Source organism: Thiobacillus denitrificans, from assembly GCF_001530125.1.
Taxonomy (GTDB): domain Bacteria; phylum Pseudomonadota; class Gammaproteobacteria; order Burkholderiales; family Thiobacillaceae; genus Thiobacillus; species Thiobacillus denitrificans_C.
Genome location: NZ_LDUG01000019.1, coordinates 32,415 through 146,117, shown reverse-complemented (window position 1 = coordinate 146,117; position 113,703 = coordinate 32,415). Strand labels below are relative to the sequence as shown.

At 63.3% G+C, this 113,703-nt stretch carries 109 protein-coding genes and 1 riboswitch; of the genes, 70 read left to right on the top strand and 39 right to left on the bottom strand.

Features of this window, described 5'->3' with window-relative positions:
• Positions 1-10: 10 nt before the first annotated feature.
• The 5 genes from tusB to dsrA all read right to left on the bottom strand — a co-directional run bounded on the left by tusB (position 11) and on the right by dsrA (position 3,606).
• A complete protein-coding gene (gene tusB / locus ABW22_RS07450; RefSeq protein WP_059754157.1) occupies positions 11-310 on the bottom strand; it encodes a sulfurtransferase complex subunit TusB in 300 nt (99 codons plus the stop codon).
• A gap of 10 nt (positions 311-320) precedes the next feature.
• Positions 321-716 (bottom strand): sulfurtransferase complex subunit TusC, encoded by a 396-nt coding sequence (tusC, locus tag ABW22_RS07445; protein ID WP_059754153.1) that lies wholly within the window; start codon positions 714-716, stop codon positions 321-323.
• Between the two features lie 9 nt (positions 717-725).
• Positions 726-1,085 (bottom strand): sulfurtransferase complex subunit TusD, encoded by a 360-nt coding sequence (gene tusD / locus ABW22_RS07440; RefSeq protein WP_059754150.1) that lies wholly within the window; start codon positions 1,083-1,085, stop codon positions 726-728.
• A gap of 83 nt (positions 1,086-1,168) precedes the next feature.
• Complete coding sequence (gene dsrB, locus ABW22_RS07435; RefSeq protein ID WP_059754147.1) at positions 1,169-2,239, bottom strand: dissimilatory-type sulfite reductase subunit beta; 1,071 nt, start codon at positions 2,237-2,239, stop codon at positions 1,169-1,171.
• A 62-nt stretch (positions 2,240-2,301) separates the two neighbouring features.
• The gene (dsrA, locus tag ABW22_RS07430; RefSeq protein WP_059754142.1) at positions 2,302-3,606 is read right to left on the bottom strand and encodes a dissimilatory-type sulfite reductase subunit alpha; all 1,305 of its coding nucleotides are present in this window, start codon (positions 3,604-3,606) and stop codon (positions 2,302-2,304) included.
• Positions 3,607-3,989: 383 nt separating this feature from the next.
• Here dsrA and ABW22_RS07425 point away from each other — a divergent pair, with 383 nt between their 5' ends.
• The 14 genes from ABW22_RS07425 to grxD all read left to right on the top strand — a co-directional run bounded on the left by ABW22_RS07425 (position 3,990) and on the right by grxD (position 14,749).
• Entirely contained in the window at positions 3,990-4,211 is a 222-nt protein-coding gene (locus tag ABW22_RS07425) for a DUF6967 family protein (RefSeq protein WP_059754139.1), read from the top strand.
• Positions 4,208-4,864: a type I-MYXAN CRISPR-associated protein Cas6/Cmx6 gene (gene cas6 / locus ABW22_RS07420; RefSeq protein ID WP_059754135.1), complete on the top strand. Its 657-nt coding sequence runs from the start codon at positions 4,208-4,210 to the stop codon at positions 4,862-4,864. The genes ABW22_RS07425 and cas6 overlap by 4 nt, the downstream gene beginning before the upstream one ends.
• A gap of 27 nt (positions 4,865-4,891) precedes the next feature.
• Entirely contained in the window at positions 4,892-5,224 is a 333-nt protein-coding gene (locus tag ABW22_RS07415; RefSeq protein ID WP_059754132.1) for a TusE/DsrC/DsvC family sulfur relay protein, read from the top strand.
• Positions 5,225-5,298: 74 nt separating this feature from the next.
• Complete coding sequence (locus ABW22_RS07410) at positions 5,299-6,153, top strand: sulfurtransferase (RefSeq protein ID WP_059754127.1); 855 nt, start codon at positions 5,299-5,301, stop codon at positions 6,151-6,153.
• Between the two features lie 20 nt (positions 6,154-6,173).
• Positions 6,174-6,794: a hypothetical protein gene (locus ABW22_RS07405; RefSeq protein WP_059754123.1), complete on the top strand. Its 621-nt coding sequence runs from the start codon at positions 6,174-6,176 to the stop codon at positions 6,792-6,794.
• Positions 6,795-6,802: 8 nt separating this feature from the next.
• Complete coding sequence (locus tag ABW22_RS07400; RefSeq protein WP_059754118.1) at positions 6,803-7,756, top strand: TauD/TfdA family dioxygenase; 954 nt, start codon at positions 6,803-6,805, stop codon at positions 7,754-7,756.
• A gap of 50 nt (positions 7,757-7,806) precedes the next feature.
• Entirely contained in the window at positions 7,807-9,057 is a 1,251-nt protein-coding gene (gene hemA, locus ABW22_RS07395; protein ID WP_059754114.1) for a glutamyl-tRNA reductase, read from the top strand.
• Positions 9,058-9,223: 166 nt separating this feature from the next.
• Complete coding sequence (gene prfA, locus ABW22_RS07390) at positions 9,224-10,303, top strand: peptide chain release factor 1 (RefSeq protein ID WP_059754110.1); 1,080 nt, start codon at positions 9,224-9,226, stop codon at positions 10,301-10,303.
• A gap of 46 nt (positions 10,304-10,349) precedes the next feature.
• A complete protein-coding gene (gene prmC / locus ABW22_RS07385) occupies positions 10,350-11,192 on the top strand; it encodes a peptide chain release factor N(5)-glutamine methyltransferase (RefSeq protein WP_088178762.1) in 843 nt (280 codons plus the stop codon).
• 142 nt (positions 11,193-11,334) lie between these two features.
• A complete protein-coding gene (locus ABW22_RS07380; RefSeq protein ID WP_059754106.1) occupies positions 11,335-12,069 on the top strand; it encodes a hypothetical protein in 735 nt (244 codons plus the stop codon).
• A gap of 4 nt (positions 12,070-12,073) precedes the next feature.
• Complete coding sequence (locus tag ABW22_RS07375; protein WP_059754102.1) at positions 12,074-12,346, top strand: HPr-rel-A system PqqD family peptide chaperone; 273 nt, start codon at positions 12,074-12,076, stop codon at positions 12,344-12,346.
• Positions 12,343-13,263: an HprK-related kinase A gene (locus tag ABW22_RS07370; protein WP_059754098.1), complete on the top strand. Its 921-nt coding sequence runs from the start codon at positions 12,343-12,345 to the stop codon at positions 13,261-13,263. The genes ABW22_RS07375 and ABW22_RS07370 overlap by 4 nt, the downstream gene beginning before the upstream one ends.
• A 4-nt stretch (positions 13,264-13,267) precedes the next feature.
• Complete coding sequence (locus ABW22_RS07365) at positions 13,268-14,365, top strand: nucleotidyltransferase family protein (protein WP_059754094.1); 1,098 nt, start codon at positions 13,268-13,270, stop codon at positions 14,363-14,365.
• Positions 14,366-14,428: 63 nt separating this feature from the next.
• Positions 14,429-14,749, top strand: a complete 321-nt coding sequence (gene grxD / locus ABW22_RS07360) for a Grx4 family monothiol glutaredoxin (RefSeq protein WP_059754090.1) — start codon at positions 14,429-14,431, stop codon at positions 14,747-14,749.
• A 75-nt stretch (positions 14,750-14,824) separates the two neighbouring features.
• Here the strand turns inward: grxD and ntrC are convergent, their stop codons facing one another.
• The 4 genes from ntrC to glnA form a co-directional block, all read right to left on the bottom strand.
• Positions 14,825-16,243 (bottom strand): nitrogen regulation protein NR(I), encoded by a 1,419-nt coding sequence (gene ntrC / locus ABW22_RS07355; protein ID WP_059754087.1) that lies wholly within the window; start codon positions 16,241-16,243, stop codon positions 14,825-14,827.
• A gap of 5 nt (positions 16,244-16,248) precedes the next feature.
• Positions 16,249-17,316, bottom strand: a complete 1,068-nt coding sequence (gene glnL, locus ABW22_RS07350; protein ID WP_193393287.1) for a nitrogen regulation protein NR(II) — start codon at positions 17,314-17,316, stop codon at positions 16,249-16,251.
• A gap of 48 nt (positions 17,317-17,364) precedes the next feature.
• Positions 17,365-17,835: a DUF4124 domain-containing protein gene (locus ABW22_RS07345; protein ID WP_059754084.1), complete on the bottom strand. Its 471-nt coding sequence runs from the start codon at positions 17,833-17,835 to the stop codon at positions 17,365-17,367.
• A 114-nt stretch (positions 17,836-17,949) separates the two neighbouring features.
• Positions 17,950-19,359, bottom strand: a complete 1,410-nt coding sequence (gene glnA, locus ABW22_RS07340) for a type I glutamate--ammonia ligase (RefSeq protein WP_059754081.1) — start codon at positions 19,357-19,359, stop codon at positions 17,950-17,952.
• 267 nt (positions 19,360-19,626) lie between these two features.
• On the opposite strand from glnA, the gene ABW22_RS07335 reads away from it, so the two are divergent.
• The 12 genes from ABW22_RS07335 (at position 19,627) to ABW22_RS07280 (ending at position 31,536) form a co-directional block, all read left to right on the top strand.
• Entirely contained in the window at positions 19,627-20,082 is a 456-nt protein-coding gene (locus ABW22_RS07335) for a rhodanese-like domain-containing protein (RefSeq protein ID WP_059754079.1), read from the top strand.
• A 45-nt stretch (positions 20,083-20,127) separates the two neighbouring features.
• Entirely contained in the window at positions 20,128-20,979 is an 852-nt protein-coding gene (aroE, locus tag ABW22_RS07330) for a shikimate dehydrogenase (RefSeq protein WP_059754077.1), read from the top strand.
• Positions 20,979-21,677 (top strand): monofunctional biosynthetic peptidoglycan transglycosylase, encoded by a 699-nt coding sequence (gene mtgA, locus ABW22_RS07325; protein ID WP_088178761.1) that lies wholly within the window; start codon positions 20,979-20,981, stop codon positions 21,675-21,677. The genes aroE and mtgA overlap by 1 nt, the downstream gene beginning before the upstream one ends.
• A gap of 210 nt (positions 21,678-21,887) precedes the next feature.
• The gene (locus ABW22_RS07320; RefSeq protein WP_059754075.1) at positions 21,888-24,374 is read left to right on the top strand and encodes a hypothetical protein; all 2,487 of its coding nucleotides are present in this window, start codon (positions 21,888-21,890) and stop codon (positions 24,372-24,374) included.
• Between the two features lie 161 nt (positions 24,375-24,535).
• Positions 24,536-25,978, top strand: coding sequence for a magnesium transporter (gene mgtE, locus ABW22_RS07315; RefSeq protein WP_059754074.1), 1,443 nt, complete (start codon positions 24,536-24,538; stop codon positions 25,976-25,978).
• A 163-nt stretch (positions 25,979-26,141) separates the two neighbouring features.
• Positions 26,142-27,884, top strand: coding sequence for a lipid A export permease/ATP-binding protein MsbA (gene msbA / locus ABW22_RS07310; protein ID WP_059754072.1), 1,743 nt, complete (start codon positions 26,142-26,144; stop codon positions 27,882-27,884).
• A complete protein-coding gene (locus ABW22_RS07305; RefSeq protein WP_059754069.1) occupies positions 27,881-28,636 on the top strand; it encodes an ATP-binding protein in 756 nt (251 codons plus the stop codon). The genes msbA and ABW22_RS07305 overlap by 4 nt, the downstream gene beginning before the upstream one ends.
• 73 nt (positions 28,637-28,709) lie before the next feature.
• Complete coding sequence (locus ABW22_RS07300; protein WP_059754067.1) at positions 28,710-29,825, top strand: pyridoxal-phosphate-dependent aminotransferase family protein; 1,116 nt, start codon at positions 28,710-28,712, stop codon at positions 29,823-29,825.
• 26 nt (positions 29,826-29,851) lie between these two features.
• A complete protein-coding gene (locus ABW22_RS07295; protein WP_059754063.1) occupies positions 29,852-30,160 on the top strand; it encodes a hypothetical protein in 309 nt (102 codons plus the stop codon).
• A 209-nt stretch (positions 30,161-30,369) separates the two neighbouring features.
• Entirely contained in the window at positions 30,370-30,603 is a 234-nt protein-coding gene (locus tag ABW22_RS18320) for a type II toxin-antitoxin system RelE/ParE family toxin (protein ID WP_330218755.1), read from the top strand.
• Positions 30,600-30,893 carry a helix-turn-helix domain-containing protein gene (locus ABW22_RS07285; RefSeq protein ID WP_059754060.1) on the top strand — a complete coding sequence of 98 codons (294 nt, stop codon included), beginning with the start codon at positions 30,600-30,602 and terminating at the stop codon, positions 30,891-30,893. The genes ABW22_RS18320 and ABW22_RS07285 overlap by 4 nt, the downstream gene beginning before the upstream one ends.
• 313 nt (positions 30,894-31,206) lie before the next feature.
• A complete protein-coding gene (locus ABW22_RS07280) occupies positions 31,207-31,536 on the top strand; it encodes a PEP-CTERM sorting domain-containing protein (protein ID WP_059754057.1) in 330 nt (109 codons plus the stop codon).
• Between the two features lie 171 nt (positions 31,537-31,707).
• Here the strand turns inward: ABW22_RS07280 and ABW22_RS07275 are convergent, their stop codons facing one another.
• The 6 genes from ABW22_RS07275 to metK form a co-directional block, all read right to left on the bottom strand.
• A complete protein-coding gene (locus ABW22_RS07275) occupies positions 31,708-33,981 on the bottom strand; it encodes a putative bifunctional diguanylate cyclase/phosphodiesterase (protein ID WP_059754047.1) in 2,274 nt (757 codons plus the stop codon).
• A 22-nt stretch (positions 33,982-34,003) separates the two neighbouring features.
• Positions 34,004-34,825: a PstS family phosphate ABC transporter substrate-binding protein gene (locus ABW22_RS07270; RefSeq protein WP_059754045.1), complete on the bottom strand. Its 822-nt coding sequence runs from the start codon at positions 34,823-34,825 to the stop codon at positions 34,004-34,006.
• Between the two features lie 144 nt (positions 34,826-34,969).
• Entirely contained in the window at positions 34,970-35,800 is an 831-nt protein-coding gene (gene metF, locus ABW22_RS07265) for a methylenetetrahydrofolate reductase [NAD(P)H] (RefSeq protein WP_059754044.1), read from the bottom strand.
• A 3-nt stretch (positions 35,801-35,803) separates the two neighbouring features.
• Positions 35,804-36,151 carry a phage holin family protein gene (locus tag ABW22_RS07260; RefSeq protein ID WP_059754042.1) on the bottom strand — a complete coding sequence of 116 codons (348 nt, stop codon included), beginning with the start codon at positions 36,149-36,151 and terminating at the stop codon, positions 35,804-35,806.
• 25 nt (positions 36,152-36,176) lie between these two features.
• On the bottom strand, positions 36,177-37,601 hold the full coding sequence (gene ahcY, locus ABW22_RS07255) for an adenosylhomocysteinase (RefSeq protein ID WP_059754040.1): 1,425 nt from the start codon (positions 37,599-37,601) through the stop codon (positions 36,177-36,179).
• A 61-nt stretch (positions 37,602-37,662) separates the two neighbouring features.
• Positions 37,663-37,739: riboswitch (S-adenosyl-L-homocysteine riboswitch) on the bottom strand.
• A 76-nt stretch (positions 37,740-37,815) separates the two neighbouring features.
• Positions 37,816-38,982, bottom strand: a complete 1,167-nt coding sequence (gene metK / locus ABW22_RS07250; protein ID WP_059754037.1) for a methionine adenosyltransferase — start codon at positions 38,980-38,982, stop codon at positions 37,816-37,818.
• 189 nt (positions 38,983-39,171) lie between these two features.
• Here metK and ABW22_RS07245 point away from each other — a divergent pair, with 189 nt between their 5' ends.
• From ABW22_RS07245 to ABW22_RS07210, 8 genes are all read left to right on the top strand, one after another.
• Positions 39,172-40,041, top strand: coding sequence for a lysophospholipid acyltransferase family protein (locus ABW22_RS07245; protein ID WP_059754035.1), 870 nt, complete (start codon positions 39,172-39,174; stop codon positions 40,039-40,041).
• Positions 40,038-40,952, top strand: a complete 915-nt coding sequence (locus ABW22_RS07240; RefSeq protein WP_059754032.1) for a lipid A biosynthesis acyltransferase — start codon at positions 40,038-40,040, stop codon at positions 40,950-40,952. Before ABW22_RS07245 ends, ABW22_RS07240 begins: the two co-directional genes overlap by 4 nt.
• Positions 40,945-41,448: a GNAT family N-acetyltransferase gene (locus ABW22_RS07235; protein ID WP_059754030.1), complete on the top strand. Its 504-nt coding sequence runs from the start codon at positions 40,945-40,947 to the stop codon at positions 41,446-41,448. Before ABW22_RS07240 ends, ABW22_RS07235 begins: the two co-directional genes overlap by 8 nt.
• A 99-nt stretch (positions 41,449-41,547) precedes the next feature.
• Positions 41,548-41,883, top strand: coding sequence for a CoA-binding protein (locus ABW22_RS07230; protein ID WP_419184921.1), 336 nt, complete (start codon positions 41,548-41,550; stop codon positions 41,881-41,883).
• Positions 41,880-42,728: a diaminopimelate epimerase gene (gene dapF, locus ABW22_RS07225; RefSeq protein ID WP_059754026.1), complete on the top strand. Its 849-nt coding sequence runs from the start codon at positions 41,880-41,882 to the stop codon at positions 42,726-42,728. Before ABW22_RS07230 ends, dapF begins: the two co-directional genes overlap by 4 nt.
• A complete protein-coding gene (locus ABW22_RS07220) occupies positions 42,728-43,390 on the top strand; it encodes a DUF484 family protein (protein ID WP_059754023.1) in 663 nt (220 codons plus the stop codon). Before dapF ends, ABW22_RS07220 begins: the two co-directional genes overlap by 1 nt.
• Before the next feature lie 161 nt (positions 43,391-43,551).
• Positions 43,552-44,466, top strand: a complete 915-nt coding sequence (gene xerC, locus ABW22_RS07215; protein ID WP_059754020.1) for a tyrosine recombinase XerC — start codon at positions 43,552-43,554, stop codon at positions 44,464-44,466.
• Positions 44,467-44,640: 174 nt separating this feature from the next.
• Positions 44,641-47,376: an EAL domain-containing protein gene (locus ABW22_RS07210; protein ID WP_059754016.1), complete on the top strand. Its 2,736-nt coding sequence runs from the start codon at positions 44,641-44,643 to the stop codon at positions 47,374-47,376.
• A gap of 3 nt (positions 47,377-47,379) precedes the next feature.
• On the opposite strand, the gene ABW22_RS07205 is transcribed toward ABW22_RS07210, so the two are convergent.
• The gene (locus tag ABW22_RS07205; protein ID WP_059754013.1) at positions 47,380-48,189 is read right to left on the bottom strand and encodes a polyphosphate kinase 2 family protein; all 810 of its coding nucleotides are present in this window, start codon (positions 48,187-48,189) and stop codon (positions 47,380-47,382) included.
• Positions 48,186-48,737, bottom strand: coding sequence for a hypothetical protein (locus ABW22_RS07200; RefSeq protein WP_059754010.1), 552 nt, complete (start codon positions 48,735-48,737; stop codon positions 48,186-48,188). The genes ABW22_RS07205 and ABW22_RS07200 overlap by 4 nt, the downstream gene beginning before the upstream one ends.
• 236 nt (positions 48,738-48,973) lie before the next feature.
• Here ABW22_RS07200 and dksA point away from each other — a divergent pair, with 236 nt between their 5' ends.
• The 15 genes from dksA (at position 48,974) to ABW22_RS07125 (ending at position 63,561) form a co-directional block, all read left to right on the top strand.
• Entirely contained in the window at positions 48,974-49,393 is a 420-nt protein-coding gene (gene dksA / locus ABW22_RS07195) for an RNA polymerase-binding protein DksA (protein WP_059754007.1), read from the top strand.
• A 21-nt stretch (positions 49,394-49,414) separates the two neighbouring features.
• Positions 49,415-50,458: a CobW family GTP-binding protein gene (locus tag ABW22_RS07190; protein ID WP_059754003.1), complete on the top strand. Its 1,044-nt coding sequence runs from the start codon at positions 49,415-49,417 to the stop codon at positions 50,456-50,458.
• Positions 50,455-50,691: a membrane protein insertion efficiency factor YidD gene (yidD, locus tag ABW22_RS07185; protein ID WP_059753999.1), complete on the top strand. Its 237-nt coding sequence runs from the start codon at positions 50,455-50,457 to the stop codon at positions 50,689-50,691. Before ABW22_RS07190 ends, yidD begins: the two co-directional genes overlap by 4 nt.
• Before the next feature lies 1 nt (position 50,692).
• The gene (locus ABW22_RS07180; RefSeq protein WP_162264475.1) at positions 50,693-50,992 is read left to right on the top strand and encodes a hypothetical protein; all 300 of its coding nucleotides are present in this window, start codon (positions 50,693-50,695) and stop codon (positions 50,990-50,992) included.
• 69 nt (positions 50,993-51,061) lie between these two features.
• Positions 51,062-52,396, top strand: coding sequence for a carbohydrate porin (locus ABW22_RS07175; protein WP_059753991.1), 1,335 nt, complete (start codon positions 51,062-51,064; stop codon positions 52,394-52,396).
• Between the two features lie 10 nt (positions 52,397-52,406).
• On the top strand, positions 52,407-53,300 hold the full coding sequence (locus ABW22_RS07170) for a metal ABC transporter substrate-binding protein (protein WP_059753987.1): 894 nt from the start codon (positions 52,407-52,409) through the stop codon (positions 53,298-53,300).
• Entirely contained in the window at positions 53,297-54,070 is a 774-nt protein-coding gene (locus ABW22_RS07165; protein WP_059753986.1) for a metal ABC transporter permease, read from the top strand. The genes ABW22_RS07170 and ABW22_RS07165 overlap by 4 nt, the downstream gene beginning before the upstream one ends.
• 40 nt (positions 54,071-54,110) lie before the next feature.
• Positions 54,111-55,226, top strand: a complete 1,116-nt coding sequence (locus ABW22_RS07160; protein ID WP_059753983.1) for an STAS domain-containing protein — start codon at positions 54,111-54,113, stop codon at positions 55,224-55,226.
• A 153-nt stretch (positions 55,227-55,379) separates the two neighbouring features.
• Positions 55,380-55,946 (top strand): ATP-dependent protease subunit HslV, encoded by a 567-nt coding sequence (gene hslV / locus ABW22_RS07155; RefSeq protein WP_059753981.1) that lies wholly within the window; start codon positions 55,380-55,382, stop codon positions 55,944-55,946.
• Positions 55,947-56,078: 132 nt separating this feature from the next.
• Entirely contained in the window at positions 56,079-57,401 is a 1,323-nt protein-coding gene (gene hslU / locus ABW22_RS07150; RefSeq protein ID WP_059753978.1) for an ATP-dependent protease ATPase subunit HslU, read from the top strand.
• 49 nt (positions 57,402-57,450) lie between these two features.
• Positions 57,451-57,984, top strand: a complete 534-nt coding sequence (locus ABW22_RS07145) for a TIGR00645 family protein (protein WP_059753975.1) — start codon at positions 57,451-57,453, stop codon at positions 57,982-57,984.
• 179 nt (positions 57,985-58,163) lie between these two features.
• Positions 58,164-58,904: a sulfate reduction electron transfer complex DsrMKJOP subunit DsrO gene (gene dsrO / locus ABW22_RS07140; protein ID WP_059753972.1), complete on the top strand. Its 741-nt coding sequence runs from the start codon at positions 58,164-58,166 to the stop codon at positions 58,902-58,904.
• A gap of 2 nt (positions 58,905-58,906) precedes the next feature.
• Positions 58,907-59,992, top strand: a complete 1,086-nt coding sequence (gene nrfD / locus ABW22_RS07135; protein WP_059753969.1) for an NrfD/PsrC family molybdoenzyme membrane anchor subunit — start codon at positions 58,907-58,909, stop codon at positions 59,990-59,992.
• Positions 59,993-60,002: 10 nt separating this feature from the next.
• A complete protein-coding gene (locus ABW22_RS07130) occupies positions 60,003-63,095 on the top strand; it encodes a tetrathionate reductase subunit A (protein ID WP_059753967.1) in 3,093 nt (1,030 codons plus the stop codon).
• Positions 63,096-63,126: 31 nt separating this feature from the next.
• The gene (locus ABW22_RS07125) at positions 63,127-63,561 is read left to right on the top strand and encodes a F0F1 ATP synthase subunit epsilon (RefSeq protein WP_059753964.1); all 435 of its coding nucleotides are present in this window, start codon (positions 63,127-63,129) and stop codon (positions 63,559-63,561) included.
• Positions 63,562-63,849: 288 nt separating this feature from the next.
• Here the strand turns inward: ABW22_RS07125 and ABW22_RS07120 are convergent, their stop codons facing one another.
• From ABW22_RS07120 to ABW22_RS07105, 4 genes are all read right to left on the bottom strand, one after another.
• Positions 63,850-64,455, bottom strand: a complete 606-nt coding sequence (locus ABW22_RS07120) for a response regulator transcription factor (protein WP_237763264.1) — start codon at positions 64,453-64,455, stop codon at positions 63,850-63,852.
• Between the two features lie 7 nt (positions 64,456-64,462).
• Positions 64,463-66,271: a sensor histidine kinase gene (locus ABW22_RS07115; protein WP_082708619.1), complete on the bottom strand. Its 1,809-nt coding sequence runs from the start codon at positions 66,269-66,271 to the stop codon at positions 64,463-64,465.
• Between the two features lie 141 nt (positions 66,272-66,412).
• Positions 66,413-66,871 carry a DUF302 domain-containing protein gene (locus tag ABW22_RS07110; protein WP_059753957.1) on the bottom strand — a complete coding sequence of 153 codons (459 nt, stop codon included), beginning with the start codon at positions 66,869-66,871 and terminating at the stop codon, positions 66,413-66,415.
• Positions 66,868-67,917 (bottom strand): c-type cytochrome, encoded by a 1,050-nt coding sequence (locus ABW22_RS07105; RefSeq protein ID WP_059753954.1) that lies wholly within the window; start codon positions 67,915-67,917, stop codon positions 66,868-66,870. The genes ABW22_RS07110 and ABW22_RS07105 overlap by 4 nt, the downstream gene beginning before the upstream one ends.
• Positions 67,918-68,244: 327 nt before the next feature.
• On the opposite strand from ABW22_RS07105, the gene ABW22_RS07100 reads away from it, so the two are divergent.
• Both ABW22_RS07100 and ABW22_RS07095 read left to right on the top strand, forming a co-directional pair.
• Positions 68,245-70,077: a tetratricopeptide repeat protein gene (locus ABW22_RS07100; protein ID WP_059753952.1), complete on the top strand. Its 1,833-nt coding sequence runs from the start codon at positions 68,245-68,247 to the stop codon at positions 70,075-70,077.
• Between the two features lie 175 nt (positions 70,078-70,252).
• Positions 70,253-71,308: an Sfum_1244 family protein gene (locus tag ABW22_RS07095; RefSeq protein ID WP_059753950.1), complete on the top strand. Its 1,056-nt coding sequence runs from the start codon at positions 70,253-70,255 to the stop codon at positions 71,306-71,308.
• Between the two features lie 186 nt (positions 71,309-71,494).
• Here ABW22_RS07095 and ABW22_RS07090 read toward each other — a convergent pair whose 3' ends face one another.
• The 7 genes from ABW22_RS07090 to ABW22_RS07060 form a co-directional block, all read right to left on the bottom strand.
• Entirely contained in the window at positions 71,495-77,437 is a 5,943-nt protein-coding gene (locus tag ABW22_RS07090) for an Hpt domain-containing protein (RefSeq protein ID WP_059753947.1), read from the bottom strand.
• A 70-nt stretch (positions 77,438-77,507) separates the two neighbouring features.
• The gene (locus tag ABW22_RS07085) at positions 77,508-79,610 is read right to left on the bottom strand and encodes a methyl-accepting chemotaxis protein (protein WP_237763263.1); all 2,103 of its coding nucleotides are present in this window, start codon (positions 79,608-79,610) and stop codon (positions 77,508-77,510) included.
• An 84-nt stretch (positions 79,611-79,694) separates the two neighbouring features.
• Positions 79,695-80,207: a chemotaxis protein CheW gene (locus tag ABW22_RS07080; RefSeq protein WP_059753942.1), complete on the bottom strand. Its 513-nt coding sequence runs from the start codon at positions 80,205-80,207 to the stop codon at positions 79,695-79,697.
• A gap of 10 nt (positions 80,208-80,217) precedes the next feature.
• Positions 80,218-80,583: a response regulator transcription factor gene (locus ABW22_RS07075; protein ID WP_059753938.1), complete on the bottom strand. Its 366-nt coding sequence runs from the start codon at positions 80,581-80,583 to the stop codon at positions 80,218-80,220.
• Between the two features lie 22 nt (positions 80,584-80,605).
• Entirely contained in the window at positions 80,606-80,965 is a 360-nt protein-coding gene (gene pilG / locus ABW22_RS07070) for a twitching motility response regulator PilG (RefSeq protein ID WP_059753936.1), read from the bottom strand.
• Positions 80,966-81,183: 218 nt separating this feature from the next.
• Positions 81,184-81,999: a hypothetical protein gene (locus ABW22_RS07065; protein WP_237763262.1), complete on the bottom strand. Its 816-nt coding sequence runs from the start codon at positions 81,997-81,999 to the stop codon at positions 81,184-81,186.
• Between the two features lie 233 nt (positions 82,000-82,232).
• Entirely contained in the window at positions 82,233-82,415 is a 183-nt protein-coding gene (locus ABW22_RS07060) for a rubredoxin (RefSeq protein ID WP_059753928.1), read from the bottom strand.
• A 54-nt stretch (positions 82,416-82,469) separates the two neighbouring features.
• On the opposite strand from ABW22_RS07060, the gene thiD reads away from it, so the two are divergent.
• The 4 genes from thiD (at position 82,470) to ABW22_RS07040 (ending at position 86,422) form a co-directional block, all read left to right on the top strand.
• Positions 82,470-83,312: a bifunctional hydroxymethylpyrimidine kinase/phosphomethylpyrimidine kinase gene (gene thiD / locus ABW22_RS07055; protein WP_059753926.1), complete on the top strand. Its 843-nt coding sequence runs from the start codon at positions 82,470-82,472 to the stop codon at positions 83,310-83,312.
• 23 nt (positions 83,313-83,335) lie between these two features.
• Positions 83,336-83,971, top strand: coding sequence for a thiamine phosphate synthase (gene thiE, locus ABW22_RS07050; protein WP_088178765.1), 636 nt, complete (start codon positions 83,336-83,338; stop codon positions 83,969-83,971).
• Positions 83,968-85,245 (top strand): glutamate-1-semialdehyde 2,1-aminomutase, encoded by a 1,278-nt coding sequence (gene hemL / locus ABW22_RS07045; protein WP_059753920.1) that lies wholly within the window; start codon positions 83,968-83,970, stop codon positions 85,243-85,245. The genes thiE and hemL overlap by 4 nt, the downstream gene beginning before the upstream one ends.
• Before the next feature lie 109 nt (positions 85,246-85,354).
• Positions 85,355-86,422 (top strand): hypothetical protein, encoded by a 1,068-nt coding sequence (locus tag ABW22_RS07040; RefSeq protein WP_059753918.1) that lies wholly within the window; start codon positions 85,355-85,357, stop codon positions 86,420-86,422.
• A 55-nt stretch (positions 86,423-86,477) separates the two neighbouring features.
• Here ABW22_RS07040 and dsbD read toward each other — a convergent pair whose 3' ends face one another.
• Together dsbD and cutA are read right to left on the bottom strand one after the other, a co-directional pair.
• Positions 86,478-88,778: a protein-disulfide reductase DsbD gene (gene dsbD / locus ABW22_RS07035; protein WP_059753915.1), complete on the bottom strand. Its 2,301-nt coding sequence runs from the start codon at positions 88,776-88,778 to the stop codon at positions 86,478-86,480.
• Entirely contained in the window at positions 88,765-89,094 is a 330-nt protein-coding gene (cutA, locus tag ABW22_RS07030; RefSeq protein WP_059753912.1) for a divalent-cation tolerance protein CutA, read from the bottom strand. Before cutA ends, dsbD begins: the two co-directional genes overlap by 14 nt.
• Before the next feature lie 21 nt (positions 89,095-89,115).
• Between cutA and ABW22_RS07025 the strand changes: the two genes are divergently transcribed.
• Positions 89,116-89,550, top strand: a complete 435-nt coding sequence (locus ABW22_RS07025; RefSeq protein WP_237763268.1) for an FxsA family protein — start codon at positions 89,116-89,118, stop codon at positions 89,548-89,550.
• Between the two features lie 471 nt (positions 89,551-90,021).
• Here the strand turns inward: ABW22_RS07025 and ABW22_RS07020 are convergent, their stop codons facing one another.
• Positions 90,022-90,909 carry an SDR family oxidoreductase gene (locus ABW22_RS07020; RefSeq protein ID WP_059753906.1) on the bottom strand — a complete coding sequence of 296 codons (888 nt, stop codon included), beginning with the start codon at positions 90,907-90,909 and terminating at the stop codon, positions 90,022-90,024.
• Between the two features lie 95 nt (positions 90,910-91,004).
• Between ABW22_RS07020 and ABW22_RS07015 the strand changes: the two genes are divergently transcribed.
• Complete coding sequence (locus ABW22_RS07015; RefSeq protein WP_059753903.1) at positions 91,005-92,042, top strand: CDP-6-deoxy-delta-3,4-glucoseen reductase; 1,038 nt, start codon at positions 91,005-91,007, stop codon at positions 92,040-92,042.
• A gap of 16 nt (positions 92,043-92,058) precedes the next feature.
• Here ABW22_RS07015 and ABW22_RS07010 read toward each other — a convergent pair whose 3' ends face one another.
• From ABW22_RS07010 to hemC, 5 genes are all read right to left on the bottom strand, one after another.
• Entirely contained in the window at positions 92,059-92,577 is a 519-nt protein-coding gene (locus tag ABW22_RS07010) for a DUF302 domain-containing protein (RefSeq protein WP_059753900.1), read from the bottom strand.
• 98 nt (positions 92,578-92,675) lie between these two features.
• On the bottom strand, positions 92,676-93,848 hold the full coding sequence (locus ABW22_RS07005) for a heme biosynthesis HemY N-terminal domain-containing protein (RefSeq protein WP_059753897.1): 1,173 nt from the start codon (positions 93,846-93,848) through the stop codon (positions 92,676-92,678).
• Positions 93,848-94,894 (bottom strand): uroporphyrinogen-III C-methyltransferase, encoded by a 1,047-nt coding sequence (locus ABW22_RS07000; protein WP_059753895.1) that lies wholly within the window; start codon positions 94,892-94,894, stop codon positions 93,848-93,850. The genes ABW22_RS07005 and ABW22_RS07000 overlap by 1 nt, the downstream gene beginning before the upstream one ends.
• Positions 94,891-95,658, bottom strand: a complete 768-nt coding sequence (locus ABW22_RS06995) for a uroporphyrinogen-III synthase (RefSeq protein WP_059753892.1) — start codon at positions 95,656-95,658, stop codon at positions 94,891-94,893. Before ABW22_RS06995 ends, ABW22_RS07000 begins: the two co-directional genes overlap by 4 nt.
• Positions 95,655-96,578 (bottom strand): hydroxymethylbilane synthase, encoded by a 924-nt coding sequence (hemC, locus tag ABW22_RS06990; protein WP_059753889.1) that lies wholly within the window; start codon positions 96,576-96,578, stop codon positions 95,655-95,657. The genes ABW22_RS06995 and hemC overlap by 4 nt, the downstream gene beginning before the upstream one ends.
• 90 nt (positions 96,579-96,668) lie before the next feature.
• Here hemC and ABW22_RS06985 point away from each other — a divergent pair, with 90 nt between their 5' ends.
• The 9 genes from ABW22_RS06985 (at position 96,669) to ABW22_RS06945 (ending at position 108,938) form a co-directional block, all read left to right on the top strand.
• A complete protein-coding gene (locus ABW22_RS06985; RefSeq protein ID WP_059753887.1) occupies positions 96,669-97,175 on the top strand; it encodes a SoxW family protein in 507 nt (168 codons plus the stop codon).
• Between the two features lie 60 nt (positions 97,176-97,235).
• A complete protein-coding gene (locus ABW22_RS06980; RefSeq protein ID WP_059753884.1) occupies positions 97,236-97,874 on the top strand; it encodes a response regulator in 639 nt (212 codons plus the stop codon).
• Between the two features lie 7 nt (positions 97,875-97,881).
• Positions 97,882-99,798, top strand: coding sequence for an ATP-binding protein (locus tag ABW22_RS06975; RefSeq protein WP_237763261.1), 1,917 nt, complete (start codon positions 97,882-97,884; stop codon positions 99,796-99,798).
• A 35-nt stretch (positions 99,799-99,833) separates the two neighbouring features.
• Positions 99,834-101,261: a UDP-N-acetylmuramate:L-alanyl-gamma-D-glutamyl-meso-diaminopimelate ligase gene (gene mpl / locus ABW22_RS06970; RefSeq protein ID WP_059753882.1), complete on the top strand. Its 1,428-nt coding sequence runs from the start codon at positions 99,834-99,836 to the stop codon at positions 101,259-101,261.
• Positions 101,262-101,674: 413 nt separating this feature from the next.
• Positions 101,675-104,368, top strand: a complete 2,694-nt coding sequence (locus tag ABW22_RS06965; protein WP_237763260.1) for a putative bifunctional diguanylate cyclase/phosphodiesterase — start codon at positions 101,675-101,677, stop codon at positions 104,366-104,368.
• 123 nt (positions 104,369-104,491) lie between these two features.
• A complete protein-coding gene (locus tag ABW22_RS06960; RefSeq protein ID WP_059753879.1) occupies positions 104,492-105,049 on the top strand; it encodes a YqiA/YcfP family alpha/beta fold hydrolase in 558 nt (185 codons plus the stop codon).
• A 6-nt stretch (positions 105,050-105,055) separates the two neighbouring features.
• Positions 105,056-106,939, top strand: coding sequence for a ribonuclease catalytic domain-containing protein (locus tag ABW22_RS06955; protein ID WP_059753877.1), 1,884 nt, complete (start codon positions 105,056-105,058; stop codon positions 106,937-106,939).
• A gap of 32 nt (positions 106,940-106,971) precedes the next feature.
• The gene (locus ABW22_RS06950; protein ID WP_237763259.1) at positions 106,972-107,862 is read left to right on the top strand and encodes an energy transducer TonB; all 891 of its coding nucleotides are present in this window, start codon (positions 106,972-106,974) and stop codon (positions 107,860-107,862) included.
• 62 nt (positions 107,863-107,924) lie between these two features.
• Complete coding sequence (locus tag ABW22_RS06945; protein WP_059753874.1) at positions 107,925-108,938, top strand: class 1 fructose-bisphosphatase; 1,014 nt, start codon at positions 107,925-107,927, stop codon at positions 108,936-108,938.
• Here ABW22_RS06945 and ABW22_RS06940 read toward each other — a convergent pair.
• The 3 genes from ABW22_RS06940 to ABW22_RS06930 all read right to left on the bottom strand — a co-directional run bounded on the left by ABW22_RS06940 (position 108,841) and on the right by ABW22_RS06930 (position 111,339).
• On the bottom strand, positions 108,841-109,422 hold the full coding sequence (locus tag ABW22_RS06940) for a DUF4332 domain-containing protein (protein ID WP_059753871.1): 582 nt from the start codon (positions 109,420-109,422) through the stop codon (positions 108,841-108,843). The genes ABW22_RS06945 and ABW22_RS06940 overlap by 98 nt on opposite strands.
• 97 nt (positions 109,423-109,519) lie before the next feature.
• Complete coding sequence (locus ABW22_RS06935) at positions 109,520-109,852, bottom strand: hypothetical protein (RefSeq protein WP_202813924.1); 333 nt, start codon at positions 109,850-109,852, stop codon at positions 109,520-109,522.
• Positions 109,853-109,902: 50 nt separating this feature from the next.
• Complete coding sequence (locus ABW22_RS06930) at positions 109,903-111,339, bottom strand: cryptochrome/photolyase family protein (protein WP_059753866.1); 1,437 nt, start codon at positions 111,337-111,339, stop codon at positions 109,903-109,905.
• 85 nt (positions 111,340-111,424) lie between these two features.
• Here ABW22_RS06930 and ABW22_RS06925 point away from each other — a divergent pair, with 85 nt between their 5' ends.
• The 4 genes from ABW22_RS06925 to ABW22_RS06910 all read left to right on the top strand — a co-directional run.
• Entirely contained in the window at positions 111,425-111,982 is a 558-nt protein-coding gene (locus tag ABW22_RS06925; protein ID WP_059753864.1) for a YqgE/AlgH family protein, read from the top strand.
• Positions 111,979-112,416 (top strand): Holliday junction resolvase RuvX, encoded by a 438-nt coding sequence (gene ruvX / locus ABW22_RS06920; RefSeq protein WP_059753861.1) that lies wholly within the window; start codon positions 111,979-111,981, stop codon positions 112,414-112,416. Before ABW22_RS06925 ends, ruvX begins: the two co-directional genes overlap by 4 nt.
• Positions 112,397-112,891 (top strand): bifunctional pyr operon transcriptional regulator/uracil phosphoribosyltransferase PyrR, encoded by a 495-nt coding sequence (gene pyrR / locus ABW22_RS06915; RefSeq protein ID WP_059753858.1) that lies wholly within the window; start codon positions 112,397-112,399, stop codon positions 112,889-112,891. The genes ruvX and pyrR overlap by 20 nt, the downstream gene beginning before the upstream one ends.
• Positions 112,888-113,703, top strand: an 816-nt coding sequence (locus ABW22_RS06910; protein WP_059753854.1) for an aspartate carbamoyltransferase catalytic subunit, incomplete at its 3' end; no start/stop codon positions are given. The genes pyrR and ABW22_RS06910, both read left to right, overlap by 4 nt.

Genomic DNA, 113,703 nt, shown 5'->3' with positions numbered 1-113,703 from the left:
TAATTAAAAGTTACAGCCAAGACTGACAGTTGCTGTGCTCTGCGACCAGATCCACAAAACCGCCGTAATCCACGACATTGACTCCGTCCAGCACGCGCCCGGCCATGCCGCGCGCCGCCAGATCAGGACCGAGTGCGTAAATCTTGAGGTCAGCCGCCGCTGCCTGGATTTTCGCCGCTGCCGCGTTGCCGTTCGTCGCCGCATACACCGCGTCTTCGATCAGCAATACAGCAGAACCTTTGGTGGCCATGCGCAGGCAGCTTTCCAGCGTGCTGCGCTCAGTGGCCGATTTGTTCACAATATGCAGCATGTCTATCCCCTTAGAAGCTGATTACGACGTCTTGCTCGACCATGAGATTTGCCATCTCATCGACGGAGAGCACCGTCACATCCACAATCAGGTCATCTTCGGTCAGACCGCGTGCATCCAACGACGCCTGATCGACATAGAGCTTCTCGATGTCGTAGCCTTCCAATGCACGGTAGGTCCTGGAGAAATCCTTGACTTCGATGCCCTTGGTGTCGATGCCCTTCATCAGCTGATAGATACCGTCATCGGTAAACACCATGCTCACATCCTGATCGAAAGCAGCCGTAATCAGCACCACTTCCAGCCCTTCCAGCGCGTACACGGTACCGTGCGGCGCCTTGCGGTTCAGGAACATGAATTTCTTGACGATGCCGGAGCCGTCTTCCATTTCGTCCATATCGCTCATCTCGTTTCCTTAATCACCGAACGTCACGAGACGATCGTGCTGAATACCCATCTCCACCAGCTGACCCAGTCCGGAAATACGGAAACCGGGCGCCAGCACATCATCGTTAATGCCGCGACGCTGTGCAGCAGCCACACAGACGACCAGATCAACAGCATGCTCTTCGGCCAGCTTGGACCAGCGGCTGTTGACGTTACGATCATCCTGCGGGGGCGTTGCCAATCGCGTGGAATTGTTCACACCGTCATGGTAGAAAAAAACACGCGGCACTTTGTGACCCTTCTCGATCGCCGTACGGGCGAAAAGATAGGCAGTATCACTGGCCTGATGGGTGTAAGGCCCTTCGTTTACAAGAATACCGAATTCCATTTATCTATCTCAAACTCCGAAAAATCCAGCCATTGTTCTCACACCCCCCGTCGCGGGAAAACCGCGACGGGGCACCCCCATTATTAGAAGCGGATGTGAGCAGAAGCGTTCAGGTTGGCACGACCACCACGCCAGTTATCGATGTGATACTTGGTGAAGGGAAGACCAGTTTTTTCGAAGAACGCAGGCCAGCCAATGCGGTCAATCCAGTCAATCATGCGCTCCCAAGGCTTGCCGTCTTCCTTGTATGTATACAGGATCTTCTTGACCACTTCGGCGACTTCCGGCCAACGCGGTGCGTTGTTCGGCAGGCCAGCAGCGACCAGTTTGTGGAAGGTCGGCTTGGAACGCGCATTCGAGTTCTTGCCACCCACCCAGATAGCCATCTTTGAATGCTCGGGGTCATTAATCTGCATCGGCGGGCAGGGCGGGAAGCACGCGCCACAGCAAATACACTTCTTCTCATCCACTTCCAGCGAAGGCTTGCCGTTGACCAGAGCCGGACGAATCGCTGCAACCGGGCAACGCGCAACGACCGAGGGACGCTCACATACGTTGGCAACCAGATCGTGGTTGATTTTTGGCGGCTTGGTGTGCTGAACGATGATGGCGATGTCAGCCTGGCCGCCGCAGTTAATTTCGCAGCAGGAGGTGGACAACTTGACGCGGTTGGGCATCTCGCACTTGATGAAGTCGTCGTACAGCTCGTCCATCAGCGCCTTCACCACGCCGGAGGCGTCGGTGGCCGGGATGTCGCAATGCAAAAAACCCTGGGTGTGCGCAATCATGGACACCGAGTTGGCGGTGCCGCCGATGGGGTAGCCCTTGTCGTTCAGCGCCTTGATCAGCGGCTCGACCTTGGCGCCATCAGCCACCATGTATTCGATGTTGGAACGCGCGGTGAAACGCACGAAACCGTCGCCATATTGATCGGCAATGTCGGCCAGTTCGTGGATGGTGTAGTGATCCATCTGGCGTGCCGTACCGGCCTTGACCGTCCAGATTTCGTCGCCAGATTCGGCGCGGTGATACAGGACACCCGGCTTTGGATGGCTATGGAAAGACCACTTGCCATAGTTTTTCACCATCACGGGGTGCATGAAGGGCATCGGATCCGGAGCGCCGGATTCGATAGGCGGACGCATTTCTGCCATGATTTATCTCCAACTAAATTAATGCACGGGCCCGGTTCGCACTGGAACCCGCGGTAAGCGAATTAAGCTGCGGTCGACTGCTTGTGCTCGTTCCACTTCTCGACTTGCTCGTCCCAATCGTCGGCACGGAAGTAGGGGTTGGAACGCGGCTCTTTGATCATGTTCGGATCAACCGGAATGTCCATGCCTTCGAGGAAGTTGGTCAGGCCGATACGCTCGATCATTTCACCGGTACGCTCGTGCTCCAGCGCGTTTTCAGCGAAGAAGTCGAGGATGTTGCGAGCCAGTTCGTTCAGCTTTTCGAAATCCTCGTCGGACTCGAGCTTCATGAACGGGATCACCACGGTGCCCATGGTCGCGCCGATCTTCAGCACGCCCTTGCCGCCCACCAGAATGGTGACACCCTTGTCGAGGCCAGGACGCAGACCGCCGGGGATGACGTTCAGGCAGTGCATGCAGCGCACGCAGTTCTTGTTGTCGATGCACAGGGCATTGCCGTCGCCCAAGTGAGCCACCGAGATGTGCTCGTTAGCCACAACCTTGTCGGCCGCAACCAGGGTGATAGCCTTGGTCGGGCACTTGCTGATCACGTCGTTGACGAGATCATTCATGCCGTGGGCCTTGTAATAGGCCTGAACCTGCTCTTCGTTGACGCGGATGTTGTCGCGCCAGGTGCCGATGGTGGCCATGTCGGAACGCTGAATGGCGTTGACGCAGTCGTTCGGGCAGCCGGAGAACTTGAACTTGAATTTGTACGGCAGGGACGGACGGTGCATGTCGTCCAGGTTGTTGTTGATGACGGTGCGCAACGCCTTGGCTTCATCGAAGTTGGACATTTCGCAGCGCGCAGCGCCGACGCAGGACATGGAGGTACGCAGCGCAGGACCGGCGCCACCGAGGTCGAAGCCCATTTCGTTGAATCTGTCGAAGGCTTTCTGGACATCCTCTGTTTTGCAGCCCTGGAGCATGATGTCGCCGGACTGGCCGTGGAACGCGATCAGGCCCGAACCGCCGGTCTCCGACCAAGCGTCACTCATCTTGCGCAGCAGATCGGAGGTGTAATGCATGCCAGCTGGCGGCTGGATACGCAAGGTGTGAAATTCGGCCGCCTCGGGGAACAGCGGCTGGTGGTTTTCATCTTTCAGCTCGGTGAAACGGGGGATTACGCCGCCGCCGTAACCGAACACCCCGACCGTACCGCCCTTCCAGTAACCCTTCATGTTCTGGTAGGACGTTTCCAGTTGACCCATCAGGTCAACCATCATGTCGTTATCCTTAGCCAGACGCTTGAGACCGGTCACGAAGCTGGGCCACGGGCCTTTCTCGAGCTCGTCCAGATTGGGCGTATCAATCATTTGCTTTGCCATTATCTTCTCTCCTAGAAAATTTCGAAATGCCCGCTCAGCAGACAGCTCAACGGTATATCAGCATCTTATTGGCTGGGTCGCCGCGCCACCATCATTCTCATGGGTAAAACGTGTACGCCATATGGGTGGGCTTGCACCTACCCATATGGCGTAGGCGGCTATCCCCAACGCGGTAATGTCCCATTCCTGCAAAGAGTGAGACACTACATCATGTCCGCCACAGGAACCCATAAGAGTATTAAAATATTGTTGTGAACGCAAGCCCTTGCCCAGATCAGGGTTGAAATACCGCGTCACACCCTCATTGAAATGCAAGACTTGAGGTGCATTGCCCCGGCAACACATCCCGATCAACATATGGCCACACCACGGATTAAAGTTTCATGCCAGAGATTACGCCCCTAGACAAAATGCGGCTGCCGTTCGGCGGCCAGGAAATCGAATTCCAGCACCTGACCCACGAGTCGGGCGGCGTGCCGTTTCTGCGCATCCGTATCCGTGAAGGCAAGCGCTTCACCATTTTCGACGTCGACCCGGTCAGCGCGCAGAAATGGGGCGACCTGATGCAGACATGGGCTAGGGACCATGCCGGGGACGCGCCATGAGTTGGGACTGGCCTGAAAACAAGCCAGAGACGTACTTCCCCCTCATGATCGATCTGCAGTTCGATCTGGTCGGCACGACCATCCCGGCCGACAACGCGCAGATGCTGGCAGATGCGCTGCAAAGCCTGTTGCCCTGGTTAAATGAAGACGCGGGCACCGGCATCCAGCATCTGAAAGGCGCGGAAACCAACAGCGGCGATGCCTCGCTCTGCATCAATCGGCGTACCAAGCTATTCATTCGCGTGCCCAAGACGCGAGTAGACGACATGCAGCAACTGGTCGGGCAGACGCTCGATCTGGCGGGCCACACCCTGCAGATCGGCAGCTTCAAGACGCGCGAATTCAGTCCGTTCGGAAATATCTACGCTCACTTCGTTGACACCGGCAGTGCCACTGAAGAACAATTCGTGCAGGACGTGATGCGTGAACTGGACGGCCATTTCCTGCTGCGCTGCGGGTTTATCTGCGGCAAGCCGCAAATCCTGCAAAGCGCATCCGAGCCGTTGCATGGCTTCAGCCTGATGCTGCACGACGTGCCGCCGCACAAGTCCCTGCAATTACAGGACGAAGGGCTGGGCCGCAACCGTTTGTTAGGCTGCGGGATTTTCATCCCGCATAAATCCATCGCGCCGGTCGCACCGGCGATTCTTTAAAATTGACCACCCCGAAAGGAGTAAAGCATGTCTTATGTTGTAAATGGTGAAGCGCTCGAAACCGGCGAAGAGGACTTCCTGCTGGAAGCTAATTTCAGCGACGACGTCCCCCCGCTCATCGCCGAGGCTGAAAAAATCACGCTGACCGACGCGCACTGGCAGGTCATCAACTACCTGCGTGAAAAATACAAGGAAGACGGCCAGACCCCCAACTTCCGCAACATGGTCGCCGAACTCGACGAAATGCACGAAGGCGTGGACTGGAAGAAGAAGCTGTATGAGCTGTTCCCCAACATGCCTGCTCGCCAAGGCTGCCGCGTCGCCGGCCTGCCCAAGCCTTTCGGCAAAGGCGGCTACTGATTTAGCATAGCCGAGAGCGGTGAGCCGAGAGCACCATGCTCTCGGCTCACCGCTCTCCACTCTCGATTCTATTCATGTTTTTCAACACCCTCGTCACCACTGAAGACCTGGCCGCCCATCTGGACGATCCGAACTGGGTCATTCTGGACTGCCGCTTCACCCTCACCGACACCGAGGCAGGTCGTCAGGCCTACGCGAAAGCGCACATCCCGGGTGCGCGTTATGCGCATCTGGACGAAGATCTCGCCGCGCCCGTGGGCGAAACCACGGGACGGCACCCCCTGCCCGATCCCCGCGTGCTGGCCGAAAAGCTCAGCGCGTGGGGCGTCGGCGTCAACAAGCAGGTGGTGGTGTATGACGACAGTTATGGCGCCATGGCCGTCCGGCTGTGGTGGGTGATGCGCTGGCTCGGCCACCCCGGCGTCGCCCTGCTGGACGGCGGCTACCCAAAATGGCTGCGCGAAAAACGCCCGGTCAACGCCGACATCCCGGCGCCGCACAAGGCGGCTTGCGCCTGCCTGCCCGAACCCAGCCAGATCGTGACGGCGGACGAAGTGTTGCGTGCATCGCAGACCGGTGAACAGCTCATCATCGACGCGCGTCCCGATCGTCGCTTTTCCGGCGAATTCGAGCCGCTCGACCCGGTGGCCGGGCACGTGCCCGGCGCGATCAACTGGCCGTTCGACGAAAACCTCGATGTGGACGGCACCTTCCTGCCCCCCGAGGCGCTGCGCGAGAACTACCAGGCGCTGCTGAAAGGCAAGCCGACCTGGCAGGCCATCCACATGTGCGGCTCCGGCGTGACCGCCTGCCACAACATTCTGGCGATGGAAATCGCCGGCCTCCCCGGTTCACGGCTTTACCCCGGCTCATGGAGCGAGTGGATCACCGATCCCGCCCGCCCCGTCGCCACTGGAGACGTCGCCTAGGCGACTCAAGGAGAACACTCATGGCCATGCCCATACGCGTTAAAACCATCTGGTTCAAGAAGGGCGGCGAGCGCACCGCCGAGGAAATCGCCGGTGCCGTCGCCACCACAGCCTGGCGCGTCGCCGATAAAGCGATCGACAATCTGGGGCGCGAGAACTACGACATCATCACCCCCGATCGCGGCTTCAAACTGATTGCCGAGTTCCTCGCCTTTCTGGTGCATTACTGCGACCGCATGGCGTATGCGACCCTCCCGCCGGAACGCCGCGCCGCGGTGCTTCAGGCCGTCAGCAACCGCCTGGCCGAAGTGATGGAGCAGAACGTGCGCGAAGTCGTGGGCAAGGATGACCCACGCAATTACAAACAGGAATTCATCGATTTCCTCAACCGCCGTTTTGCCGATTACGCCGAATTCGAATTTCCTGACGACGACAAGGCCAGCTTCCCGGCGCTGCGCTTCCTCGGCCTGCAAATCCGCGAAGAGATGGGCGACGACGACAAGACCTGGGTCATGGACCAGATCATGGACATCGAAATGCCCGAAATGATGGGCACGGTGCGGAAGAGCTTCAAGGGCCTCTTGTCCGACGCGCCGGTCAAACGCGGTTTCGGCTCGCCCGACATGCTGCCGCCCGAGTAAGGCGCGGCATGGCGAATTCGCCTTTCGATCTGGCCAACGAAACCGGCTACCACGCCTGGCGCGACGCCAGGCTCGCGGCCTACCCGCGCAGCGTCGACGAGCTGATCGTGCCGCTGGCCGATCCCCGCCACCTCACGCCGGCCGAAATAGACGCGCTCGAGGCACGCTGCATGCGTGCCAACATGGCGATCTACAGCGCGCCGCACCTGCCCGCCGCTGACAAGTCGCTGCCACACCAGTTGGCGTGCCAGCTCGGCCTGGTCCACCTGGAGGGCAACTACCTCGCCGACGAGGACGGGCTGTCGAGCATCACCCCGGCGGGCGACGAGGACAGCGCGCGCGGCGACTTCATCCCCTACACCCACAAGCCGATCAACTGGCACACCGACGGCTACTACAACGCGCTCGACCGCAGCATCCTGGGCATGACGCTGCACTGCGCGCAGGATGCCGAATCCGGCGGCGAGAACACGCTGCTCGATCACGAGATCGCCTATATCCAGTTGCGCGACGCCAACCCCGATTACGTCGCCGCACTGATGCAGCCCGACGCGATGACCATCCCCGCGCGCATGGACGAGGTTTCCCTCTCCCCAACCCTCTCCCGGGGGGAGAGGGGGCAAACGTTGAGCCCAAACCAGTCAATCGCCCGCCCCGAGCAGAGCGGACCGGTGTTCGCGGTCGACCCTGAACAAGGCTTCCTGACCATGCGCTACACCGCGCGTACCCGCTCGATCGTGTGGAAGGACGACGCCGTCACGCGGGCCGCCGTCAAGACCCTGGCCGACATCCTCGCCGGCTCGGAATACATCCTCACCGCCCGCCTGCGCCCCGGCATGGGCCTCGTCTGCAACAACGTGCTGCATACCCGCAGCGCATTCTCCGATTCGCCCGAACACCGCCGCCTGCTGTATCGCGGGCGCTATTACGACCGCCTGAACTTCACCGCGCGCGCTGCTTAGGCGGCGGGTAAAGTAAAATAGTGGTCTTCATTTTTCGGCCACCTGCCGTCATGCAGCTTCTCACCCTCGGGGTCAACCACCACACCGCACCGCTCGCGATCCGCGAGCAGGTGGCATTCAGCCCCGAAAAACTGGTGCAGGCGCTGCACGAACTGACGCAGAGCCGGCGCGCGTCCGAAGTCGCCATCCTGTCGACCTGCAACCGCACCGAGCTGTACGTCAACACGCCCTCGCCCGACGACGTGGCGCAGTGGCTGGCCGATTTCCACCATGTCGACCGCCGTGAACTCGCGCCCTACCTGTATGCGCTGCCGCGCGAACAGGCGGCGCAGCATGCCTTCCGCGTCGCGGCCGGGCTCGATTCCATGGTGCTGGGGGAAACGCAGATCCTCGGGCAGATGAAACAGGCGGCGCAGACCGCCGAGGAAGCCGGCACCCTCGGCCTCTTGCTGCACAAGCTGTTCCAGCGCACCTTCTCGGTCGCCAAGGAAGTGCGCACCAGCACCGAAATCGGCGCCAATTCGGTGTCGATGGCTGCCGCCGCGGTGCGGCTGGCCGAACGCATCTTCCCCAGCATCAAGGATCAGGCCTGCCTGTTCATCGGCGCCGGCGAGATGATCGAGCTGTGCATCACCCACTTTGCCGCGCAGCATCCGCGCCGCATGACCGTGGCCAACCGTACCGCCGAACGTGCGCGTCCGCTGGCCGAACGCTTCGGCGCCGCGGTGATTCCACTTACCGCGCTACCCGACGAACTGCCCGCCTACGACATCATCATCACCTCCACCGCGAGTCCCCTGCCCATCCTCGGCAAGGGCATGCTGGAGCGCGCGATCAAGCAGCGCCGCCACCGCCCGATCTTCATCGTCGACCTGGCGGTGCCGCGCGACGTCGAGGCCGAAGTCGCCGACATGGACGACGTGTTTCTATACAGCGTGGACGATCTGGGCCAGGTGGTGCGCGAAGGCATGGACAACCGCGTCGCCCAGGTGGCGCAGGCCGAAGCGATCATCGAAACCAGCGTGGAAAGCTTCGTCCACTGGATGGAAGGCCGCGAGCTGGTGCCGGTGATCCGGAACTTGCGAGATGCCGGCGAGCGCCACCGCCGCCACGAAATTGAAAAGGCCGAGAAGGCGCTGGCGCGCGGCGACGACCCGCGCGCGGTGCTCGACGCCATGAGCCACGCGCTCGCCAACAAGCTGCTACACGCCCCCACCCACGCGCTCAACCACGCCACCCGCAGCGAGCGCGACCAGTTCGTCCGCCTCATCAGCCAGCTGTACGGGCTGCATCAGGAATGAAACCAAACCCTTCACCACAGAGGCACAGAGACAGCGAGAAAGGCAACAACACCTGGGGTGATCCGTTCACCGGCCATCGCTTTCCAGGCCCGCCACGGAAGCCGCTCCTCTTGTTTGCTTTCCCTCTGTGCCTCTGTGCCTCTGTGGTTCAACTTCGGTTTTCAAGATGAAACAGTCGTTGGCAGACAAGCTCGCTCGCGCCGACGAGCGGCTGGAGGAACTCGACGCCTTGCTGTCGCAGCCGGAAATCGCGGGCGACATGGACCGCTACCGCAAGCTCACCCGCGAACATGCCGACCTCACGCCGGTGGTGGCGCTGTATCGCCAGTACCGGCAGGTCGAAGCCAACCAGAAATCCGCCCGCGGCATGCTCGCCGACCCGGACATGCATGAACTGGCCGAAGCCGAACTCGCCGACTGCGAAGCGAAGATCGCGCAGCTGGAAATCCAGCTGCAAACCGCACTGTTGCCGACGGATCCAAATGACGAGCGCAACATCTTTCTTGAAATCCGTGCCGGCACCGGCGGCGACGAGTCGGCGCTGTTTGCCGGCAACCTCTTGCGCATGTACACGCGCTACGCCGAGCGCTGCGGCTGGAAGGTGGAAATCGTATCGGAAAACCCCGGCGAAGTCGGCGGCTACAAGGAAGTCATCATCCGCATCGTCGGCCACGGCGCCTATTCGCGGCTGAAATTCGAATCCGGCGGCCACCGCGTGCAGCGCGTGCCGGAAACCGAATCGCAGGGCCGCATCCACACTTCGGCCTGCACCGTCGCGGTGATGCCGGAAGCTGACGAGGTCGGCGAAGTCGACATCAACCCGGCGGATCTCCGCATCGACACCTACCGCGCGTCTGGCGCCGGCGGCCAGCACATCAACAAGACCGATTCGGCGGTGCGCATCACCCACCTGCCGACCGGGCTGGTGGTGGAATGCCAGGACGACCGCTCGCAGCACAAGAATCGCGCGCAGGCGATGAGCGTGCTGGCGGCGCGCCTGAAGGACCGCGAAATTCAGGCCCAGCATGCCACCGAGGCGAGCACGCGCAAGAGCCTGATCGGCACGGGCGACCGCTCCGACCGCATCCGCACCTACAACTTCCCGCAGGGCCGCATCACCGATCACCGCATCAACCTCACGCTGCACAAGATCGACGCGATGATGGACGGCGATCTGACCGAACTGTTCGACGTGCTGGCGGCCGAACATCAGGCCGAGCTGCTGGCGACGCTGTCGGGTGAATAAGCAGGGATCAGGGATCAGGGGTCAGGGGTCAGGGGGGCTGCGGACGGTGGTCGACAGCCTGGTCGCCGCCAGCCACGAACTCGCAGCCGCGCTCGGCCTGGAAAAACGCGAGGCACGCCTGGAAGCGCGTGTGCTGGCTGCATTTGCCTGGAACGTCAGTCCGGCGTGGCTGATCGCGCATGACACTGACCCGCTGAACGACACGCACGTCGCAGCGTTTGAAGCCCTGGTGTCGCGGCGCCTGGAAGGCGTGCCCATCGCTTATCTTGTCGGCGCGCGCGAGTTCTACGGCCGCCCTTTTCTGGTCTCGCCCGACGTGCTGATTCCGCGCCCCGATACCGAACTGCTGGTCGAACGGGCGCTGGCGTGCATGCCGCCCGGTCAGGCCATGGCTGTGCTCGATCTGGGAACGGGCAGCGGCTGCATCGCCACCACCCTCGCGCTGGAGCGTCCGCTCGCGCGGGTCACGGCGGTGGACCGTTCACCGGCGGCACTGGCCATCGCACAGCGCAACACCGACATCCTCAACGCCCGTGTCGAGTTTTTGACCAGCGACTGGTTCGCCTCGCTCGCCAGCCGGCGTTTCGACCTTATCGTCAGCAACCCGCCCTACATCGCCGCCGCCGATCCCCATCTGGCGCGTGGCGACGTGCGTTTCGAACCCCTGTCCGCGCTGGCCGCAGGTCAGGACGGCCTCGACGACCTGCGCCGCCTGAGCCGCACCGCCTGCGCCCATCTCAAACCCGGCGGCACGCTGCTGCTGGAGCACGGCTATGACCAGTCGGACGCCGTCCAGGCCCTGCTGCGGGAGAGCGGGATTCGCCTTCCGCAAAGCTGGGCCGACCTGTCTGGTATCCTGCGCGTCAGCGGCGGGGCACTGTCGGAATAATTTACACTTCCAGCATGGCCGATTGATGCCACGCTCAGCGGATGCCCGGAAACACGGGGCTTTCAAGCCGCGGGCCTATGGCTTGGTGTGAATCTTGCTCTAACATCCATACTTAGCAATCAAACGATTATCGAGGCTTGCCATGTCTGACCACACACCCAACTCTCAAGACACCCCGCCCGAAGCATCGCAAAACGATGCGATCGATCAATCCCGACGCAAACTGACCGGCGCCGCGCTTGGCGTGTCGGCGATTTTCACGCTGGCCAGCCGCCCGGTGTGGGCCAACCAGTGCACGGTTTCCGGCATGGCATCCGGCAACCTGTCCGCCCCCGACGGGGCCTCCTGTGAAGGCTGCACCCCCGGCTACTGGAAAGTGTGCCAGCACCTGGACTCATGGTCCGGCTTCCAGACGACCGACACCTTCAACAGCGTTTTCGGCGTCACCCAATACGTGGATTGCAAAGGCACGCCCTATACCTTGCTGGATGTCATGTACCTGAATGGCGGCAGCTATGCCTGCGGCCTTGAATCCACAGGCACGGTCAGTTTCCTTGGAAGTGGACAAGGCCAAGGCCAAGGGCAGGAAAAGGAAAAGGTACAGGGCAATGGCAGTAACCAGGACGCCCATCCGGGCGGTGCGCCCGCCGATTGCACGAACGGTAACGCCTTCGGCAACATGGGAGGCGACCCCATCTCCGAAAACCTGGGCTTCCATGCCGTTGCCGCCTTGCTCAGTGCCGCGCATCCGCGCGTTAACTACGGCTACACGCCTGGCGAAATCATTGACTTGTTCAAGAACAACTACATGACCAATCCGCAGGCGTTGAAGGACACGTTTGCCATGCTGAACAAGCGCGGCTGTCCGTTGAACTGATGCGATGACCCGTGTTTTGCCGCTTCCGACACGTCTGTTGAAAAACTGGGGGGACGAAGCGGTCGTCTACGATGCGGCGTCGGGCGACACCCATTATCTGAAGCCGCTGACGCTGGCGTTGTACCTGACCTGTCGCGACCATCCCGGTTACACCTCGACCGAACTCGCTGCCGCGCTGGCAACCCGCCTCGGCATGGCGGAGACGCTGCAATTCCAGGAACAGACTGTGGATACGCTTGCCAGCCTACGCAAAGTCGGCCTGCTGGAACCCGCATGAAACTGCTGCAACTGCCTTCCGCCGAGTTGCGGCGCCAACTGGCCGGCGCCGGCGTATGGCTGCGAACGGGGCCATTCTCGCTCAGACTGCGATCGCGCATCCCCTCCGTGGCAGAAGGCCTGGCTGAACTCTATGGCCAGTTCGAAGTACGCAACGCACACGAGGCCTTTGCCGACTTCCACGTGTCGGTGAACCCGCCAGCCAACCTGCGCCGCTGGCTGCGACCCCAGGCCGCATTCTCATTCGACGGCATGCAGCCCTTCAAGCCGCTGCCGCGCGACCAGGCGTTTCCGATGCTGGAATGGGGGCTCAACTGGTGCGTGTCAACGCAGGCGCACCAGTACCTGATCATCCACGCGGCCGTGGTCGAAAAGAATGGCCTGGCGGCGATCCTGCCCGCCCCGCCCGGTTCCGGCAAAAGCACGCTGGCGGCCGGGCTGGTACTGTCGGGCTGGCGCCTGCTGTCCGACGAACTCACCCTGATCGACCGCCAGACCGGCCTGATTCAACCGCTTCCGCGACCCGTCAGCCTGAAAAATAAATCGATCGACGTCATTCGCCAGTTTGCCCCGGACGTCCACATCAACCGCGCCTCGCACGACACCGTCAAAGGCACGGTGGCGCACATGCGGCCGCCCCGCGACAGCGTGCGGCGCCAGCACGAGACAGCGCGCCCCGGCTGGGTAGTTTTCCCCAAGTGGGAAGCCGGCGCGCCGGCCACCCTGACCCCGCGCTCGCAAGCGCAGACCTTCATGTTCCTTGCGCAAAACGCATTTAACTACAGCCACTTGGGCGCTGACGGCTTCCACGTCGGCACAGCGCTGATCGACCGATCCGACTGCTATGATTTTCGCTACAGCGCATTGGACGAGGCCATCGCCACATTCGATCATCTGGCCGAGCGCCGCACGTCCTGAAACCATGACCCCCCTATCCCGCAATCTGCTTTCCCGCACTCTGCGCTCGCCCGATATCGCCACCCGCTTTTCCATGAGCGAATGGGACATGCTGGTACGGCAGGCTCGGGCGGCAGGGCTGCTGGCGCGGCTGGCGCACCGCTTGCGCCAGCACGGGCTGGCGGCCGCAATTCCGGCGGTGGCGCGCTGGCATTTCGATGCCGCCGAGACGCTGGCCGACAAGCAGCAAACGGCCGTGCACTGGGAACTGCAACAGCTTCGCGCCGCGCTGGCCGGTCTCGGCAGTCCGCTGATCGTCCTCAAGGGCGCGGCCTACGTCGCCGCCAACCTGCCTGCTGCGGCAGGACGGCTGTTCAACGATATCGACATTCTGGTACCGCGCGAGCGGCTGCCGCAGGCCGAGTCCGCGCTCATGCTGGCGGGCTGGCATGCCAGCGGGCTGTCGGAATACGACAAGCGTTACTACCGCCGCTGGATGCACGAGATCCCCCCGATGCAGCACGTCCAGCGCGCCACCGTGATCGACGTGCATCACGCGATCCTGCCCGACACCGCGCGCTACCACCCGGATTCCGCCAAACTGCGCAGCCGCGCCGTCGCGGTGGAAAGCCTGCCCGGCGTCTATGTGCTGGCGGCGGAAGACCGCATCCTGCATTCGGCCACGCATTTGTTCCACGACGGCGAACTGCCGCACGGCCTGCGCGACCTCACCGACCTCGATCTGCTGCTGCGCGACGCCGCTGAGGATCGCGATTTCTGGCCGCGTCTGACTGCGCGCGCCGACGAATTGCAACTGAGTCGCTCGCTGTTCTATGCCCTGCGTTATCTGCGTCATTTTCTCGATACGCCGGTTCCCGACGGTGTCATGGCCACCCTGGATGTCGTGGCGCCCAATCGTGCCACCCTCGCGCTGATGGACCGCATCTTCAGCCGCGTGCTCGCGCCCGATCATGCGAGCTGTGCGGACACCTTCACCCCGGCTGCACGCCTGGCCGCCTTCGTGCGCGCCCACTGGCTGCGAATGCCCGCGCACCTGCTGATCCCGCATCTGTTTCACAAGGCCTTCATCAGCCCCTATCAACGTACGCCCAAACCGGCTTGACGCGGGACACGGCGTGCGTATAATTCCCGAGTATTCCACTCAAGTATTGTTCAGGAGCCACAGATGACCGCGCTAGACCGCATTCGTGACCAAGTCACCACCAACACCGTCGTGCTGTACATGAAAGGCACACCCCAGTTTCCGCAGTGCGGCTTTTCGTCGCGCGCGGCGCAAGTGCTGCAGGCCTGCGGCGTGAATGACTTTCTGGCAGTCAACGTGCTGGCCGACCCGGAAATTTTCGAAAACCTGAAGGACTACGCCAACTGGCCGACCTTCCCTCAGTTGTATGTGAAGGGCGAGCTGGTCGGCGGCTGCGACATCATGGTCGAGATGTACCAGAAGGGCGAAATGCAGAAACTGCTGGAAGAAGCGCAGGCCGCCTGACATCGCGTCCCCAAATCAAAAAAGCCGACTGCGTGTCGGCTTTTTTGTTGCCTCTTCGTCCGCCCACCCGGGCGATCATCTGGTTTCGTCCGCCTCGGGCACGGCATCCATCCCCAGTTCGTGAATCTTGCGCGTCAAGGTGTTGCGCCCCCAGCCGAGCAGGTGCGCCGCCTCGATGCGACGCCCACCGGTATGGCGCAGCGCCACTTCGATCAGGGTTTTTTCGTAGGCCTGGGTGAGTTCGTCGAGAATCGCCGCCTCGCCGCGCGCCAGCCGTGCACCCGCCTCGGCCGCCAGGCTTTGCAACCAGTCGCCGCCGACCGGCTCGGTCGGCCCCTGCATGAGGTCGGCCGGCAGATCGCTCACCTCGACCACCTGGCCGGGCGCCATCACGGTCAGGTAATGGCAGACGTTTTCGAGTTGGCGCACGTTGCCGCTCCACGACAGGTTGACCAGGGTTTTCATCGCGGCCTCCGACACGCCCTTGGCCTCCACTCCCAGCTCCCGCGCGCTTTTCTGCATGAAATGGCGCACCAGCAGAGGGATGTCCTCGCGCCGCTCGCGCAGCGCCGGCAGCCGCAGGCGGATGACGTTGAGACGGTGGAACAGGTCCTCGCGGAACAGGCCTTCGCGCACCCGCACTTCCAGGTCCTGGTGGGTGGCGGCAATCACCCGCACGTTGACCTTGATCGGGGTATGCCCGCCGACGCGATAGAACTGGCCGTCGGACAGCACCCGCAGCAAGCGGGTTTGCAGTTCGGACGGCATGTCGCCGATTTCGTCCAGAAACAGGGTGCCGCCATCGGCCTGCTCGAAGCGGCCGCGCCGTTGCGCCGCCGCACCGGTGAACGCCCCGCGTTCGTGGCCGAACAGCTCGGATTCCAGCAGGTCCTTGGGAATAGCCGCGGTGTTGAGCGCGATGAACGGCCCGGTGGCGCGCGGGCTGTGGCGATGCAGGGCACGCGCGACCAGTTCCTTGCCGCTGCCCGATTCGCCGGTGATGAGCACGGTCGCGTGCGACTGGCTAAGCCTGCCGATGGCGCGGAATACTTCCTGCATCGCCGGGGCCTGGCCGAGCATTTCGGTCATCGGCGCCTCGCTCGGCGCCGGCGTGTCGCGGCTGGCATTTTCGGCCAGCGCACGGCGCACCAGTTCCAGCGCCTGGTCGACGTCGAAGGGCTTGGGCAGATATTCGAAGGCGCCGCCCTGAAATGCCGCCACCGCGCTGTCGAGGTCGGAATACGCCGTCATGATGATGACCGGCACCTTGGGCAGACGCTCCTTCAGCGCCTGCAGCAGTTCCAGGCCGGAGACGCCCGGCATGCGGATGTCGGACAGCACCACGGCAGGCTGGCTGCGCTCGAGCTCACGCAGCGCATCGCTGGCTGCGCTGAAGGTCATGCACGGAATATCCTCCCGCAGCAGCGCTTTTTCCAGCACCCAGCGGATGGAGCGGTCGTCGTCGATGATCCAGACACAACTTGGTTTAGGCATGGTATTCAAATAGGCAGCGGAAGAAAAATCGAAAAGACGGTATGGCCGGGGCGGCTTTCGCAGTCGATGGTGCCGTGGTTTTGCGCAATCAGCGTCTGCGCGACGGCCAGCCCGAGCCCGCTGCCGCCTTCGCGCCCGGATACCAGCGGATAGAAAATCTGTTCGCGGATGTCCTCGGGGATGCCGGGGCCATTGTCGATGATCTCGACCCGCATTCCCAGCCGGTAGCGGCGGCTTTCCAGCGTGATCTGCCGCGCCACCCGGGTTTTGAAAATGAGCGCGCCCTGGCCGTGGCCTTGCCCCTGTATGGCCTGCACCGCATTGCGCGCGATATTGAGCGTGGCCTGGATCAGCTGTTCGGCATCGGCGTGGATTTCCGGCAGGCTGATGTCATAGTCGCGCCTCAGCGTCACGCTCGGCGTTTCGGCCAGAATCAGGCTGCGGACGCGCTCCAGCACCTCATGGATGTTGACCGCACCAAAACGGGGCATGCGGTGCGGCGTCAGCAGCCGCTCCATCAGCGATTGCAGGCGGTCGGATTCCTTGATGATGACCTGGGTGTATTCGCGCAGGCTCTCGCGCGGCAATTCGTACTCCAGCAATTGCGCCGCGCCGCGAATGCCACCGAGCGGATTCTTGATTTCGTGTGCCAGATTGCGCAGCAGATCGCGGTTGGCTTCCTGCTGCAGGCGCGCCTGTTCCAGCCGGGCAATGCGCAGGTGGGGATCGACCGCCCGTATTTCGATCAATACCGAATGCAGCGGCGTATCCAGCGGTGAAATGCTGCACCCGAGGCGAATCGGCGGATGGCTGCCTACCGCCACGTCGAGTTCGTATTCGATGACGGTTTCCTGCTCGCTGCGCGCGGTGTGAATCGCCGCCCGCAGCCCGGGACTGCGTTCAAACACATGATCGACCTTGTCCCCAACCAGCAGCGCGCCTGATACGCCGAGCAGCGTTTCGGCAGCCGGATTGACATACAGGATGCGGTCGTCAGCATCCAGCACCATGGCGCCGGTGGACAGGCAATCAAGTCCGGAAAAACCGGTTGGGGAAGGCGGCATCATGCTCATGCACTCAGTAGAAGCACTGATTGTGCCAGCGCACGTGGAGCCGTTCGCTTACTTCAGATTGGCCAGTTCGCGCTGGATCGAGGCGACGTTTTGCTCGTGCTGCTGCACGGAAGCACGCAATTTTTTCACGCGATTGAGATAGGTTGCGTCGGTGGCGCGCTCGCCAGGCTGCAGACGCTCGCCCAGCGCCAGTTGGCGGCGCGCGTCGTCGGCATTGCGGCGCTCGCCGGAAATTTCGTCCTGCAGCACCTGGCGGCGGATGTCGTCGCGGCGTTTCTGCGTACTGGCATCGATGCGCGGAAAATCTGCCGGACTGGGATTGTAGGACGCCCGTCGCGGCGCTTTGTCCCGATTCGGAAGCGGCGCCGGCGCACCCGGAAGTTCGATGCGTTTAGCGCCCTTCCTGTAGACATCGGTGAATGTCACCTGACCGTTTTCATCGACGTATTTGTAGATTTCCGCCTGCACGGGCACAGCCAGGATCAGACACAACAGGAAGGAAAAGCGGGCGATTGGCATGGGATCAAGTTTAGCGTACCCACTTGTTAACGGCCAAAAGCCGGCAATCTTGACCGCAAAGCCGGCAACAAAAAAGGGCGGCCGAAGCCGCCCCACTTACTGCGCGCGCCGCGATTACAGCGAGTAATACATCGCGAACTCGGCCGGATGCGTGGTCATGCGGAACTTGGTGACATCCTCCATCTTCAGTTCGATGTAGGCATCGATCATGTCGTTGGTGAACACGCCGCCACGGGTCAGGAACTCGCGATCCTTGTCGAGCTCGTCCAGCGCCATGTCCAGGCTGTGGCAGACCTTCGGAACCATCGCTTCCTCTTCCGGCGGCAGGTCATACAAGTTCTTATCCGACGGGTCGCCGGGGTGAATCTTGTTCTGAATGCCGTCCAGGCCCGCCATCATCAGCGCGGCAAAGCACAGATAGGGGTTGGCCATGGGATCGGGGAAACGGGTTTCGATGCGGCGGGCTTTTTCGCTGGCGGCGATCGGAATGCGGATCGACGCCGAACGGTTGCGGGCCGAATACGCCAGCATCACGGGCGCCTCGAAGCCGGGCACCAGACGCTTGTACGAGTTGGTCGACGGGTTGGTGATCGCGTTCAGTGCCTTGGCGTGCTTGATCACGCCGCCGATGTAGTACAGGCACAGCTCGGACAGGCCGGCATAACCGTTGCCGGCGAACAGGTTCTTGCCGTCTTTCCACAGCGACATGTGCACATGCATGCCGGAGCCGTTGTCGCCGACGATGGGCTTGGGCATGAAGGTCGCGGTCTTGCCGTAGGCGTGGGCGACGTTGTGCACGATGTACTTCAGGATCTGCGTCCAGTCGGCGCGCTTGGTCAGCGTGCTGAACTGGGTACCGATTTCGCACTGGCCGGCGGTGGCAACTTCATGGTGGAACACTTCCACCGGAACGCCGGCCTCTTCCAGCGCCAGCACCATGGCGGCGCGAATGTCCTGCAGGCTGTCGACCGGAGGCACAGGAAAGTAGCCGCCCTTCACGCCGGGACGGTGGCCGGTGTTGCCATTCTCGAATTTTTCGGCCGACGACCAGGCCGCTTCCTCGGAATTGATTTTCACGCCGCAACCCGACATGTTCTCGTGCCAGGTAATCGAATCGAAAATGAAGAATTCAGGTTCGGGGCCGAAGTAGGCGGTATCGGCGATGCCGGTGGATTTCAAATACGCCTCGGCACGGCGAGCCACCGAGCGCGGGTCGCGCTCGTAACCCTTGCCGTCGGACGGTTCGATCACGTCGCAGGTCAGGATGATCGTGGGTTCGTCGAAGAAGGGGTCCATGTAGGCCGTATCGGGATCGGCTTTCAGCAGCATGTCGGAGGCCTGAATGCCTTTCCAGCCGGCGATCGAGGAGCCGTCGAAGGGATGGCCGTCTTCAAACCACTCTTCGGTCACCAGACGAGCAGGAATCGACACGTGCTGCTCCTTGCCGCGGGTATCGGTGAAGCGCAGGTCAGCGAATTTCACTTCGTTGTCCTGAATCATCTTGATTACGTTTAACACATCCATGCTGAAGCTCCTCAAACTGAAATAGACGAAATGACGGCACCAAGATGAGGTGCCGCAATGATTTTTTTAAAACTGAGCAGCAACCGTGCCATGTATGAAATCAGGGTTGAATCATTGTGCCACAAGGCCCATGCAGCGGGATAGCACGGCTCCGCTTTCACTTACGCACCATTAGCATGCATCCGCACCACCTGGCGCACTATTTTGGTGCAAATTGAACCGGACAGTGAATTTCATATAATGGGTTTAACGATTAAGGAGACCAGCATGGGACGCATTACCGAGTTGCTTGACACAGCCCACAGCCGCAGCCAGGCCCATTCCTGGTCTTTTGCGGGTGCCTTGCTGCCGCATGAAGCGCGCGAATTGCTGCAGCTTGCACCCGGGGCCCGCCTGATCGACGTGCGCTCGCGCGCGGAGCTCGAATTGAATGGTGTCATTCCCGACACGCTGCACGTCGAATGGCAATTCTGGCCGGGCTGGGTGCTCAATCCCCATTTTCTGACACAACTCACCCAGGCCACCGATCCGGAAGCGCTGCTGATTTTCATCTGTCGCACCGGCGCGCGCTCGTATCGCGCCGCGTCCGCCTGCACCGAAGGCGGACGCGGCAATTGCTACAACGTGCTGGAAGGCTTCGAGGGCGATCTCAACAAGGCCACCGGCCACCGCAACGAACTCAACGGCTGGAAAATCCGCGGTCAGCCCTGGACGCAGGGCTGACCGGAAAACCCGACGCGGCCGCTTAGCCGCTAAAATACGGTCGCCATGACCGACCGCTACGCCGTATTCGGGCACCCGATTGCCCACTCAAAATCCCCGCTGATCCACGCTGCCTTTGCCCGCCAGACCGGGCAGGACATGACGTATGAGGCGATTCTCGCACCAAAGGACGGCTTTGCGGGCAGCGTGGCGCAGTTCATCGCGGCGGGCGGGCGCGGCGCCAACGTCACCGTGCCGTTCAAGGAGCAGGCCTTTGCGCTGGCGAACCGTCGCAGCCCGCGCGCCGAACACGCGGGCGCGGTGAACACCCTGGTGTTCGATTCCTGCGGCATCCTTGGCGACAACACCGACGGCGCCGGGCTGGTGGCCGATCTCAGTCACAATCTGAATTGCGCGATCGCCGGCAAACGCGTCCTGCTGCTCGGTGCAGGCGGCGCGGCGCGCGGGGGAATCGGGCCGCTGCTCGACCAGCAGCCCGCAGCGCTCGTCATTGCCAATCGCACCATCAGCCGCGCGCAGGCACTCGCCGAGCTGTTTGGCCACGGGATCACCGCGTGCGGCTTCAACGCGGCGAACATGCCCTTCGACCTCGTCATCAACGCCACCGCCGCCAGCCTGGCGGGCGAGCTGCCGCCGCTGTCGCCGCGCGTGTTCACCGCTGACACGCTGGCCTACGACATGATGTACGGGCGCGACACGCCCTTTCTAGCCTTCGCGCGCAGCCACGGCGCGGCCACCGCCGACGGCCTCGGCATGCTGGTCGAACAAGCGGCCGAAGCGTTTTATCTGTGGCGCGGCGTGCGCCCCGATACCGCCCCCGTCATCGCGAGCCTGCGCCAAGACCGCCTGGAAGGCGAGAGTCTGGCGGCGTCCCCCCTGCGGGGGCTGCGCACGTGATGCGCGCTGCGTTGCGCTGGCTTGGCAAGGGCATCGCCCTGGCGATCGCGCTGGTGCTGCTGTATCAGCTGTGGATCTTCGCGCATGTGCTGTGGTGGATCGACCACAACCCCACGTCCACCGCCTTCATGGCGGCTGGCCTGGTACGCCAGCAGGACAAGAACCCCGACGCCGAGCTGCGCCACAAGTGGGTGCCCTACGACCGCATTTCGCCCCATCTGAAACGCGCCATCGTCGCCGCCGAAGACGCGAAATTCCTCGAGCACGATGGCTTCGACGTCGAGGGCATCCAGAAAGCCGTCGAAAAGAACCTGAAGAAGGGCAAGCTCGTCGCCGGCGGCTCCACCATCAGCCAGCAGCTCGCCAAGAACCTGTTCCTGACCGGCGAGCGCAGCTTCCTGCGCAAGGGCCAGGAAACGGTCATCACGCTGATGATCGAAGCCACCTGGAGCAAGCGGCGCATCCTCGAGGTCTATCTCAACGTCATCGAGTGGGGCAACGGCATCTACGGCGCCGAAGCCGCCGCCCGGCGTTACTACAAAACCTCCGCCGCCAACCTCAACCGCGACCAGGCCGCCCGCATGGCCGCGATGGTGCCCAACCCGCGCCTGTATGAGCACAACCGCGGCTCGCGCACGTATCAGCGGCGTGTTGCGGTCATCAAGCGCTACATGGGTTACTCGCAGGTGCCGCGCTGAGCCGAGTTATTTTCAGGTTCCCAATTATTGCCGCCCTGGATGACGTGAGGCGTGACGTGAAGGGGTGGATTCTGTCAGCCAGCCACCATGGTCATGGTCACAGACCGTCAAATTAAATACTCCGTGGTTTGTCCCCGATTGTTAAACAGTGGCGCTGTTGGAATTAGAATCCACCCTGGGAGATGCCATCAATGCGAGACCGGGATAACAATGGATAAGAAACTCGCTGCACTGCTCAAAAAGCTTGCCAAGACTAAAACCGAAGAGGATGTAAAAGCCGCTTGGGCGAAGTGCTTTGATCTTGACTATGACACTTCGGACGACCACGATCTCTACACCCCGCAGGTATTGTTCGAGTTCAAGTTTGACAAGCAGTTAAGGCACACGCCGCATCTCTCCGCTGTGATTGCGCAGGTCATGTATTACCTGCGCCGCCTTAAATTCAGCTTATCCAAGAAGGGGATCCCGCCCATTTTTTGCATCGCCGACCGCAACGAGTGCGTGCTATGCGATGTTTCCGATTGGCGCGACTTGTATCTTGATGAGCAGGAGCAGTTCGATTGGGATTTGCGCCCATCCAGCCCGGATACCAAGCTGATTGCCGCCGTCCAGGAGCATGCCGGATTCAAAAAGCTCCAGGTACGCGACTTGTTGCTCGATGCCGAGGCTCAGGCTGCTTTTGAACGCCTGAATGAGCTGTTCTCACCGCAAACCAGCTTTGCCTATGGCGACAAAAAGCTTATCACCGAAGATAACTTCGAAGAGGTGTTCGATTACTGGAACGAGGTGTTCGGCGAGTCGGTGCGTAATGGTTTCAAGTCATCGCGTTATTTTGTCGCGGACATTCAGCAAGGTAAAACCCAAGTCATTGCCGATCAAGGCAAGGTGTATTTTCAGGTCGGTCCGGACGATATGCGCATCAAGAAAATCCTTGCCGAGGACTATCAGCGCTTCTGGAGCTTGTACGAAAAACTCACCCATGCCGATACCGTGCGCGGCATTATCGCCAAAATGGATCGCCTTACCGATGAGGTGGACAGGCGCAAGCATGGCGAATTTTTTACCCCTCTAGCCTTCGCGCAAAAATCGCTGCAATACATCGAAAAAGAACTCGGGCACGGCTGGTGGCATGGCGGCGAATATCGGCTGTGGGACATGGCGGCGGGAACCGGCAATTTGGAATATTACTTACCCGCCGAAGCTCTGCCCTACACTTACCTGTCCACCCTTTACGATGAAGAAGTTGAACATTGCACACGGCTGTTTCCGGGCGCAACGGTGTTTCGTTACGACTATTTGAACGACGACATTGGCAATTTGTTTTCCGGCGATGACGATCTCAAGAAGCAGGCTGGATTCGGCTTTGATAGCGAAACCAACTGGATCATGCCGGAAAAATTGCGGCGCGATCTGGCTAATCCGAAACTGAAATGGATCATCCTGATTAACCCGCCGTTTGCTACCGCACAACAAGGGGGCGCAACCGGCGCGAACAAGGCCGATGTTGCCAACACCAAACTGCGCATAAAAATGCACGCCGATGATTTGGGCGAAGTTAGCCGCGAACTGTTCGCGCAATTTTTGTATCGCATTCGCCGTGAGTTCAAAGACAAAACCGCCTGGCTTGGATTGTTCTCCAAGCTCAAATACATCAATGCCACCAATGATCAAAAGCTACGCGACACGATGTTTCAATATACGTTTCGCCGTGGCTTTATGTTTTCTTCGGTCAATTTTTCGGGTACGTCGAGTACAAGTCAATTTCCGGTGGGCTTCTTGTTATGGGATTTAGGCGGAAGCCAAGCTCTGCAAGAGCAAACCATCCAACTAGACGTATTCGATACGAAAGTGCAAAAGACCGGCACAAAAATTGTTTCGTCCGATCATCGCGACGGTTTCCTGTCTAAGTGGATCGGGCGCCCGGCAGGCGTAGCCATTTTTCCGCCGTTTTCATCGGCTATACGCATAAAAAGCGCAGGCCCCGACATCCGCGACCGCATCAGCCAAGATTTCTTGGGGTCGCTGATGTGTGCTGGTAATGACATACAACATCAAAATAACACGGCATTGTTATCTGGACCCTACGCCAGCGCCGGTTCGCACAGCATCACGCCGGAAATATTCGAACAATCTTTGGTTGTCCATGCGGTACGTCGTCTGCCAAAAGCCGAATGGCACAATGACCGCGACCAGTTTTTACAGCCTTCGACAGAATTGCCCGATGAGTTCACCAACGATTGCGTGGTGTGGAGTTTGTTTTCCAGCAGCAACAACACAGTGGCGATGCGTGATGTGGAGTACGGCGGCAAGACCTATCAGATCGCAAATCAGTTTTTCCCGATCCCGCTCAATATCCTGCGCCAGTGGCCTATCAGCGACATGGATATAGGGCAAATGTTGCCCACCGCAGAAGACCGCTTTGTCGCTACCTGGCTGACGAAGCATCCGTTGTCTGCCGAAGCGCAGGCGGTGCTGGATGCAGCAACAAAGGTCTATCAGCTTTATTTCACATCTCTCACCAGCTTACGCACCGGCAAATTCAAAATCGAAACATGGGATGCCGGCTGGTATCAAATTCGTAATGCTTTGAGTGATCGTGATTTTGGTTCGGATGAACTGGCTGCCGTCAAGGAAGCTCACAACATTCTAAAAGCCAAACTACTGCCTAAGATTTTTACACTTGGATTTATGGGGTGAGGTAGAAATTCCCATCAGAGAAATACCCCACCGACGTTAACGTCAATTCACAATCAGCACGAAACGGCGATAGAGCCTTACTTGATAGCATTTAGCCAAGCCGGGACACGCCCGCAAACCGTAGCGCGTTACAATCGCGGGGCTTTTAGCCGACCCGCCCAATGACCGAAAACCTCGAAAACCAGTCGCAGGACAACCTCGAAGCCAGCCTGGCGCAGGTGCAGTCCCTGCTCGCCAAGATGCGGCTGGTGGAAGAGCTCGTCCACAAGCAGGGCGGGCCGCGGCAGGCTCTGGTCGAGAACCTGGTGCACAAGCAGAATCTGTCCGAGTTGCAGCGCAAGCTGGAAGAGCTGCACCCGGCCGACGTGGCCTACATCCTGGAAGCCCTGCCGCTGGACGAGCGGCGGCTGGTGTGGGGCCAGGTCAAGGCCGAGTGTGACGGCGAGATTCTGCTGGAGGTGTCCGACTCGGTTCGCGAATCGCTGATCCAGATGATGGACAAGGCGGAACTGCTGGCCGCCGCCGAGTCGCTCGATACCGACGAGATCGCCGACATCGCGGCTGACCTGCCGCACGACGTGATCCAGGACCTGCTGACCAGTCTGGACGCACAGAAACGCGCGCACCTGCAGTCGGCGCTGGCCTACCCCGAGGACACCGTCGGCGCGCTGATGGATTTCGAGATGGTGACCATCCGCGTCGATGTCACGCTCGAAGTCGCGTTGCGCTATCTGCGCCGCCTGGGCGAACTCCCCGACCAGCTCGACAAGCTGTTCGTGGTGGGCCGGGACGACAGGATCATCGGCGTGCTGCCGCTCAAACGCCTGCTGACGACCGATCCGGAGGTTTCGGTGGCGGCGGTGATGGTCGAGGATTTCGTGAAGTTTCACCCCGAGGACGAGGCGCAGGAAGCGGCGCAGGCGTTTGAACGTTACGACCTGGTGATGGCGCCGGTGGTGGATGCGCAAGGGCGGCTGATCGGCCGTCTCACGGTCGATGCTGTGCTGGATTACATCCGCGAATCGGCCGACGCCGACATGCTGTCGATGGCCGGCCTGAAGGAGGAGGAAGACCTGTTCTCCTCTGTCTGGCGATCGGCGAAGAACCGCTGGATGTGGCTGGCCGTCAACCTTGCCACCGCCTTCATCGCCTCGCGCGTGATCGGCGCCTTCGAAGGCTCGATCGAAAAGCTCGCCGCGCTGGCGGCGCTGATGCCCATCATCGCCGGCATCGGCGGCAACACCGGCAACCAGACCATCGCGCTGATCGTGCGCGGCCTGGCGCTGGGGCAGATCACCCAGGCCAACGCACGCCGCCTGGTTTTGAAAGAGCTCGGTGTCGCCCTGTTCAATGGCCTGTTGTGGGGGTCGGTGGTCGGCGTCTTCGCCTGGCTGCTGTACGACAACCTGGCGCTGGGCGGGGTGATGGCACTGGCGATGCTGCTCAACCTGATTGTCGCGGCATTGGCCGGCATTTTCATTCCGATGACGCTGGAACGGATGAAGCGTGACCCCGCCGTCGGCTCGTCCGTTCTGCTGACCTTCACCACGGACAGCATGGGCTTCTTCATCTTCCTCGGGCTCGCCACTGTGCTACTGCTATGAAGAACTTAAACCATTCACCACAGAGGCACAGAGGCACAGAGGGGAAATCAACAAACCAGATTCGCTACGGTACGAAACCTGTATGGGTTTCTCTGTGCCTCTGTGTCCCAAGGGATACCGTCCCTGCGGGACATATCTCTGTGGTTCAAGGGTTTTGTCCACCATGACGCCAGTCCCCGACAGCCGCGCCCTGTATCTGCGCCTGCTGGGCTATGTAAAGCCCTACTGGCGCATGTTCGCGCTTTCCCTCGTCGCGCTGGTGCTCACCGCCGCCACCGAACCGCTGCTGCCGGCGCTGTTCAAGCCGCTGCTGGACCAGGGTTTTGTCGCCAAGGATCAGGATTTCATCCGCTGGATCCCGATTCTGCTGCTGGGACTGTTTCTGGTGCGCGGCATCACCAGCTTCATCAGCACCTACTGCATGGCGTGGGTGGGCAGCCGTTTGGTGATGGATCTGCGCGGCGCCATGTTCGACAAGCTGATGACGCTGCCAACACGCTATTTCGACCAGAATCCGAGCGGCCAGCTGATTGCATATCTGGCGTTCAATGTCACCCAGGTCACGCAGTCGGCCACCAGTTCGCTCACCACCCTGGTGCGCGACACCGTCACGATTCTGGGGCTGCTCGGCTATCTGCTGTGGCTGAACTGGCAGCTGACCCTGATCGTGTTCGGCATGGTGCCGCTCACCCTGTGGATCGTGCGCATCGCCAGCACGCGTCTGCGCGGGCTGTCGCGCAAGGCGCAACGGAACATCGGCGATCTCACCCAGGTCGTCGACGAAGCGGTAGGCGGACATCGCGTGGTCAAGCTCTTCGGCGGCGAGGAATACGAGCAGACGCGCTTCCGCCATGCCGCCAATCTGGCACGGCTGTTCGAGATGAAGCGGGTCGCCGCCAACGCCGTGTACGAACCCGTCATCCAGTTCATCGCCGCAGTGGCCCTGGCGATCATCGTCTATATCGCGGCTGGGCAGGCGGCCAGCAATGCCATCACGGTGGGCGGCTTTGTCGCCTTCTTCATGGCGATGCTGCTGCTGTTTGCGCCGCTCAAAAGGCTCACCGCCGTCAACGACCAGCTGCAGCGCGGGCTGGCCGCAGCCGAAACCATTTTCGCCATGCTCGACCAGGACGCCGAGCGCGACAGCGGCACCCACACGCTCACCCGCATCGAGGGCAGGCTCTCGTTCCGCAACGTGGCGCTCACCTACCCCGGCAAGACCATCCCGGCGCTTGAGAACATCACGCTCGACATCGCGCCTGGCGAAACGGTCGCGCTGGTCGGCGCCTCCGGCTCGGGCAAGACCACGCTGGCCAACCTGGTGCCGCGTTTCTACGACCCCGACGCCGGCGTCATCGAACTCGACGGCATCGACATCCGCGACATCCGCCTGCAGAACCTGCGCAGCCACATCGCGCTGGTGTCGCAGGACGTGGTGCTGTTCAACGACACGCTGACGCACAACATCGCCTACGGCAGCAAGCGCGACGCCACGCCCGATGAAATCCGCGCCGCCTGCATCGCCGCGCACGCCTGGGACTTCATCCAGGACATGCCCGACGGGCTGGAGACGTTGATCGGCGAAAACGGCATGCGGTTGTCCGGCGGCCAGCGCCAGCGCATTGCCATCGCGCGCGCGATCCTGAAAAACGCCCCGCTGCTGATTCTCGACGAAGCCACCTCGGCGCTCGACAGCGAATCCGAGCGCCATGTGCAGGCCGCGCTCGACACCCTGATCGCCAACCGCACTACGCTGGTCATCGCGCACCGGCTGTCCACCATCGAACGCGCCGACCGCATCGTGGTGCTGGAAGGCGGGCACATCGTAGAGATCGGCAATCATGCCGACTTGATCGCCAAAAAGGGCCGCTACGCCCAACTGCACGCGCTGCAGTTTTCCGCATGAGCCCCGACACCTCCTCCGGCTGGGTCAAGCCTTCCCGCTCGCTCTCCACCGCCGCTGGCCGCGCCATTGGCGACTACCGCATGATCCGCGACGGCGACCGCATCCTGCTCGGGCTGTCGGGCGGCAAGGATTCGCTGGCGCTGCTGCACACCCTGCATCATCTGCAACAGAAGGCCCCGGTGAAGTTCAAGTTGCTGGCATGCACCGTCGACCCGCAGTCCGACCAGTACGACCCGTCACCGCTCACGCCCTACCTGGCCGAACTCGGCGTGCCCTACTTTCTCGAATCGCAGCCGATCATGGTCGAGGCGCAGAAGACGCTGACCAAGGATTCCGATTCCTACTGCGCGTATTGCTCGCGCATGCGGCGCGGCATTCTCTACCGTGTCGCGCGCGAACAGAACTGCAACGTCGTCGCCATGGCGCATCATCTGGATGACCTCGCCGAAACATTGATGATGTCGATGTTCTTTGGCGGCAAGCTCAGGACCATGTCGCCGCACTACCTCAACGACGCCGGCGACCTGCGCATCATCCGGCCGTTTGTCTACGCGCGCGAGCGCCAGACCCGCGCGTTTGCGCAGGACACCGGTCTGCCGGTGATTTTCGAGAACTGCCCCGCCTGTTTCGCCAAGCCGCAACAGCGCTATGCGATGAAGCAGATGCTGGCCGAGCAGGAAAAAACCCATCCGCGCATCTTCAACAGCCTGTTGACCGCAATGCGCCCGCTGATGGGCGAGCCGCCCGGCTGATTTTCGCTGACCCCGTTTGCCCGTAGAATCAAGTCTTTGTTTTAATTGATATTTCCATACTGAGACCAAGGTTATGACGGCTTCCTTCATCCCCCCCAAACGCATTCTCATGGGTCCCGGCCCCTCCGACGTGCCGCAGCGTGTGCTCGACGCGATGGCACGCCCGACCATCGGCCACCTCGACCCCGCTTTCGTCGAGTTGATGGAGCAGATCAAGTCCATGCTGCGCATGGCCTTCCAGACCGAGAACGCGCTGACCTTCCCGGTCTCGGCGCCCGGCTCGGCGGGCATGGAAATGTGCTTCGTCAACCTGGTGGAACCGGGCGACAAGGTCATCGTGTGCCGTAACGGCGTGTTCGGCGGGCGCATGCTGGAAAACGTCAAACGCACCGGCGGCGTGCCGGTGATCGTCGACGACGCCTGGGGTACACCGGTCGATCCGCAAAAGGTGCGCGACGCCTTCAAGGCCAATCCCGACGCGAAAATTCTCGCCTTCGTGCATGCCGAGACCTCGACTGGCGCGCAGTCGGACGGTGAAGCACTGGGCAAGATTGCGCAGGCATTCGGCGCGCTCACCATCATGGACTGCGTCACCAGCCTCGCCGGTACGCCGCTGTACATGGACAAATGGGGCATCGATGCCGCGTACTCCGGCAGCCAGAAATGTCTGTCGTGCACGCCGGGGTTGTCGCCGGTGTCGTTCTCTGATCGCGCAATCGAGCGCATCAAGGCGCGCACGACCCCGGTGCAGAGCTGGTTCCTCGACCTCAACCTGGTGCTCGGCTATTGGCAGTCCTCAGGCAAGCGCACCTACCACCACACCGCGCCAATCAACCCGATGTACGGCCTGCACGAAGCGCTGGTGATCCTGGAAGAGGAAGGCCTGGAAAACGCCTGGGCACGTCACCGCGCGATGCACGAAAAGCTCAAGGCCGGGCTTGAAGCCATGGGCCTGAAATATGTGGTCGAGGCATCAGCTCGCCTGCCGCAGCTCAATTCGATCTACGTGCCAGAAGGCGTCGACGAGGCCGCGATTCGCGCCCGCCTGTTGAACGAATTCAGTCTTGAAATCGGCGCCGGCCTCGGCGACATGGCCGGCAAGATCTGGCGCATCGGTTTGATGGGCTATTCGGCGAAGCAGGAAAACGTCGACTACTGCCTGAAAGCGTTCAAGGCCTACCTGCCCTGAACCACCAGCATCGGAAAGGTCGCGCCATGAAAGCTTATTTGATCGACGCCAACACTAAAACCGTCAGCCCGGTCGAACTGGCCAAAGGACTGCCCGACATCCGCCGCCTGATCGGCTACGACTCGGCCGATTCCGAAGAAATCGACGCCAGCGGCGACCGGCTGTTCTTCGACGAAGGCTGCTTCCTGCGCGACCAGACCGGCAAGGGCCGCTTCAAACTCGACAACCTGGTGCCGGTCGCCGACAAGGCAGTGGTGGTGGGCTCGAGCGACGACAGCGCAATACTCAAAGACGTTATGGTCGACCTGACAACTTTACAAAGGCGTATTGCCTGACTGTAACAACGCATCCATCCACATATCCGTACGCACAGGGCGCTTCTGAAAGTGTCCGGAGCAATGCTCGGGCTATTCGCGCCTTGGTTGCCATAATATCAAAGTATTTATATAATGCATTGAATGAAAGTTCTGAAATTCATCGGCAGCGCGCTGGACGATCTGGCTGCGTTCCCGATGGAAGCCAGAAAGCAGGCCGGTTTCGAGTTGTGGCAAGTGCAAGGCGGCTCGATGCCATCGGATTTCAAACCCATGTTAGGTGTTGCCCGGGCGCCTATGAAATTCGGCTGCATGTGCTGGGAGAATGGCGCGTCATCTATGTGGCGAAATTCTTGGACACCGTCTACGTGCTGCACGCCTTTCACAAGAAAACCCAGAAGACCCGCAAGGAAGATATCGAACTGGCGGCGCGACGTTATAAGCAGATAGGAGCAAACCCATGAACGAGCAGATCATTGAAGAATCCAGCGGCAACGTCTTTGCCGATTTGGGTTTTGCGCCCGGAGAAGCCGCCATTCTTGCCATGCGGGCGGACTTGATGCTCAAACTGCGCCAGGTCATCGAAGCCCGCGGCTGGACGCAGGCCCAAGCCGCGCAAGCACTGGGCGTGGGTCAGTCCCGTATTTCCGATCTGGTGCGCGGCAAGTGGGATAAATTCAGCCTCGACATGCTGGTGACGCTGGCCGCGCGCGCTGGGCTGACTGCGCGGATTGAACTGGCGGACGCGGCTTAGAAGGCTCGACTATCGTGTCAGACACTGAGGTTTCCTTTCAAACGCCGGTTTAGCTGTTGCCAGCGTCGTCACGTACAACAATGCGGCAACCTTCGATGCCCAGGGAACAATCGCCTTCAACTCCAACTTCGCGGACTTCGGCACTGGGTTCGGTTTTCCGGGAGACCCTTTCACGAGGGGTGACGTCACGTATCGTTCGACGCAAAACCTAACCTGGGGATCCGGGACAGGGTACACCACCACTGCGCCCCTTATCGGTAACAATTATTGGACGCCGATCGTTGGTGACATTGCGACGGGGCCCGCGTACAACATGTTCGGTTTCGACATCGGAACATACAACGCGAGCCTCATTTCGATCGACGTACTCACCAACATGGGGACGTACAACTACCCCAATCTCGCTATTGCCAATTCTGCGGCGGGACTGCTGGAATTCAGAGGATTCATCGCATCTGCCGGAGAATACTTCACGGGCTTCCGAATTACGGCCGATAATGGTCCAGGCAACTTGCCGGGAATCACTGATGTGCGAGTGGGAAATTCCGGGGTCAATAATGTCCCCGAACCCAGCACCCTCGCGCTTCTCGGCCTTAGCCTCGCCGGTCTTGCAGCCTCGCGTCGGCGGGGCTTTTTCGCATAAGTAAATATGCCTATGAACCATTTTCAGTTGCTGCAAAACGCCCTCCCCTTGAAGGGGAGGGTTGGGGTGTATCATGAAATCGTGTCTGACCCTATTTACATACTTCTGAAATCGACCCTATTTACATACTATTTACATATTTACACGCACTGAAGTGCCGGAAGCCGAGGCCTAAGCCTGACTGCCTGCGCGGAAGGGGGTCATGCCATCGGTCTGCCCGGCGTAGCGAGCCTCCATCCAGGCCACGAAAGCCGCCGCATCCATCGGCCGGCTGATGAAGTAGCCCTGTGCCTGTTCGCACTGGGTCTCCCGGAGAAATCTCAATTGCTCGATTGTTTCCACGCCTTCCGCCACCACGGTCAGGCGCAGGCTGTGCGCAAGCGCGAGCACCGCACGCACGATGGCGGTGCCGTCCGCATCGACCCCGATATCTTTCACAAAGGCACGATCGATCTTGAGCGTGTCGAGAGGAAAGCGTTTCAAGTAGGCGAGCGACGAATAGCCGGTGCCGAAATCGTCCACCGAGATGTGGATACCCATTTGTTTGATGCGGGTCAGGGTGGCCTGGCTGCCCGCGCTGTCTTCCATCAGCAGGCTTTCCGTCACCTCCAGTTCCAGTTGGTTCGCGGGCAGCCCGGTGTCGACGAGGGTGGATTGGATGACTCCCGTCAGACCCGCGTCGCGAAATTGGCGCGCGGACAGGTTCACCGCCATAGTCAGGTCCAGCCCCGCGCGAGTCCAGGCCGCAGCCTGCTCGCATGCGGTTCGCAGCACCCAGGCGCCGACTGGCACGATCAGCCCCGTTTCTTCCAGCGAGGGAATGAAGTCGGCCGGAGAAACCAGCCCATTCCGCGGCGAATTCCATCGCAGCAGGGCTTCGACGCCGGTGATCAGGTCGGTGCGCAAATTCAGTTTGGGCTGATAAACCAATTCGAATTGATCCCGATCCAGCGCCTGGTGCAGCTCCGTTTCGAGCAACAGCCGTTGCTCGGCATTCGCGTTGAGATCGTCGGTGTAGAACTGGAAATTGTTGCGCCCCAGTGCTTTAGCCCGGTACATCGCGGCGTCGGCGTTGCGGATCAGGTTGTCGAGGTCGACATCGTCGAACGGGTAAACGGCAATGCCAATGCTCGCCCCCACGAAGATCTGATGGCCATCCAGATCGAAAGGCTCGGCCAGATCTAAAACAATGCGCTGGGCAATGCGCGTGATTTCGTCGATATGCTTGATGTCTTCCAGCACGATGGTGAATTCGTCGCCCCCCAGTCGCGCCACCGTGGTGCTCACCCCCTCATCCCGGGCAGATGGCAGTGCGACGGTATCGCTGAGCCGCACGTATCGCTGCAGGCGTTCCGCCACTTGCTTGAGCAACTGGTCGCCAATCGGGTGGCCCAGGCTGTCGTTGACCTGCTTGAATCGGTCCAGGTCGAGATACAGCAGGCCCACCAGATGCTCCGCACGTTGCGCCCGCTGCATGGCGCCCGCCAGGCGATCATGGAACAGCGCGCGGTTGGGGAGTCCGGTCAAATGGTCGTAATTGGCGAGATAGGCCATCCGCTGTTCAGCCCGTTTTTGCTCGGTGACATCGCGGGCGACCGTGAGCACGCAATCCTCGTCGTTGATCTCGGCCATTTCGGACGAGACCAGCATGTCCCGGTGCTCGCCGCTCTTGGTCACCAGGGTCATATCCAGGTTATGGACCGCCCGATCACTCCGCAACTGCTCTTTGGCGCGCGCCATGTTTTCCTCGTTGGCCCAGAGCGCCACTTCGCTGGGGGTCCGGCCGAGCACCTCCGATGGGGCATAGCCGGTGAGGCGGACGAAGCTATCGTTGACGTTGAGGATGCGTCCGTCCCGCACGCGGCAGATCATCACCGGATCCGGGCTGGCGTGAAAAGCCTTGCTGAAAAGCTGCTCGGACTGGCGCAGGCTGTCGAGCGCGCGGTTCAGGGCGCGCAAGGGCAATATCTTGAGCACGCCGAACACCGCCGCCGCGAGCGCCATCCCCAGCAGCGCGACCAAGCCGGTCTCCAGCAACAAGGGACGCAACGAGCGGCTCACCTCGAAATACCCGACGGTCTTGCCCGCATCGAATAAAGGCGCGCGGATGGCCAATACGGGCGGGGCCAGCTTTTCCCCGCTCGCAGCGACGGCCTGGCTGGATGCGTCCACAATGCGCCGCTGTTCGGGCAGGGTGGTTTCGGTGAGGTCTTTTCCGAGCATCTCGTTGAGCCGCAGTACCTGAAAGCGCCACATCTCGGGGTTGAGGACAATATACTGCGTGGTCTGCGCGGCGCTGTACCGCGCCTCTGCCCGCATGGCGCCGACCTGATATTGATAGGACAAACCAAAAAAGCCCGCAGGCAGGCAGAGGGCGACGATAACCGCGATGACGGTTGCAACGCGGCCAATCGTGCGGGGGAACGGGTCTTGACGTTTGACCACGGGCTAGTCGTTATTTCCCCCCTTATTTCAGGGGAAGGTAGCCGTTGTTTAACAAAATCCTGGCGCCTTGCCTGGATTGAATGAAAGCAGCAAAAGCCCGCGCCGGCTCGGACGGGTTTTGCGGCGTGATGAAATACAAGGGCTTGAAATAAGGATAACTGCCGCGCGCCAAGGCAGCCACGCTGGGCGCAAAGCCATTCAAGGGCAGCGCTTTGATTTTGCGCTGTTCGGACAAAATCAACGCCAGCGTGCTGGTGCCCAGCGCGCCCGGTATCTTCTCGATGGCATCGGCGCTGTCCTGATCGGTAATGGCGACATGCACGCCCGGGCGGGTGTAGGCGATGGCGAAGGCGCGATCGATCTCGGACGAAATAGCGCGTAGCAGCACAGTTTCGGAATCGAATTCGGGTCGCAGAACTGGCCGCAAGGGGCTGCCGTCGGGCCAGGTTTGCAGCGTGCCGCCGTAAATCCGGGCGATGTCGCCAGAGGTGAACCCGGAATGGGCGCGCATGCTGGCCAGCACCAGCGGGGTGCGGGCAACTTCCCGCTCGGCGAGCCCCTGCTCGCGCTCCGCTGGCTTCAGCGGGCGCCCACTTAATCCAATATCCAGCACCCCCGCCGCGACCGCCTTGATGCCGCCGCTGCTGCCCAAAGCCGGTACGATCACGATCCGCGTATCGGGGCGACTGGCCTGGAACGCATCGGCGAGGAGCTTCATGGTGCCCAGCGCTGAGCCGGTGCCGCCCACCTTGACCGTGTCCGCGACGGCCGGGAGCGAGGCGAACGACAAGCCCAAGAGCACGCTGGCTTGGAAGACAGTCAGTACATGATTGATATAGCGCATGCTTTACTCTTCATTCATGATTAGGTGGGTAGAGGCGAACACCCCCCTGTCCAACCACCGACGCCTCTAGTAAGGTATCGGCTGAAAAGTGTAAAGCTTAAGTCAAGGGATACTGATGCGCGCAGCGAGGATGGCGTGGCAGACTCACAACCCCAGCCGCTGCCAAATCGTGGTGCTGGGACTGGCCTGGTTCATGGTGTAGAAGTGCAGGCCCGGCGCGCCGCCGGCGAGCAGGCGGTCGCACAGGTCGGTCACCACATCCAGTCCCAAAGCTCGCAGCGACGGCAGGTCGTCGCCGTAGATCTCCAGCTTCTTTCTCAGCCAGCGTGGAATCTCGGCGCCGCAGGCGTCGGAGAAGCGCGCCAGCTGCACGTAGTTGCCGATGGGCATGATGCCGGGAACGATGGGGATGGTGACGCCCAGCGCGCGCGCGTCTTCGACGAAGTTGAAATAGGCGTCGGCGTTGAAGAAATACTGCGTGATCGCTGCATTCGCACCGGCGTCGACCTTGCGCTTGAAGTTGGCCAGGTCTTCCGTGTAGGAGCGCGCCTGCGGGTGGATTTCGGGATAGGCGGCCACTTCGATTTCGAACCAGTCGCCGGTTTCCTTGCGGATGAAGGCCACCAATTCGTTGGCGTAGTTGAATGCGCCGGCGTCCATGCTACCGGACGGCAGATCGCCGCGCAGCGCGACCAGATGGCGAATGCCCTGGCTTTTGTATTCGTTCAATATTTCACGAATGCTGTCCTCGGTCGAGCCGATGCACGACAGGTGCGGCGCGGCCTCGCTGCCGTCGGCCTGGATGTCGCGCACGGTTTCCAGGGTGCGGTCGCGGGTGGAGCCGCCGGCGCCGAAGGTGACGGAAAAGAACTTGGGATTGAGCTGCGCCAGTTGTTTTCTGGTGGCGCGCAGTTTTTCCATGCCCTCGGCGGTCTTGGGCGGGAAAAACTCAAAGCTGAATGTGCGTTCGGCCATGCATCACCCTTTTTTGTTGGGAATGAGCGCGGACAGCGCCCAGGCAATCACGCCATACAGGATCGCGCCGACCATCGCCGAAACGAAGCCGTGCACCTGGAATCCGGGGAGCAGCGCGCTGGCGAGCCAGAACAGGAAACCATTCAGCACCAGGTAGAAAATCCCCAGCGTGAGCACCGTGATCGGCAAGGTGAGGATCGCCAGCACCGGGCGCACCAGCGTGTTGATGAAGCCCAGCACCAGCGCGGCGACCAGCGCCGTGCCGAAGCCCGACACCTGAATGGTGGGCAGCAAGTACGTCACCGCCAGCAGGGCAACGGCATTCAGAATCCACAGCAGCAGTAAACGCATGGTGCGCTCCTTCAGGTGAGATCGATCAATAGCGATACTGCTCGGCCTTGTACGGACCGGTCTTGGGCACGCCGATGTAGGCGGCCTGCTGGTCGGTCAGTTCGGACAACTGCGCGTTGAGCTTCTTCAGCTGCAGGCGCGCGACCTTCTCGTCGAGATGCTTGGGCAGGGTGTAGACGCCGACCGGGTACCTGCCGGAATCACGCTCCTGCCACAACTCGATCTGCGCGATGGTCTGGTTGGCGAAGCTGGAACTCATCACGTACGACGGATGGCCGGTGCCGCAGCCGAGGTTCACCAGGCGCCCCTTGGCCAGCAGGATGATGCGTTTTCCATCAGGGAAAATGACATGGTCGACCTGCGGCTTGATCTCTTCCCATTCATAACCCTCGATGCCGGCGACGTCGATCTCGTTGTCGAAGTGGCCGATGTTGCAGACGATGGCCTGGTCCTTCATCTTCGCCATATGGTCGTGGGTGATGACATGGAAATTGCCGGTGGCGGTGACGAAAATGTCGGCTTTGTCCGCGGCGTAATCCATGGTCACCACGCGATAGCCTTCCATCGCCGCCTGCAGCGCGCAGATCGGGTCGATCTCGGTCACCCATACCTGGGCAGACAACGCGCGCAAAGCCTGCGCGGAACCCTTGCCCACATCGCCATAACCCGCGACCACAGCAACTTTGCCTGCGATCATCACGTCGGTCGCGCGCTTGATGCCATCGACCAGCGATTCGCGGCAGCCATACAGGTTGTCGAACTTGGATTTGGTGACCGAATCGTTGACGTTGATCGCCGGAAACTTGAGTTCGCCTTTGGCATGCATCTGGTACAGGCGATGCACGCCGGTAGTGGTTTCCTCGGTGACGCCCTTCATCGCGGCCAGGCGCACCGAATACCACGTCGGGTCGGCCGACAGCTTGGCCTTGATTGCGGCATAGAGCACGCGCTCTTCTTCGCTGGTGGGATGGGCCACGACTGAAAGATCCTGCTCAGCACGGGTGCCAAGATGCAACAGCAAGGTCGCATCGCCGCCGTCATCAAGGATCATGTTCGAGAAGCCGCCATCCGCCCACTCGAAGATGCGATGGGTGTAATCCCAATATTCGGTCAACGACTCGCCCTTGACCGCAAACACCGGGACGCATTCGGCGGCCATTGCTGCGGCAGCATGGTCCTGGGTGGAGTAAATGTTGCATGACGCCCAACGCACTTCCGCGCCCAATGCGGTCAAGGTTTCGATCAGCACCGCGGTCTGGATCGTCATGTGCAGCGAACCTGTGATGCGCGCGCCTTTCAGCGGCTGTGCCGCGGCGAACTCCGCGCGGATCGCCATCAGACCCGGCATTTCGGTTTCGGCAATACGGATTTCCTTACGTCCCCAGCCGGCAAGCGACAGGTCGGCGATCACGTAATCGTTAAAACTTGAGAGGATGGATACTGCATTCATGGTGAGACTCCTTGAATGGCAGCGGTCGGGTGGTTGCTCGTTCGCCCGCAAAACCGCTGCAAGTCAACGAGCGCAGTTGAAACTTCGCTCGCGCTGAGCCTGGCTATCGGTGAGATAGTCGCAGCGCTCCTCAGCACGAGGGGGCGAAGCATTCGCCCAAAATAAGGAACCGGGATTATGCCATGTTTGACTACACGCCCGCCGCCGCGCCGAACTATAAGCCTGCGGCGGCTTTGAGTTCAGCCGCCTTGTCGGTGACTTCCCAGGTGAAGTCCGGCTCGTCGCGGCCGAAATGGCCGTAACTCGCGGTGCGGGTGTAGATCGGGCGCAACAGATCCAGCATCGCGACGATGCCTTTGGGGCGCAGATCAAAATGCGCCAGGATCAACTCGACAATTTTATCCTCGGGAATTTTTCCGGTGCCAAAAGTATCGACCATCAGCGAGGTCGGTTTGGCCACGCCAATGGCGTAGCTCACCTGCACCATGCACTTGTCGGCCAAACCGGCGGCGACGATGTTCTTCGCCACGTAGCGCCCGGCATACGCCGCCGAGCGGTCGACCTTGGACGGATCCTTGCCGGAGAATGCGCCGCCCCCGTGCGGTGCAGAGCCGCCGTAGGTGTCGACGATAATCTTGCGGCCGGTGAGGCCGGCGTCGCCCATCGGCCCGCCCACCACAAAGCGCCCGGTCGGGTTGACCAGATAGCGGGTTGCAGCGGTCAACATCTCTTTCGGCAGCACCGGCTTGATGATTTCCTCGATCACCGCCTCGGACAGCTGGGCGTGCGAAATGTCGGGGTCATGCTGGGTCGACAACACGACCGTGTCGATGGAATGCGGCTTGCCGTCGACGTAACGAATCGATACCTGTGATTTGGCATCCGGACGCAACCACGGCAAGCGGCCGTCCTTGCGCAGTTCGGACTGACGCTCGGTCAACCGATGCGCAAGATAGATCGGCATCGGCATCAACACCGGGGTTTCGTTGCAGGCATAGCCAAACATCAGCCCCTGGTCGCCGGCGCCCTGGTCGAGGTTGTCGTCGTGCGCGCGGTCCACGCCTTGTGCGATGTCGGGCGACTGCTTGCCGATGGTGACCAGCACCGAGCAGGTGTTGTAATCGAAGCCGATGTCGGACGAGTCGTAGCCAATGCGCTTGATGGTTTGACGCGCGACCTGGTTGTAGTCGATCACTGCCGTGGTGGTGATTTCGCCGGCGATCACGCACAGACCCGTGGTGAGCAGCGTCTCGCACGCCACGCGCGCATGTTTGTCCTGGGTTAGAATCGCGTCGAGGACTGCATCCGACACTTGATCCGCCATCTTGTCGGGGTGACCTTCCGAAACCGACTCAGACGTGAAAATGAACTCTTTTTGCATGAATGCTCCTGTTGCCCCGGTTACTGACTGCGTAACCGACTCAGGGGACAAACAGAGCGGCGACGCTTTAGCTGTATTTATATCCCGCCCGCAAGTTGTCAAGATTAACGCGGCGGCTCTGACCAGGATGTGTGGAACACCCAAGCCGGCATTGTGCCGTGCCGCCGCCCTGGCCGTCAATCCCGCGTGATGTTCCTCTTGAAACTGCTGGCCCGCCTGCCCTTGCCCCTGTTGCATGGCATCGGCATCGTGCTGGGCTGGCTGATTTACTGGGCGCCGGGCCGTCATTCCGAACGCATGCGCAACAACCTGTTCGAAAGCGGCCTCTGCACGCCCGGACACGATTGCCGCCGCCTGCTGCGCCAGACCATCGGCGAGACGGGCAAGTCCATCGTCGAGCTGCTGCCGGTGTGGCTGCGCCCATATGACAAAGTGCTGAAACTGGTCAGGGGCACCAGCGGCTGGGAGTACATCGATGCCGCGCGCGCCGCCGGCAAGGGGGTGATCGTCATCGCGCCGCATATCGGCTGCTTCGAAATGATCAACCTGTATTACGCCGCGCGGCATCCGTTCACCGCCATGTACAAGCCGCCGCGCCAGCCGGTGCTGGACGCGCTGATGCTGGCCGGTCGCCAGCGCGGCCAGGCGACGCTGGTGCCGACCGATCTGTCGGGCGTGCGCGCCCTGCTGGCGGCATTGAAGCGCCACGAGGGCATCGGCATCCTGCCCGACCAGGTGGCGACCGGCGGCGACGGGGTATGGGCGCCATTCTTCGGCCGTCCAGCCTATACGCCGACGCTGGTCGCCAGCCTGCAACGCAAGACAGGCGCGGCGGCGTTTTTTGTCGCGGCCGAGCGATTGAGCTGGGGGCGTGGCTATCACCTGCATGTCGTTCCACTGGACACCCCCCTGCCGGAAGACAAAACCGCAGCAGCCGCCCGCATCAACCAGGGGGTGGAAGAGGTGGTGCGGCGCTTCCCCGCGCAGTACATGTGGAGCTACAACCGCCACAAGCGCCCGGGGGGCGTCGCCCTGCCGGACGATCCGCCCGAAGCATGAAACCCGCCGACGCCGACAACTTGCTGCACCCCTCCCTGATCCCGGTCTGGCTCGGCGTCGGCTTGCTGTGGCTGCTGCACTGGCTGCCGCTGCCGCTGCAGGCGGCCATTGGCAATGCTTTGGGCTGGCTGCTGGCACTGCTGCCCGGGAAGCGGCGGCACATCGCGGCAACCAATCTGGCGCTGTGTTTTCCCGAAGCTTCTACCAGAACCCGGCGCCGCTGGCTGCGACAGACCTTCCAGGCCTCGATACGCGCCGTGCTCGAGCACGGCGTGTTGTGGTGGGGTTCCGAGGCGCGCCTGCGTCGCCTGATCCAGATCGACAATCCTGAAGCCGCACGCGGCGACGGCGTCCGCCCGGTGATCTGGCTGGCGCCGCATTTTGTCGGATTCATCATGGGCGGCATGCGCTTGTCCGTGGATCAGACCGTTGCTAACTTGTATGCGCGCGCCAGGAACCCTGTCTCCAACAAAATAATGCTGCGTGGGCGCGCCCGTTTTTCCTCGCCGGTTCTGATCGAAAAGAGCGACGGCATCAAGCCCGTGCTCAAGGCGCTCAAGGACGGTCTGCCGCTTCATTACTCGCCGGATCAGGATCAGGGTCGCCTCAACGCCGTGTTCGTGCCTTTCTTCGGCATCCCTGCTGCCACCGTGTCGGCTTTGCCGCGCCTGGCAAAACTCACCAACGCCCAGATCATTCCGGTCATCACCCGCCAGTTGCCGTGGGGGCGTGGCTATCGTGTGTGCTTCTATCCACCGTGGGACAACTTCCCGGGCGACAATCTGGAAGCCGACGTTGCCCGCATGAACGCCTTCATCGAGGAGCGCATCCGCGAAATGCCAGCGCAATACTTGTGGCTGCACCGCCGCTTCAAGACCCGCCCTGCGGGTGAACCCAGTCTCTATGAATGATGCGCCGCCCAGCGTGCAGCGGCTGACGGCCACTGATGTCGACGCCGTCAGCGCGCTGGCGCGCGTGGTGTGGCAGGCCACCTATCCGCCCCTGATTTCGCAGGCGCAGATCGACGCCATGCTGGCCGACCGCTATGCGCCGGAACGCATCCGCGAGCAGCTGGGCGATTCGCTCCAGGCCTGGTGGGTGGCGCGGCAGGCTCGTGCGCTGGCCGGCTTTGCCCACGCCATCCTCGACGAATCGGGCTGCAAGCTCGACAAGCTCTACGTGCATCCTGCGCTGCAGCGTCGCGGCATCGGCTCCCTGCTGCTGCGGGCGGTCGAGGACTGGGCGCGCCGGCAGCAGGTTCGCCGCCTGTGGCTGCAGGTCAACCGCGGCAACACCCAGGCGATTGCCGCCTACGAAAAATACGGCTTCCGCATCGTCGAATCGCGCGTGTTCGAACTCGGCGACGGATTCGTGATGGACGACCATGTGATGGACCGCATGCTGTGACTTTCGCGAACCCGGACGACGACGGCCTGCGCGCCCTGCTGAAAACCGTCAAGACCATCGCCGCAGCCCGCGCGCCCGAGCTACCGGGTGGCGCAGGCGATGCAGCATTACGGCTACCGCATCGTTCCGGTGCGCCCGCTGGTGGACGCGGTGCTGGGCGAACAGGCCTATGCACATCTTGCCGACATCCCGTTCCAGGTCGATCTGGTCGATGTGTTTCGCGCCGCCGAGCACGTGCCGGCTATCGTCGCGCAATGCCTGGCGCTACACTCCATGCACCGGCCATTTTCGACGGTGCATCATTTACCGGGCGCAATCTGGGTCCAGGAAGGCATCGTGCATGAGGCCGCCGCGCAGCGTGCGCAGGCCGGCGGCATGACGGTGGTGATGGACCGCTGCATATTGAAAGACTACGTCAGGTTAATGACCGCATGAATACCCAACAGGGCACACGATTACGCTTCACCAAAATGCACGGCCTGGGCAACGACTTCGTCGTGTTCGACGGCATCAACCAGACCGTCGCGCTCACCCCCGAACAGTGCCGACGCATTGCCGACCGCCACTTCGGCGTCGGCTGCGACCAGATCCTGCTGGTCGAGGCGACCACGCGCGACGACGCCGACTTCCGCTACCGCATTTTCAACGCCGACGGCGGCGAGGTGGAGCAGTGCGGCAACGGCGCCCGCTGCTTCGTGCGCTTCGTGCACGACCACGGCCTCACCGACAAGACCGCGATCCGCGTGGAAACTGCCGCCAGCGTGATCGAACCGCGCCTGCTCGACAACGGCCTGGTGCGGGTGAACATGGGGGTGCCGCGCTTTGCGCCGGCCGAGATCCCGTTCGCCGCTGAAGCCGAGACGCTGACCTATCCGCTCAAGGTCGGCCAGCACGTCCTTGAGATCGCGGTGCTGTCGATGGGCAATCCGCACGCGGTGCTGCGGGTGAACGACCTCGACAGCGCGCCGGTGGACATCCTCGGACCCGCCATCGAATCGCATTCGCGCTTCCCGCAGCGGGTCAACGCCGGCTTCATGCAGGTGCTGACCCCGCACGACATCCGCCTGCGCGTCTACGAGCGCGGCGCCGGCGAGACCCTGGCCTGCGGCACCGGCGCCTGCGCCGCTGCGGTTGCCGGCATCCGGCAGGGCTGGCTCGCCAGCCCGGTCAGCGTGCACGCGCGCGGCGGCAACCTCGTCATCGAGTGGGCGGGTAAGGACCAGCCGGTTTACATGACCGGGCCGGCAGAAACCGTATTTGAAGGGGAGATCGAACTCTAATGGACATGCAACCCGAACACATCGCCGAGTTTCTGACCCGGCATCCCAATTTCTTCAACGACTTCCCCACCCTGCTGGCGGAACTGCATATCCCGCATCCGCACGGCACCCACGCGGTGTCGATGAGCGAGCGCCAGTTGATCGCGATGCGCGACAAGGTGCGGATGCTGGAGAACAAGCTGGCCGAGCTGATCCAGTTCGGCGAGGAAAACGACGGCATTTCGGAGAAGCTGCACGCGCTGACGTTGGCGCTGCTGGCCGCCCGCACGCCGCTGGACATCATCGCGGCGCTGGCGCTCCACCTGCGCGAGGGCTTTGCGGTGCCGCACCACGCGCTGCGAGTCTGGAATCTGCCGGCGGACACCACACCCGGCCTGACTGATCCGGTATCGCCCGCCGTGCGCGACAGCGTGGCCGCGATGGCGCAGCCGGTGTGCGGCGCGCTGGCGGTGAATGACGCCGACGACTGGTTCGGCGAAGTGTCGCCGCACCTGCGCGCGTTTGCCTGCATTCCGCTGCGGCCCACGCCTGCTGCGCCCCCCGTCGGCCTGCTGGTGCTGGCCTCGGAAGAAGCCAAGCGCTTCTACCCCAGCATGGGCACGCTGTATCTCGAACGGCTGGGCCAGCTGGTCGGTGCCGCGCTGGCGCGGATGCAGGGGTAAACCTGAATGCCTCACCACAGAGACACGGAGGCACAGGGAAAGGCAAGGAATCAATGGCTTGCCGACCCGATATCGATCCTGGTGGGCAGGGCGCAGAAACAGGGCAAAGCCTGTTTTTTTCCTCTGTGTTCTCTGTGCCTCTGTGGTGAAAGGTTTTTAGCTTGAGCGCGGTCGCTCAATATCTGCAACACCTCGCTGCCGAACGGCGGCTGTCGCCGCATACGGTCACGGCCTATCAGCGCGATCTGGCCAATCTCTCCAAATTGACTGCCGGCAAGCCGCTGGCCGAACTCTCTGTCACCGACATCCGCGGCGCCATCGTCAAGCTGCGCAGCCAGAGCCTGGCGGCCGCCAGCGTGGCGCGCCAGCTGTCGAGCTGGCGCGGGTTCTACCTCTTTGCCTGCCGCCGCCTCGGCTACGCCAGCAACCCCTGCCTCGGCCTGCGCCCGCCCAAGGCGGCCAAGGCGCTGCCGGACATCCTGTCGCCCGACACCTGCACCCAACTGCTCGACGGCCGCGGCGAGGGCGACGACGCCCTGGCCGCGCGCGACCGCGCCATGTTTGAGCTGTTCTATTCGTCCGGGCTGCGCCTGTCTGAACTTACCGGACTCGATCTCGACGACGTCAACCTGCAATCGGGCGAAGCGCAGGTTACCGGCAAGGGCCGCAAAACCCGCATCGTGCCGGTGGGACGACACGCGCTGGCCGCCCTTGCCGCCTGGCTGTTGCAGCGGCAGCCGCTTATGTCCCGCAGGGACGGTATCCCTGGGGAGGCGCGCGACACCACCGCCGCGCTGTTCATCAGCCAGCGCGGCGCCCGCCTCACCCCGCGCAGCGTGCAGCTGCGGCTCAACCGCTGGGCGCTGCAGGCGGGGCTCGGCCAGCACGTGCACCCGCACATGCTGCGCCACGCGTTTGCCACCCACGTGCTGCAGTCGTCCGGCGACCTGCGCGCGGTGCAGGAAATGCTCGGCCACGCCAGCATCAGCACCACCCAGGTCTACACCCACCTCGACTGGCAACACCTCGCCAAGGTCTACGACCAGGCGCACCCGCGCGCGCGCAAGAAAGGCTGACCGCACCCAGCCCGGAATGTGGGCAATCACTCAGCCTGACGCGACGGTTCTGCGTGCGCTTCAGAAACGGCACTTGCCGCCGATTCATTGCGTATGCGCGCTCGTCTTCTTTCCCTGTATCCCCGCCTGATGCAAAGTCTGCGACTGGCCCACCTGAGCACACAAGCTCGCGTCATGGGCACGCTCCTGCTCATCCTGATTGCAGTGTTCGCCCTGGCGGGGCAGCAGGCGCTGCAAATCGCCCGCCACGACGCCGACGCCGCATTGCGCGTGCAGGCTTCGGCACAGCTTGCGGCACTGTCGCAGGCGGTGGCCGACTCGGCGATCGTGAGCGATTACATTGCCCTGCAGGCGCAGCTGAAAACCCCGATCGCCCAGGGCAACCTGCGCTACGTGGAATACACCGCGCCCAATGGATACACCCTGCGCGAGGCGGCGCCTGCCTACCATGCTGGCCGCCCCGGCTGGTTTGCCGCGCTGACCGGCCTGTCGATTCCGGTCATGCAGGCTTCTCTCGTCATCGGCGGCACGTCCTATGGCAGCCTGGTCATTCAGCCGTCGGCCCATGCCTATGAAGATTTTCTCTGGCATCTCGGCACCCGCCTGTTCGTGCTGCTCGCTGCCGCTTTCGCCCTGCTCGGCTGGCTGACCCATGTGCTGCTGAAAATCAATCTGCACGACCTGACCCGGCTGCGCGCTACCGCGCGCCGGATCGAGACTGGGGATTACAGCGCGCGCATCCCCATTCGCGCCAGCAGCCCGCCCGAGTTGCAGCAAACCACACGCGCATTCAATCACATGAGCGCAGCCCTGGAGCGCTTGCTCACCGACCTCAACGAACAGCAAAAGGCGCTCGACAGCACGGCCAACGTGTCCGAATCCGATGTCACCGGCAACATCACCTTCGTCAACGATCTGTTCTGCAGCATCAGCGGCTATACGCGTGAGGAACTCATCGGCCAGAATCACCGCATCGTCAATTCGGGCCAGCACGATGCCGCGTTTTTCAACGACCTATGGGAAACCATCTCGAGCGGACGCACCTGGCGCGGCGAAATCTGCAACCGCGCCAAGGATGGACAACTGTTCTGGATGGCCACGACCATCATCCCGATCAGGGGCGACGACGGCCTGCCGCAAAAATACCTGTCGATCCGCTTCGACACCACGCAGCGCAAGCTGGACGAGGCTGCGCTTAGCAACGAGAAGGCGCGCTGGCAGGTCACGCTGCAGTCGATCAACGACGCGGTCATCGTCACCAACCCGCACAACCAGGTGACCTATCTCAACCCGGCCGCCGAAAACCTGCTCGGCATCGCCCTCGATGAGGCCATGCTGAGTCCGCTGAATGCGGTGATGCAACTCGACCAGCGGAGCAATGACGACGCGCCGGCCTGCTTCCTGTCGCCGGCCTCCGCGCTGCACGGCCAGACCGGCTCGGCCCAACTGCAGACCCGGTCTGGCCAGCACCTGGCCATCAGCTACAGTTGTGCGCCGCTCACCGGCCACGGTGGCCTGGGCACCATTTATGTATTGCGCGATGAAACCGAGAAAAAGCAGTTGCTCGACAGTCTGCACGAAATGGCTTTCCACGACCCCCTGACCAATTTGCCGAACCGCCGCGCAGTGGAAGGCCGTCTGCAAAGAGCCCTGCGCACCGCGCGCGATCAGGCACAGCGGCATGCGTTCTGCTACATCGACCTTGATCAGTTCAAGCTGGTTAACGATACCTGCGGCCATTCGGTAGGCGATGCCCTGCTGGTCGACATTGCGCAGACGATGAAGGAAGCCTTGTCCGACCAGGCCTATCTGGGCCGCCTGGGCGGTGACGAATTCGGTCTCATCCTGTTCGATACGCAACCCGCCGAAGCGATTCAAGTCTGCCGGCAGCTGGTGCAACGCATTCGCGATTTCCGTTTCGAGTACAAGGGCCGTCGCTTCGCCCTCGGTGCCTGCGCCGGGATCGCGCCCATCACCCAGGTGCCGACCACCGCGGGCGAACTCATGGTTCAGGCTGACATGGCATGCTATCGCGCCAAATCGGAGGGCAGCGGACGGGTCATGCTGTATGAAGCGGACGAGGTCGGGTTTCGTCGCCTGGAAGCAGAAATGGGTTGGGCGGCGGATTTCGCCCAGGCGCTCGAAGCCAATCAATTCCTACCTTATCGCCAGCTGATCCAGCCGACGTCCAGTGGCGGTCAGCCGCATTACGAAGTGCTGATCCGCTGGCAGCGCAATGGCGTGATCGAGGGGCCGGCCAAGCTGCTGCCGGCGCTTGAGCGCTACGGCCAGGCGCCCATCCTCGACCGCTGGATGGTGGAGGCGGTGGTGTCCTATCTGGCGGCGCAGCCCGACGACACCGCGGTGTACTTCATCAACCTGTCGGGCAAGACCGTGGCTGACGAGTCCTTCCTCGGCACCGTCTGTTATCTGCTCGATCACTATGGCGTGGCAGGCGAGCGCCTGGGATTCGAGGTCACCGAAACCGCCGCGGTGGTGAACCTGGAGGATGCCCAGCGCCTGATTCACGGGCTGCGCCAGCGCGGCTGCCAGTTCGCGCTGGACGATTTCGGGCGAGACGCCTCGTCGTTCTTCTATCTCAAGCACCTGCCCGCCGACTTCCTCAAGATCGACGGCGCCTTCGTGCGCGGTATGCTGGACGATCGCCGCGACCAGGCTATCGTGCGCTCGATTGCCAAGCTGGCGAGTGATTTCGGCATGTATTCGGTCGCCGAGCAGGTGGAGGACGCCGAGATGGCGGCGCTGCTGCGCGACATCGGGGTGGACTACCTGCAGGGCTACCACATTCATCGCCCGGAAGCCTTGCCCCACTGGCAGCCCGTCACCGTCTCGCAGGCGGCTGCGCCGGCGCACCACCCGCGTTCCCCTCACCTGGCCCTGGTCAAATAAGCGTCAGACAATCACCGTGTCGGAAACTCCGTCCGCCGGCGCCGGATAGCGCATCTTCAATCCTTCCAGCGCGTCGATCAGCAGGCGCGAAATCATCAAATTGCGCGCCTGCTTGCTGTTGGCGGGAATCACGTGCCAGGGTGCGTGGGCCGTACTGGTAGCCGACAGCGCGGCTTCGTAGACCGCCATGTAATCGTCCCACTGCTCGCGCACGGACAGATCGTCCGGGTGGAATTTCCATTGCTTTTCCGGATCGTCGCGTCGTTCTTCCAGACGTTTCTTCTGCTCGTTCTTCGAGATGTGCAGATAGAACTTCAGGATCGTCGTGCCGGTTTCAGCCAGCATGCGTTCAAAGTCGTTGATCTGGCGATAGCGACGCTTGCATTCGGCGGCGTCGATCCAGCCGTTGACGCGGGTAATCAGCACATCTTCGTAATGCGAACGGTTGAAGATGGCGATTTCGCCCTTGCCCGGCACATGGTGATGCACCCGCCACAGGTAGTCGCGCGCCAGTTCGTACGGCGTCGGCGCCTTGAAGCCCGCCACCCGAACCCCCAGCGGGTCGACGCCCTGGAACACGTGACGGATGGTGGAGTCCTTGCCGGCGGTGTCCATCGCCTGCAACACGATCAGCAGCTTGTTCTTGCCCTCGGCGTACAGCAGCTCCTGCAGGGTTTCCAGCCGGGCGCGGTATTCGTCCAGGCGGGCGTGCGCATCGGATTTCGGCTTGCCGATGATGTCGGTGTCGTCGGCGTCCCAGTCGGACAGCTTGACCGGGGTGCCGGGAGGAATGCGGGTGTCGGCAGGTTTCATCTTTGCGCCTCCGGCGGGATCAGCCGCATCCAGTCGCCCAGCGCCGACTGGATTTCATCCAGCGTGAGATGGCGCATCAGTGCCCGGTTGCCGGGCGCCATCTGGTCCCAGACGCAGGTCATGCCACGAAGGTCCGGCTGCGCGGCATCGCGCAGCCGGAATTCGGTCATGTAATAAAGAAAGGTGGGGCCACCGAAATCGCCGCCAATAGCGACCCCGACAAACAGCGATGGCGCTGCGGCGATGTGGCTCACGCTGCGCGTCACCCGCAGCACGTCGAAGCGGCCAGGCTGCAGCGTCTGCGGCTTGGCGCTCACCGTGTTCAGCTCCACCACGCAGAATGGGTCGTGCTCCTGCACGCCGTTGCGCGGCACGATGCGGCCATATTGCAGGCGTACCGTGGCGGCACCCGGCTCGATCGTCAGCGGCCGATTGAGCTGTGCCGTCCAGCCCGATGAATAGACGTAATAGGGCGACGCCGGGTCTGATGACCCCAGCCCCGCACACCCGCCCAGCAACAGTACCAGTCCGATCACGATGGCTTTCATCCTGTCACCTCTCGAAATATGGGGTTCAATCGCAAGCTGCAACGCGATCGAACAAAGCTTGAACCACGTGTTAATTATGGTTCAATCGGTGACGGAATGGCGCACCCGCCACGCCCTGAAACATCGGTTCCAGGCCCGGGCTTGCACCTTTGGCGCATGACGTTCAGACTGCGCCCCTTCGCACCGGCACGTCCGGGCGGTAAATTAGCCATTATTTCGACTCTCGGAGCGTCTCGATGCCCACCTCACCCAAACCCCTCACCGAAGCCGCGCTGCTGAAGATGCCGGCTTCCGCCTATATGAATGCGGACCAGCTGGCGTTCTTTCGCGCCCGCCTCGAAGCCCTGCGCGACGAAATGCTCAGCAATGCCGCCAACACCGGTGCGGTGCTGAAGGAAAACGAGAACTTCGCCGACCCCAACGACCGCGCCTCGATGGAAGAGGAACACATGCTGGAACAGCGCGTGCGCGACCGCGAACGCAAGCAGCTGAAAAAAATCAATTCCGCCCTGAAACGGATCGAAAGCGGTGAGTACGGCTGGTGCGAGGAAACCGGCGACCCCATCGGCCTGCCGCGCCTGCTGGCGCGCCCCACTGCCGAATACTCGATCGAGGCGCAGGAGCGTCACGAGATGCAGGAAAAACTGCGCGCCTGATATTTGAAGAGGTTCCCCGGGATGGATGCTCCACTGCCCATCACCCTGCTCACCGGCTTTCTGGGCAGCGGAAAAACCACCGTGCTGAATCACCTGGTGCGCACCCTGCCGCGCACCGCGATCCTGATGAACGAGTTCGGCGAGGTCGCGCTCGACCATCAACTATTGCAAAAAATGGACGGCCCGCTGGCGCTGCTCTCGGGCGGCTGCGTGTGCTGCACGATTTCGGGCAGCCTGTCGCCGACCCTGAAAAACCTGTGGATGGCGCGCCAAAAGGGCGACATCCCGGCGTTCGAGCGTGTCATCATCGAAACCACCGGCATCGCCGACCCCGCGCCGGTGCTCGACAACCTGCTGCACGACAACTGGGTGCGCGCGCGCTTCCGCCTCGACGGCGTGGTCACCACGGTCGACGCGCTGTTCGGCATGGGCCAGCTGGACCAGCACTTCGAGGCAGTGAAGCAAGTGGCGGTGGCCGACCGACTGCTCTTGACCAAGACCGACCTCACGCCCGCCGAAACGGTGGCCGCGCTGCGCGAACGGCTGGCGACGCTGAATCCTGCCGCCGACATCGTGACGGTGACGCAGGGCGAGATCGACCCCACGGCGATCCAGAACCTGGGGCTGTGGAACGCCGAAACCCGCTCGCTCGAAGTGGCGCGCTGGCTCAAGCCGCAGCGCTACCAGCCAGCCCGCGCCGGAACGCTCGGCGGCAAGCCCGCCGTTGCCTTGCACGACGCGCGCATCCAGGCATTTTCCGTGGTGCTCGACGCCCCGCTCGACCGTTACGGCCTGCAGTCGGCGCTGTCCATGCTGACCTCGTTTCGCGCCGAAAACCTGCTGCGCTTCAAGGCCATCGTGAACCTGCAGGACGAAGCCCAGCCGGTGGTGCTGCATGGCGTGCAGCACGTGCTGTATCCGGAGGTGAGGCTCGACGCCTGGCCGGACGACGACCACCGCAGCCGTTTCGTCTTCATCGTGCGCGATCTCGACCCCGAGTTCGTCGCCAAGCTGCTGACCGATTTCTCCGGCGCGGCACGCAGCCATGACGGGGCGGTGTCATGAATCTTGCGCAAAAACTCCTCGTCGGCCTGATCCGCGCGTATCAGCTGGCGCTCTCGCCCTGGCTGGGACGGCAGTGCCGCTACCTGCCGACCTGCTCGGAATACGGCAAGGAAGCCATCGAAAAACACGGTGCACTCAAGGGCAGCTGGCTCGCCGCCAAGCGCATCGGCCGCTGCCGCCCCGGCTGCGACCACGGCTACGACCCGGTACCGCCGGTCGAGCCGCGCGTGTAAAATGCGCCCCATGTTGCCGCGCCGTCTGCTTGCCTGGCTGTTTGCACTGACCCTGCTGTTCGGTCAGGCGGCGGCGTTCGCGCACGCGGTCAGCCATCTGGACAGGCACGATGGCGCACTGCCCGACAAGGTCTGCGAAGTCTGCGTCGCCCAGGCCAACCTCGGCAGCGCCGCGCCGGCAACCGTGTTCAGCCTGCCCATCGAAACCGCCTGCCACACCGAGTTGCCGGCTGCGGCGCTGCCGCTCGTCACCGCCTGTTTCAACCACGCGCAAGCCCGCGCCCCGCCTGCCACCATCTGAAATCCGGACCTGACTGTCGGCTGCCGCGAGGCCTGCCGACCGCGTTCTCGTTTTTGATGGAGCTCAACCATGTTACGACCCGCCCTGCTGGCGGCCGCGCTCGCGACCGCCTTTCCGGTTCATGCCGATGCCCAACTCGACGCCCTGCGCGCCGAGTTGCAGGAACTGAAATCCGCCTACGAAGCCCGCCTCCAGGCACTGGAAGCGAGGCTGCAACAGGCCGAAAACCAAACCACCGACGCTGCGATCAAAGCCGAACCCACCGCGCAAGCAGCCGCCCCCGCCCGTTCCGGCTTCAACCCGGATATCTCGCTCATCCTGCAAGGGCGATATGCGCATCTCAAGGATGTCGGCGAGCGCCGCATCGAGGGTTTCTTGCCCGGCGGGCACGGCGCCGACGCGGCGCGCGGTTTCTCGCTCGACGGAACCGAGCTGGTGATGTCGGCCAGCGTTGATCCCTACTTCCGGGACCTCCTCATTTTGGCCTTGCAGGATGAAGCAGCCGAAATTGAGGAAGCCTGGTTCCAGACCACCGGCCTCGGCAACGGTTTTTCGCTCAAGGGCGGACGCTTTCGCTCCGGCCTCGGCTACCAGAACGAGCAGCACCCGCACGCCTGGGATTTTGCCGACAACACCCTGATGTACCGCGCGCTGTTTGGCGAGGCCTACGGCAACGACGGCGTGCAGCTGAAATGGGTCGCGCCGACCGAATTGTTCATGGAATTCGGTGCCGAGGCCGGGCGCGGCGCCAACTTCCCCGGCACCGACCGCAACAAGAACGGCATCGGCAGCCATGCCCTGTTCGGCCACCTCGGCGGCGACGTCGGCGCCTCCAACAGCTGGCGCGGCGGGCTGTCGTATCTCGCCACCAAAGCCAGCGAGCGCGACAGCGAACTGGAAGACCTCAACGACGTGAAAGTCGAAACCCTGTTCTCGGGCACAAGCAAAACCTGGGTGGCAGACTTCGTCTGGAAATGGGCGCCCAACGGCAATGCCTCCGAGCAGCACTTCAAATTCGCGACCGAGTATTTCCGCCGCCAGGAATCCGGCCTGCTGCATTGCGACGGCGGCATCTGCAGCGTCGGCTCCGATGGCGATTACAAAGCCACACAATCGGGCTACTACGCCCAGGGCGTGTACCAGTTCATGCCGCGCTGGCGCAGCGGCTACCGCTACGACCGTCTGAACCCGGGGCCGGTCGATTTCGGCTTGAATAACGCCCATTTGCCGGTGACCGACTACAAGCCGTCGCGGCACTCGCTGATGCTCGATTACTCGCCGTCGGAATTCTCGCGCCTGCGCCTGCAGTACTCGAAGGACAAGTCGATGGAAAGCGTGAGCGAGAACCAGTGGTTCGTGCAATACATCCACAGCCTGGGCGCGCACGGCGCCCACAAGTTCTGAGGAGAACCGCATGAAACGACTGCTGGTCTTTCTCATCCTGTGGCTGCCCGTATACGCGCATGCCGCCATCAATGTCTTCGCCTGCGAGCCGGAGTGGGCCGCCCTGGCACAGGAAATCGGCGGCGACGACGTCAAGGTCTATTCCGCCACCACCGCCATGCAGGATCCGCACCGCATCGAGGCGCGGCCCAGCCTGATCGCGCAGATGCGGCGCGCGAATCTGGTCGTGTGCACCGGCGCGGAGCTGGAAGTCGGCTGGCTGCCGGTGCTACTGCAGAACGCCAACAACGCCGCGGTGCTGCCGGGGAAACCGGGGTATTTCGAGGCGGCCCGGTTTGTGCCGTTGCTGGAAAAGCCGACGCGGCTCGACCGCGCCGACGGCGACGTGCATGCCGCCGGCAACCCGCACCTCCACACCGACCCGCGCAACATTCTGCGCGTCGCCGAGGCGCTAACGGCGCGGCTGGCCGAGGTCGACCCGGCGAACGCGGCAGCGCATCGCGCGCGCGGCCAGACGTTTGCTGCGCGCTGGCAGGCGGCAATCGCGCGCTGGGAAGCCCGCGCCGCACCGCTGAAAAATATGCCGGTGGCGGTGCAGCACAAATCCTTCTCCTACCTGCTGGCCTGGCTGGGCCTGCGCGAAGTCGCCCTCCTGGAACCCAAGCCGGGCGTCGAGCCCTCGGTCAGCCATCTGGCACGGGTGGCAGCACAGCTGCAGACTACCCCGGCAAAAATGGTGCTGCGCGCGGCCTACCAAAGCCCGCGCCCGGCCGACTGGCTGGCGAGCCGCACCGGCATCCCGGCGCTGGCGCTGCCCTACACCGTGGGCGGCAACGATCGCGCGCAGGATTTGTTCGGCCTGTTCGACGACACCCTCGATCAGTTGCTGAAGGCCGCGCCATGAACCTCGCCGCGCTCGACCCCGGCCTGCTGCTGTGGCCGTTCATCGTCGGCCTGCTGGTGCTGGCCACCCACGTCCCGCTGGGGCGCCGGGTGCTGGCGCGCGGCATCATCTTTCTCGACCTGGCGGTGGCGCAACTGGCCGTGCTCGGCGTGGTCGCGGCGCACGCCCTGGGTCTCGCCGCCGACGGCTGGCCCACCCAGCTGGCGGCGGCCACCGCCGCGCTGGTCGGCGCAGCGCTGCTGGCCGGATGCGAACGGCGCTGGCCGCAGATCCAGGAAGCCCTGATCGGCTCCACCTTCGTGGTCGCCGCCAGCGCAGCGGTGCTGCTGCTGGCGGGCGACCCGCACGGCGGCGAGCACCTGGCCGAGCTGCTCACCGGGCAGATATTGTGGGCCACGCCCGCGCAGGCCATGCAGATTGCCGCGCTTTACAGCATCCTGCTGGCGTTCATGGCCTGGCGCGGCGAACGCCTCGGCGGGCGCGGGTTCTATCTGCTGTTTGCGCTGGCGATTACCGCGTCGGTGCAAGTGGTGGGGGTTTATCTGGTGTTCGCCAGCCTGATTCTGCCGGCGCTGGCGGTGCGCGATCTGTCGGCACGCCCCGGCCTGCTGGTGGGCTGGGCAGTGGGCGCACTGGCGTATGCGGCAGGTCTGACCGCGTCCGCGCTGCTCGACTGGCCGACCGGGCCCGCGATTGTCATCGCGCTCGCCGTCATTGCCCTACTTGCCGGCCGTGCGCTGCGGGTTGCTGCAAGCGGGGGACAACGCTAGTATCCATTACTGAACCCCCTATCCGACGCACGCATATTCAGTGGCTCTTCCGTTTTTCAAAAAAAGCAAGGACAAGGCACCCAGCCCCGCGCGCAAGCCGACGCCCGCGCCTGCCGCCGAATCGCAGCCGACCGAAACCCTGTTGACTCTGGACATGGGGGCCGGCGGCATCGTGGTGGAGGAGTCCAGCGGCACGGCGCAGTCGCCGGTGGACGAAGTGGCCATCCTCTATGCCAGCGGTCAATCCGACATGGCCGAGCGTTTGCTGAAGGATCTTCTGACCACGGGCGATCACCGCGCCTGGCACATGCTGTTCGACCTCTACGGCATCCAGAATCGCGAAAAAGAGTTCGATCAGCTGGCGCTGGATTACGCGCTGCGTTTCGAAACCTCGCCCCCGGTCTGGCAAGCCATGGGGGGGAACAACGCCCCCAGCAAATCCCAGCAAGACCAAACCGCCAGCCTGGAGCTGCCCGGCCTGCTCGACAAGAAAGCGGCCGCCACCCTGCGCGAAGGCGTCGCCGCCACCGCCAAGAATGCCGCGGTGCGGATCGACTTTTCGCGCATCGCAATGATCGATGAAGCCGGCGCAGACGAATGCGCCAAGCTCCTCGCCGCCGCGCGCAAGGCCCGCCGCAAGCTGCAGGTCAGTGGCGTCGACACCCTGACCGCATTGCTGCAGGATCTCAACCGCGCCACCCACAGCCGCGCGGTGCACTGGCTGCTGCTGCTGGAGCTCTACCAGACGCTCGGTCAGGAGGCAAACTTCGAAGACCTGGCGGTCGACTACGCGGTGCGTTTTGAAGTATCGCCGCCCTCCTGGAGCGAAGTCCAGGCCGCTGAAGTCGTGCAGGCAACACTCGCCGCACCACTGGACGATGCGCTGCGGCTGACCGGCGAAATTACCCCCGCCAACGACAGCGCCTTGCAGCAACTCGGCAGCTATGCCTCCACCCACAACGAGGTGCTGGTCGATCTGTCGCAGGTCACCCGCGTCGATTACGGCAGTGTCAGCCAGTTCATCAGCGTGCTGATGCAGTGTCTGGGCAGCGGCAAGACCATCACCCTGCGCGGCCACAACGCGCTCATCCACGAACTTTTCCGCGTCATGGGAATCGATCAGTTGGCACAGCTCATCCCGCACCACCCGGACTGACCCCGGCCGTCCTGATCGATCAGGCTGCGGCATCGCCTGCCCCCATCCATTTCAGGCGGTCGGATTTGCCCGCCGGACGCGACGCGGCAAGACGGCGCCAATCTTCACCTTTGCGCCTTCGCGGCCAACCCTTTTTTCAGGATAATCCCGCCCATGGAACAATATCGCGGCACCACCATTCTCTCCGTTCGACGGGGCAGCGACGTCGCCCTCGGCGGCGACGGCCAGGTCACCCTCGGCAACATCGTCATCAAGTCCACCGCGCGCAAGGTGCGTCGGCTGTACCAGGAAAAAGTCCTGGCCGGATTCGCCGGCGGCACCGCCGATGCCTTCACCCTGTTCGAGCGCTTCGAGGCCAAGCTCGACAAGCACTCGGGACATCTGCTCCGGAGCGCGGTCGAACTCGCCAAGGACTGGCGCACCGACCGCATGCTGCGGCGGCTCGAGGCCATGCTGGCGGTGGCCGACCACGAGTACTCGCTCATCATCACCGGCAACGGCGACGTGCTGGAGCCCGAACTCGGCATCGCCGCTATCGGCTCCGGCGGCGCCTTCGCCCAGTCCGCTGCCCGTGCGCTGCTGGAAAACACCGACCTGCCGCCGCTTGAAATCGTCAAAAAGAGCCTCACCATTGCGGGGGACATCTGCATTTATTCGAATCAGAACCACGTGATTGAGGTGCTGGGGGCCAGGGGTCAGGATTCAGGGGGCAGGGAATGAGCGGCCCCCGGCCGCCTGCTTGAATAAACCCGCGAAGCGACAAAGCCCCCTGATCCCTGATCCCTGATCCCTGATCCCTGATCCCTGATCCCTGATCCCTGAATCCTGAATCCTGAATCCCGACCCCTAGAAATGACGCCCAAAGAAATCGTCCACGAACTCGACAAACACATCGTCGGCCAGGCTGCCGCCAAGCGCGCGGTCGCGGTCGCCCTGCGTAACCGCTGGCGGCGCCAGCAGGTCGATGAGCCGCTGCGACAGGAAATCACGCCGAAGAACATCCTGATGATCGGCCCCACCGGGGTCGGCAAGACCGAGATCGCGCGGCGCCTGGCGCGGCTCGCCAACGCGCCCTTCATCAAGATCGAGGCGACCAAGTTCACCGAAGTCGGCTATGTGGGCCGCGACGTCGACACCATCATCCGCGACCTGATGGAAACCGCGGTCAAGCAGATGCGCGAACAGGCCACGTCCAAGGTACAGTTCCGTGCCGAAGAAGCCGCCGAGGATCGCATCCTCGACGCGCTGCTGCCGCCGCCGCGCAGCGTCGGCCTGGGCGAGTCCGAACCGCAGCGCGAGGAAGGCGCGGCGCGCCAACGCTTCCGCAAGATGCTGCGCGAAGGCGCACTGGACGACAAGGAAATCGAGATCGAGGTCGCGGCGGTCAGCCCCAGCATGGAAATCTTCACCCCGCCGGGGATGGAAGACCTGTCGCAGCAGCTGCAGGGCATGTTCCAGAACATCGGGCAAAGCCGCCGGCAAGCCCGCAAGCTGAAAGTGCGCGAAGCGTTCAAGCTGCTGACCGAGGAAGAAGCCGGGCGCCTGATCAACGACGAGGAAACCAAGCAGCAGGCGCTCGAGGCGGTGGAGCAGAACGGCATCGTGTTCCTCGACGAAATCGACAAGATCGCCACCCGCAGCGACGCGCAGGGCAGCGACGTGTCGCGCCAGGGCGTGCAGCGCGACCTGTTGCCGCTGATCGAGGGCACCACCGTCTCGACCAAGTACGGCATGGTGAAAACCGACCACATCCTGTTCATCGCCAGCGGCGCGTTCCACCTGTCCAAGCCGTCCGACCTCATCCCCGAGCTGCAGGGGCGGCTGCCGATCCGCGTCGAGCTGCAGGCGCTCTCGGTGGAAGATTTCGAGCAGATCCTGACCGCCACCGACGCCTGCCTGACGCGCCAGTACGAAGCCCTGCTGGCGACCGAGGGCGTCACCCTCAAATTCACCGAAGACGGCATTCGCCGCCTTGCCGAGATCGCCTTCGAGGTCAACGAGCGCACCGAAAACATCGGCGCGCGCCGCCTCCACACGGTGATGGAAAAGCTGCTGGAGGAGATTTCCTTCGACGCCGGCAGCGTCACCGGTGAACACGTGGTCGACGCCGACGCGGTCACCACGCGGCTGGCCGCGCTCGCCGCCCGCGAAGACCTGGCGCGCTACGTCCTGTAACCCTTCGCTTTTAGCGTTTCGTCTCTGTCCTCCCACTTTAAATCTATTTATGAACCCTGAAACCAAGCAACCCATCGAAACCCGCGGCAAATTTCTTTCCACCATCCTGTTCGGCAGCCGCTGGCTGCAAGTCCCGCTGTATCTCGGCCTGATCGCCGCGCAAGTGGTCTACGTCTTTCACTTCATGATCGAGCTCGAGCACCTCGTCGTCGGCACCTTCACCCTCTCCGAAGAAGCCATCATGCTCATCGTGCTGGGCCTGATCGACGTGGTGATGATTTCCAACCTGCTCATCATGGTCATCATCGGCGGCTATGAAACCTTCGTCTCGCGCTTGAGGCTCGAAGGCCACCCCGACGAACCCGAGTGGCTGTCGCACGTCAACGCCAACGTGCTGAAAGTCAAACTCGCCACCGCCATCATCGGCATCTCGTCGATCCACCTGCTGAAGACCTTCATCAACGCCCCCAACCTGGATGAAAAAGTCCTGCTGTGGCAGACCGTCATCCACATGGCCTTCATCGTATCGGCGGTGGCGATTGCGTACATCGACAAGCTGATGCCGCATCCGGCGAAGCATTGAATGGTACCCGGCACGCCCGCCGGCGCTCGACACAGATACGCCGGGCGAGCCGGCCAGTTGCGCGAATGTTTCAAACGGTTGCTAAATACAAATACCTAGTCGGGTAGGCAATCTACCCACTGGCGGCATGGTTTTGGTGCGCTTAGTCTACAAGTGCACGCTCGATAAGGAGTCCGACCATGTCCGACGATACACTTTTCCAATCCCGCCGCGCCTTTCTGCAGGCGTTACCGGCGATCACCGCCGGTGTGGCGCTGCCCATGAACACCGCCAGTGCCGCCGAAGGCAAACACCATTGGGCAATGCTGGTGGATGTACGCAAGTGCATCGGCTGCCAGGCCTGCACCGTCAGTTGCATCATGGAAAACGCGGTGCCGGAGAACAGCTTCCGCACTATCGTCTCCACTTACACGGTCACGCAGGAGGTGGACGGCAAAACCGTGGCCGGCACCTACGTGCTGCCGCGTCTGTGCAACCATTGCGACAATCCGCCCTGCGTGCCGGTCTGCCCGGTAAACGCCACCTTCAAACGCGATGACGGCATCGTGGTGGTGGACGGCTACCGCTGCGTGGGCTGCGCCTACTGCGTTCAGGCCTGCCCTTACGACGCCCGGTTCATCAATCACGACACGGGCAAGGCCGACAAGTGCACCTTCTGTGCGCACCGGGTCGACGCGGGCCTGCTGCCGGCCTGCGTCGAAACCTGCGTCGGCGGTGCCCGCATCTTCGGCGACCTGAACGACCCCAAAGGCGAGCTGCGACGCAGGCTGGACGCCGCCAAGGAGGCGGACGCCATCAAGGTGCTCAAGCCCGAATCCGGCGCCCGCCCCAACGTTTTTTACATCGGCCTCGATCCCCGTTTCCAGGGGCGCGTCGAGGGCCAGGGCGCCTTGTGGCGGCCGAGTGAGCACGGAGCTTAATCATGAACACATCCATTGTCGAAGTCGTCAACGTGGCCCGCGAAGTGTCGTGGCTGCCCTGGGCGGTCCAGTACTTTTTCCTGATCGGTCTGTCGGTGGGCTGTTTTCTGCTCACCCTACCCTGGTTCGTGCTGCGCCGACCCGCCTGGGAACGGGCCAGCCGCCTGGCCCTGCTGGGCGCGCTGGCCTGCGGCCTGACGGCGCCCGTGGCCCTGCTCGCAGATCTGCACCAGCCCGCCCGTTTCCTCAATTTCTACCTGCACCCCAATCTCGGCTCCTGGATGGCCTGGGGTGCCTTCTTCATCCCCCTCTACCTGGGTGGGCTGGCGCTCTATGCCTGGCTGGTGTTGCGCCCGGATCTGAAGCGCCTGGCCGACATCGGCGGGCGCGGGGCGGGCATCTACCGGGCGTTTGCCTACGGCGGCCACGACAGTCTGGGCGCGACCCGCATCGCCGCCGTGCTCGCCCTGGCCGGCGCCGCGCTGGTGGCGCTCTACACCGGCATGGAAGTGATGGTGGTGAGCGCCCGGCCATTGTGGGACACGCCCTTCCTGCCGGTGCAGTTCTTCATCACCGCGGTGGCCGGCGCCATCGGTCTGGTGCTGGTGCTGGACCGCGCCATCGGCGACGGCCGCGCGGCGGAAGGCACCCATCTGCTGCGCCTGTTGGCGGCGACCCAGGTGCTGGTGCTGGCGGTGGGCGCCGCCTGGCTGCTGCTGGGTGTCACCGGCTTGTCCCCGCGACACGCGGAGGCGCTGGCGCAAGTGGCCCCCTCGGCCGCCTGGCGGATCACCGCGGTGTGGGCCGCCGGCAGCGCCCTGGCCACACTCTGGCTCGCCGTTCGGCATCCGGAATGGCGGCTGGCAGCCGGCCTGATCGCCCTGCACAGCGCCTGGATGATGCGCTGGACGATATTTATCGGCGGCCAGCAAATCCCCAAAACCAGCGCCGGCTTCTACGACTACCACCTGCCCCTGGGCCAGGACGGGCTACTCGGCATCGTCGGCACCGCCGGCCTGTGGATCGCCGTCCTGATCCTGCTGATCTCAGTACTGCCCTGGGCCGGCCAGCGCCGCGCCCAGGCCTAAGGAGAATGTCATGACCATTAACACCCGTCGCAAGATTCTCGCCGCCGGCGGCCTGATCGCCTTCAGTGCCGGCTTCAGCGCCACCGCCGAGCGCATGCTCAAGCCCCTGCTGGGCCGCGACAAGTCGAAGAGCCAGTATCACGGCGCCTCCCTCGAACCCGAGTTCAACATCGATCCGGCAACCGGGACGCTGAAGGTGAACCCCGCGCAGCAGGTGAGCTACACCATGTGCCTCGGCTGCACCACTTTGTGCGGCGTGCGGGTGCGCATCGACCGTGCCAGCGGCAAGGTGCTGCGCGTCGCCGGCAACCCGTACAGCCCGCTGTCCACCGAGCCGCACCTGCCGATGAAGGCGTCGATCCGGGACAGTTTCGTCGCCATTTCCGGTTTCCAGGACAAGGGCCTGGCGGGGCGCTCCACCGCCTGCGGCCGCGGCAACGCGGTGCTCGAGCAGATGGACTCGCCGTTCCGGGTATTGCGCCCGATGAAGCGGGTGGGTCCGCGCAATTCGGGGCGCTGGGAACCAATCCCGTTCGAACAGTTGATACGGGAATTGACGGAAGGCGGCGACCTGTTCGGGGAAGGCCCGGTCGAGGGCCTGAAGGCCCTGCGCGACCTGGCCACCCCGATCGACCCGCAGCGCCCGGAACTGGGTCCGAAAGTGAATCAGGTGGCCCTCATCACCAGCGTCAACGACGGCCGTCTGGCCTTCGGCAAGCGTTTCATGCAACAGGCATACGGCACGCTGAACTTTGTCGGCCACGGCTCCTACTGCGGCGGCGCTTACCGTTCCGGCTCCGGCGCGCTGTTCGGCGACATGAAAAAAATGCCTCACGGCAAGCCGGATTTCGCCAACACGGAATTTGCGCTCTTCATCGGCACCGCGCCCGCCAACGCGGGCAATCCGTTCAAGCGGCAAGGGGCGCTGCTGGCCCAGGGCCGCACCGAGGGCAAGCTGAATTACGTGGTGGTGGACCCGGTTCTGACCAACGCCGACAACATGGCCGTCGGCGAGCGCGGGCGCTGGATTCCCATCAAGCCCGGCACCGACGGCGCGCTGGTGATGGGCATGATGCGCTGGCTGTTCGCAAACCAGCGCTACGACGCAAACTATCTCGCCCACCCCAACATGACGGTGGCGAAGGCGGCCGGCGAGCCGTCCTGGAGCAACGCTACCCACCTGGTCGTCGTCGAGCCCGGCCATCCGCGCCAGGGCCGTTTCTTGCGCGGCTCCGACCTGGGGCTGGTACTCGCCGAGGAGGAGCGCTACAAGGAAAACGACCCCTTCGTGGTGCTCAACGCCGAGGACAAGACCGTATTTCACGACAAGGCCACCATGTCGGCGCAACTGTTCGTGGGCGGCGTGGTCGAGGCCGGCGGCCAGCCGCTTCAGGTCAAATCCTCGCTGCAACTGCTGCGCGAGCAGGCTTTCCTCCACAGCCCGGACGAATACGCCGCCGCCTGCGGCATTCCGGCGCAGACCATCGCCGCCCTGGCGAAGGAATTTTCCAGCCACGGCAAGCGCGCGGCGGCGGTCGCCCACGGCGGCATGATGGCCGGCAACGGTTTCTACAACGCCTACGGCGTGGTGACCCTGAACGCGCTGATCGGCAACCTGAACTGGAAAGGCGGGCTCAGCATGAACGGCGGCGGCTTCAAGGATGCCGGTGCCGGTCCGCGCTACAACCTGGAAAGCTTCCCCGGCATGATCGAAAAACCCGCCGGTATGCCGCTGGGACGCAACGCGCCGTACGAGAAAACCGCCGAATTCGCCGCGAAAAAGGCGGCGGGCAAGGCTTATCCAGCCCAAGCGCCGTGGTTCCCCAACGCGCCCGGCCTGGCCACCGAATGGCTGACCGGGGCCGCCAACGGCTATCCCTATGGCATCAAGGCGCTGTTCCTGTGGAGCGCCAACCCGGTGTACGGCATCCCGGGCGTGCGCGCGCAGGTGGAAAAAGATCTGATGGATCCGAAAAAGATTCCGCTGATTGTTTCCATCGATCCGCTCATCAACGAGAGCAATGCCTTCGCCGACTACATCGTGCCCGACTCGCTGCTGTATGAGAGCTGGGGCTGGGCCTCGGCCTGGGGCGCGGTGCCGACCAAGGCCAGCACCGCGCGCTGGCCGGTGGTGGAGCCGAAGGCGGAGAAGCTGGCGGACGGCCAGGCGATCGGCATGGAGACCTTCTTCATCGCCCTGGCCCGTGCCATGGCGCTGCCCGGCTTCGGCCCCGGCGCCATCGCCGACATGGAGGGCAACACCTACCCGCTGGAGCGGCCGGAAGACTGGTATCTGCGGGGCGGCGCGAACATCGCCTGGCTCGGCAAGGAACCGGTGGCAGACGCCAGCGACGAGGACATTCTGCTGTCCGGCGTCGAACGCCTGCGGCCGTTGCTGGAACGCACCCTGAAGCCGGAGGAGGTGCGCAAGGTGGCCTTCATCCTCGCCCGCGGCGGGCGCTACCAGCCCGCCAAGGAAACCTACAGCGAGGACAACCCGGAATGGATGACCCACCGCTACGACAATGGCCTGCAGATCTACAACGAAAACCTGGGCGCGGCGAAAAACAGCATCACCGGCAAACGCTTCACCGGCTGCGCCACCTGGACCGAGCCGGTGTTCGCCGACGGCACGCCGATGCGCACGCTTTACCCGGAGGCCGACTGGCCGCTGCAACTGGTCAGCTTCAAGTCGGCGCTGCAGAACTCCTACTCCATCGCCGCCTCGCGGCTGCGCGGCATCCACCCGGAGAACCCGGTGCTGATGCATCCGGCGGATGCGGCCCGCTTCGGGCTGGAAAGCGGCGATGCCGCCGTGATCCGCACCCCCGGCGGCAGCGTGCGTAGCCGCGTGATCGTGCATGCCGGGGTGATGCCCGGCGTGCTGGCGGTCGAGCACGGCTTCGGCCACAAGGAACTGGGCGCCCGCGCGCACCGCATCGGCGAGGCGCGCCAGCCCGAGGTGCCGGCCATCGGCGCCGGGGTCAACCTCAACGACCTGGGGCTGGCGGATCCGACCCGCCAGGGCAAGTCGGTGTGGGTGGACGCGGTCTCGGGCACCTCGGTGCGCAACGGCCTGCCAGCCACGGTCGCGCGCGCCTAGCGGGACTGATCGTGGCTAAACGGGCTAGCCCATGGCAATGACCATGCATGTGGATGTAGTGAGCATCGAGGAATTGCTCTTTTCCGGCCTGGCGGAGTTTGTTGTTGCGCCGGCGGAAATGGGCGAGGTCGGCATTTACCCCGGGCATGCGCCGATGCTCGCCCGCCTCAAACCCGGTGTCGTGCGGCTGAAAATTCCGCACCAGATGCAAGAGGAGGTGGTTTACGTTTCAGGCGGAATGCTGGAGGTGCAGCCGCAGGGGGTGACGATTCTTTCCGACATGGCTATCCGGGAGAAGACCATGGAGGAAGGGAATCTATGGGATGAAAAACGGAAGGCCGAGGAAACCATGAAAAACCGCGTCACGGCGATGGAATACGCAAAGCTGGAGGTCGAACTGGCAAAGGCGCTTGCGCATCTGCAGGGCATTCAGAAGTTGCGCCACAGCAAGAAGGGTTTAACCTGAATTCAGCAGTTCTTGAACCACAGAGGCACAGAGACACAGAGTTGATTCGACGAGAGAAAATCGGCTGAATGGCACTCACCCCATGGGCGAACCGGCTGGCAGATGCAAGCTCTTGTTTTCTCTGTGTCTCTGTGGTGAACTGCTTTTTCCAGGTTTAATGTGAAGACGCATAACACATGGATGACATGGCCTTGCGGAATGGGCATTGCGTCCGGATGTGGAAATTCCGCCGTAGTAAATCCTGGAAACAGCCATGTGGCTATCCAACCGGCGGCCGCCAGCCTCTGCTCAATCCAGGTCGGCCGGGTCGGCGCGCAGCATCAGGCGCGCCAGCTCGGCGGCGGAACCGGTGTGCGTTTTCTCCATCACATGCTGACGGTGTACATGCACCGTCTTTTCGCTGATATCCAGTTCCCGCGCGATCAGCTTGTTGGGCAGGCCATGGGCCACTCTCAGCGCCACTTCCCGCTCCCGCGGCGACAGCCGTTCCAGTAGCGCATGGGCTTGGTCGTGGCGCCGTTCCGCCGCCAGTTCCCGGCAACTGCGGCGCACCGCCTGGGTCACCGCATCCAGCAGCACCTGATCCCTGAACGGTTTTTCCAGGAAATCGCAGGCTTCCTGCTTCATGGCCTGCACCGCCAGGGAGACATCGCCATGGCCGGTGATGAAAATGATCGGCAGCGTCCGCCCTTGGGCTCGCAGCACCTGCTGCAATTCCAGCCCGCTCATGCCGGGCATGCGGATGTCCAGCACCAGGCAGCCGGGGTCTCCCGGTTGGTAGGCGGCCAGAAATGCTTCGGCGCTGGTGTGGGCCTGGGTTCGCCAGCCGACCGAGTCGAGCAGGAACACCAGGGAACGACGCAGCGCCTCATCGTCGTCCACGATATGGATCAAGGCTCGGTCAAGTGGTGGGGTCATCGGCGGGCAGGGTGAAAATAAACGTCATGCCGGGTGCGTCGGCGTGGGCCTCGGCCCACAGCCGTCCGCCGTGAGCCTCGACAATGGTCTTGCAGATCGACAGGCCCAGTCCCATGCCGTCTGGCTTGGTGGTGAAAAAAGGCTCGAACAGGTGCTGCGTGGACGCCGGCGCCAGGCCAACGCCCTGGTCACGGATGGCAATCCGGTAGTGGTGTCCTGCCTGCTCCAGGGTGACGTCGATGGCGCGCTCGGCGGGCGGCAGGTCCTGCATGGCATCGGCGGCGTTCTTCAGCAGGTTGAGCAGCACCTGCTCCACCTGCAGGGTATCCGCCTCGACCAGCGTACCGGGCGGCAGGCGGTCGGCGATGTCGATACGCGGCGCGCCCGGCAGCATGCCGCCGAACAGGGCGGCGGCCTCCCGAACCAGCTCGGCCAGGGGGCGCCGCTCCCGCACTGCGGCCCGCTTGCGGGCGAAGGCACGGATGCGGTGCACGATGCCGCCGGCGCGCGCCGCCTGGGCGGCGATTTCCCGGCTCGCCTCGGCCAGGATCGCCGGCGTGTAGCGGCCGCTGTCGAGGCGGCGCACCAGGCTTTGGGCGTAGTTGGCGATGGCGGCCAGCGGCTGGTTCAATTCATGCGCCAGGGTGCCGGACAACTCGCCCAGGATCGACAGGCGGGACAAATGGTCGAACTGTTCCTGGTGCGCGCGCATGCCGGCTTCGGCCGCATCCCGCTGCGCCAGCGCCTGGCGTAGCGCCGCCGTGCGGGCATGGACCTGCTGCTCGACGCGAACGGCGTGCACGATCCAGCCGGCCAGGGCCGCGAAAAAAAGCAACAGGAACGGCCAGTAGCGGCGCGCCAGCGCTTGCAGGGTGGTCTCGCGCAGATAGGCGTAAGGGCCGATCTGCAAATCCCGGAACAGTTCGTGCACCGCCTGGTAATCCGCCGGCACCGTCCAGGCATAGCCTGTGGGGGATACCGGCATCGACAGCAGCGCCGTGGCCACCGCCTTGGCCAGGTGCAGATCGGTATGGCGCAGGGTGGCAAGAGGCCAGTCCGGGTAGAGATCGGACGACAGGCCACAGGCGAAGCCCTCCACCTGGCGTGGCGAGAGCACCTTGAAGTCGGCGAGCCGGATGGCCCCGTCCCGCGCCAGATCTTCCAACAGGCAGGCGCGCACGATTCCCGCATCGACTTGGCCACGGGCCACGGCCGTGACGATGCGCGGCATGGGGAAGCCGACAAAGTCGAGGCGCGCGAAATCCCCAGGCTCGACTCCCTGGCGCCTGAACTCCCGCCAGGCCACCTGGAAGCCGCCGAACGCATCCTCGCCGACGGCGGCCACCCGCTCGCCCTTGAGGTCGGCCAGCACGTTCAGGTCGCGCCGGTCGGCACGGACGATCACCGCCGAACCGATAGCCTGCGAGGGCGAGGGCACCCCGGGCGACTCCAGCGTGGCGATGCGGCTGACGCCGAATTCGGATTCCAGGGCCGCATACTGGCCGCTGTTGGTGATGACGAAATCCAGCGCCTGTTGCTGCACCGCCTGGCGCAAACCGGCCACATCGTAATACGTCAGGACGACACGCCGCGCCGGCAAAGACGCCTCGATATGCGCCACCAGCGGGGACCAGGTGGACAAGGCGACTTCGACGCCGAGGAAAGCGAGAACGCCGATCCGCACCGGCGGCGCGGCCTGCGCATGGGCCGCGGGAGGGCGCGCCAGCACGGCCACCAGCACGGCCAGAAACAGGATCCGCCGGTGGTGTCCGCGTACCGATGCAGTGCTCATGCCACCCTTCCCCTGGATTCGTGCCGCAACCGTCGTTCCCGCTTGCGTCCGCTCCGTACAGTATTTAAGGGCGTTGCCGGCTTGGACGCGAAGGGCGCAGGGGCGGCAGCGCCCCAGCCGGGCGCCGCCCGGGAGACGCAGCTATTTGCCTTCGCGCACGTCATCCATGATCGCCACCACGTCCTTTTCCCAGCGTTCAAACAATGGCTTCAGCGTTGCATCCGGAAAGAGCCGCCGCAAGGCCTGCGGGTGGCTTGCCACCACGATGGTCTGGTCGCCTTCCGCGAAGATCGTGATATTCAGGGGCAAAAAAGGGATCAGGGTGGGATGGCTGGCGGTCGCCCGCTTCACCTCCTCGTACTTGCCGAAATAGACCACGCGGTACATGTCGCTCTTGAAATCGCGCCGCTCCAGGTTTTCGTTCACTTCCTGCAGACGCGTGACGGTGTAGCCGCGTGACGAAATGGCACTTTGCAACTGGGCCATCGCCTCCGGAAACAGCTTGTCCACCCGTACCATGAGCAGGTCCGCCGCCGCCGCGGGTGCGATCGTCGCCAGCAGCAGTCCGACGGCAGCCATCCATTTCATCAGCGTGTTCATATCGTCGCCTCCTCCATGATCCGGGTATAACTTTCGCTCATCTGTTCGCACAGGCGATTCAGCTCGGCGTTGTTGAACAGCCGGCTCAACACCTTGGGGTTGACCGACATCACCTGCACCTTGCCGTCGTCCCGCTCCAGGATGGTAATGCGGCAGGGCAGGAACATGCCCACGCGCGGATCGACGGCCAGCGCCTGGTTGAGCAGGCTGATGTTGCAGAAGTAGACGATGACCTGTTTCGGGTTTTCCCGGGCCGGCTCGATCAGCCCATACTCGAGCGTCTGCACCCGGCCGTAGAAGAAATTGTTGGTGGTCACCGCCTGCTTCACGTTTTCCACCGTGGTTTTCAGGTCGTAGGAAGAATCGCGGACGATCACCGGACTTTCCACGTCCAGTACCTGTGCGCTTTCCGGCAAGGGCTGCTTCTCGAAACTGCGCACGTAGCTGACGATATCGTCGATGTCCTTTTCCTTCAGCCCCTGTTTGAGGAAAGAGGTCATCGGCGTGCCTTTCCGGCCGTGCATCAGCGTGGCCTTGATCATGGCGTCGGTGGCCGCGGCGAGGAAGCCGGGGTTGTGCAGCGCGGGCGCCATGATGGACAAATCGCGCGGACGCGAAAAGGTGACGCCGGTGCCCTTGCTGCCTTCGCCGTTGGCGCCGTGGCAGGCGGCGCAGTATTGCCCGAACAGCTGCCTGCCGTGCACCGGATCGCCCTTCACCGGCCGCGTGGAATAGGTGGCCGCCGGACCCTTGTTCCAGCCACGCACATGGCGGACGATGGCCTCGATTTCGGCCTTGTCCAGATGGTCAAACGACGGCATCACCCGCCCCGGCCGGCCGAGGCGTATGGTCTTGCGCAAATAGTCGTCGCTGATCCCGGCCTGGAACGAGGGCAGCGCCAGCGGCACACCGATGCCGCCGGTGCCGGTCTCGCCGTGGCAGGCGGCGCAGTTGCGCCCGTACAGTTTCGCACCGTCCGGCGCGGCCAAGGCCGGGGACAGGCCTAGCCCGGCAAGCAAGGTGACAACCAGTAGACGCGTCAGCATGATTTCGACCCTCCTTTTCACATACGTAGTAAATATATAGCACAATATTTAATATATTATTATATTAATACATATTTATTTTATATGAGAAACAACGTCCACTTTCGAAGATATAGACTGTAAACAAACTGCGGGGAAATTGCACCAGGATTGCTTCCCGGCGCTCCCATGCCCTGGCGCCGGGCCGCCCCCTTCTGGGATCGTTCTGGGATCGACACCCGGCCCGGACAGACACCCCGCCTCACTAATACCGCCATCGACATTACTTATTGGCCGCCCGCTCCCCGCCGGCGGAAAATCGGGCGACACACTTTCACGGAGACATCCATGGCCACCCGCGACACCCTCACCCCCAAAGAAGCCCAATGCAGCGGCGGCGCCGATTATGCCGCGCTGGCGCTGCAAGCCCTGCAGGAACCCGCAGACGCGGCCTACGCCAAGGAACTGATGGACCGCGTGGCGGACGACTGCCAGTTCACCAAGGATCTGGCGGCGTGCGCCATTGTCTACAAGGCACTGGGCGAGCAGGACCGCGCCGAGGAACTGCTGCAGACCGCGGAAGACTACTGCATGAGCGGCGAGGAGCAGGTCGCGCTGGCCGAGGCCAAGTTCAAGGTGCTGGGCGACAAGGCGGCGGCAGTGGGCGCCTATGAAAAGGCGCTGAAGGAAACCAACAACCTCGACCCGCTGATCGACCTGGCGAAGGACGTGATGCGCGTGATCGCCGATGGCGCGTTCGCCAAGAAGGTGCTGGAAAAGGCCGAGGCAAAAATCTCGCGCGCGGTGGAATACAGCAAGCTGGCGGCCGCCTCGGCCGAGCACCTGCTGGACAAGGATTACGCGGAAGCGATTTTCAACAAGGCGGCGGAGAAGCTCTCCAGCGTGCCCGACCTGCTGGCGCTGGCAGGCGAGGTGACCAAGACGCTGGGCGATCCGCAAAAAGCCAAAGCGCTGTATCAACGCGCACTCGAAGGCGCGACCGACTTCGCCGCTGCAAAAACATTGATCGAATCAGCCAGGCAGACGGGGGATGCCGCCTTCATGCAAACCGCGCTGAAAAAGGCGGGCGACCTGGCCACCGCCACCGGTGAATACATCGAACTGGCCGAGGGGCTGGCAAGCGTGGGCGACAAGCCGGGCGCCACGGCGCTGCTGGATAAGGCCGAGGAAGCAGTGGCCGGACTGGACGAGATGTACAGGCTGGTGGCCGCAGTTGAAGCACATCTGGCCGACGACGCCGAGCGCCTGGCCCGGGTGAAGGTCAAGCTGGAGAAGCGCCAGGCCAACCACGTGCGCTACATGGAATTTCAGCAACTGGAAAAGGACGCCGTCAGCGTCAAGCAATTCCTCGCGCTGGCCGAACGCGTGCGGCTGGAACTGGAAGACCCGTTCTATTCCGCCAAGCTGATCGAGGCCGCGGAGACCCTGCTCGACGGCACCGGCTACCAGTTCTCGCGCTACAAGCCGATCCTGCTGGCGGTGGACAAAAACCTGGACGACACCGACTGGCTCTCCCGCCTGCTCGATCGCGCGGCGGAAAACGCCACCGACTTCATCGCCTTCAAGGATCTGGTGGTCACCGCCGCGCAGCTGCATCACCGCGAACTCGGCGTGTCCAAGGCGCGCACCTACCTCGCCATGCGCGAAGCGGCGCTGGCGGCGGATGCCAATGCCACGGTGTACGACCTCGCAAAACTCGCCGAGGCGAGCTTTGCCGCGACGCGGGATGCGGCCGAAGCCGACCGCCTGCTGGAAGCCGCACGCGCCCAGGCCAAGGATCACTTTGCGCTGACCCACATCGGCCGCCTGTACGCCGCCATGGGTAACAGCGCCAAGGCCGATGAATACTTTGCCGCAGCCGCGGCCGCCTGCCCCAACGGCGACGCCTGCATCCAGTTCATCGACCGCCTGAAGGGCTTTGCCCTGCCGGTCGAGACGCTGAAGAAGTGGTATGCCGAGTGCGGCACGCATCTGAGCAAACCCGCCGACAAGCTGCGCTGGGCCGAAGGCATCGCCGATGCGCTCAACGACAAGGTCTGGGCGACCGAGGTGTATGGCCAGCTCGCCGGGCAGTTCAGCGGCACCGAGGCGGCGCGGTTCGAACTTTCCCGCCGCTCGCGCGCCGACCTCAATTACTTTGGTTCTTCCCGGCGCCACTAACCGCGGCTTGGTCGATTGGCCAGGCAGCGCTAAGCGCGTTGCAATACCCCTGAAAACAGCCCGGTTGTCCCACAAGGGGACTCCGACTTGCTATGGGCTAAAGCCCATGCAAGATCGTATGCCGGGCTGTTTTTACTTGTAGACTGGTAAGCGAAGCTGTTATCAGGAGCGCCACATGGTCGAAAATCTCTCCGCCCTCATCGACACGGTGCAGAAGAACTGCACCATCGCCGACGCCCGCCACGCGCGCGACATGACGATGTGCACCTTCCTGCTGGAAATGCGCGAGTACTACCGCTGGGAAATGGAAATCCCCTACGGCGCACGCCTGCCCAAGGACGAGCTCGGCGACTGGCTGAATGCGCGCGAGAGCCTGTGGGATACGGTGGAAGAAGAGGAGTTCGCGCCGCTGCCGCTGAGCGAAATCGGCATCGATCCGTTCGAGGCCGACGACATCAACCGTGCGCTGATCCCGCTGGGGCTGGTCTACAGCAGCGGGCTCGGGCATTTTCGCAAACCCCATTTCGTGTTGGCCGAACTCAAGCGCGCCGAGGTGCGCGAAGGCGTGCAGGTGCTGGTGGCCGGCTGCGAATATGCGCGCGACCTGATCGCCCCGCCAGCGGCGATGCGCGACGGTGCCATCTTCCTGCGCATGGACGCGGTGCGCCGCCTGCTGTGGAACAAGTATGAGGAATGGCAGTGGAAGGAAAAGGACACCGCGCTGGGACGCGCGTTTGCCCACTACGACTTCGAACGGGATGTCGAACGCGGGCTCGACCGCATGGCCGAGGCCGAAAGCGAGGCGATGATCCTGCACGAGATCGGCGAGGCGCGCGCCGAATCGCTGCTGGGCGCGGACTGGAATGAAATGCTCGGCCAGCTCACGTCGAGGCATGCCGAACTGCTGGTGCGCGCGGTGCGCGACCATCTGGCCGACTGCCTGATGACGCTGCCGACCCTGCTTGAACGCGAAGCCATCGGCTCGCTGCATTTTTATCTGGCCAATCTGTCCGGCCTGCGGCGCGTACTGTTCCCGGCATTGCCGCAGGCATACGAAAGCTGGCTCGCCAGCCGCGATACCGCCCAACTCGCCGACCTGGTATCCAGGGCCGAAACTCACTGGCTGGATGTGGCGCGGCAACTGACTGCGGCCTATCACCGCGATCCATCGCAGGGCGACGCGCAGCTCAATGCGCTGGCCGGCGGCGACCTCGCCGGTCTGAAACGCTAGGGAAACACTGATTAATTCGATATAGCCGTCATTGCGAGCGAAGCGCGGCAATCCAGCGCATTGATTAAGCGGGCATTTCTGGATTGCCGCGTCGCTTCGCTCCTCGCAAAGACGGATTAATCAGCGTCTCCCTAGGCGAAAAAACGGGCGCCGAGCGCCCGTTTTTTCGCTGCCAACGGCGCCGGCTTATGCCGGAACCGCCGCTTTCTGTTCCAGCTGCGCGGCAATGCTGTCGAGCAGTTGCTGTTCCTGATACGGCTTGCCCAGGTACACGTTAACGCCGATTTCCATCGCGTGGTTGCGATGCTTGTCCGCCGTCCGCGAAGTGATCATGATGATTGGCACCGACTTCAGGCGCTCGTCGTTGCGCATCACGCGGGCCAGCTCGAACCCGTCCATGCGCGGCATTTCGACGTCGAGCAGCACCACGTCGGGGATCAGGTCGTGCATCCTTTCCAGCGCATCAACGCCGTCCTTCGCGCTGTCCACACGGAAGCCTTCGCGCGCCAGCAGGCGCGTGGTGATCTTGCGCACCGTGAGCGAATCGTCGACCACCAGCACCAAGGGCGGCTGCAGGGCGGCGCTCACTTCGGCTGCCTCGGCGGGCGCCGTGCGCTCCACTGCGGTGCGCGGCAGGCTGGCCCAGCGCAGCGCCAGCGGCACCGGATTGAGGATCAGGATCACGCGTCCGTCACCGCGCACGGTGGCCCCTGCCACCCCCGTAATCCGGGCCACCTGCGGACCGATGTTCTTGACCACGATTTCGCGTGTTCCCTCGATCACGTCGACCAGCACGGCGGCCTGGCTGGCGCCGCTGGCGAGCAGCACCACCGGGTTGTAACGCTGCACTTCGTGCACCGCATCGGTGTCGCCCAACAGGTGCGGCAGATAGGAGAAGGGATAGTGCGCGCCGCGCCACACCACTTCGCCCGCTGCCATCGCCTTTTCAAGTTCGATCGGCTTGAGTTCCAGCACCTGCCGAATCAGCGGCGTCGGCAGGGCGTAATCGTGCTTGGCCGCCTGGAACATCACCGCTTGGGTCATCGCCAGGGTGAGCGGCAGATAGATGTTGAAGCAGGTGCCGGCGCCCGGGGTGGAGGTGATGTCGATGCGGCCGCCCAAGGCGGAAATTTCGCTCTTCACCACATCCATGCCGACGCCGCGCCCAGCGACCTGGCTGACGGTTTCGGCAGTGGAGAAGCCGGCGGCAAAGATCATTTGCGCCAGCAGGGATTCGGTCGGCTCGACCCCCGGCAGCAGCAGGCCGCTGGCTTCGGCTTTTTCGCGGATACGCGCGTAATTGAGGCCGGCGCCGTCGTCCTTCACGATCAGCATCATTTCGTTGCCGGACTGGCGCGCGGCGAGCACGATTTCGCCGAATTCGGCCTTGCCTGCGGCAAGGCGTTCCTCGGGCGATTCAATGCCGTGCGCCAGCGCGTTGCGCAGCAGGTGTTCGAGCGGCGCGGTGACTTTTTCCAGCACCGAGCGGTCGATTTCCAGTTCGCCCCCCTGAATGTCGAGCTGGGCGCGTTTGTCCACGTCGCGCGCGGTCTGGCGCACGGTGCGATACAGCCGCTCGGCCACTGAATACAGCGGCACCATGCGCACCCGCAGCAGATCCTGCTGCAGTTCGCGGTTGAGGCGCATCTGCTGGATCAGTGCGGCGTCGGCTTCGCCCAGGCGCGCCAGCAGGATGTGCTGCACGGTGGAAATGTCGTTCACGCTTTCGGCCAGGAAGCGGGTGACTTCCTGGAAGCGGGTGAAACGGTCGAACTCCAGCGGATCAAACTCGTCGGTCCCCTCATGGGTCTGGAAGGTCGCCTGCATTTGCGATTCGGCCTGGATCTCGACTTCGCGGATATGGCCGCGCAAGCGTGCCAGGGCTTCCGACAACTCATTGACGTGGCGCTTGAAGGCAAACACTTCGCTTTCGATCCGCGAACGCGCAATCGCCACTTCGCCCGCCTGGTTGACCATGCGGTCGACCCAGTCGGCACGCACCCGCAGGGTCAGGGCATTGCTGTCGCGTGTAGCCGCCTTCGCAGACTCAAGCGGATCAGCCATCGTAGCGGTCACCGCAGCGGCAGCCTCAATCGGGCCAGGCACCGGTTCGATTGGCGCCTCCAGCGGTACGGACGTTTCTTCGATGGCGGGCGCAAGATCGCCCAGTTTCAGGCGATCCACTGTGTCGGCCAGACGGTCAAGCTGCGCTTCCAGCGTCTCGAACACGTCAGCACTTACGCTCAGATGGCCATCGATCACGGCGATCACGCGGGATTCCATCACATGTGTCAGTTCACCGAGGCGCATCGCGCCGACCATGCGCGCGCTGCCCTTGATGGTGTGCAGATTGCGGCGCAGCACGTCGCGCGCAGCGGCTTCCCCGGGCGCGGCTTTCCAGGCACGCAGCTGCGCACTGGTATCCGGCAACAGGGTATCGGCCTCTTCGAGGAAAATCGGCAGCAACTGCTGGTCGATTTCATCGGCCACTTCACGCCGCTCGAATACCGGTGCCGGCGCGGCCGGTTTAAAGTCGGACACCAGCGCGGCGACGTCAAGCAGGCCGGAGGCATGGTGGGTTTCGGTCGCTTCGCTGATAGGAGCTGCGTAGACGGGCGCAGCTTCAACGGCGGGTTCAGCGGGCATTTCGTCGGCCTGCGCGGTTTCGGCCGCCAGCGTGAAGACCGACTCGGCGGCCGGCATGGCCTGCTCGTCTTCCAGCTCGCCCAAGGCTGCGATCAGATCGTTTGCCGCCTCGGGCAGGTGTTCACTTTCGATGGTCTCGATCATCTCGTGCAGTCGCACGACCGACTCCCGGACCAACGGCAGGTGTGCAGATGGCAGTGCCACCCGCACAAAGCGGTTCCAGTACTGCTCGAGCGCTTGCGACAGCTCGCACAGGGCAGCAATGCCCGCGGTGCCCGCGATCCCGCCCAGGGTGTGCACGGCGCGCCGCGCGTGTTCGCTGACGGTGCTGTCGACGACATCAGCGTGACGCTGGGCTTCTTCCTGCAGCACGGCCAGGCGCTGATGCGCTTCGACCATGAAAATATCGTACAAGCCGGTAGACAGGCAGACCGTGCCGATGCAGATCTCGTCAGGCGCCTGCGACTCTACATGGGCTTCAGCCTCGGCGTCCACCAGGCCAACTGGCTCTGCAGGCTCTTCACCGGCGGATTCCACGTCCGCTGCTGCGTATTCGATGGTGGCACCCACCTCGGCTGCGCGCACCTCAGGCAGAGACGCCAGCGCTTCGGGTTGCGTATCGGCGGCCTCAACCATCTCGGCTGTGGCTGCGACGATGCCCGCTTCGTCATCCGCCAGCGCATTTTGTTCAGCCTCGACAACGGGCTGCGGCTGCCATTCGGCTTCCGCTTCGGCTGCCATCTCAACGTCCAGCTCGCCTGCAGTCACGGCCTCAACTGCCACTTCGGCGTCGGCGGCCGTTTCGGGCCACGCCGTTCCGGTTGCGACCGCAGCCGGCGCGACATCCAGCGGTTGACCCTGTGACACTCGATCAACCGCTGCCAGCAAATCGGAAACCGGCAACACCACCGGCTGGTTCGCCAGCAGCGCATCCACCCAATCCTGGAACACACCGCGGGCGCGTTCGACCAGGCGCAGCAGCTCGCTGCTGGCTGGTTTTTTCTCGGTCAGCCAGCCGTTCATCAACTGTTCGAGACGCCACGCGGTTTCGCCCAGCTCTTCCAGACCGACCATGCGGCCACTGCCCTTCAACGTGTGAAAACCGCGGCGGATAATCGTCAGCGAAGCCTGGTCATCGGGATTGCTCTGGCAAGCATTGCTGGCCTCGCCCATGGCCGCCAGCACTTCGTTGGCTTCTTCCAGGAAGATTTCCAGCAGTTCCAGCTCGACCCCTTCAGGGATCACCGCCAAGAGGGGACCTTCGGCAGGCGCGGCCATTTCCGCTGCGACCGTCACGGCCGGCTCGGTGATGAGCACCGCTTCAGCTGCGGCGACCGGCTGCGCGAGTTCGACGACCGCGCCGACTGCCGGCGCGTTGTCCTCGGCAGACATGGCTTCCATCGATTCGGTCGCTGCCGTCGCCTCCATCAGGTCGGCGGGAGGGCGGGCCGCTTCGCCGGCAACCGGCTCGTCCCCTTCCTGCGTCAGCCGGATTTCAGGGATGGCCCGTTCGGGCAACGCCAGGCCGGTCATGGCCGCAATGTCGGCATCGAGCGCCAGCGGCGCCTCGGCCGCCTCCCGGCTGGCGTCGAGCGCGGCACGCGTCTGCTGTTTCAGGATGGCATCGTCGATCAGTTCGGCGTCGCGATCGAGCTCGACTAGCGCATCAAGGTATTTTTTTTTTGTGGCGTCGTCGGGTTGATTGCGCCATTCCAGATAACCTGCCTGCACCTCGGCCTTGCGGGTGGGCAGACCTGCCTCAACCGTATCGCCAAACGCGTTTTCATCAATGCTGTCGGCGTCGATCACGCCAAGCTCGATCAATGCAGGACGCAGCATGCTTGCGGCATCGGCACGCCCGGCGCAGTAGGACTCGATAAACAGCCCGAGGCTGGAGAAGGCGTTGGCCAAGCGTTGCTGGGTCGCTTCATCCGGATAGCCTTCGCTGATGAATGATTGTGCCGTAGTGGTGGCTGCAGCAAGCAAGCTGGCGGCATCGGGCAATTCCAGCATGGTCAGGGCACCCTGCGCCTGCTGCGCCAGGGCGGGCAGGTTGGCCAGCGCTTCGCGCTCGTTGGCATCACGGAAGAAGGCATCCAGCGCCTCTTCCATCTGCCTCAGGTTCTGGCCAACCTCCAGCGCCATCTGCACCAGCATGTCGCGTTCAGCCTCGCGCTGGCTGGTGGATTCCACGTTACTGGCCGGCATTTCGCGGCCTTCGATCAAGGCACGCAGGCGTGCCCGCTGCCCTTCGGCACGGACAGCGAAATCGGCGTGCAGAACATCTTCCTGGTCAACGCCGCTCTGCATGAACAGCAGTGTGGCAGCGACTTCCAGGTTCATCTGTTCACGCGCGTCGCCTTCGCGCCCGACAGCGGCAATGGCTGCCGCTCCCAACTCATCCAGCAGGGGCATCAGGCCACTGCTTTCGAGCATCTGCGCCTGCGGCTGCATGCGTACCAACTGGGTTTGAAACTGTTCCTGCTGCTCGGCACTGCCTACCACCCAGGCATGCCAATGATCGCGCGCGGCCTTCAAGCCGGCTTGCAAGGCATCCAGCACCGGGCGCATGCGCGCCAACGCTTCGGGATCGAGCATGCCACGGCCCGGCAGGTAACGATCGAGGCCGAACCTCGAGCGGACTTCCGCAACGCGGCCTTCCATGGCCTGGCTTTTTGCCACGAAGAACAGCGCATCGCGGAGCAGGCGTTCAGCGACCTGCGGCGAGCCTTCCATCAAGCGGCGCATTTGCAGGTCAACGCGAGCGAGCAGCTGCTTGACGTGAAAGTCGGCCTCGACGCCGCGTGCGATCAGGCTGTCGACAAAACCGACGCACGCCCACCAGAAGGTTTGCGAAGCCTGCGACGGTGCGATGCGCTCGATTGCGATCAGCGCTTCACGCATGCGCTGCAGTCCCTGGTCCGCCTCGACATTGCGCAGAAAAGCCAGCAGGCCGCGCTGGAACAGGCCACGCATTTTTTTAACTTCAGCGGCCAGCGCGTCCTGCGTCAAGCCATCGTTGCCGGTCTTGCCATGGGTCCGCAAGCGCAGGTCGGGGAAAAACAATTCGCCCTCGAATACCCGCTCGGCGCCTTGCAGTTCGCGCAGACGCTTGTATAGGGGGAACAGCGCCAGCTCGCCGCTGCCGCGTCCGTCAGCCAGATCCTTGACCCAGCGCTGCAGGCCTTCCATGGCATTGCGCAAGGCGCGCAAGACTTCATCGCTTGCCGTCAAACGGTTCTCATTGACGTCGTCCAGGATGGACTCAAACGCGCCCGCCAGCGTGGCGGCGCCTTCCAGTCCAACCATGCGCAACGCGCCGGTCACCTGGTGCGCATCGTCGCGCGCCAGACGCAGGGCATTGGTGAGATCGACATCGACACTGTATGCCTGGATGCGCCCCAAGGCGGCTTGCAGGGCGGCATCGATGTCGCCGCGCACCCAGTTCAACGGGCCGGTATCGTAATCGAGTAAGGCGCTCATGGTGTGTTGTTCCCGAGGTTGATTGCAGTAGCCGTGAGCGGCTGCTCGCTTCGCGCTGTGGCCAGTCCGCTCAGGCGAGCTTGAAGCCCGCGACCGAACTCTTCAGATCCTGCGCCAGCTGCTTCATGCTGCCAATCGACTCGGCCGTCTGCTGCGTGCCGCTGCTGGTCTGCACCGAAATCGCCTTGATGTCCTGCATGGTTTCGGCCACCTTGGCGGTCGATTCCGCCTGGCTCTGCGTAGCGGAGGAAATGTCGGCAATCAGTCCGGCCAGCGTTTTCGACACGTCGCCGATCTCGGCCAGCGTCTGACCTGCCGCATCGGACAGCTTGGCGCCCTCGACCACGCCCTGGGTCGAGACCTCCATCGCCGCCACCGTATCGTGGGTATCCGACTGAATGGTCTTCACAATCGCCGCAATCTGCTTGGTCGCATCGGCAGAACGTTCTGCCAGCCGCTGCACCTCTTCTGCCACCACCGAGAAGCCACGCCCGGCTTCACCTGCGGACGCTGCCTGAATGGCCGCGTTGAGCGCCAGAACGTTGGTCTGCTCGGTAATGTCGGAAATCAGTTCGACGATTTCGCCGATCTCCTGCGACGATTCGCCGAGGCGCTTGATTCGTTTCGAGGTTTCCTGGATCTGTTCGCGCAGACCGTTCATGCTGGAAATAGCGTTGGCCACCGCCTGCTGGCCTTTTTCGGCAGCGGCCAGGGACTGTTCGGCCACACGGGCGGACTCGGCGGCGTTGCCCGACACCTGTTGCACCGACTGCGCCAGGCTCACCACCGCAGCCGAGGTCTCTTCGATTCCTTCGGACTGGCGGCGCGAGGCATGTTGCAGCGACTCGGAGATATGACCCGCCTGGTTCGCTGCCTGGTCCATCTGCAACGTGGCGTTGTTGATGCCCCGCACCAGACTACGCAGCTCTTCCACCGTGTAGTTGATCGAGTCAGCCACCGCACCGGTAATGTCTTCGGTCACACTGGCGTTGATGGTGAGGTTGCCTTCGGCCAGCTCGCCCAGTTCGTCCATCAGACGCAGAATCGCTTCCTGGTTGCGGCTGTTTTCCTCTTCGCTCTTGCGTGCCCGTGATTTGGTTTCGTTGATGTTGACCAGCCCCAGCACCACCAGCGATCCGATCGCCAGCAGGCCGAACAAGGCGGCCAACAGATAGCCGGCGCCACCGACGGACTGATAATCCTGCGACAACTGACTCGCGTCTGCCAGCAGCTTGTCACTGCCGACAAACAGGTTGTTGGCCGCCAATTTGGATTGCAGCAGCGGTTGCGTGTTGGCAAGCACCGCGCCCACCGCCTCGACCATCTCGCCCATGTTTTCACCCAGGTCTTCCATGGTCAGCATGCTGTCTTCACTGCGGCTGGCCACGCCTGTCATCAGCACCTGCACCGTATCGCGGAACGAGGTGGTGTCCGTTTCCAGCTGCAACACCACGACGGGGTCGATCAGGTCAGCCGACAGCAGCAGGTTGGCGTTTTTCGGCATGCGCTGGCTCAGCATGACCAGGTGATTGGCGCGCGACACTTCGCGTACACCCGACCCTGCGTCGACCAGCTGGCTGCCGAGCTGTTCGGCAACCTCCTGCAGGTCGGAACTCAGGGCGTTAATGCGCTTGACGCTTTCGTTCAAGGTCACCAGGTTTTTCTGCTGCGACAGAATCAGCGCGACCTGCGGGTCGAACGTCTTCCACTGCGCGCTGATTGTTTCAAGCGTGGTGCGCGCGGCGCCGCTGGAGGCGGGCACCTCGGCGTCGCCTTCGGTCAGGCCGGTCAACGCCGTCTGAAACGCGACCCTGCCTTCGGCCAGCTTCTTGAAGGCGGTGGCGTCACCGAGCGCGGATTGCTGGGCCGTCAGCGGCAGGCGCTGCGACAGCACCTTGAGGTCACCGGCCCGGGCCTCGTAGCTGGTCCGGTTGTCGAGCTGGATCGCACTGTAGATGGTGAAGCCGGCTGTCAGGATCAGCGAGGCGACCAGGATGCCGCCGGCGTAAAGATATTGCCTGTCGACGGGCAAATGGCCGATCAGCGGGGCGCGGCCGGGCTCCTTGTCAGCCAGCTTTCGCACGCCCTGCATGATCATGGCGGTATGATCCCCCCCGCTCTTGCCTGTGACCTTTTTCGTCATGCGGCCAGCCAGCCCTTTGAGGCCATTCATTGTTGTTGTCGCCACGTTCATTGTTTCAATCTCCACTCATCGGCGCCAGCGCGCCCTGTTTTCAACATCCGGTCGGTTACCGACCTACGCTTCAACCTTGAGAAATCCGGCATTGCCAAGCAATTGGCCGAAATCCATATCGCACCAGTCGGTGCCCGCTTCGTCCGCGTATTGGCGGGCGACCCACGGATGAGGTGCTGCATGATCACTACGCAGCTGGTAATGCTTGATGTTTTTCAGACCCAGGGTACTGCGCACCAGCAGCGCCGCATTCACGCCAAAATCGTGATGCGGAATCAGCAGGCGGCAATCAGCGTGGTCGGGCGTCACGCCCTGCCCCATGAAGTCGGAAAAATCACTCACCGCGAACAAATTGCCGCGAATGTTGGCGACGCCCCGAAACCATCGGCACGCACCGGGCACCTTGACGATGGGCGGCACCGGGATCACTTCCTCGGTATCGGAGAGGCTCACCAGCCAGTTCACATCGCCCACCCGAAAGCCCAGACGGGATCCGGTGTTGTCGCGACTGGCCGCAGCCTGCAACTGCTGCGAAAGCGTGGTCTGAAATTCGCGCAGATTGAATTTCTTGGCCATGTTGATCCGCTCAGTCCAGCGCCTTGATTTGCGACAACAGGTCTTCCGGCTTCACCGGCTTCACCAGGTACGCTTTCGCGCCTTGGCGCATGCCCCAGACCTTGTCGGTTTCCTGACCCTTGGTGGTACACATGATGACCGGAATATGCTTGGTCGCCTCCTCCTTGGTAATCATGCGGGTCGCCTGATAGCCGTTCATGCCCGGCATCACGACGTCCATCACGATCAGATCGGGCAGCGTCTGCTTGGCCTGGGCAACGGCTTCTTCGCCGCTTTCGGCCATGCTGACCAGATAACCGTTCTTGACCAGCAGTTCGGACAGAAAAAAACGTTCGGTGGGGGAATCATCCACAACCAGAATTCGGCTGATCGCCATATCTATGCTCCTTGAAAAACAGTTAGGCCCTGGCACACGCGTGCTCGCGCACCGCGGTCAGCAGCGTGTCCTTGGTAAAAGGCTTGGTCAGATACTGATCCGACCCCACCATGCGGCCGCGCGCTCGATCGAACAGTCCGTCCTTGGACGACAGCATAATGACCGGCGTGCTACGGTATTTTGCGTTGCGCTTGATCAGCGAACAGGTCTGGTAGCCGTCGAGGCGCGGCATCATGATGTCGACGAACACCACGTCCGGTTCGTGATCGGTAATTTTGGACAACGCATCGAAGCCGTCCTGAGCCAGGATGACTTCGCAGCCTGCCTGGTTCAGAAATATTTCCGCGCTACGGCGTATGGTGTTGCTGTCATCGATGACCATCACCTTGACGCCTTTCAAAGCTTCGTTATCCACACGCTTTCTCCACCTGGACCCTTGGGGGCGCAGCACCTGCCACACACCCTGTGTGCATACCATTACGGCAATGGTTCAGGCTTCTTTAGCCCCTGTAACCATCCGCGCACGCACGTTTTCGACCCGCCAATAAAAAGGGCGCCGCATTGCGACACCCTTTTTTCCGCTACGCGCTGGACACAGGCTTACTGCCAGGCATCCCCGCTGGACTTCTTTTCAGCGCCGGCAACGGCACTCATGGTCTCGATAATCACGTTTGGCAGGGACGAAATTCGCATGAACTGCCCCATCCCCACATCCGGGAAAGCCAGTGCAATGCGATAACGGCCATGCGGTGAACCCACCACATTGTCGACCACGTAAATCTCGTATGGCAGCCCGGCGATGTTGTCCTGCATGTCGATTTTCTTGACCCACTCGCCGTCGCTGTTGCCGCCGTCGTTCATCGCCACCCCGAACGCGGCCAGCTTGCGGTCAGGCATGACGACTTCGTAGACCTTGCTTGTCTTGCCGATGCCCTTGGCCAGATTCTCACGCACGGCCTTCAGCGCCTCGGCAAAGCTGCCGTACTCGGCCAGCTTGTTCTTGTACGAATCCAGGCGTTCCATGCCGATCATGTAGCGGTAGTTGGCCAGGGTTCCGGGCGCCTCGTCGCCGCCCTGCCCGCTGCCTGCACCCAGCGCGGCCTGCAAGCGCGTCTGCACCCCCTTGACCGCAGCTTCCTTCCTGTCGAAGTCTTTGCGGAAATAGGCGCGATACCAGTAGTCCGGATTGGTGTAGGCAACGCTGCCGTCGGCTTTCACCCCCACGCGGATCGCCGCGCCCAGCACGGCGTGGCCGCCCACCGACCCCACTTCTCTCAGCATGGCATCGTCGGTGGCGATCACCACCCCATACTCCGTCAAACCCTTGGGGAAATACTTGCCGACCACCTTGAAGCCGCCATTCTTGAGCTTGACCTCGACCGCAGCCGCCGCAGCCTGGGCACTGCCACCCGCCACCCGATCTCCCTGAACATAAGGCGCAACCGCCCATGTACTTGCTGAAAAAACGAGCAGGGCCCACGCCGCAATCGACCGCAAAATCATAACCGTCTCCTGGTTGAAATTATTTTTTATTCCACCCGACTGTACCATTGACAGGCGCGAATCGCGTGTAGGGCGCGATTCTATAGACAAACACGCCCTCCGCCAAGGCTCTGTCGTCCGCTCCCGCACGGTGCGCAAAGAAGGCCTTAAAACGCCACCATCTCAAAATCGTCCTTGCGTGCCCCGCAATCCGGGCAGGTCCAGTTGATCGGCACGTCTTCCCAGCGCGTGCGGGGGGGGATCCCGTCGTCGGGCGCGCCGGTTTCCTCGTGATAAATGTAGCCGCAGATCAGGCACATCCAGCTTTTGTATTCGGGGAAATCAGACATGGGAATTCCGTGAATCGGCTAAAATCGAGTGCTTGATTCTAAAGCAGTGACGCCATGCCCTCCATCTTCGTCCCCAAACCCACGCCGCCGCTGGTGCTCTGCTTCGCCGCGTCCGACCCGACCGGTGGCGCGGGCATCCAGGCCGACCTGCTGACGCTGGCCAGCATGGGCTGCCACCCGCTGTCGGTGATCACCGCGATTACGGTGCAGGACACCGCACGGGTCGACGAAGTGCTGGCAATCGACGCCGAATGGGTGATGGATCAGGCGCGCATGCTGCTTGAAGACGTGCCGGTGGCCGCGTTCAAGCTCGGCATGCTGGGCAGCCCCGAGTCGATGGCGGTCATCGCCGAAATCCTCGCCGACTATCCGGACATCCCGGTCATCCTCGACCCGGTGCTGGCGTCCGGGCGCGGCGATGAACTCGCCACCGAGGACATGATCTCCGCGATGCGCGACCTGCTGATCCCGCAGACCAGCATTCTCACGCCCAACAGCCACGAAGCGCGCCGACTGGCGCTGTTCGAGTCGGACGAGGACGACATGGACCTCGCCGCCTGCGCCGCACATCTGACCGATCTCGGCTGCGAATACGTGCTCATCACCGGCACCCACGAAGCCACCCCGCGCGTGCTGAACAGCCTCTATGACGCCAACGGCCACGTACAGACCGACGCCTGGGACCGCCTACCCGGCAGCTATCACGGTTCCGGCTGCACGCTCGCCTCGGCCATCGCGGCTGCCCTGGCGTATGGCCAGGACGTACCGACCGCGGTGCGCGATGCACAGCACTTCACCTATGAAACACTCAAGGCCGCCTTCCGCCCCGGCATGGGGCAATACATTCCCGAGCGTTTCTTCTGGGCCCAGGATGCGCAGACGGAAGGCAATGCCTGAATTCCGCCATGCCTGAATCCCCCGTGGCCCAATTCCCCGGCGGCGTGTACGCCATCACCCCCGAAACCGCAGACACCGACCATTTGCTGACGCAGGTCGAAGCGGCGCTGGCGGGCGGCGTGGCCGCCGTGCAATACCGCGACAAGTCGGACGACGTGGCGCGCCGCCACGAACAGGCGAGCGAACTGGTCGCGCTGTGCCGCCCATTCGGCGTGCCGCTGATCGTCAACGACGACCTGCGGCTGGCCGATTTGTGCGACGCCGACGGCGTGCACCTGGGGCGCGACAACGCCAGCCTGCGTGAGGCGCGCATCATTCTCGGCCGTGGCAAACTCATCGGCGCCTCGTGCTACCAAAGCCTCGAACTGGCGTTGGCGGCGCAGGCCGCCGGCGCCGACTATGTCGCCTTCGGCAGCTTCTTTGCGTCGCCGACCAAGCCGGCGGCCGGGCGGGCCGGCCTCGACCTGTTGCGCGACGCGGCGCCGCTAATCCACGTTCCGCTGGTCGCCATCGGCGGCATCACCCTCGCCAACGCGGCGCAGCTGCTGGACGCCGGCGCCGACAGCCTCGCCGTGCTGTCGGCCCTGTTCGACACCCCCGACATCCGCGCCAGCGCGCGCGCCCTGAATCAATTATTTGAAACGGAATCTGAACAATGACCCGCAACGAACAACTTTTCGAACAATCGCAACAAGTCATCCCCGGCGGGGTGAATTCCCCGGTACGCGCCTTCAAGAGCGTCGGCGGCACCCCGGTGTTCTTCAGCCGCGCCAAGGGATCGCGCGTGTGGGACGCCGACGGCCGCGAATACATCGACTACGTCGGCTCGTGGGGACCGGCCATCCTCGGCCACGCCCACCCCGGCACAGTGAAGGCGGTGCAGGACGCCGCCGTCAACGGCCTGTCGTTCGGCGCGCCCTCGGAGGCCGAACTCACCATCGCCCGCCGCATCATCGATCTGGTGCCGAGCATCGAGAAAGTCCGTCTGGTATCGTCCGGTACCGAGGCGACGATGAGCGCGATCCGTCTCGCACGCGGCTTTACCGGCCGCAACAAGTTCATCAAGTTCGAAGGCTGCTACCACGGCCACGCCGACTTCCTGCTGGTGAAAGCCGGTTCCGGCGCACTCACCTTCGGCAACCCCACCTCGGCCGGGGTGCCGCCCGAAGTCGCGGCGCAAACGATCGTGCTCGACTACAACGACGTCGCCGGACTGGAACGCACCTTCGCCGCGATCGGCAATGAGATTGCCTGCATCATCGTCGAGCCGTTTGCCGGCAACATGAACCTGGTCAAGCCGACCGCAGAATTCATGGCGGCGATGCGCCGGCTGTGCGACGCACACGGCGCGCTGCTGATTTTCGACGAGGTGATGACGGGCTTCCGCGTCGATCTGGGCGGCGCGCAGAAACTGCTCGGCATCCGCCCCGATCTGACCACGCTCGGCAAGGTCATCGGCGGCGGCATGCCGGTGGGCGCCTTCGGCGGCCGCGCCGACGTCATGGATGCGCTGGCGCCGACCGGACCGGTGTACCAGGCGGGCACGCTGTCGGGCAATCCGGTCGCGGTGGCCGCCGGGCTGGCGACGCTCGCGGCGATTTCCGAACCGGGCTTTCACGCGAAGCTCACCGCCCGCACCGAGCGGCTGGTGAAGGGCCTGACCCAAGCCGCAGCGGACGCCGGCGTCACCTTCTGCGCCGACTCGGTCGGCGGCATGTTCGGCCTCTATTTCGCGGCCAAGCCACCGGCGAGCTTTGCCGAAGTGATGCAGTGCGACAAGGAAGCCTTCAACCGCTTCTTCCACGCCATGCTGGATCGTGGTTTCTATCTTGCGCCGTCGGCGTATGAAGCAGGCTTCGTCTCGGCCGCGCACAGCGACGCCGACATCGACGCCACGATCGCCGCGGCACGTGACGTGTTTGGAAAGTTATAAATCATTAACCACAGAGGCACAGAGGCACAGAGGCACAGAGGCACAGAGACACAGAGAACTGCATTTGTTTTTCTCCGTGCCTCTGTGTCTCGGTGGTAAAAAAATCTGAATGAACGACGAACTCTCCCCCGAAGACGAACTGCGCCTCAACGTCCTGTTCAACACCGAACTCAAGGCCGTCCGCATCGACGAATCGAACATGACGCTGTGGGCGCTGACGCCGCAGGGCGAGGCCAGCGTGCCGCTGAAACCCAACGAGCGCGCCGACCGCTACCTGAAGCGCGTACGCGAGCAACTGTCAGGCCATGCCCTCGGCTCGCCCGGTGGTTATCCTGTCCATCTGACGCGCTGGACCCGGCAGTCGCAGGCCGGGTTGTCGATCCTGCATCTGGCGCAATTGCTGTTGATCGCCGAAGAAGAAGCGGTGGTGGCGGTGGTGCATTCGCCCGCGCTCACAGACGAACTGGCACGCTACGCCTGGTGGTGCATGCCGACCCTCGAAAATGCGCGGCTGATGCTGATGCGCGACGTAGTGTGCCGCGGCAGCATGGGGCGCACGCTCGCCGAATTCCTGGTCGACCACCTGGCATTCCTGCACGAGGACGACGTCGGCATTCTCGATACCGTCGCGGTGATGCTGGTTTCAGACGTGCTCACCGATGCCGAGCGGCTGGCGATCTGGAAACGCGGCAGCAGCCGCAATTCGTATTACGTCGCCTTCCTCGAACTGCAGCCGGGCATGCTGCCCAACCCGCGTCCCGCGCGCGCCGATCACGCCAGCGTGCCGGTTCTCGCCGACAACCCTTACAGCCTGATACTGGAAAAAGCGCTGTCAGCGCAGGGGCAGACCTTCCTCGCCACCACCGCGCTGATTCTCGAACGCCCGGAAATCCAGGAAGTGGTCAACCACACCCTGGATGCGCTGGCACAGTGGTGCGCGCCCTTGCGCCAGGCCGACGAGGCCGCACGCAGCGCAGCCCGCGAGGCCCTGCTCGACGCGGCACCGCAGTTTGAATCGGATTGCGCAGCGCTCGACGCACTGGCGGCGGTGGACGCCGACAGCGTGCGGCCGATCTTCCTCAAGACCACTGCGATCGGCTCGCTGATGCGGCGCAAGATCCAACCCATCGTCACGCCGCTGCTGGACGCCATCGCGGTACTGCGCCGTCAGCCCTAAATGAGACGAGCCCTTGCGTGCTCGCGCACGCAGGGGCTCGTCGGCCCGTTGAGGATTATTTGCCCAGCGCGGCGTCGATGCTGGCGAGAAACTTGTCGGCCTTCTCGAAGCCGATCACCTTGTAGTCCGACTGCACGCCCGCGCTGTTCCAGAAGATCAGTCCGGGCGGACCGAACAGGTTGAAGCGTTTCAACAGCGCCTTGTCGGCGTCGCTGTTGGCGGTGACGTCGGCCTTCAACAGCACCACATCCGCAAGCCGCGCCTGCACTCGGGCATCGTTGAAGGTGAAGCGCTCCATTTCCTTGCACGACACGCACCAGTCGGCATAGAAGTCGAGCATCACCCCGCGGCCATCGGCCTTGGCCGCGGCCAGGCGCGCGTCGAGTTCGGCGACATCCTTCACCTTTTCGAACGGCAAGCCTTTCTGTTCCGCCGCCATGGCTTCCCCGCCGGTGCCGCCCTTGAAAACGCTACCCTTATACACTTCAAGCGGCTGCAGCAGATCGCGACTGCCTGCCAGCATGCCGAGGATGAGCGACAGGCCGCCGATCAGCAGCACCACGCCGAGACCTTTCCACAGCCGCGACCAGCCGCTTGCATGGGCCGGCAGCGGGTCGAGCGCATGCAGGTAGATCGCCGAGCCAACTAGCAGCATCGCCCACAACAGCATGCCGATCCAAGCCGAAATCACCGGCGAAATCAGGTAGATGGCGATCGCCAGCATCATCACACCGAAGAAATACTTCACCGCATTCATCCAGCCGCCGGCGCGCGGCAGCAGGGCGCCAGCAGACAAGCCGATCAGCAGCAGCGGCACGCCCATGCCCAGCGCCAGCACGAACAGCGCGACGCCGCCGAGCACGGTGTTGCCGGTTTGCGCGATGAAGGCCAGCGCGGCAGCCAGCGGCGGCGCGACGCAGGGGCCCAAAATGACGGCCGACAGCGCGCCCATGGCGAACACACCGAAGAAATTGCCGCCCTTCATCTTGTTGGCGCGCTCGGAAAACTTGCTCTGCAGCGCGCTGGGCAATTGCAGTTCATAGAAGCCGAACATGGACAGCGCCAGGCCAACGAAAATCAGCGCCCCGACGCCGAGCGCCCAGGGATTCTGCAGGGCGTTTGAAATCAAGGTGCCTGACAACGCCGCCGCCACACCGGCCACCGCATAGGTGATCGCCATGCCCAGCACATAGGCGAGCGACAACAGGAAGCCGCTGGTCTTGGTCACTTTAGTGTTCTGGCCGGCGATGATGCCCGACAGGATCGGAATCATCGGGAACACGCAGGGTGTCAACGCCAGCAGCAAGCCGAGGCCAAAGAAAGTGGCGACCACCGGCCAGAAGCTGCCGCCCGTCAGCACGCGCTCGATGCGCGAGGTGTCGGATTCGATGACGGGCTCCGCCGGCACGGCCTGTGCGCTGGCGACGACAGACGCGGCGGCCGCGCCTGCGGTCAGCGTGAAGTCGTGCGTGATCGGCGGGTAGCACACACCAACCGCCTCGTTGCAACCTTGCCAGGTCGATTCCAGCACCAGCTGCTCGCCGGCGGCAAGCGCGCGCGATAGCGTCACGCTGGTGGCAAAATCCTGATGGTAGACCTCGGTGCGGCCGAAGGTCGGGTCCTCCTTGACGTCGCCCGCCGGCGTGTCGACGCGCGCCACCTTGACGTCGGCAGGCGATTTGACAGTGTAGGCAAGCTTGTCACGATACAGATAGGTGTCGGCGGTCAGCGTGTAATCGAACCTGACCGTCTGCGCATCCGGCATCGCCGCGGCGACCAGGAAAGCCTCGTCCGGCGGCAGCAGTTTCGGCATGTCCGTGGCGCCGAGCAGGCTGCGCAGACCATCCAGCGCGGAAGCAGATGAGGCGGCAGGTACGGCAGCGGGGGCGGCGGGTGCAGCCACGGCTGCGGTCACCAGCGCGGGCAGCTTGATCGACACGCTCGCTTCTTGCGGGGTATAGCACAGGCCGGCGTCGGCGCAGCCCTGCGATACGGTTTTCAGGGTCACCGACGTGGCGCCTGGCGTGCGCTGGATCGGTAGCGCGATGCGGACGTCCTTGGTATAGGTTTCGACCTTGCCGAAAAATTCGTCCTCCTTCACCTTGCCGGCAGGCAACTGCGGGGCGCCGAGCGTGGCCCCCTCGGCCGTGAACTGGAACTTGTCACGATACATGTAATAGCCGTCGGCAATCTGCCAGCGCGCTTCCAGCGTGTTGGCATCCAGCGCACGCGCCGAGAACTTGAACGCGACTTCGGGGTCAAGAAACTCTTCGGCGTGGGCCACTGGAAAAAGCGCCAGCGCGCCCCAAAGTACCGGCAATACGCTGAGCAGACGAATCCACTTATTCTTGATCATGCTTTTCAGTCTCCATGGCCAGCCAGTCGAGATAGGCAGGCAGGCCGTCTGTTATCGATATCGCAATCAGTTCAGGTACATCATAAGGGTGTTGCGTGCGGATGACCTCTTCAACCAGCGGGTACGCCGCGCGGGTCGTCTTGATCAACAGCGGAATTTCCGTTGCCACTTCCACCGCGCCCTGCCATCGGTAGATGGAGGGGCACGCCGGCAAAACGTTCACGCATGCCGCCGCCCGGCATTCGATCAACGCGCGCGCCAGTTTCTCGGCGCTCGCGACATCGGGTAAATTCGTCAAGACTAACAAAGGTTCCATGTCATGCGCTTTGGTTGGATTGTGCTATTGCTGTTGTCATTTCCGGTTCTGGAAACCATCGGTATTTTCTGGGTTGCCAGCGCCATCGGCGGCTGGGTGCTGCTGTGGCTGCTGCTCGCGGCGGTTGCCGGATTCATGCTGATCCGTGTCGAACGCGTTGCCTGGGGAGCGCGCCTGCTGTTTTCGATGCAGTCGGGCGCCAATCCCCTGGCCGCGATGTTCGCCAGTGGCCGCATTCTGCTCGCCGGCGGCCTGCTTGTCTTCCCCGGTTTCATCAGCGATGTCCTCGCGCTGGGGCTGCTGCTGACCCCCGGCACCTGGAGTCGACGCAAGCCGGACCCATTGCGTCCGGCGAATGACGATGCCGCCGCTTATCCAAGGGAAGGGGGCGAAAACGTCACGCCCAAAACGATAGACGGCGAATTCAAGCGTGAGCCCGACGACCGGCTGCGTTAATTCAAAGGCTATGTCACTGTTGGTTGTTGAAGTCATGTCTTGCCCCCCTGATGAAGCCCCTGTCCTTTGGCATCCCGCAGGCGCCGCCGTAGGAGCGGCTTCAGCCTCGATGCGCCGCAAGACGCAAAGGCGACAAGGCTTCGCCGCCAGGGGGGTGCTGTTGTAGGAGCCCCCGCAAGGAGGAGGCCGTGGTTGTAAAAGCCGACGCGTCGGCAACAACCACGCACGCCCGCCCCCGGGCCGATGCCGTGGAGGTTGCGACGGTGCGCAAATCGGGGCGAGGGCGCCCCGCCCACAGCGCTGGCCAACACCAACAAAAACGATGAAAGAGCCTAAGGAGACGCTGATTAATCCGTCTTTGCGAGGAGCGAAGCGACGCGGCAATCCAGAAATGCCCGCTTAATCAATGCGCTGGATTGCCGCGCTTCGCTCGCAATGACGGCTATATCGAATTAATCAGTGTTTCCCTAATTAAAACAGCTTCATCTGGCCGCGCGCCTGCTTGATTTCGCACAGCAGATCATCGGATGTCGGGTAGCGATATTTCAACCGCAATTCGCGCGCAGTGCGCGCGTTCGACAGTTGGCGCGACTCGCGCAGAAACGACAGCAAGGCTTCGGACAGCACCTTCTCCGCCTCGGCGCGATTGACGCGCGGCGGGCGCGGCAGGTCGAACGCGTCGGCGCAGCTATCGAACCAGTCACCCATTTTCAGCGGATGCGCATCGACCGCGTGGTAGATGCGCTGCGGACGTCCGCGGAACAGCGCCGCCCACGCCAGCCGCGCCAGATCGTCGGCGTGGATGTGGTTGGTGTAGCTGTCGTCCTGCGCAACCAGCGCCGGGGTACCGCGCTTGATGCGTTCCAGCGGCAGGCGGTCGGCGGCATAAATGCCCGGCGCGCGCAAAATACTCACCTGCACCCGCTGTGTTTCGCCCCAGGCGCGCAGCTGGCGCTCGGCGTCGACCCGCCGCACCGCGCGGCCATTCACTGGCGCCACCGGGCGCGTTTCGGCGACCCAGTTGCCGCCGCAGTCGCCGTACACGCCGCTGGTGCTGATGTAGACCAATGCGCCCGGGCGGCCGCGTCGCATCAGCGCATGCAGCAGATGTGCGGTACGCGGGTCGGTTTGGCCTTCATTGGGGGGCGGCGCGAAATGAAACACGCCGTCGACGCGCGGCAGCCGCTTCAGCGTGGCCGGCGCGTCGAGATCGCCGACGCAGGGCGTCACGCCGAGCCCGCGCAGCTCGGCGGCGCGCTCAGGGCGGCGAATCATGCCGATAAAATGAGCCTGCCCGGCGTAGCGTCGCACCAGCCGCTCGGCGACGTCGCCAAATCCGACAATCAAGATTTTTTTCATTACTGCCTACCTGTAACCCTACCCATGAAGGGGTGAAAACCCTCCATGCCCGGGCGATAATCCATTGGTTTATCACCGCATTTTAAGCCCACATCATGCCGCATCAGGTCACCATCCAGCCCAGTGGGCACCAGTTCGTCGTCGAGGATAACGAAACCATACTTGAGGCCGCATTGCGCGAAGGCTTTTCGCTGCCCTATGGCTGCCGCAACGGCGCCTGCGGCAGCTGCAAGGGCAAGATCCTGTCCGGCCAGATCGACTACGGCACGCACTCACCCAACGCGCTGAAAGACAAGGAAAAGGCGCAGGGCCGCGCGCTGTTCTGCCGCGCCAAGCCCCTGTCCGACCTCACGATCGAAGCCAAGGAGATCGGCGCCGCCAAGGACATCGTCGTGAAGACCCTGCCATGCCGGGTGGAAAAACTGGAAAAGCGTGCCGACGACGTGATGGTGATGAAGATCAAGTTGCCCGCCAACGAGCGCCTGCAATTCCTCGCCGGGCAATACATCGATTTTCAGCTGAAGGGCGGCAAGTCGCGCAGCTATTCGCTCGCCAACCCGCCGCATGACGACGCGCTGCTGGAACTGCACATCCGCCACGTACCGGGCGGCCTGTTCTCCGACCAGGTGTTTTCCACCCTGAAGGAACGCGACATCCTGCGCCTGAAAGGCCCATTCGGCAGCTTCTTCATCCGCGATGATTCCGACAAGCCGATGATTTTCATCGCTGGCGGCACCGGCTTTGCGCCGATCAAGGCCATGCTGAAACACGCCTTTGCCGAACACACGGATCGCGAACTGGTGCTTTACTGGGGGGTGCGTACGCTGAAGGATTTATACATGGACGAACTGCCGCAGCAATGGCTGGCCGAGCATCCGAACTTCTGCTTCATCCCGGTGCTGTCGAATCCGCAACCGGGCGATGCGTGGCAGGGCCGCACCGGCTTCGTGCATGAGGCGGTGCTGGTTGATTTTGCCGACCTGTCGGGCTACCAGGTCTATGCCAGTGGCGCGCCGATCATGGTCGACAGCGCGCGCGACTGTTTTGTGCAAACGCGCAATCTGCCCGAAGACGAATTCTTCGCCGATTCCTTCGTCTACGCGGCAGACGCCGAGACCGCGCCCGCCGCCTGACCCCAGCAGGGCGAGCTTACAGTTCGCCCTTGGCCCCCGCCTGCATAATCTCGAGCAGCGAATTGCGCACCGCGTTAATGCGGTCTTTCAGCACCTGCGGCACGCGCATTTCCTGCGCGATTGCATCGACGTTGACATCCATCATCACCAGCCAGCCCTGGCCGCTGGCGTCCTCGATCAGGGCGATGCGGCACGGCATGAACACGGCGAAATCCAGATTCACGTCGATCAGTTCCTTGGCCGTGACGGCGTCGCAAAACTGGAAGATGGTGATGGTGCGCTGTGGCTGACCGGTGACGGCTTCCACCTGTTTCGACAGCGGCAGCTCGGCCACCAGCTGCAGGTTCAAGGCATTGGCACGCAGGCGCATCGATTCGGCCGCGTCCGCCATGCTGACGCCGCGATCGACGGCCACCTTGTAAACGTCGGCCTGCGTCGACTGGGTGGCCTTGGGTTCCGCGGCCCGGCTGACGGGTGCGGACAGCAGCAACGTGCTCAGTACGACTCCGAATACGGCAAGAAAACGAGTGCGCATGTCAGCTCTCCTTCTGAATATTAGAAAACACTAATAATACACGCTGCACCGTGGCAAGCACCTGCACAAACGTTTTAGTCGGCAGCGGGCGCAAAACCCTACTGCGCCCGGCACAGCGCCAGCGCCTTTTGATAATGCTTGCAGGCTTCGCCGGGCTGGTCGCTCTGCGTCTTGAGCTCGGCCATGCGGATGTGGCCTTCCGCGCTCGGCGCGATGGCGAGGCTGGCTTCAAGATAGCTCTGCGCCTTGCCCCACAGTTGCTGCACGCTGCACAGCTGCGCCAGCGTCAGCAGCAACTGCGCGTCGCGCGGATGCGCGTGCAGCCATTTCTCGGCCTGTTCGATCTGCCGTGTCGGGCTGCTGCCGCGCGCCTCGCCATACAAGGCCACCAGGTCTTCGTGCCACTCGCGGTTGAGCGCGGACTCCAGCACGTCGAGCGCGGTGTCGTGGCCGCCGCGCTGCATGAAAGCACGTGCGGCTGCGCGCGCCACCCAAGGATCGACCTTGAAATCGGCCGGGATCTTCTTCCAGTATTCTAGCAGGCCGCGGTCGTCCTCGGCGCGACGCTTGAGGTTTTCAGCATAGGCCATACGTCGGTTCTGCATGGCAATGCCAGGTTCCAGCGCGTTGCCGCGCATCAGCACGTCAAGCAGACGGTCGACCTCGTCCCACTGCCCCGTCATCTGGCACGCCTTGAGTTCGAACCGCAGCAGAGTCGCGTGCTGCGGCGCAATCTCCTTGGCCCGATTGATTGCCACCCGCGCGGCCGCCGCATCCTTGGCGTCGAGGCAAGTCTCGGCCTCGAACAGCCGCGCGGCCAGCTTGGCGCCGTGTTCGGTGGCCGCCTGAAGGTGACGTTCGCGCTGCGGCACGGCACGCAACGCCTGCGCCGCTCGCGCCGCCAGCACGCGTGCCAGACCCAGGCGAAGTTCATCGCCCTGCCACTGCCCGAGCGATTGCTCGGCGTCCTGGTAACGGTATTCGGCATACGCCTTGAGGCCGCCGACAAAATTTTCATCCCGCTTTTTGGCGGCACGGCGCTCGCGCTGTGCGCGCACGATGCTGGGCAAATTGAGGGTGAGCAAGGCCAGCCGCAACAGCACGACCCCGCCCACCACCAGACCGACCAGCATCAACACAAAGCTGATGAAGGAAATCTCCATCCGCCACGGTGGATACACCAGCACCACATAACCGGGGTCGTAGCGCCCCGCCATCGCCAGCGCGACGGCCAGCACCGCAACGATGAGAAACGAGATCAGCCAGCGCATCAGTTGCTCCCCTTATAGGCCTCAAGCGCGGCAAGGCTGGCATCGATCCCGGGCAGTTTCTGGGCGATCTGCAGGCCGGACAGGCGCTCGATCTCCTTCAGCGCAGCGGCGACGCCGGCGTCACGTGTATTGAAGTAGCGGTTCAGCAACGTCGACACCGCGTGCAAATCGGCCTCGAACGCCGTCTGGTCCTGCGACAGCAACGCCAGCCGCGCCGACAGCAGGCGCAGGCGCAGATTCTCGCGCAGGAAATAGGCCTGCTCGGGCGGCAGCAACACGGCCTCGTTGCCATCGATGCGGCGGATCTGCGCCAGGCGCTTCAGCTCGGCCCACAGCTCCTGGCCGATATCGGTAGCCCGGCCGCCGGTGCGTGGCGCCGGCGCGGCCTCGGACACCTGCGCGCTGGCCAGCGGCCAGCTGGCATGGCGCGCCACCAGCGCCTCGATGCGCGCGCTCGCCCCGACTTCGTCGATCGAGGGAACGGCGCGCAAGTTGGCCAGGTCGGCCGCAATCGCGCGACGCAACGTGGTGAACTGCGGCTTATTCAGGCGCTGCAGGCGGGTATCGGCGCCTTCCAGCGCGATGATCGCCGCCTTGACGTTGCCTGCCAGCTGCAACTGCTGGGCGGCGGCGAGCAGCACCTGCTCGATCTCGGCCAGCGTCCACTGGTCGCGCCCCTGCGCCAGATCCTTGTACAGGCTTTCAAGCGCGAGCTGCTGTTGCTGCGACGTCGCCATCTGGCTTTCGATGTGGGCGACCTTTTCGCTGACCTGCCGCATGGCGTCGTCGGCGTTGCGTGCCAGCAGGCGGGTTTCGCTGACGGCCGTTCCGGACTCGGCAAGCCGCCGCCCCAGCTCGGTCTTCAGGTCGCGGATGCGTTCGCGGCTGTCGGACCACGACCAGGCTGCGGCCGCCAGCGCCAGCGTGGCGATCAACAGGGCGACCAGCGCCACCGCCGAAATATGGGGCCGCGCACCCGCCTGAGCAGGCGCGGCGACAGGCTGCGGGACGGGCGGTGGAGCGGATGTTTCGGGGGCGTCATTCATGGGGTGTTCCTGAACCAGTTAACCAGACCGTCTACCAGACCGTCATCGCCACCCGGGGTGGCAATGACCTGTGCAATACCAAAGCGGCGGGCCGCCTCGGCAATTTTCTCATGCGGGGCGAAAAGCGGGGTAGCTGCCAGCAGCGGCCTGCCCGCCTCGCCCAGCAGCGCCGCCAGATTGTGCAGCGTCTCGGCGCTGGTGACGGTCACCGCGGCTATTCTGCCCGCCTGCCAGCGCGCCAGCAACGGCGCGGCATCCGCCTGTGGCCGCACGCGCCGGTAGCACTCCATGAACGCCACTTGCGCGCCGCGCGCGGCGAGGGTGTCGGCCAGCAGCGCGCGGCCGCCGACGCCGCGCACGATCACCACCCGCTTACCCGCCACGTCCTGCAGTTGCGGCAGCGCCAGCAGCGCTTCGCTGTCCTGGCCGTCCGGCGTGATGATGCCGCCGACACCCTGCGCCTGCAGCGCGCGCGCGGTGCCGGGTCCGACGGCGAAAACCCGGATGGCGTCGGGCAGCGTGCCGCTCGCGCGGATTGCGGCCATGCCGAATTGCGCCGCATTGGGGCTGATGAAAATCGCAATGTCGGCCGCTGCCAGCCGCGCCAGCGGCTCGCTCAATTGATCCAGCGGCAGCGCCTCGACATCGAGCGCGGGAAACTCGAATGCGGTGCCGCCCGCCGCGCGGATCGCCTGCACCAGTGCCGCCGCCTGCCGGGCCGGCCGCGTCACCAGCACCGTGCGGCCGGCCAGCGGTTGGGTCATGCGGGTGGCAGGGCGTCGAGAATGGCGCGCGCACCCTGCGCCAGCAGCTTGTCGGCCAGCTGCTGGCCGACCGCTTCGGGATCGGCTACGTCGCCTGTCGCAGCGTCATGGATGAAGCTGCTGCCGTCCGGATTCGCCACGAAACCGTTCAGCACCAGCCGGCCGTCCTGCAGCACCGCGTGCGCGCCCAGCGGCACCTGGCAACTGCCACCGAGCACGCGGCTGACCTGGCGTTCGGCGCGCACGCAGGCGGCGGTCTCGGGGTGGTTGAGCGCGGCGAGCATGGCCGCCACTTCGAAATTTCCGCTGCGGATTTCGATGCCGAGCGCGCCCTGGCCGGCGGCGGGAATGCTGTCTTCCACACTCAATAAACTTTTGATGCGGTCGCCCAGGCCGAGCCGCTTGAGGCCGGCGGCAGCCAGCAGAATCGCGTCGAACTGGCCCTCGTCGAGCTTTTTCAGGCGGGTGCCGACGTTGCCGCGCAGCGGCTTCACCGTCAAGTGCGGGTAGCGCGCGCGCAGCTGCGCTTCGCGGCGCAGGCTGGAGGTGCCGACCACGCCACCTGGCGGCAGGTCGGATAGGCGCGCGTACTGGTTCGACACGAAGGCGTCGCGCGGATCCTCGCGCTCGCCGATCACCGCCAGGTCGAACCCGGGCGGCAGCTCCATCGGCACGTCCTTCATCGAATGCACCGCCAGGTCGGCCTGCCCCGCTTCCAGTGCGACTTCGAGCTCCTTGACGAACAGGCCCTTGCCGCCAATCTTGGACAGCGTGACGTCGAGGATCTGGTCGCCGCGCGTAGTCATGCCCAGAATGTTCACCGTACAGCCGGGATGCAGTACGGAGAGGCGGTCGCGAATATGCTCCGCCTGCCACATGGCAAGGGCACTTTCACGAGAAGCGATGGTCAATGTAAGCATGGCGGTAAAAATGGACTGTTTGATTTGGCAAAGGATGACGCGACACTCGTGACCATGACGTATCCGCATCCACCTGAAGGAACGACAAACATGATGCGAATGATCGCAATCTGGACCTTGATTTTAGCATGGGGGCTGGCGCTAACCGGCCCTGCCCGAGCGATGGACAGCCTGGTCCAGGCGAAGAATTTCCACGCCGACGCGCGCACTGCCGCCCAGCGCCAGGTGCCCATCCTGGTGCTGTTCACCAGCCCCACCTGCCCGTATTGCGAGCGCGCCAAGCGCGAATACCTGGTGCCCATGCACATGGACCCGGGCTACCACAGCCGCGTCATCATCCGCGAAGTCAATATCAATTCCACCGCCAGCCTGACCGGATTCGACGGCAAACCCACCACCGAAGGCGCGTTCGCCCGCGCCAACAAGGTATCCATCGTGCCCACCGTCATGGTGTTCGATCCCCGCGGCACGGCGACCAGCGAAGCCATCGTCGGCCTGCTGATCGCGGACTACTATTTCGGTTACCTGGAAGCGGCCATCGACGAAGGCATGCGCATGGTGCGCGGCAAAAAGATCAGCCTGAAAACAGGCCCCTAATTCTGCTGCGCACGAAACCGCACGGGGCGCTAGAATTCCTGCCATGCAGGGAGCGCCCTTATGAAAACCCTATTGGCCGACGACCACCCGCTGATGCGCGAGGGGGTACGACAGGTCTTGTCGCAGCTGACACCGCCGGTCGAGATCATCGACGCCCACGATTATCCCAGCCTGTTTGCACAGGCCGCCCTGCATGCCGACCTCGATCTGGCGCTGGTGGATCTGAACATGCCGGGTTTCGCCGGCATGCAGGGGATCACGCAGTTCCGCAGCCGCTTTCCCGAGATTCCGCTGGTGGTTTTATCCGCGTCAGAATCGGCGCATGACATGCGCAGCGCGCTGGAAGCCGGCGCGCTCGGCTTCATTCCCAAGGCCGCCTCCACCGCGGTGATGCTGGCCGCATTGCGGCAGGTACTGGCCGGCGACCTCTACGTGCCGGCCAGCCTGGGCGACAGCTATTGCAGCCCACACACAGGCGCCGCCGCTTGCGCTGCTCTGCAGCACTGCGGGTTGACGGCGCGCCAGCTTGAAGTCGCGCGCCTGCTGGCACAAGGCTGCGCCAACAAGGCCATCGCCGGCATGCTCGCAATGTCGGAAAGTACGGTAAAAGTTCACATTGCAGCGATCTTTCGCGCCTTTGGCGTCACCAACCGCACCGAAGCCGTGCTCGAGATCCAGCGGCTGATGCAGAAACCGTAAGCGTCCCGTGAATTACATACGCGCCCTGTTCAACCGGCTGTCACGTTCCAGCATCCGCAGCCGCATGCTGGTGATTGCCCTGCTCCCCGCCATGCTGACCGAATTCGGGATGGTGGCCTATTTCACCTCGCAAACGCTCGACGCCGCCGAAGACGCCATGCATGCGCGTGCCGCCCACGCCGCCCGCCATCTGGGCGACATCTTGCCGTACGCACTGGTGAGCGGCGACACCGCGCAGATGGATGCGCTGCTCAAAACCGAGACCGACACCAACCAGCTGTCCTATGCCCGCGTCACCGATGCCGGCGGGCAGCTGGTCGCCAGCACCGGCGACACCCTGCACGCAGCTGTCTTGGCTGACCATTACCGGCAACGCATCGAGATTCGCTTGCCCGCCGCCGACGCTCGCAACGACCGCCTCTTCGCCACCCGCGGCGCGCCCGTCGACGGCCTCCTCGGGCGCGCGGAAGTCGGCGTATCGCGCGACCAGATCAGCATCTTCAAGCGCGAGACGCTGATCCACGCCGCCCTGCTGATGCTGGCGGCGCTGCTGCTGACCGGCGTGCTGGCCTGGCGCCTGTCCACCCGCCTAGCCGGACAGCTGCGGCATGTCGGGCAGGTGGTGGGGCGACTTGCGTGCCACGACATCACGGCGCGCGCGCAGTTGCCGCCGACGGGCGAAGTCGGCGCGCTGGCGGCCGGGGTAAACACCATGGCCGAGGCCCTGCAGGCGCACCGCGGCGAACTGGAACAGCGCATCCGCGAGGCCACCGCCCACCTTGCCGCAAAAAAGGACATGGCCGAGCGCGCCCATCACGCCAGATCGCGCTTCTTTGCTGCCGCTAGCCACGACCTGCGGCAGCCGCTGCACGCGTTGTCGCTGTTTGTCGCCGCGCTGAAGGCGCGCAACCAGCAGACCGAAGCGCAAACCCTGATCGAAAACATCGAAGCCTCCACCGCGGCGTTGGAACTGCTGTTCAACGCGCTGCTGGATATTTCGCGACTGGATGCAGGCACCATCGAAGTCCATCCGGTGCACTTCCCGCTGCAGAAGATGCTGTGCGATCTCGAACAGCAGTTCGGTGCGGTGGCGGCAGAACGGCGTCTGCGGCTGCGCTTTCGCCCCTGCGACATCACGCTGTACAGCGACCCGCTGCTGATCGAGCGCATCCTGGTCAACCTGATCGCCAACGCCATCCGCTATACCGACGACGGCGGCGTGCTGGTGGCCTGCCGCCGCCGCGGCCGCATGGTGCGCCTCAGCGTGATCGACACCGGGCGCGGCATCCCGCCGGACCAGCAGGAAAACGTGTTCCACGAATTCGTGCAGCTGCACAATCCGGCGCGCGACCGCAGCAAGGGACTGGGGCTCGGGCTTGCCATCGTCTCGCGCCTTGCGCGGCTGCTGGGGCACCGGGTGGATTTGCGCTCGCGCCTGGACCACGGCTCGATGTTCAGCATCGATGTGCCGTGCGGCGACGCCCGGCTGGTCGAGCCAACCATCACCGCCGGCGCACCCGGCCCAATCCCGGCCGACGCGCTGGTGCTGCTGGTCGACGACGAGCGCGCGATTCTGCGCGGCATGGCCGAACTGTTCGACAACTGGGGGGTCGACCTGGTCACCGCGCGCAGCACCGACGAAGCCGAACAATGGCTCGACAGCCTCGCCCGCGTGCCCGACGTCATCGTGTCGGATTACCGCCTGCCCGACGACACCGACGGCATCGAAGTCATCACCCGCCTGCGGCAAAAGTACGGCCACGACATCCCCGCCATCGTGGTCACCGGCGACACCGCGCCCGACACCATCCTGCGCATCAGCCAGGCCGGCTTCCCGCTGCTGCACAAGCCGCTGCGCCCCGCCAAACTGCGCGCCCTGCTGACCCATTTGATCCAGCAGGCGCGCGCCGCGGCTGTGGGATAATCCGCGCCAAAATCAACCCCTGACCCCACAAGATCATGCACCTCCACATCCTTGGCATCTGCGGCACCTTCATGGGCGGCCTCGCCGCCATTGCCCGCAACGCGGGGCACACTGTCACTGGCTGCGACGCCAACGTCTACCCGCCGATGTCCGACCAGTTGCGCGCCCTCGGCATCGAACTGACCGAAGGCTGGGACGCCAGCCAGGCCAACATCGGCGCCGACATCTTCGTCGTCGGCAACGTCGTCACCCGCGGCAATCCGCTGATGGAAGCCCTCCTCGAACGCGGCCTGCCCTACACCTCCGGCCCGCAGTGGCTGGCCGACAACGTGCTGCGTGACAAATGGGTATTGGCGGTGGCCGGCACCCACGGCAAGACCACCACCGCCGCCATGCTGGCGTGGATCCTCGACGACGCGCGCATGCGCCCCGGCTTCCTCATCGGCGGCATCCCGCAGAACTTCGGCCTGTCCGCGCGGCTCACCGACAGCCCCTTCTTCGTCATCGAGGCCGACGAATACGACACCGCCTTCTTCGACAAGCGTTCCAAATTCGTCCACTACCGCCCGCGCAGCGTCATCCTCAACAACCTCGAATACGACCACGCCGACATCTTCCCCGACCTGGCCGCCATCGAAATCCAGTTCCATCACCTGGTGCGCACCGTTCCGGGCAACGGCCTCATCGTCGCCAATGGCACCGACGCCAACCTCGACCGCGTGTTCGAGCGCGGTCTGTGGACCCCGGTCGAGCGCTTCGGCGGCGCCAATCCTAATGGCCGCTCCGACGGCGCGGGCGGTTGGACCGCCGGCGAAGTCGATTCGAACGGCCACTTCGACGTCTTCTTCGACGGTGCATTGCAGGGCCGCGTGAAGTGGGCGCTGATGGGTGAGCACAACCGCATGAACGCACTCGCTTCGATTGCCGCCGCGCGTCACGCCGGCGTGCCCGCCGCCGTCGCGATCGATGCCTTGAGCCGCTTCGAGAACGTCAAGCGCCGCATGGAAATTCGCGGCGCCGTCCACGGCATCACCGTCTACGACGACTTCGCCCACCACCCCACCGCGATCACCACCACCGTCGAAGGCCTGCGGGCGAAGGTCGGCCGCGCACGCATCCTTGCCGTGCTGGAGCCGCGCTCCAACACCATGAAGCTCGGCGTCATGAAAGCCGCGTTACCCGCGAGCCTCGCCTTTGCCGACCTCGTCTACTGCTACGGCGCCAACCTCGGCTGGGACGCAGCCGAGGCCCTGGCGCCGCTGGGCAACAAGGCACGCGTGTTCGACGATCTCGACAGCTTGGTGAGCCAGCTGGTGGCAGACGCCCGCCCCGGCGACCACGTGCTGATGATGAGCAACGGTGGCTTCGGCGGTATCCACGCGAAGCTTCTCGATGCGCTGCACAATCACTATCACGAGGATATTGTGCTGGCGCCGATGCATCGGCATGGGGGGTATGCGTAAGAGTTGTGGTTCGCCGTCGCTGCGAGCGCAGCGAAGCAATCCAGTTGAATTCAGCGCGAAGCACGCCTGAGTAGTGAGTGTTTCACTGGACTGCTGACCGTTGGTCGGGGCTAGCCCGGCCAACGGTCAGCAGTCCAGTGAAGGTTTAAACATCAAAGATGCTTCACGGCATTTCACAGACTGGGTTGCTTCGCTACGCTCGCAGCGACAAGTTTGAACGGACGCGGCGAACAGCGAATCGGTCGGCACGCCCAAGCGTAGACTCTGTGTTGCACAGATTCTGATCCGCACCTCCCAGTGCCGCATGCGCCCCTGGCCGGGCGCACTTAACCTTTCCCGGGATGCGTGCTAAGTTCAAATTCGCAGCACAATCCACCACATTCAACCATCACGTTCACTTGCGCCTCGGCGGCATGCGAGACGCGAAGACCGAGGGAGACCGCTTGGGCCGGCAGCACGAAAGTTACCGCATCGGCATCGTTGGCGGCCTCATCCTGGTTGCATTGACCCTCGCCTCGGGCATCGCCGTCTATGCCGTGATGCAGCGACAGGCGGAGTCCATCCTGATCAGAAGCCTGGAAGCCTCGTTGCAGAGCGGCCGGCGCCTGTTCGAAAGCGAAATCAGCGCGGGCGTGACCAATGCGCTGACGGTTTCCACCCGTTCTTTCGTGATCCATAACCTGCAGCTGCTCAAGGCGGAGCCGGACAACGAAGACGGCCGCCAGGCCTTGCAGCAGATCGCGGAGTCGCTTCAGCCGACCGGATTCGCAGGCGTCTCCTTTCAGGACAGTCGCGACAACGAGATCGTGCGCGCGGGCCGTCTGTCGGAAAACCCGGCGCTCAGCGTTCCCCTCAACACGCACGTCGAGGCGCGCCTGTTGTGGAACGGGCAATTGATCCTGCAGGTGGTCCGCGATGTAGTGGACGAAGGGGGAAACCGCATCGGCACGGCAAGGACCGAATCCACCCTGCCGCATCTGACGCGCGCCATCGCTGATGCGGAAATGCTCGGCAAAACGGCGGACCTTGCCGTATGCGCCCCCCTGGAGCAGGACATGCAGTGCTTTCCGCTCACCCTGACGCAACGGGTGTTCCCGCGCATTGCCCGCACGGTGGAAGGTCGGCCGTTGCCGATGAGTCATGCCCTGGACGGGGAAACCGGCACGGTGTTCACGCGGGATTATCGGCGCAAGAACGTCGTCGCGGCGTATACCCCGATGGGCACCCTTGGACCCGGCATGGTGCTGAAGATCGATCAGGCGAAACTGTTCGGCCCCGTCAAACAGCAACTCCAGGTCATCGTGCCGTTGCTGGGCGGGCTGGTTCTGGCCGGCATGCTGCTGCTGTCCTGGCTGGTGGCGCCGCTCGTGCGCAAGCTCGTCCTGTCCAAGCAGGCGTTGGCCGAGGTCAATGCCAGGCTGCGCGATGTGGAGGAACGCTGGCGCTTCGCGCTGGACAGCACCGGCGCAGGCGTGTGGGATCTGGATATTCCGGGCAACCGGATTCTGCTTTCAAGCCGTTGCAAGGCCATGCTGGGGTTTGCCGACGACGAAATCGGCACCGACATGGATGACTGGGAACGGCGGATTCATCCGGACGATATGGCTGGGCTGGCTGCCGCACGCCAAACGCTGATTGACGGCAGCAGCGACACCTTCACCAACGAACACCGAAAACGCTGCAAGGATGGGCGCTGGAAGTGGATTCAGGTCCGCGGCATGGTCGCCGCCCGCGATGCGGCCCATGCGCCCGTTCGGGTGATTGGAACCTACCTCGACATTAGCGAACGCAAGCAGGCGGAAGAAACCATCCAGCGCCAGGCCAATTTCGACCCGCTGACGCAGTTGCCCAACAGGCGCTTATTTCTCGATCGACTGGAGCTGGAAATCAACAAATCCCGGCGCGCCGATCTGTCACTGGCGCTGCTGCTGATCGACCTCGACGAATTCAAGGAAGTCAACGATACGCTGGGGCATGATGTGGGCGACATCCTGCTGCAGGAGGCGGCCCAGCGCATTCGCGGCTGCATTCGCGATGCCGACACGGTCGCCCGCTTGGGCGGCGACGAATTCACGGTCATCCTGACCGAGCTATCGGGGCGCAGCCACGTCGAGGACATCGCCCAGAAAATCATCGGAAAGCTGGCCGAGCCTTTTCAGCTGGGCAACGAGGTGACCTACATCTCGGCCAGCATTGGCATCACCCTGTACCCGACCGATGCCAGCGATATCGACACCCTGATGAAGCATGCCGACCAGGCGATGTATGCCGCTAAAAAACAGGGGCGCAACCGCTTCAGCCATTTCACGCCGTTGTTGCAGGAAGCCGCACAAGCCAGGCTGAAATTGAGCAAGGATTTGCGCGAGGCGATCTCGGACAAGCAGTTCACGACGCATTTCCAGCCGATCATCGATCTCGCCACCGGCCGCATCCACAAGGCCGAGGCGCTGCTGCGCTGGCAGCATCCCGTACGCGGCCAAGTCGATCCGATTGAATTTATTGCGCTTGCGGAAGAAACCGGGCTCATCCATGAGATCGGCGACTGGGTATTCAGGGAATCAGCGCACTGGGCAAAGCAGTGGAGCACGCAATTCGGGAAGGACTTCAGGGTGAGCATCAACATGTCCCCGGTTCAATTCAGGATGGAAAGCCGTGTCAACGCAGAAGCATGGCTGAACCATTTCCGCGAACTCGGGTTTTCCGGGGAGAACCTGATCGTCGAGATTACCGAAGGTCTGCTGCTGAACGCGCACTCGGATGTAATCGACAAACTGTTCATGCTCCGCGATGCCGGGATCCAGATCGCCATCGACGACTTCGGCACGGGATATTCCTCGCTGTCCTATCTGAAGCAATTTCCCATTGACTATCTGAAGATCGATCGCTCGTTCGTGCGCGACCTTGAGACGGATCCCAATGATATGGCCCTGTCCAAGGCCATCATCGTGATGGCACACGAGCTGGGACTGAAAGTGGTCGCGGAAGGCGTGGAAACCGAGGGGCAGCGCAGCTTGCTGTCCGCCGCGGGCTGCGACTATGCGCAGGGCAACCTCTACGCCAAACCGCTTCCGCCGACGCAATTCGAGGCGATGCTCCGTAGCAGGTAGCTGCGTCCGTGCCCTGGTCTACTGCATCTCGACGCGGCGTCACCAAGGCCGATTTCTCCTGCTTTAACGACTGAGGCGGTTCGCTCATTTCTGGAAACCGAGCCACCCCGGTAAAATTCCGGGATGATTGTCTATCTCCACGGCTTCAATTCCTCCCCCGCGTCCGGCAAGGCCCGCCAGCTCGGCGAGCACATGGCCAGCCTCGGCCGCCAGGCGGACTACTATTGCCCGGCGCTACCCAATAGCCCGCGCGCGGCCATCGCGCTAGTTGAGGCCGAACTGGAACAACGCCGCCCCGAATCGGTCACGCTGATTGGCAGTTCGCTGGGCGGCGTCTACGCCACCTATCTGGCGGAAAAACACGGCTGGAAGGCGGTGCTGGTGAACCCGGCGGTGCACGCCCACACACTGCTGCGCGCCGCGCTCGGCCCGCAGACCAACTGGCACACCGGCGAGAAGTGGATGCTCACCGAAGCGCACCTGAACGAACTCGCGGCACTGGATGTCGAACGCATCACTCGGCCTGAACGCTGCCTGCTGCTGGCGCAGACCGGCGACGAGGTACTCGATTACCGCGATGCGGTGGCCTACTATGCCGGCGCCACGCAGATCATCGAAGACGGCGGCGACCACGGCTTTGCCGGGTTCGAGCGCCACTACCAAACCATTCTGGATTTCTGATTTTTCATGTACCTGATCTTTGAAGAGGACGGCCATTTCAAGGCCGGTTCCATCCTGTCCGAAACCGACGCCACGGCACAGGTGGAAACCGCCTCGGGCAAGCGCAGCAAGATCAAGGCGGCCAACATCCTGCTGCGCTTCGCCGCGCCGGCGCCGACCGAGGTGATGGCCGAGGCGGAGACGCTGGCGGCGGAGCTCGACGCCGACTTTCTGTGGGAGGCAGCGGGCGCCGACGAGTTCGGCTTCGGGGAACTGGCGCAGGAGTACTACGGCCACGCGCCGACGCCGCCGGAATCGGTGGCGCTGTTGCTGAAGCTGCATGGCTCGCCGATCTATTTCCACAAAAGAGGCCGTGGCCGCTACCGCCCGGCGCCGGCCGAAACGCTGGCGGCAGCCAAGGCTGGGGTGGAGAAAAAGCGCCTGGCGGCGGAGCGGCAGGCGCATCTGGCCGCCGCGCTGGCGGCCTTCCGGCTGCCGGAGGAATACGCCTCTCTGATCCCGCGCATCCTCATCGCGCCGGACAAGAACACGCTGGAATACAAGGCGCTGGAAGACGCGGCGGCGGCCACCGGGCTGTCCCAATTGAGACTGATCGAACGCTGCGGCGCGATTCCGTCGACGCTCGATTTCCATCTGGCGACCTTCCTGCTGGAATACTTTCCGCGCGGCACCGGGTTCGCCGACGTCACCGAGCCGGCTGCTTTACATCCAAGCGACCCGCCCGAACTGCCGAAAAGCACCGTGCGCGCCTTCTCGATGGACGACGAGGCGACCACTGAGATCGACGATGCGCTGTCGGTCGAGTGGCGCGACGACGGCAGCGTGCGCGTCGGCATCCACATCGCGGCGCCCGCGCTCGGCATTACCCCCGGCTCGGAACTCGACCGCGTCGCGCGCGAGCGACTCTCCACCGTGTACTACCCCGGCGGCAAGATCACCATGCTGCCGGAGGCGCTGATCCACCATTACACGCTGGGCGAAACCCACGACTGCCCGGCGCTGTCGCTGTACGTGGACGTGGCGCCCGACCTGCGCGTGCTCGGCACCGAATCCAAGCTCGAAATGGTGCACATCGCCGACAACCTGCGCCACGAGACGTTGGAGGTGCTGTTCAACGACGACACCCTGAAGAACCCGGCCGTGCCCGACTACCCGTATCGTCGCGAGCTCGAATGGCTGCGCGATTTTTCCGCGGTGCTGGAAGCCGGGCGCGGCAAGGCCGACACGGTCGACCGCGTCGACTACAACTTCAAGGTCGACAACGATCGCATCAGCATCGTGCCGCGCAAGCGCGGCAGCCCGATCGACAAGGTGGTGTCCGAGCTGATGATTTTCGCCAACGCGCACTGGGGCGGCTGGCTGGCGGAGAAAAAGGTGCCGGGGATTTATCGCGCGCAGTCCAACGGCAAGACGCGCATGACGACTTCGCCCGATCCGCACGTCGGCCTCGGCGTCGACCAGTATGCGTGGTCGTCGTCGCCGCTGCGGCGCTATGTGGATCTCGTCAACCAGCGCCAGCTGATCAGCCTGGTGCAGGGTGGCGATCCGGTCTACCCGCCGAGGAGCGAGCAGCTATTTTCAGTGGTGCGCGAGTTCGAGCTGGCCTACGATGCCTACAATGAGTTCCAGCGGCGGCTGGAGCGTTACTGGATGCTGCGCTGGATGCAGCAGGAAGACATTCAGGAGGTCACCGCCAAAGTCATCCGCGAAGACCTGGTGCGCCTCGACACGCTGCCGCTGGTGACGCGCGCACCATCGGTGATGGGCGTCGCTGCGGGAGCGCGGGTGCGGCTGGCGATTTCGAATATCGACCTGCTCGACATCCACTTTCACGCCGAGTACCAGGAAACCCTGGAGACGCCGCCTGACAGCAGCGTCGCGCTTCCGTAAAATCAAAACTGATTCCACTTTCTGCCTGCATCGTGTCCGCTGCTCCCCCTATCCTCCTCGCCGAACCGTCCAAACAGGGCACGCGCATCGCACTGGCCCTGCTGGCGTCTGCGGCGGTGCACGGCGTGGTGCTGTCGACCCAGTTCGTGCAGATCAACCCGCGCCTGTTCGAGGATCCCAACCTGCCGATGGAAGTGGTGCTGGTCAACGCCAAAACCTTGGAAACGCCCCTCAGCCCAGACGCCCTGGCGCAGGTGAGCCTGGCCGGTGGCGGCAATATCGATGAAGACCGACGCTTGAAGAGCCCGCTGCCCGCCAGTAGCGAAACCCAGACCGGCAGCGAAGAAGCTGCCTTGCAGGCGCGGGTGGCCGCGCTTGAACAGCAGGCCAAGGCCTTGCTGACCCAGCTTCAGCCCAACGGCCAGCTGCAGGAGCGGCCGCAGGCGGCGCCGCCGACGCCGGCTCAGCCCGCCGTCGACCTCAGCCAGATCAACCAGCAGGCGCGTGAAATGGCGCAGCTGCAGGCGCGCATCTCGCAGGAGTGGGACGAATACCAGAAGCGTCCCAAGCGCGCCTTCGTCGGCGCCAACGTCAAGGAATACGCATTTGCGCGCTACGTCGAGGACTGGGTCACCAAGGTCGAGCGGGTCGGCAACGTCAACTATCCCGAAGCCGCGCGCCGCCAGGGTCTCTACGGCAGTCTCCAGCTGACCGTGTCGATCCATTCCGATGGCCGCATCGAGCAGGTCGACGTCAACCGTTCCTCCGGCTCCAAGATTCTCGACACCGCTGCGATCAGGATCGTCGAGCTTGCCGCGCCCTACGCGCGCTTCCCCGACGACATGCGGGAAAAGGCCGACATTCTGTCCATCACGCGCACCTGGACCTTCACCCGCTCGGATCAATTGGTGGGAACAGACTAAGCAGCGGCCAATCCCGCTCATGTATAATATTATGATTTACTTATACATTTCGGAGTCAGACCATGCATACCGGCACCACACTTACCCAGTTCATCATTGAAGAGCAGCGCCGCACCGCCGGCGCCACCGGCGATTTCACCTCGCTGCTGAACGACGTCGTCATTGCCTGCAAGGCGATTTCCAACGTCGTCAACAAGGGCGCGCTGCTGGGCGTGATGGGTTCGCTGGATTCCGAGAACATCCAGGGCGAAACGCAGAAGAAGCTCGACGTCATCACCAATGACATCATGATCGGCGCCAACGAGTGGGGCGGCCACCTGGCCGGCATGGCCTCCGAAGAAATGGATGAGCTCTATCCGATCCCCAGCCAGTATCCGCTCGGCAAGTACCTGCTGGTGTTCGATCCGCTCGACGGATCAAGCAACGTCGACGTCAACATCTCGGTCGGCACCATCTTCTCGATTTTGAAAGCCCCGGTCGCCGGCCGCGCCGCCAAGACCGAGGACTTCCTGCAGCCCGGCGCCCAGCAGGTGTGCGCCGGCTATGCGATCTACGGTTCGTCGACCATGCTGGTGCTGACCTTCGGCCACGGCACCCACGGCTTCACCCTCGACCGCGACGTCGGCGAGTTCGTGCTGACCCACCCCAGCATGAAGATTCCGACCGAAACCCGCGAATTCGCGATCAACGCCTCCAACATGCGTTTCTGGGAAAAGCCGGTGCAGCGCTACGTCGACGAATGCCTCGCCGGCAAGACCGGCCCGCGCGGCAAGGACTTCAACATGCGCTGGGTCGCCTCGATGGTGGCCGAAGTGCACCGCATCCTGACTCGCGGCGGCATCTTCATGTACCCCAAGGACACCAAGGATCCCGCCAAGGCCGGCAAGCTGCGTCTGCTGTACGAAGCCAACCCGATGGCCTTCATCGTCGAACAGGCTGGCGGCGCCGCCACCACCGGTCGTGAGCGCATCCTCGATCTCAGCCCCGAAGGCCTGCACCAGCGCGTGCCGGTGATTCTGGGTTCCAAATCCGAAGTGGATACCGTAACCGGTTATCACCACGAAAAGGCCGCGTAAGCGCTGTCGATTCCAGTTTGAAATGATGGAATGAAAAAGCCGGGCATTGCCCGGCTTTTTCATTCCATCCGGATCGGTATGCCAGCATTCGGGGCAGTCCCTTGGCCTGCTCGATCCATTTCGTCACCGCGGATTCCGCAGGCACCTGGCGGGTCAGCTTCTTCTCCTGATTGACGGCCGACATTGCCTGGGTGAGGCTGGCCGCGTTCCGCGTGGCGAGTTCGGGCACCGTGTCGACCCCCGCGACTTCGAGCAACTCGGCATATTCGGCGCCCACACCGCTGACCCGATAGAGATCGACCCTGTTCGCGAACTTCAGCACGCGCGCTTCGGACAGGCCGGTTTTTTCCGCCAGCGCCTTGCGCTGACTGGGCGTCAACGCGTTTTTCAGCAGCGCATCCGTGCCCTTCACGCCGGCGGAGCGGAATTTTTCCCCCAGCACAGGGCCGATTCCTTCGATGTCTTCAATTTTGAAATTTGCCATGCGATTGGCTCCTCGAGCGTGATTGAGCAAGCGGTTTGCGCGCCATGCGCCTTTCAAGTGTGGGTGGCGCGCCGCGAAAAGCAAATCGCCCCCCGCGCTAGCCCGAAAAAAGGACGAACAGCGAAACACCGATGGCGAACAGCGAGAACGCGACGGCCACACCGCACAGCACGGCGGTCTGCCTGAAGCGCGACTCTGCGACGGCCGCGCCCTGCTCGAGCGCGGTCACTGTTTTCTGCAACTGCTCGGCCAGTTCCTTGACGTGCCGCGCATTCTGCGAGGCCGCCGACTGCAGCTCGGTGATCTGCTGCTGCAAGACGCCGGTCTGGGCTGCGGCCGCCTCGTCACTTTTGCGCGTGGTAAACACCGGCAGCGCCGATGAAACGATCGGACTGATGAAAGGCAGAATTGCCTTGACCGCGGGAATCAACCATACCGCCATAAAACCTCCTTGTTGGATGCGGCGTTACGCCGCGAACGCTACTTTAGCGCAGGCAGCGCGGCCTGCTTGAAAAGCGCCAGCGCCAGCCCCCTTTGCACGGCGTGATCGACGATCGGCAACGGGTAATCGCGCCCGATGACGCAGCCCGCGCGCTGCTGCTCGGCGGCAGGCAGCGTCCACGGCGAATGGATGAACGTGTCGGGCACGTGGGCGAGTTCGGGCAGATAGCGACGGATAAATTTTCCCTGCGCGTCGAAGCGCTCGGATTGCGTCACCGGATTGAAGATGCGAAACCAGGGCTGGGCGTCGCAGCCGACCGAGGCCGCCCATTGCCAGCCGCCGCTGTTGGCGGCGAGGTCGAAATCGATCAGCGTGTCGGCGAAGTAGCGCTCGCCGAGCCGCCAGTCGACCAGCAGATCCTTGGCCAGGAACGAGGCGGCGACCATGCGCAGGCGGTTGTGCATATAGCCGGTCTGGTTGAGTTGGCGCATCGCGGCGTCGACCAGCGGGTAGCCGGTGCGTGCTTCGCACCAGGCTTCGAAATGGCCGGGCGGATTCGGCCACGGCAGCGCGTCGTATTGGCGTTTGAAGCTATGCCCGCAGGCGACGTCGGGGCGGTGCCAGAGAATCTGATGATAGAAATCGCGCCAGATCAGTTCGGACAGCCAGGTCTGCGCGCCGCGCCCGCCCTGCTGCCAGGCCGCGGCTGCGAGCTGGCGAATCGACACCGTACCGAAGCGCAGATGCACCGACAGAGTCGACGGGCCCTTCTGCGCGGGAAAGTCGCGCGCGTCCTGATAGCGGTCAATGCGGTCGAGAAAGTCCTCGAACAGCTGCGCGCCGCCCGCCATGCCGGTGGGCAGCTTCATTTCAAACAGGTTGGTGGGCTCAAACCCCATGTCCTGAAGGCTCGGAATGACAGAGGACTGCGCCGCCAGCCGGTTGGTATAGACATCGACCGGGTAGGCTTGCAGGTCAAACGGCGTCAGCCTTTTCAGCCAGGCATTCTTGTAGGGGGTGAAGACGCTGTAAGGCGTGCCGCCGGCGGTAAGCACTTCCTCACGCTCGAAGATCACCGCATCCTTGGTGTGATGGACGGCGATGTCGCGCGCGCGCAGCGCAGCTTCGACGGCGGCGTCGCGCACCAGGGCGGCAGGATCGTCGTCGTGGTTGAAGAACACGGCTTCGGCCTGGAAGTCGGCCGCCAATTGCACGATCTCGTCGCGCGCGACGCCATGTCTGACAACAAGGCCGCCGCCCCGGGCCGCCAGGGCCTGCTGCAGTTCGCCGACGCTGGCGTGGATGAATTCGACCCGGCGGTCAGCCGGATCGGGGAGCGTATCGAGGATGTCGCGGTCGAATATGAAGGCACACACGACCTGGCGGCTTCGCTTGAGTGCATGGTAGAGCGCAGCGTGGTCGAAGTCGCGCAGATCGCGGCGAAACCACACCAGGGCGCGTGCATATTCAGTCATGGGGCATACTGGCCGCTATAGTGTAGGAACAGGTGCAAAAAGGGTGTTTGCCTGATTTGAGGCAGATTACAATGGGAGGGCAATCATGGATACCGTCAATCTCACCCACAATTTTCTGATCGCCATGCCGGGCATGGTCGATCCCAATTTCAACGGCACGCTGACCTATATCTGCGACCACAGCGAGCAGGGCGCGCTGGGCGTGGTGGTCAACCGGCCGATTGATCTGGACTTGTCGACGCTGTTCGAGCAGATCGGACTGTCGCTGCCCGAGCGCCTGCAACGAAAGACCGTCTACTTTGGCGGCCCGGTGCAGACCGAACGCGGCTTTGTGCTGCACACGCCGCCGCTCACCTTCAGCTCCACCCTCACCGTCAACGACGCGGTCAGCCTCACCACCTCGAAGGATGTGCTGGAAGCAGTGAGCCAAGGCGCGGGGCCTGAAAAATTCATGGTCTCGCTGGGCTATGCAGGCTGGTCAGCCGGCCAGCTGGAAGAGGAAATCAAGCAGAACGCGTGGCTGTCAGTGGCCGCAGACCCGCAGGTGATCTTCGACCTGGCGCCCGAAGAACGCCTGCCTGCAGCGATGAAGCGCCTCGGCATCGACTTCGCCAGCCTGTCCGAAGAAGCCGGGCACGCTTGAACCCGGAATCGACCCACGGCACGGTGCTGGCCTTCGACCTGGGGCTGAAGCGCACCGGCGTCGCCTCGGGCGAACTGTCAATCGGAGTCGCCCATCCGCTCACCGTCATCCAGGCAGGTTCCAATGACGAGCGGCTGGCCGCCATCGCCAGGCTGGTTGCCGAATGGCAGCCGGTGCTGCTGGTGCTGGGGCTGCCCACCCACGCCGACGGCAGCGAACATGAAATGACGCGGGTGGCCAAAAACTTCGCGCGCAAATTAGAATCGCGTTTCAAGCTGCCGGTGTTTCTGGTGGACGAGCGCCACACCAGCACGGCCGCCGAGTCCGAATTGCACGAACGCGGCATTCACGGCAAGAAGAACAAGGCGTTGGTGGACGCTGTCGCCGCCCAACTGATATTGCAAGGATTTTTTGATGCACGCCTCATTGCCTGACGTCGACCCGCTGATTGCCCGCATGGCCGACGCCATCGCGCCCACCATCACGCCGGATATCGTCATCGTCGGCATACACACCGGCGGCGTATGGGTGGCCGAACGCCTGCACGCGTTGCTGCAGTGCCCACTGCCGCTCGGCATGCTCGACATCTCCTTCTACCGCGACGACTTTTCGCGCATCGGGCTGCACCCGCAGGTGAAGCCGTCCAACCTGCCCTTCGACCTGGAAAACCGCGACATCCTGCTGGTCGACGACGTGCTGTACAGCGGCCGCACGGTGCGCGCGGCGATGAACGAGCTGTTCGACTACGGCCGTCCGGCTTCGATCCGGCTGGCGGTGCTGGTCGACCGCGGCGGCCACGAGCTACCGATCCACCCGGATTTCACAGGGCTCGCACTCGACGTGCCGGCCCACCAGAACATCAATCTTTCGCGCCTCGACGACGGCCATCTGACTCTTTCCCTCGCATGAATCTACAACTCACCGAAGACGGCAGGCTGCGCCACCTGCTCACCCTCGACGGCCTGCCGCGCGCGATCCTGACGCAGATTCTCGACACCGCCGAATCCTTCATGGACGTCGGCGAGCGCGAGGTGAAGAAGGTCCCGCTGCTGCGCGGCAAGTCGATCTTCAACCTGTTCTTCGAACCGTCGACGCGCACCCGCACCACCTTCGAGATCGCGGCCAAGCGGCTGTCCGCCGACGTCGTCAACCTCAACATCGCGACCTCCAGCCAGACCAAGGGCGAGGCGATTCTCGACACTGTCGACAACCTCGCCGCGATGCACGCCGACATGTTCGTCGTGCGCCACGGACAGTCGGGGGCGGCGCACTTCATCGCGCGCCACGTCGCGCCGCACATTTCGGTGATCAACGCCGGCGACGGCCGCCACGCGCATCCGACGCAGGGCCTGCTCGACATGTTCACCATCCGCCGCTTCAAGGGCGAATTCCACAATCTGACAGTGGCCATCGTCGGCGACGTGCTGCATTCGCGGGTGGCGCGCTCGCAGATTCACGCGCTGACCACGCTCGGAGTGCCGGAAGTGCGCGTGATCGCCCCAAAAACCCTGCTCCCCACCGGGGTCGAGCAAATGGGGGTCAGGGTGTTCCACGACATGGGGGCCGGCCTTGCCGGTTGCGATGTGGTCATCATGCTGCGCCTGCAGAGCGAACGCATGAAGGGCGCGCGGCTGCCTTCCGCGCAGGAATACTTCAAGTTCTTCGGCCTGACATCGGAAAAACTCGCGCTTGCCAAACCGGATGCCATCGTCATGCACCCC

Excerpts from the sequence above, each read along its gene's own strand:
- mtgA (WP_088178761.1), top strand. The coding sequence starts at position 20,979 with ATGCGCGCTGCGTTGCGCTGGCTTGGCAAGGGCATCGCCCTGGCGATC.
- ABW22_RS06995 (WP_059753892.1), bottom strand. The coding sequence starts at position 95,658 with ATGACCCAACCGCTGGCCGGCCGCACGGTGCTGGTGACGCGGCCGGCC.
- ABW22_RS07400 (WP_059754118.1), top strand. The coding sequence starts at position 6,803 with ATGGCGAATTCGCCTTTCGATCTGGCCAACGAAACCGGCTACCACGCC.
- hemC (WP_059753889.1), bottom strand. The coding sequence starts at position 96,578 with ATGCTTACATTGACCATCGCTTCTCGTGAAAGTGCCCTTGCCATGTGG.
- prfA (WP_059754110.1), top strand. The coding sequence starts at position 9,224 with ATGAAACAGTCGTTGGCAGACAAGCTCGCTCGCGCCGACGAGCGGCTG.
- tusB (WP_059754157.1), bottom strand. The coding sequence starts at position 310 with ATGCTGCATATTGTGAACAAATCGGCCACTGAGCGCAGCACGCTGGAA.
- tusC (WP_059754153.1), bottom strand. The coding sequence starts at position 716 with ATGAGCGATATGGACGAAATGGAAGACGGCTCCGGCATCGTCAAGAAA.
- ABW22_RS07105 (WP_059753954.1), bottom strand. The coding sequence starts at position 67,917 with ATGCTGACGCGTCTACTGGTTGTCACCTTGCTTGCCGGGCTAGGCCTG.
- ABW22_RS06940 (WP_059753871.1), bottom strand. The coding sequence starts at position 109,422 with ATGGCAAATTTCAAAATTGAAGACATCGAAGGAATCGGCCCTGTGCTG.
- dsrB (WP_059754147.1), bottom strand. The coding sequence starts at position 2,239 with ATGGCAGAAATGCGTCCGCCTATCGAATCCGGCGCTCCGGATCCGATG.
- ABW22_RS07100 (WP_059753952.1), top strand. The coding sequence starts at position 68,245 with ATGGCCACCCGCGACACCCTCACCCCCAAAGAAGCCCAATGCAGCGGC.
- ABW22_RS07060 (WP_059753928.1), bottom strand. The coding sequence starts at position 82,415 with ATGTCTGATTTCCCCGAATACAAAAGCTGGATGTGCCTGATCTGCGGC.
- ABW22_RS07175 (WP_059753991.1), top strand. The coding sequence starts at position 51,062 with ATGTTACGACCCGCCCTGCTGGCGGCCGCGCTCGCGACCGCCTTTCCG.
- glnL (WP_193393287.1), bottom strand. The coding sequence starts at position 17,316 with ATGAGCATGATGCCGCCTTCCCCAACCGGTTTTTCCGGACTTGATTGC.
- mgtE (WP_059754074.1), top strand. The coding sequence starts at position 24,536 with ATGACCGAAAACCTCGAAAACCAGTCGCAGGACAACCTCGAAGCCAGC.
- ABW22_RS07370 (WP_059754098.1), top strand. The coding sequence starts at position 12,343 with ATGAAACTGCTGCAACTGCCTTCCGCCGAGTTGCGGCGCCAACTGGCC.
- ABW22_RS07205 (WP_059754013.1), bottom strand. The coding sequence starts at position 48,189 with ATGAAACCTGCCGACACCCGCATTCCTCCCGGCACCCCGGTCAAGCTG.
- dsrO (WP_059753972.1), top strand. The coding sequence starts at position 58,164 with ATGTCCGACGATACACTTTTCCAATCCCGCCGCGCCTTTCTGCAGGCG.
- ABW22_RS06960 (WP_059753879.1), top strand. The coding sequence starts at position 104,492 with ATGATTGTCTATCTCCACGGCTTCAATTCCTCCCCCGCGTCCGGCAAG.
- ABW22_RS07180 (WP_162264475.1), top strand. The coding sequence starts at position 50,693 with ATGCGCCCCATGTTGCCGCGCCGTCTGCTTGCCTGGCTGTTTGCACTG.
- ahcY (WP_059754040.1), bottom strand. The coding sequence starts at position 37,601 with ATGAATGCAGTATCCATCCTCTCAAGTTTTAACGATTACGTGATCGCC.
- ABW22_RS07410 (WP_059754127.1), top strand. The coding sequence starts at position 5,299 with ATGTTTTTCAACACCCTCGTCACCACTGAAGACCTGGCCGCCCATCTG.
- ABW22_RS07125 (WP_059753964.1), top strand. The coding sequence starts at position 63,127 with ATGGCAATGACCATGCATGTGGATGTAGTGAGCATCGAGGAATTGCTC.
- ABW22_RS07285 (WP_059754060.1), top strand. The coding sequence starts at position 30,600 with ATGAACGAGCAGATCATTGAAGAATCCAGCGGCAACGTCTTTGCCGAT.
- ABW22_RS07075 (WP_059753938.1), bottom strand. The coding sequence starts at position 80,583 with ATGGCGATCAGCCGAATTCTGGTTGTGGATGATTCCCCCACCGAACGT.
- ABW22_RS07320 (WP_059754075.1), top strand. The coding sequence starts at position 21,888 with ATGGATAAGAAACTCGCTGCACTGCTCAAAAAGCTTGCCAAGACTAAA.
- nrfD (WP_059753969.1), top strand. The coding sequence starts at position 58,907 with ATGAACACATCCATTGTCGAAGTCGTCAACGTGGCCCGCGAAGTGTCG.
- ABW22_RS07170 (WP_059753987.1), top strand. The coding sequence starts at position 52,407 with ATGAAACGACTGCTGGTCTTTCTCATCCTGTGGCTGCCCGTATACGCG.
- ABW22_RS07375 (WP_059754102.1), top strand. The coding sequence starts at position 12,074 with ATGACCCGTGTTTTGCCGCTTCCGACACGTCTGTTGAAAAACTGGGGG.
- ABW22_RS07240 (WP_059754032.1), top strand. The coding sequence starts at position 40,038 with ATGAAACCCGCCGACGCCGACAACTTGCTGCACCCCTCCCTGATCCCG.
- ABW22_RS07380 (WP_059754106.1), top strand. The coding sequence starts at position 11,335 with ATGTCTGACCACACACCCAACTCTCAAGACACCCCGCCCGAAGCATCG.
- ABW22_RS07190 (WP_059754003.1), top strand. The coding sequence starts at position 49,415 with ATGGATGCTCCACTGCCCATCACCCTGCTCACCGGCTTTCTGGGCAGC.
- ABW22_RS07095 (WP_059753950.1), top strand. The coding sequence starts at position 70,253 with ATGGTCGAAAATCTCTCCGCCCTCATCGACACGGTGCAGAAGAACTGC.
- ABW22_RS06980 (WP_059753884.1), top strand. The coding sequence starts at position 97,236 with ATGAAAACCCTATTGGCCGACGACCACCCGCTGATGCGCGAGGGGGTA.
- aroE (WP_059754077.1), top strand. The coding sequence starts at position 20,128 with ATGACCGACCGCTACGCCGTATTCGGGCACCCGATTGCCCACTCAAAA.
- ABW22_RS07210 (WP_059754016.1), top strand. The coding sequence starts at position 44,641 with ATGGGCACGCTCCTGCTCATCCTGATTGCAGTGTTCGCCCTGGCGGGG.
- ABW22_RS07270 (WP_059754045.1), bottom strand. The coding sequence starts at position 34,825 with ATGCGCTATATCAATCATGTACTGACTGTCTTCCAAGCCAGCGTGCTC.
- cutA (WP_059753912.1), bottom strand. The coding sequence starts at position 89,094 with ATGGAACCTTTGTTAGTCTTGACGAATTTACCCGATGTCGCGAGCGCC.
- tusD (WP_059754150.1), bottom strand. The coding sequence starts at position 1,085 with ATGGAATTCGGTATTCTTGTAAACGAAGGGCCTTACACCCATCAGGCC.
- ABW22_RS07080 (WP_059753942.1), bottom strand. The coding sequence starts at position 80,207 with ATGGCCAAGAAATTCAATCTGCGCGAATTTCAGACCACGCTTTCGCAG.
- ABW22_RS07010 (WP_059753900.1), bottom strand. The coding sequence starts at position 92,577 with ATGCGCACTCGTTTTCTTGCCGTATTCGGAGTCGTACTGAGCACGTTG.
- ABW22_RS07165 (WP_059753986.1), top strand. The coding sequence starts at position 53,297 with ATGAACCTCGCCGCGCTCGACCCCGGCCTGCTGCTGTGGCCGTTCATC.
- ABW22_RS07040 (WP_059753918.1), top strand. The coding sequence starts at position 85,355 with ATGAACGACGAACTCTCCCCCGAAGACGAACTGCGCCTCAACGTCCTG.
- ABW22_RS07300 (WP_059754067.1), top strand. The coding sequence starts at position 28,710 with ATGACGGCTTCCTTCATCCCCCCCAAACGCATTCTCATGGGTCCCGGC.
- hemA (WP_059754114.1), top strand. The coding sequence starts at position 7,807 with ATGCAGCTTCTCACCCTCGGGGTCAACCACCACACCGCACCGCTCGCG.
- dsbD (WP_059753915.1), bottom strand. The coding sequence starts at position 88,778 with ATGATCAAGAATAAGTGGATTCGTCTGCTCAGCGTATTGCCGGTACTT.
- ABW22_RS06945 (WP_059753874.1), top strand. The coding sequence starts at position 107,925 with ATGCATACCGGCACCACACTTACCCAGTTCATCATTGAAGAGCAGCGC.
- pilG (WP_059753936.1), bottom strand. The coding sequence starts at position 80,965 with ATGGTCATCGATGACAGCAACACCATACGCCGTAGCGCGGAAATATTT.
- ABW22_RS07425 (WP_059754139.1), top strand. The coding sequence starts at position 3,990 with ATGCCAGAGATTACGCCCCTAGACAAAATGCGGCTGCCGTTCGGCGGC.
- ABW22_RS07405 (WP_059754123.1), top strand. The coding sequence starts at position 6,174 with ATGGCCATGCCCATACGCGTTAAAACCATCTGGTTCAAGAAGGGCGGC.
- metF (WP_059754044.1), bottom strand. The coding sequence starts at position 35,800 with ATGGCCGAACGCACATTCAGCTTTGAGTTTTTCCCGCCCAAGACCGCC.
- thiD (WP_059753926.1), top strand. The coding sequence starts at position 82,470 with ATGCCCTCCATCTTCGTCCCCAAACCCACGCCGCCGCTGGTGCTCTGC.
- ABW22_RS07145 (WP_059753975.1), top strand. The coding sequence starts at position 57,451 with ATGAACCCTGAAACCAAGCAACCCATCGAAACCCGCGGCAAATTTCTT.
- glnA (WP_059754081.1), bottom strand. The coding sequence starts at position 19,359 with ATGGATGTGTTAAACGTAATCAAGATGATTCAGGACAACGAAGTGAAA.
- dapF (WP_059754026.1), top strand. The coding sequence starts at position 41,880 with ATGAATACCCAACAGGGCACACGATTACGCTTCACCAAAATGCACGGC.
- ABW22_RS06985 (WP_059753887.1), top strand. The coding sequence starts at position 96,669 with ATGATGCGAATGATCGCAATCTGGACCTTGATTTTAGCATGGGGGCTG.
- hemL (WP_059753920.1), top strand. The coding sequence starts at position 83,968 with ATGACCCGCAACGAACAACTTTTCGAACAATCGCAACAAGTCATCCCC.
- ABW22_RS06930 (WP_059753866.1), bottom strand. The coding sequence starts at position 111,339 with ATGACTGAATATGCACGCGCCCTGGTGTGGTTTCGCCGCGATCTGCGC.
- cas6 (WP_059754135.1), top strand. The coding sequence starts at position 4,208 with ATGAGTTGGGACTGGCCTGAAAACAAGCCAGAGACGTACTTCCCCCTC.
- ABW22_RS07260 (WP_059754042.1), bottom strand. The coding sequence starts at position 36,151 with ATGCGTTTACTGCTGCTGTGGATTCTGAATGCCGTTGCCCTGCTGGCG.
- ABW22_RS07015 (WP_059753903.1), top strand. The coding sequence starts at position 91,005 with ATGCCGCATCAGGTCACCATCCAGCCCAGTGGGCACCAGTTCGTCGTC.
- ABW22_RS07415 (WP_059754132.1), top strand. The coding sequence starts at position 4,892 with ATGTCTTATGTTGTAAATGGTGAAGCGCTCGAAACCGGCGAAGAGGAC.
- ABW22_RS07090 (WP_059753947.1), bottom strand. The coding sequence starts at position 77,437 with ATGAGCGCCTTACTCGATTACGATACCGGCCCGTTGAACTGGGTGCGC.
- ABW22_RS07200 (WP_059754010.1), bottom strand. The coding sequence starts at position 48,737 with ATGAAAGCCATCGTGATCGGACTGGTACTGTTGCTGGGCGGGTGTGCG.
- ABW22_RS07345 (WP_059754084.1), bottom strand. The coding sequence starts at position 17,835 with ATGCCAATCGCCCGCTTTTCCTTCCTGTTGTGTCTGATCCTGGCTGTG.
- dsrA (WP_059754142.1), bottom strand. The coding sequence starts at position 3,606 with ATGGCAAAGCAAATGATTGATACGCCCAATCTGGACGAGCTCGAGAAA.
- ABW22_RS07295 (WP_059754063.1), top strand. The coding sequence starts at position 29,852 with ATGAAAGCTTATTTGATCGACGCCAACACTAAAACCGTCAGCCCGGTC.
- hslV (WP_059753981.1), top strand. The coding sequence starts at position 55,380 with ATGGAACAATATCGCGGCACCACCATTCTCTCCGTTCGACGGGGCAGC.
- ABW22_RS07115 (WP_082708619.1), bottom strand. The coding sequence starts at position 66,271 with ATGAGCACTGCATCGGTACGCGGACACCACCGGCGGATCCTGTTTCTG.
- ABW22_RS07305 (WP_059754069.1), top strand. The coding sequence starts at position 27,881 with ATGAGCCCCGACACCTCCTCCGGCTGGGTCAAGCCTTCCCGCTCGCTC.
- ABW22_RS07235 (WP_059754030.1), top strand. The coding sequence starts at position 40,945 with ATGAATGATGCGCCGCCCAGCGTGCAGCGGCTGACGGCCACTGATGTC.
- yidD (WP_059753999.1), top strand. The coding sequence starts at position 50,455 with ATGAATCTTGCGCAAAAACTCCTCGTCGGCCTGATCCGCGCGTATCAG.
- metK (WP_059754037.1), bottom strand. The coding sequence starts at position 38,982 with ATGCAAAAAGAGTTCATTTTCACGTCTGAGTCGGTTTCGGAAGGTCAC.
- ABW22_RS07130 (WP_059753967.1), top strand. The coding sequence starts at position 60,003 with ATGACCATTAACACCCGTCGCAAGATTCTCGCCGCCGGCGGCCTGATC.
- hslU (WP_059753978.1), top strand. The coding sequence starts at position 56,079 with ATGACGCCCAAAGAAATCGTCCACGAACTCGACAAACACATCGTCGGC.
- ABW22_RS07230 (WP_419184921.1), top strand. The coding sequence starts at position 41,548 with ATGCAGCATTACGGCTACCGCATCGTTCCGGTGCGCCCGCTGGTGGAC.
- ABW22_RS06965 (WP_237763260.1), top strand. The coding sequence starts at position 101,675 with ATGCGAGACGCGAAGACCGAGGGAGACCGCTTGGGCCGGCAGCACGAA.
- ABW22_RS06925 (WP_059753864.1), top strand. The coding sequence starts at position 111,425 with ATGGATACCGTCAATCTCACCCACAATTTTCTGATCGCCATGCCGGGC.
- ABW22_RS07335 (WP_059754079.1), top strand. The coding sequence starts at position 19,627 with ATGGGACGCATTACCGAGTTGCTTGACACAGCCCACAGCCGCAGCCAG.
- ABW22_RS07005 (WP_059753897.1), bottom strand. The coding sequence starts at position 93,848 with ATGCGCTGGCTGATCTCGTTTCTCATCGTTGCGGTGCTGGCCGTCGCG.
- ABW22_RS07085 (WP_237763263.1), bottom strand. The coding sequence starts at position 79,610 with ATGAATGGCCTCAAAGGGCTGGCTGGCCGCATGACGAAAAAGGTCACA.
- ABW22_RS07020 (WP_059753906.1), bottom strand. The coding sequence starts at position 90,909 with ATGAAAAAAATCTTGATTGTCGGATTTGGCGACGTCGCCGAGCGGCTG.
- grxD (WP_059754090.1), top strand. The coding sequence starts at position 14,429 with ATGACCGCGCTAGACCGCATTCGTGACCAAGTCACCACCAACACCGTC.
- ABW22_RS07220 (WP_059754023.1), top strand. The coding sequence starts at position 42,728 with ATGGACATGCAACCCGAACACATCGCCGAGTTTCTGACCCGGCATCCC.
- pyrR (WP_059753858.1), top strand. The coding sequence starts at position 112,397 with ATGCACGCCTCATTGCCTGACGTCGACCCGCTGATTGCCCGCATGGCC.
- ABW22_RS07280 (WP_059754057.1), top strand. The coding sequence starts at position 31,207 with ATGTTCGGTTTCGACATCGGAACATACAACGCGAGCCTCATTTCGATC.
- ABW22_RS07000 (WP_059753895.1), bottom strand. The coding sequence starts at position 94,894 with ATGAATGACGCCCCCGAAACATCCGCTCCACCGCCCGTCCCGCAGCCT.
- ABW22_RS06955 (WP_059753877.1), top strand. The coding sequence starts at position 105,056 with ATGTACCTGATCTTTGAAGAGGACGGCCATTTCAAGGCCGGTTCCATC.
- ABW22_RS07110 (WP_059753957.1), bottom strand. The coding sequence starts at position 66,871 with ATGAACACGCTGATGAAATGGATGGCTGCCGTCGGACTGCTGCTGGCG.
- dksA (WP_059754007.1), top strand. The coding sequence starts at position 48,974 with ATGCCCACCTCACCCAAACCCCTCACCGAAGCCGCGCTGCTGAAGATG.
- ABW22_RS07245 (WP_059754035.1), top strand. The coding sequence starts at position 39,172 with ATGTTCCTCTTGAAACTGCTGGCCCGCCTGCCCTTGCCCCTGTTGCAT.
- ntrC (WP_059754087.1), bottom strand. The coding sequence starts at position 16,243 with ATGCCTAAACCAAGTTGTGTCTGGATCATCGACGACGACCGCTCCATC.
- msbA (WP_059754072.1), top strand. The coding sequence starts at position 26,142 with ATGACGCCAGTCCCCGACAGCCGCGCCCTGTATCTGCGCCTGCTGGGC.
- mpl (WP_059753882.1), top strand. The coding sequence starts at position 99,834 with ATGCACCTCCACATCCTTGGCATCTGCGGCACCTTCATGGGCGGCCTC.
- ABW22_RS07365 (WP_059754094.1), top strand. The coding sequence starts at position 13,268 with ATGACCCCCCTATCCCGCAATCTGCTTTCCCGCACTCTGCGCTCGCCC.